At 38.5% G+C, this 115,343-nt stretch carries 93 protein-coding genes, 1 tRNA gene and 1 riboswitch (1 of these 95 only partly in view); of the genes, 40 read left to right on the top strand and 54 right to left on the bottom strand.

From position 1 onward, the window contains the following. Nucleotides 1–37 precede the first annotated feature (37 nt). Both B7C41_RS05245 and B7C41_RS05250 read right to left on the bottom strand, forming a co-directional pair. Entirely contained in the window at nt 38–352 is a 315-nt protein-coding gene (locus B7C41_RS05245) for an AzlD domain-containing protein (protein ID WP_085298620.1), read from the bottom strand. Further along, entirely contained in the window at nt 352–1,128 is a 777-nt protein-coding gene (locus B7C41_RS05250) for an AzlC family ABC transporter permease (RefSeq protein WP_085297763.1), read from the bottom strand. Before B7C41_RS05250 ends, B7C41_RS05245 begins: the two co-directional genes overlap by 1 nt. 949 nt (nt 1,129–2,077) lie before the next feature. Here B7C41_RS05250 and pepN point away from each other — a divergent pair. Next, nucleotides 2,078–4,804 (top strand): aminopeptidase N, encoded by a 2,727-nt coding sequence (gene pepN, locus B7C41_RS05255; protein ID WP_085297764.1) that lies wholly within the window; start codon nt 2,078–2,080, stop codon nt 4,802–4,804. A gap of 69 nt (nt 4,805–4,873) precedes the next feature. On the opposite strand, the gene kdsB is transcribed toward pepN, so the two are convergent. The 5 genes from kdsB to B7C41_RS05280 all read right to left on the bottom strand — a co-directional run bounded on the left by kdsB (nt 4,874) and on the right by B7C41_RS05280 (nt 11,408). Beyond that, a complete protein-coding gene (kdsB, locus tag B7C41_RS05260) occupies nt 4,874–5,638 on the bottom strand; it encodes a 3-deoxy-manno-octulosonate cytidylyltransferase (RefSeq protein WP_085297765.1) in 765 nt (254 codons plus the stop codon). A 42-nt stretch (nt 5,639–5,680) separates the two neighbouring features. Next, nucleotides 5,681–5,863, bottom strand: coding sequence for a Trm112 family protein (locus B7C41_RS05265; protein ID WP_085297766.1), 183 nt, complete (start codon nt 5,861–5,863; stop codon nt 5,681–5,683). 134 nt (nt 5,864–5,997) lie between these two features. Next, on the bottom strand, nt 5,998–7,047 hold the full coding sequence (gene lpxK, locus B7C41_RS05270; RefSeq protein WP_085297767.1) for a tetraacyldisaccharide 4'-kinase: 1,050 nt from the start codon (nt 7,045–7,047) through the stop codon (nt 5,998–6,000). A gap of 70 nt (nt 7,048–7,117) precedes the next feature. Then, nucleotides 7,118–8,878: a lipid A export permease/ATP-binding protein MsbA gene (msbA, locus tag B7C41_RS05275; RefSeq protein WP_085297768.1), complete on the bottom strand. Its 1,761-nt coding sequence runs from the start codon at nt 8,876–8,878 to the stop codon at nt 7,118–7,120. 121 nt (nt 8,879–8,999) lie between these two features. Further along, nucleotides 9,000–11,408, bottom strand: coding sequence for a DNA internalization-related competence protein ComEC/Rec2 (locus B7C41_RS05280; RefSeq protein WP_158089087.1), 2,409 nt, complete (start codon nt 11,406–11,408; stop codon nt 9,000–9,002). Nucleotides 11,409–11,489: 81 nt separating this feature from the next. On the opposite strand from B7C41_RS05280, the gene B7C41_RS05285 reads away from it, so the two are divergent. Then, nucleotides 11,490–12,008: a DUF2062 domain-containing protein gene (locus B7C41_RS05285; protein ID WP_085297770.1), complete on the top strand. Its 519-nt coding sequence runs from the start codon at nt 11,490–11,492 to the stop codon at nt 12,006–12,008. A gap of 111 nt (nt 12,009–12,119) precedes the next feature. Here the strand turns inward: B7C41_RS05285 and lolE are convergent, their stop codons facing one another. The 3 genes from lolE to B7C41_RS05300 are packed head-to-tail and all read right to left on the bottom strand — an operon-like array spanning nt 12,120 to nt 15,408. Continuing rightward, nucleotides 12,120–13,385, bottom strand: a complete 1,266-nt coding sequence (gene lolE, locus B7C41_RS05290) for a lipoprotein-releasing ABC transporter permease subunit LolE (RefSeq protein WP_085297771.1) — start codon at nt 13,383–13,385, stop codon at nt 12,120–12,122. After that, the gene (lolD, locus tag B7C41_RS05295; RefSeq protein WP_085298621.1) at nt 13,386–14,138 is read right to left on the bottom strand and encodes a lipoprotein-releasing ABC transporter ATP-binding protein LolD; all 753 of its coding nucleotides are present in this window, start codon (nt 14,136–14,138) and stop codon (nt 13,386–13,388) included. A gap of 49 nt (nt 14,139–14,187) precedes the next feature. Next, nucleotides 14,188–15,408 (bottom strand): lipoprotein-releasing ABC transporter permease subunit, encoded by a 1,221-nt coding sequence (locus tag B7C41_RS05300; RefSeq protein WP_085297772.1) that lies wholly within the window; start codon nt 15,406–15,408, stop codon nt 14,188–14,190. A 402-nt stretch (nt 15,409–15,810) separates the two neighbouring features. Here B7C41_RS05300 and B7C41_RS05305 point away from each other — a divergent pair, with 402 nt between their 5' ends. The 6 genes from B7C41_RS05305 (at nt 15,811) to B7C41_RS05330 (ending at nt 23,093) form a co-directional block, all read left to right on the top strand. Further along, a complete protein-coding gene (locus B7C41_RS05305) occupies nt 15,811–17,880 on the top strand; it encodes a M13 family metallopeptidase (protein WP_085298622.1) in 2,070 nt (689 codons plus the stop codon). 212 nt (nt 17,881–18,092) lie between these two features. Beyond that, a riboswitch (cobalamin riboswitch) is annotated at nt 18,093–18,226 on the top strand. A 228-nt stretch (nt 18,227–18,454) separates the two neighbouring features. Further along, nucleotides 18,455–19,276 carry an ABC transporter ATP-binding protein gene (locus B7C41_RS05310; protein WP_085297773.1) on the top strand — a complete coding sequence of 274 codons (822 nt, stop codon included), beginning with the start codon at nt 18,455–18,457 and terminating at the stop codon, nt 19,274–19,276. Next, nucleotides 19,276–20,283: a FecCD family ABC transporter permease gene (locus B7C41_RS05315; RefSeq protein WP_085297774.1), complete on the top strand. Its 1,008-nt coding sequence runs from the start codon at nt 19,276–19,278 to the stop codon at nt 20,281–20,283. The genes B7C41_RS05310 and B7C41_RS05315 overlap by 1 nt, the downstream gene beginning before the upstream one ends. Nucleotides 20,284–20,289: 6 nt before the next feature. Continuing rightward, a complete protein-coding gene (gene cobO, locus B7C41_RS05320; protein WP_085297775.1) occupies nt 20,290–20,895 on the top strand; it encodes a cob(I)yrinic acid a,c-diamide adenosyltransferase in 606 nt (201 codons plus the stop codon). 46 nt (nt 20,896–20,941) lie between these two features. Continuing rightward, complete coding sequence (locus B7C41_RS05325; protein ID WP_085297776.1) at nt 20,942–21,820, top strand: cobalamin-binding protein; 879 nt, start codon at nt 20,942–20,944, stop codon at nt 21,818–21,820. Nucleotides 21,821–22,313: 493 nt separating this feature from the next. Then, nucleotides 22,314–23,093: a substrate-binding periplasmic protein gene (locus tag B7C41_RS05330; RefSeq protein ID WP_143764309.1), complete on the top strand. Its 780-nt coding sequence runs from the start codon at nt 22,314–22,316 to the stop codon at nt 23,091–23,093. 121 nt (nt 23,094–23,214) lie between these two features. Here the strand turns inward: B7C41_RS05330 and B7C41_RS05335 are convergent, their stop codons facing one another. Continuing rightward, the gene (locus B7C41_RS05335; RefSeq protein ID WP_085297778.1) at nt 23,215–24,381 is read right to left on the bottom strand and encodes a methyl-accepting chemotaxis protein; all 1,167 of its coding nucleotides are present in this window, start codon (nt 24,379–24,381) and stop codon (nt 23,215–23,217) included. Between the two features lie 230 nt (nt 24,382–24,611). On the opposite strand from B7C41_RS05335, the gene B7C41_RS05340 reads away from it, so the two are divergent. After that, nucleotides 24,612–24,782, top strand: coding sequence for a DUF2897 family protein (locus tag B7C41_RS05340; RefSeq protein WP_085297779.1), 171 nt, complete (start codon nt 24,612–24,614; stop codon nt 24,780–24,782). 263 nt (nt 24,783–25,045) lie between these two features. Next, nucleotides 25,046–25,648 carry a carbonate dehydratase gene (gene can, locus B7C41_RS05345; protein ID WP_085297780.1) on the top strand — a complete coding sequence of 201 codons (603 nt, stop codon included), beginning with the start codon at nt 25,046–25,048 and terminating at the stop codon, nt 25,646–25,648. A 129-nt stretch (nt 25,649–25,777) separates the two neighbouring features. Here the strand turns inward: can and B7C41_RS05350 are convergent, their stop codons facing one another. The 6 genes from B7C41_RS05350 to B7C41_RS05375 form a co-directional block, all read right to left on the bottom strand. Next, complete coding sequence (locus tag B7C41_RS05350; protein ID WP_085297781.1) at nt 25,778–27,118, bottom strand: tetratricopeptide repeat protein; 1,341 nt, start codon at nt 27,116–27,118, stop codon at nt 25,778–25,780. Between the two features lie 49 nt (nt 27,119–27,167). Beyond that, nucleotides 27,168–27,815, bottom strand: a complete 648-nt coding sequence (locus tag B7C41_RS05355) for an energy transducer TonB (RefSeq protein WP_085298623.1) — start codon at nt 27,813–27,815, stop codon at nt 27,168–27,170. Between the two features lie 41 nt (nt 27,816–27,856). Continuing rightward, nucleotides 27,857–28,270 carry an ExbD/TolR family protein gene (locus tag B7C41_RS05360; protein WP_085297782.1) on the bottom strand — a complete coding sequence of 138 codons (414 nt, stop codon included), beginning with the start codon at nt 28,268–28,270 and terminating at the stop codon, nt 27,857–27,859. Nucleotides 28,271–28,376: 106 nt separating this feature from the next. Next, nucleotides 28,377–28,904 (bottom strand): MotA/TolQ/ExbB proton channel family protein, encoded by a 528-nt coding sequence (locus B7C41_RS05365; RefSeq protein ID WP_085297783.1) that lies wholly within the window; start codon nt 28,902–28,904, stop codon nt 28,377–28,379. A 3-nt stretch (nt 28,905–28,907) separates the two neighbouring features. Then, entirely contained in the window at nt 28,908–30,269 is a 1,362-nt protein-coding gene (locus B7C41_RS05370; protein ID WP_085298624.1) for a MotA/TolQ/ExbB proton channel family protein, read from the bottom strand. A 108-nt stretch (nt 30,270–30,377) separates the two neighbouring features. Then, nucleotides 30,378–31,154 carry a DUF3450 domain-containing protein gene (locus B7C41_RS05375; protein WP_085297784.1) on the bottom strand — a complete coding sequence of 259 codons (777 nt, stop codon included), beginning with the start codon at nt 31,152–31,154 and terminating at the stop codon, nt 30,378–30,380. Between the two features lie 215 nt (nt 31,155–31,369). Here B7C41_RS05375 and B7C41_RS05380 point away from each other — a divergent pair, with 215 nt between their 5' ends. After that, nucleotides 31,370–32,014: a sulfotransferase gene (locus B7C41_RS05380; protein WP_085297785.1), complete on the top strand. Its 645-nt coding sequence runs from the start codon at nt 31,370–31,372 to the stop codon at nt 32,012–32,014. Nucleotides 32,015–32,031: 17 nt separating this feature from the next. Here B7C41_RS05380 and arsJ read toward each other — a convergent pair whose 3' ends face one another. From arsJ to B7C41_RS05400, 4 genes are all read right to left on the bottom strand, one after another. Then, complete coding sequence (gene arsJ, locus B7C41_RS05385; RefSeq protein ID WP_085297786.1) at nt 32,032–33,267, bottom strand: organoarsenical effux MFS transporter ArsJ; 1,236 nt, start codon at nt 33,265–33,267, stop codon at nt 32,032–32,034. Nucleotides 33,268–33,326: 59 nt separating this feature from the next. Next, nucleotides 33,327–34,343 (bottom strand): ArsJ-associated glyceraldehyde-3-phosphate dehydrogenase, encoded by a 1,017-nt coding sequence (locus B7C41_RS05390; protein WP_085297787.1) that lies wholly within the window; start codon nt 34,341–34,343, stop codon nt 33,327–33,329. Between the two features lie 55 nt (nt 34,344–34,398). Beyond that, nucleotides 34,399–34,749, bottom strand: a complete 351-nt coding sequence (locus B7C41_RS05395; protein WP_085297788.1) for a metalloregulator ArsR/SmtB family transcription factor — start codon at nt 34,747–34,749, stop codon at nt 34,399–34,401. Between the two features lie 310 nt (nt 34,750–35,059). After that, nucleotides 35,060–37,237, bottom strand: coding sequence for a TonB-dependent receptor family protein (locus tag B7C41_RS05400; protein ID WP_085297789.1), 2,178 nt, complete (start codon nt 37,235–37,237; stop codon nt 35,060–35,062). 768 nt (nt 37,238–38,005) lie between these two features. Here B7C41_RS05400 and B7C41_RS05405 point away from each other — a divergent pair. The 11 genes from B7C41_RS05405 to B7C41_RS05455 all read left to right on the top strand — a co-directional run bounded on the left by B7C41_RS05405 (nt 38,006) and on the right by B7C41_RS05455 (nt 48,965). Next, entirely contained in the window at nt 38,006–38,200 is a 195-nt protein-coding gene (locus B7C41_RS05405) for a bacterioferritin-associated ferredoxin (RefSeq protein WP_085297790.1), read from the top strand. A gap of 183 nt (nt 38,201–38,383) precedes the next feature. Continuing rightward, nucleotides 38,384–38,848, top strand: a complete 465-nt coding sequence (gene bfr / locus B7C41_RS05410) for a bacterioferritin (protein ID WP_085297791.1) — start codon at nt 38,384–38,386, stop codon at nt 38,846–38,848. A gap of 26 nt (nt 38,849–38,874) precedes the next feature. Then, nucleotides 38,875–39,342, top strand: coding sequence for a bacterioferritin (bfr, locus tag B7C41_RS05415; protein ID WP_085297792.1), 468 nt, complete (start codon nt 38,875–38,877; stop codon nt 39,340–39,342). A gap of 398 nt (nt 39,343–39,740) precedes the next feature. Beyond that, the gene (locus B7C41_RS05420) at nt 39,741–41,318 is read left to right on the top strand and encodes a putative bifunctional diguanylate cyclase/phosphodiesterase (protein WP_085297793.1); all 1,578 of its coding nucleotides are present in this window, start codon (nt 39,741–39,743) and stop codon (nt 41,316–41,318) included. Nucleotides 41,319–41,468: 150 nt separating this feature from the next. Then, complete coding sequence (locus B7C41_RS05425) at nt 41,469–42,155, top strand: ABC transporter ATP-binding protein (RefSeq protein WP_085298625.1); 687 nt, start codon at nt 41,469–41,471, stop codon at nt 42,153–42,155. Continuing rightward, nucleotides 42,113–44,632 (top strand): ABC transporter permease, encoded by a 2,520-nt coding sequence (locus B7C41_RS05430; RefSeq protein ID WP_235839615.1) that lies wholly within the window; start codon nt 42,113–42,115, stop codon nt 44,630–44,632. The genes B7C41_RS05425 and B7C41_RS05430 overlap by 43 nt, the downstream gene beginning before the upstream one ends. An 88-nt stretch (nt 44,633–44,720) precedes the next feature. After that, complete coding sequence (locus tag B7C41_RS05435) at nt 44,721–45,860, top strand: type 1 glutamine amidotransferase domain-containing protein (protein ID WP_235839616.1); 1,140 nt, start codon at nt 44,721–44,723, stop codon at nt 45,858–45,860. Between the two features lie 100 nt (nt 45,861–45,960). Then, nucleotides 45,961–46,662 (top strand): response regulator transcription factor, encoded by a 702-nt coding sequence (locus tag B7C41_RS05440; RefSeq protein ID WP_085297795.1) that lies wholly within the window; start codon nt 45,961–45,963, stop codon nt 46,660–46,662. Continuing rightward, entirely contained in the window at nt 46,652–47,929 is a 1,278-nt protein-coding gene (locus B7C41_RS05445; RefSeq protein WP_085297796.1) for a sensor histidine kinase, read from the top strand. Before B7C41_RS05440 ends, B7C41_RS05445 begins: the two co-directional genes overlap by 11 nt. Nucleotides 47,930–48,037: 108 nt before the next feature. Beyond that, the gene (locus B7C41_RS05450; RefSeq protein WP_085297797.1) at nt 48,038–48,349 is read left to right on the top strand and encodes a hypothetical protein; all 312 of its coding nucleotides are present in this window, start codon (nt 48,038–48,040) and stop codon (nt 48,347–48,349) included. Between the two features lie 262 nt (nt 48,350–48,611). Next, a complete protein-coding gene (locus tag B7C41_RS05455; protein ID WP_085297798.1) occupies nt 48,612–48,965 on the top strand; it encodes a DUF1428 domain-containing protein in 354 nt (117 codons plus the stop codon). Between the two features lie 164 nt (nt 48,966–49,129). On the opposite strand, the gene B7C41_RS05460 is transcribed toward B7C41_RS05455, so the two are convergent. From B7C41_RS05460 to queA, 8 genes are all read right to left on the bottom strand, one after another. Continuing rightward, on the bottom strand, nt 49,130–49,861 hold the full coding sequence (locus B7C41_RS05460; protein WP_085297799.1) for a hypothetical protein: 732 nt from the start codon (nt 49,859–49,861) through the stop codon (nt 49,130–49,132). 185 nt (nt 49,862–50,046) lie between these two features. Next, the gene (locus B7C41_RS05465) at nt 50,047–52,740 is read right to left on the bottom strand and encodes a TonB-dependent receptor plug domain-containing protein (protein ID WP_085297800.1); all 2,694 of its coding nucleotides are present in this window, start codon (nt 52,738–52,740) and stop codon (nt 50,047–50,049) included. A gap of 78 nt (nt 52,741–52,818) precedes the next feature. Then, nucleotides 52,819–54,456 (bottom strand): hypothetical protein, encoded by a 1,638-nt coding sequence (locus tag B7C41_RS05470; protein ID WP_085297801.1) that lies wholly within the window; start codon nt 54,454–54,456, stop codon nt 52,819–52,821. 494 nt (nt 54,457–54,950) lie between these two features. After that, the gene (secF, locus tag B7C41_RS05475; protein ID WP_085297802.1) at nt 54,951–55,898 is read right to left on the bottom strand and encodes a protein translocase subunit SecF; all 948 of its coding nucleotides are present in this window, start codon (nt 55,896–55,898) and stop codon (nt 54,951–54,953) included. A 12-nt stretch (nt 55,899–55,910) separates the two neighbouring features. Then, on the bottom strand, nt 55,911–57,761 hold the full coding sequence (gene secD / locus B7C41_RS05480; protein ID WP_085297803.1) for a protein translocase subunit SecD: 1,851 nt from the start codon (nt 57,759–57,761) through the stop codon (nt 55,911–55,913). Between the two features lie 172 nt (nt 57,762–57,933). Beyond that, nucleotides 57,934–58,269 (bottom strand): preprotein translocase subunit YajC, encoded by a 336-nt coding sequence (gene yajC / locus B7C41_RS05485; RefSeq protein WP_085297804.1) that lies wholly within the window; start codon nt 58,267–58,269, stop codon nt 57,934–57,936. Between the two features lie 80 nt (nt 58,270–58,349). Next, nucleotides 58,350–59,492: a tRNA guanosine(34) transglycosylase Tgt gene (gene tgt, locus B7C41_RS05490; protein WP_085298627.1), complete on the bottom strand. Its 1,143-nt coding sequence runs from the start codon at nt 59,490–59,492 to the stop codon at nt 58,350–58,352. 168 nt (nt 59,493–59,660) lie between these two features. Continuing rightward, the gene (gene queA, locus B7C41_RS05495; RefSeq protein WP_211279494.1) at nt 59,661–60,710 is read right to left on the bottom strand and encodes a tRNA preQ1(34) S-adenosylmethionine ribosyltransferase-isomerase QueA; all 1,050 of its coding nucleotides are present in this window, start codon (nt 60,708–60,710) and stop codon (nt 59,661–59,663) included. A 224-nt stretch (nt 60,711–60,934) separates the two neighbouring features. Between queA and aceK the strand changes: the two genes are divergently transcribed. From aceK to rimI, 4 genes are all read left to right on the top strand, one after another. Next, a complete protein-coding gene (gene aceK / locus B7C41_RS05500; RefSeq protein ID WP_085297806.1) occupies nt 60,935–62,662 on the top strand; it encodes a bifunctional isocitrate dehydrogenase kinase/phosphatase in 1,728 nt (575 codons plus the stop codon). Between the two features lie 171 nt (nt 62,663–62,833). Then, nucleotides 62,834–62,910: transfer RNA gene (locus B7C41_RS05505), tRNA-Trp, on the top strand. Nucleotides 62,911–63,135: 225 nt separating this feature from the next. Continuing rightward, entirely contained in the window at nt 63,136–63,591 is a 456-nt protein-coding gene (locus B7C41_RS05510) for a DNA polymerase III subunit psi (RefSeq protein ID WP_085297807.1), read from the top strand. After that, entirely contained in the window at nt 63,588–64,049 is a 462-nt protein-coding gene (gene rimI / locus B7C41_RS05515) for a ribosomal protein S18-alanine N-acetyltransferase (RefSeq protein ID WP_235839617.1), read from the top strand. The genes B7C41_RS05510 and rimI overlap by 4 nt, the downstream gene beginning before the upstream one ends. 260 nt (nt 64,050–64,309) lie before the next feature. Here rimI and B7C41_RS05520 read toward each other — a convergent pair whose 3' ends face one another. The 11 genes from B7C41_RS05520 to B7C41_RS05570 all read right to left on the bottom strand — a co-directional run bounded on the left by B7C41_RS05520 (nt 64,310) and on the right by B7C41_RS05570 (nt 75,263). Continuing rightward, on the bottom strand, nt 64,310–66,316 hold the full coding sequence (locus B7C41_RS05520) for a neutral/alkaline ceramidase (protein ID WP_085297808.1): 2,007 nt from the start codon (nt 66,314–66,316) through the stop codon (nt 64,310–64,312). 711 nt (nt 66,317–67,027) lie between these two features. After that, a complete protein-coding gene (locus B7C41_RS05525; RefSeq protein ID WP_085297809.1) occupies nt 67,028–67,603 on the bottom strand; it encodes a NapC/NirT family cytochrome c in 576 nt (191 codons plus the stop codon). Nucleotides 67,604–67,629: 26 nt separating this feature from the next. After that, complete coding sequence (locus B7C41_RS05530; RefSeq protein WP_085297810.1) at nt 67,630–68,085, bottom strand: nitrate reductase cytochrome c-type subunit; 456 nt, start codon at nt 68,083–68,085, stop codon at nt 67,630–67,632. After that, nucleotides 68,082–68,948 carry a quinol dehydrogenase ferredoxin subunit NapH gene (napH, locus tag B7C41_RS05535; protein ID WP_085297811.1) on the bottom strand — a complete coding sequence of 289 codons (867 nt, stop codon included), beginning with the start codon at nt 68,946–68,948 and terminating at the stop codon, nt 68,082–68,084. Before napH ends, B7C41_RS05530 begins: the two co-directional genes overlap by 4 nt. Next, on the bottom strand, nt 68,945–69,709 hold the full coding sequence (gene napG / locus B7C41_RS05540; RefSeq protein WP_085297812.1) for a ferredoxin-type protein NapG: 765 nt from the start codon (nt 69,707–69,709) through the stop codon (nt 68,945–68,947). Before napG ends, napH begins: the two co-directional genes overlap by 4 nt. Before the next feature lie 56 nt (nt 69,710–69,765). Then, the gene (gene napA, locus B7C41_RS05545; protein WP_085297813.1) at nt 69,766–72,255 is read right to left on the bottom strand and encodes a nitrate reductase catalytic subunit NapA; all 2,490 of its coding nucleotides are present in this window, start codon (nt 72,253–72,255) and stop codon (nt 69,766–69,768) included. Then, nucleotides 72,252–72,554 (bottom strand): chaperone NapD, encoded by a 303-nt coding sequence (locus tag B7C41_RS05550; RefSeq protein ID WP_085297814.1) that lies wholly within the window; start codon nt 72,552–72,554, stop codon nt 72,252–72,254. Before B7C41_RS05550 ends, napA begins: the two co-directional genes overlap by 4 nt. 59 nt (nt 72,555–72,613) lie before the next feature. Next, complete coding sequence (locus B7C41_RS05555; RefSeq protein WP_085297815.1) at nt 72,614–72,751, bottom strand: TIGR02808 family protein; 138 nt, start codon at nt 72,749–72,751, stop codon at nt 72,614–72,616. After that, on the bottom strand, nt 72,744–73,247 hold the full coding sequence (gene napF / locus B7C41_RS05560) for a ferredoxin-type protein NapF (RefSeq protein ID WP_085297816.1): 504 nt from the start codon (nt 73,245–73,247) through the stop codon (nt 72,744–72,746). Before napF ends, B7C41_RS05555 begins: the two co-directional genes overlap by 8 nt. A gap of 329 nt (nt 73,248–73,576) precedes the next feature. After that, a complete protein-coding gene (locus B7C41_RS05565) occupies nt 73,577–74,884 on the bottom strand; it encodes a M56 family metallopeptidase (protein ID WP_158089088.1) in 1,308 nt (435 codons plus the stop codon). Beyond that, nucleotides 74,877–75,263, bottom strand: a complete 387-nt coding sequence (locus tag B7C41_RS05570; protein WP_235839619.1) for a BlaI/MecI/CopY family transcriptional regulator — start codon at nt 75,261–75,263, stop codon at nt 74,877–74,879. Before B7C41_RS05570 ends, B7C41_RS05565 begins: the two co-directional genes overlap by 8 nt. 258 nt (nt 75,264–75,521) lie before the next feature. On the opposite strand from B7C41_RS05570, the gene prfC reads away from it, so the two are divergent. The 4 genes from prfC to B7C41_RS05590 all read left to right on the top strand — a co-directional run bounded on the left by prfC (nt 75,522) and on the right by B7C41_RS05590 (nt 80,996). Next, nucleotides 75,522–77,102: a peptide chain release factor 3 gene (prfC, locus tag B7C41_RS05575; protein WP_085297818.1), complete on the top strand. Its 1,581-nt coding sequence runs from the start codon at nt 75,522–75,524 to the stop codon at nt 77,100–77,102. Nucleotides 77,103–77,231: 129 nt separating this feature from the next. Then, entirely contained in the window at nt 77,232–78,971 is a 1,740-nt protein-coding gene (gene argS, locus B7C41_RS05580) for an arginine--tRNA ligase (RefSeq protein ID WP_085297819.1), read from the top strand. A 22-nt stretch (nt 78,972–78,993) separates the two neighbouring features. Further along, nucleotides 78,994–80,109 (top strand): HDOD domain-containing protein, encoded by a 1,116-nt coding sequence (locus tag B7C41_RS05585; RefSeq protein ID WP_085297820.1) that lies wholly within the window; start codon nt 78,994–78,996, stop codon nt 80,107–80,109. A 59-nt stretch (nt 80,110–80,168) separates the two neighbouring features. Beyond that, nucleotides 80,169–80,996 (top strand): TatD family hydrolase, encoded by an 828-nt coding sequence (locus B7C41_RS05590; RefSeq protein ID WP_085297821.1) that lies wholly within the window; start codon nt 80,169–80,171, stop codon nt 80,994–80,996. A 6-nt stretch (nt 80,997–81,002) separates the two neighbouring features. On the opposite strand, the gene B7C41_RS05595 is transcribed toward B7C41_RS05590, so the two are convergent. Next, complete coding sequence (locus B7C41_RS05595) at nt 81,003–81,611, bottom strand: AhpA/YtjB family protein (protein WP_085297822.1); 609 nt, start codon at nt 81,609–81,611, stop codon at nt 81,003–81,005. Between the two features lie 134 nt (nt 81,612–81,745). Here B7C41_RS05595 and serB point away from each other — a divergent pair, with 134 nt between their 5' ends. Further along, nucleotides 81,746–82,774, top strand: coding sequence for a phosphoserine phosphatase SerB (gene serB, locus B7C41_RS05600; protein ID WP_235839625.1), 1,029 nt, complete (start codon nt 81,746–81,748; stop codon nt 82,772–82,774). A 42-nt stretch (nt 82,775–82,816) separates the two neighbouring features. On the opposite strand, the gene B7C41_RS05605 is transcribed toward serB, so the two are convergent. After that, nucleotides 82,817–85,288 (bottom strand): PilZ domain-containing protein, encoded by a 2,472-nt coding sequence (locus B7C41_RS05605; RefSeq protein ID WP_085297823.1) that lies wholly within the window; start codon nt 85,286–85,288, stop codon nt 82,817–82,819. A gap of 722 nt (nt 85,289–86,010) precedes the next feature. Here B7C41_RS05605 and radA point away from each other — a divergent pair. After that, nucleotides 86,011–87,396 carry a DNA repair protein RadA gene (radA, locus tag B7C41_RS05610; RefSeq protein ID WP_085297824.1) on the top strand — a complete coding sequence of 462 codons (1,386 nt, stop codon included), beginning with the start codon at nt 86,011–86,013 and terminating at the stop codon, nt 87,394–87,396. A gap of 98 nt (nt 87,397–87,494) precedes the next feature. On the opposite strand, the gene B7C41_RS05615 is transcribed toward radA, so the two are convergent. The 4 genes from B7C41_RS05615 to B7C41_RS05630 form a co-directional block, all read right to left on the bottom strand. Beyond that, a complete protein-coding gene (locus B7C41_RS05615) occupies nt 87,495–89,342 on the bottom strand; it encodes a formylglycine-generating enzyme family protein (protein ID WP_235839629.1) in 1,848 nt (615 codons plus the stop codon). A 737-nt stretch (nt 89,343–90,079) separates the two neighbouring features. Continuing rightward, nucleotides 90,080–93,772, bottom strand: a complete 3,693-nt coding sequence (metH, locus tag B7C41_RS05620; protein ID WP_235839677.1) for a methionine synthase — start codon at nt 93,770–93,772, stop codon at nt 90,080–90,082. Between the two features lie 28 nt (nt 93,773–93,800). Then, nucleotides 93,801–94,751 carry a homoserine O-acetyltransferase MetA gene (metA, locus tag B7C41_RS05625; protein ID WP_085297827.1) on the bottom strand — a complete coding sequence of 317 codons (951 nt, stop codon included), beginning with the start codon at nt 94,749–94,751 and terminating at the stop codon, nt 93,801–93,803. A 436-nt stretch (nt 94,752–95,187) separates the two neighbouring features. Continuing rightward, nucleotides 95,188–95,436: a DUF3297 family protein gene (locus B7C41_RS05630; RefSeq protein WP_085297828.1), complete on the bottom strand. Its 249-nt coding sequence runs from the start codon at nt 95,434–95,436 to the stop codon at nt 95,188–95,190. A gap of 514 nt (nt 95,437–95,950) precedes the next feature. On the opposite strand from B7C41_RS05630, the gene B7C41_RS05635 reads away from it, so the two are divergent. The 5 genes from B7C41_RS05635 (at nt 95,951) to B7C41_RS05655 (ending at nt 98,404) form a co-directional block, all read left to right on the top strand. Further along, entirely contained in the window at nt 95,951–96,577 is a 627-nt protein-coding gene (locus B7C41_RS05635; RefSeq protein ID WP_085297829.1) for a LysE family translocator, read from the top strand. Nucleotides 96,578–96,589: 12 nt separating this feature from the next. Then, nucleotides 96,590–96,907 carry a DUF962 domain-containing protein gene (locus B7C41_RS05640; RefSeq protein ID WP_085297830.1) on the top strand — a complete coding sequence of 106 codons (318 nt, stop codon included), beginning with the start codon at nt 96,590–96,592 and terminating at the stop codon, nt 96,905–96,907. Between the two features lie 42 nt (nt 96,908–96,949). Beyond that, nucleotides 96,950–97,495, top strand: a complete 546-nt coding sequence (locus tag B7C41_RS05645) for a DUF1697 domain-containing protein (protein ID WP_085297831.1) — start codon at nt 96,950–96,952, stop codon at nt 97,493–97,495. A 242-nt stretch (nt 97,496–97,737) separates the two neighbouring features. Beyond that, nucleotides 97,738–98,196, top strand: coding sequence for a hypothetical protein (locus tag B7C41_RS05650; protein WP_085297832.1), 459 nt, complete (start codon nt 97,738–97,740; stop codon nt 98,194–98,196). Between the two features lies 1 nt (nt 98,197). Continuing rightward, a complete protein-coding gene (locus tag B7C41_RS05655; RefSeq protein WP_085297833.1) occupies nt 98,198–98,404 on the top strand; it encodes a helix-turn-helix transcriptional regulator in 207 nt (68 codons plus the stop codon). 183 nt (nt 98,405–98,587) lie between these two features. Here the strand turns inward: B7C41_RS05655 and B7C41_RS05660 are convergent, their stop codons facing one another. The 3 genes from B7C41_RS05660 to B7C41_RS05670 form a co-directional block, all read right to left on the bottom strand. Beyond that, entirely contained in the window at nt 98,588–101,425 is a 2,838-nt protein-coding gene (locus tag B7C41_RS05660; protein WP_085297834.1) for a response regulator, read from the bottom strand. Nucleotides 101,426–101,735: 310 nt separating this feature from the next. Continuing rightward, nucleotides 101,736–102,584, bottom strand: a complete 849-nt coding sequence (locus tag B7C41_RS05665; protein WP_085297835.1) for an ion transporter — start codon at nt 102,582–102,584, stop codon at nt 101,736–101,738. A gap of 63 nt (nt 102,585–102,647) precedes the next feature. Continuing rightward, nucleotides 102,648–103,298, bottom strand: a complete 651-nt coding sequence (locus B7C41_RS05670) for an MBL fold metallo-hydrolase (RefSeq protein WP_211279506.1) — start codon at nt 103,296–103,298, stop codon at nt 102,648–102,650. A 264-nt stretch (nt 103,299–103,562) separates the two neighbouring features. On the opposite strand from B7C41_RS05670, the gene B7C41_RS05675 reads away from it, so the two are divergent. Further along, nucleotides 103,563–104,900: a sodium-dependent transporter gene (locus tag B7C41_RS05675; RefSeq protein ID WP_085297837.1), complete on the top strand. Its 1,338-nt coding sequence runs from the start codon at nt 103,563–103,565 to the stop codon at nt 104,898–104,900. A gap of 236 nt (nt 104,901–105,136) precedes the next feature. On the opposite strand, the gene B7C41_RS05680 is transcribed toward B7C41_RS05675, so the two are convergent. From B7C41_RS05680 to B7C41_RS05690, 3 genes are all read right to left on the bottom strand, one after another. Continuing rightward, the gene (locus B7C41_RS05680; protein WP_085297838.1) at nt 105,137–106,327 is read right to left on the bottom strand and encodes a GGDEF domain-containing protein; all 1,191 of its coding nucleotides are present in this window, start codon (nt 106,325–106,327) and stop codon (nt 105,137–105,139) included. 237 nt (nt 106,328–106,564) lie between these two features. Further along, nucleotides 106,565–108,007, bottom strand: a complete 1,443-nt coding sequence (locus B7C41_RS05685; protein ID WP_085297839.1) for a DNA recombination protein RmuC — start codon at nt 108,005–108,007, stop codon at nt 106,565–106,567. A 118-nt stretch (nt 108,008–108,125) separates the two neighbouring features. Next, entirely contained in the window at nt 108,126–108,350 is a 225-nt protein-coding gene (locus tag B7C41_RS05690; RefSeq protein ID WP_085297840.1) for a TIGR02922 family protein, read from the bottom strand. 159 nt (nt 108,351–108,509) lie between these two features. Here B7C41_RS05690 and B7C41_RS05695 point away from each other — a divergent pair, with 159 nt between their 5' ends. After that, nucleotides 108,510–109,967 carry a hypothetical protein gene (locus B7C41_RS05695; RefSeq protein WP_085297841.1) on the top strand — a complete coding sequence of 486 codons (1,458 nt, stop codon included), beginning with the start codon at nt 108,510–108,512 and terminating at the stop codon, nt 109,965–109,967. A gap of 159 nt (nt 109,968–110,126) precedes the next feature. Here B7C41_RS05695 and B7C41_RS05700 read toward each other — a convergent pair whose 3' ends face one another. Continuing rightward, nucleotides 110,127–112,154 (bottom strand): S9 family peptidase, encoded by a 2,028-nt coding sequence (locus B7C41_RS05700; protein WP_085297842.1) that lies wholly within the window; start codon nt 112,152–112,154, stop codon nt 110,127–110,129. Between the two features lie 163 nt (nt 112,155–112,317). Continuing rightward, nucleotides 112,318–113,844, bottom strand: coding sequence for a fumarate hydratase (locus tag B7C41_RS05705; protein ID WP_085297843.1), 1,527 nt, complete (start codon nt 113,842–113,844; stop codon nt 112,318–112,320). A 162-nt stretch (nt 113,845–114,006) separates the two neighbouring features. Here B7C41_RS05705 and pabB point away from each other — a divergent pair, with 162 nt between their 5' ends. Then, on the top strand, nt 114,007–115,343 hold the 5' portion of the coding sequence (gene pabB, locus B7C41_RS05710; RefSeq protein ID WP_143764310.1) for an aminodeoxychorismate synthase component I. Its footprint extends 67 nt past the window's final position; only the first 1,337 of its 1,404 coding nucleotides appear in the window; its start codon is at nt 114,007–114,009; its stop codon lies off the right edge, out of view.

The raw sequence follows: 115,343 nt of genomic DNA on the forward strand, positions 1-115,343 counted from the left end.
AAAAGCTATCACTAAATTATTAACGCTTTATTGCTAACTACATCATCTGAACGTAACGGCTCAAGATAAAGGTGATTAGCCCTGCAAACATGGTTAAATAAATGCTTTTACTCTTTGCTGCCGTGATCACGGCAAAAGATGCCGCAATAAAATAAGGGTTGGTTATCGACAAGTTTAACTGCCCTTGTTGCACGAAAATTATCGGCACCCAAATTGCGGTTAACACCGCAGGCGCACTATAGCTTAGAAATTTAGCTACTTTAGGTCCCAACCGAATAGGCAAGCTTGGATGAGTAAATAAATATCGCGTACCAAAAGTAATCACTGCCATTAAAAAAATTGTCAGTAATATCATGACTTCCCACCACCTTTATTTATATCATTCAACGCTTTTTTTGTACTTAAACCATGTTTAGCTAGTTGATTTCGACATTGCCAGCGATCCGTTAAGTAACCACAATACATCGCAATAATAGCCGCAGCCACCAAGTCTAATTCGAAATGTAATAGCTTAAACAATACTGACAATAATGCCGCAACAAAAACGGTAATAAGCATAGGAAAATTAGTAACGGTTGGCACTACTAAAGCGATAAAGGTGACTGCAATGGCAAAGTCTAAACCTAACTGGGTTAAATCGGGTAAATAGCTGCCTGCAACAATACCGGTAACATTCCAAAGCAGCCAAAATAGATAGAAACTACCACCAGCGACTAAGGCATAAATTAACCGCAGTTTGCCGACAAAGGCTTTGCTGTTACCCGATAAGGCAAACAACTCATCCGTTAACAAAAAACCAAGTGAGTAGCGCCAGCTAGTTGGCAAAACTTTTAACTTATCACGCAATGCTAGGCCATATAAAAAGTGTCGAGAGCTGATCACTAAGGTAGTAAACAAAACAGTCGCTAGTGAAGCATTATTTGCCATCAGTTCAATTGCCACAAGCTGAGCAGAGCCAGCAAACACCACCAAGGGCATTAATAGCGCTTCAAGCACTGAGAAGTCACGTTGTATAGCAAGCGAGCCGCACAGGATTCCCCATGGTAATACTGCAAGATTTAACGGCAGCATGTCTAAAAAGCCCTTTTTGGTCATTAACCAAGCCGCATCTCGTTTCGTCAAACTCATTAATTAACCAACCTAAACAAATTGAACGATTATGCTACGCTATTGGAACTTAAAATACATTTTCTTAATCAATTATCATGGCTTCTTTATACAACAAAGATTCACTGTATTGATTACCATAATAACTACTCTGGTAATTACCTGTACATTAGCCGCCTATTCCAGTGTGCCATTATCAACTATGCTAAATTTTCAAGCTTTGATGAACAAAGCTCGATAACCATTAAACCATCGGATATTAGAGCGAAGATAACGGTCAATGAATTTGTTGCTATTGATTTATACCCAAGCCACTTCAAAATGCAGGATTCAGCTGGAATTAGAAACGCCTTTAGGCAAGGCATTGATTGAAGATAATAGTTATCCTATTGTCAAAACCAATAACGATGTATAAAGCGTTTCTAAACCAGCCAGCCTGGGACGTCTGAGCAAATCATGTTCATCGTTATGTAGTTCATTAAGGGAATAATCATTGATAAAATACACGCCTTGTTCATGATTCGCTCATATGTCCTGAAACGAGAATTTTGAAGTCGCTTGGGTATATACTGGGTTAGACTTAAGCCTTAATGATTCACAAGGAAAGCTAGAGTTGCAGTTCCCTCTAGAGGAACTATCTATTACTCGAAATAGTACAACTACAATATAGGAGCAAGAAGCGCTACTTATGACTATCGAGTTAAAACTTAGTAAGAATTCAGCATTTTACTTTGATAAAAAAATGCTGAATTGAAAAACGGTAAGTCTACTTATAACTTTTCTGGGCAAATGTCCTATTAAAAGCACTTAACTCTTAGCTATCAGATGAGTCTACTGATAAACAAGATGGTTCAAGGTTTTTAAGTATCAATAAAATGATATAAATACCGCATCACTAAAATGTATAAAAAATGTTAATAACATTTATTGCATCACTTCAATTATAAATATAAAAAGGAATTAATGTAGTATGAATAACCAAGCGTCGATTTTGGCCAAAGCCGTTAATATTGCACTATTATCTTCTGCTGTTGCCGTTACAGCGACTTTAACTGGCTGCACTGATAATAAATCAGAAAAAACAGCAGTCTCAGAAATGAAAGCCGCAGAGCAATCACAAAAACCAGCCACTAGCACTGTACGTCAACTAAGCGAATCGCTTAATGCTGATTACGCAGAAATGCGCGCTGAACAAGTCAGTAACGTAAACTATGATTTAGCAATAACAATTGACAATAAAAGCGAAAGTTTTTCAGGTGTATCGACACTTAATTTTCAGCTAAATAAAAACAATATCAACGACCTAACCATTGATTTTGATGAAGGTAGTATTTCATCACTGAAAGTAAATGGAAAACCCGCACAGTTTACCTATAAAAAATGGTTTATTACCGTACCTGCTAGCGAGTTGTCTTCGGGGAAAAATGTCATTGAAATTGCTTACGAGCGTCCTTATGCCACAGACGGCTCAGGTTTTCATCGCTTTGTAGACCCTGAGAATGGTGAAGTCTATTTATACACAGATTTTGAACCTTATGATGCCAACCGTTTATTCCCACATTTTGATCAACCAGATTTAAAAGCAACCTATACGCTTAACGTAAATGCGCCAGCACACTGGCAAATTATTAGTGCAACTCGTGAAACAGCAATTACAGAAAATGGCGAAACTAAGCAATGGGCATTCCCTGCTTCTGCTAAATTCTCATCTTATGTTTTCTCATTACATGCTGGTAACTACGCAGTTTGGGAAGATAGTTTTGAAGATATTCCACTACGTTTATTTGCTCGCCAAAGCTTAGCTGAATATGTCAAAACAGAAGAATGGTTCAAGCCAACTAAGCAAAGCTTTGCCTTTTTCAATAAGTACTTCGATGTTAGATATCCTTTTGTAAAATATGACCAAGTCGTGGCTCCTGACTTTAATGCTGGGGCAATGGAAAACGTTGCTGCTGTTACTTTTAATGAAGGCTATATCGCTCGCGGTGAAAAGTCTACGCAAGCAAAAATGAGTTTAGCTAATGTTATCGCCCATGAAATGGCCCATATGTGGTTTGGCGATCTCGTCACCATGCGCTGGTGGAATGGCTTATGGCTAAACGAAAGTTTTGCGACTTACATGGCAAACCTTGCTGTATCAGAAGCAAGTGACTTTGAAAACACCTGGGATGTTTTTTATTCCGGTACGAAACAATGGGCTTATCGCAGTGATGACTCGGTTAATACGCATGCAATCGAACTACCTGTTGCTTCAACAGGCGTCGCATTGAGCAACTTTGACGGTATTACCTACGGTAAAGGTGCTTCAGTACTTAAGCAGTTGCCGTATTATTTAGGCGAAGAAAACTTTCGTATCGGTGTAAGTAATTACTTGAAAAAGTTTTCTTATAAAAACACCGATCTTGATGACTTTATCGGTGAGCTTGGCAAAGCTGCCGGTAAAGACATGACGCAGTGGACACAAGATTGGTTATATAACGCCGGCTTAAACACCATCAAAGTAAATTATCAATGTAAAGACGATAAAATAAGCCAATTTTCCATAAAGCAATCAGCTCCCGATGGTTACCCTACATTGCGTGAACAACGAGTAAAGATTGGTCTATATAATAGTAGTGAAAATGGCATGACATTGTCTTCAGCGACACCTGTGTTATACAAAGGCGCAACAACAGAAATAAAAGATATTATCGGTAAAATTTGTCCTGATTTAGTTTACCCAAATGAAGCCGATTGGGGCTATGTTAAAGTTGACTTAGATGACAAGTCACTTGACGCCGTCCAAAAGCATATTAATACGATAGACAACACCACCATGCGCTTAATGCTATGGCAGAGTTTGTCTGACAGCGTTAACGATGCCAACCTTGCTGCCGACAAATTCGTCAACTTTGCTATTGCTAACATTGCTGATGAGAAAGACTATAATGTGGTGCGAAAAATTGCCAGTAGCTTAACCTCAGCTTTAGGTTATTTAACAACAGCAACACGCTTAAAACAAAACGATTACTCAGCGCTTTATCAAGAAGTTGAAGATTTATACCTGTCATTGTTACAAAACGCTGAAGCAGGTTCTGACTTTCAAAAACTTTGGTATGGTCGCTATGTCAGTGTCGTTAAAAATAGTAAGCACTTAGCTAATTTGCAAAACATTTTACATGGTGAGATGAGTTTTTCTGGTTTAACAATTGACCAAGATAAACGCTGGACACTGATAGCGAAAATGAACCGTTACCAGCATGGCAACTACCAAGCACTATTAACGGCAGAACAAGTAAAAGATAATTCTGATACCGGTGTGAAAAATGCAATTTATGCTGAAGTTTTACGTCCTGAGGCAGAAACCAAAGAGAAGTGGTTTAATGTCGTTGTGAATAACCCAGAAAAATTAAAACTTTCAACCTTGCGTTATATTATGTGGGGCTTGTTCCCATCCGAACAACAAGCATTAGAAACACCATATAAGGCAAGGATACTTGCCCACATACCTAAGCTTAATGAAGGTAGTGACTTATCTCTTCTAGGCTCATTCACGGGTAGTCTTTTACCTGCGCAATGTACACCTGAAAGCGAAAAAGAACTTGCTGCTTTAGTTGTTGAATACAAAGATATGAAACCGCAAGCACTAAAAAGTGTTAAAGCATCACATCAAGATATTGGCCGCTGTATAAAAGCACTTAAGCTTTTAAATAAGTAGCTATCACGTAAGCACATTAAAAAGAGGCTATAAGCCTCTTTTTAATGTTTAGGGGAAATATTTTTTATTTTATATCGATTTTGCGTAAATACGCGCTTTTTCTAGATCTTCAGGCGTATCAACACCCTCAACTTCTAAACGCGTTTTCGCAACGGCAACATGAATTTTCTCACCTTGCCACAGCACTCGTAGCTGCTCGAGTGATTCTGTTTGCTCAAGCTGACTCGCTGGCCATTGTACGTAATCTTTAATAAACCCAGCTCGGTAGGCATAAATACCAATATGACGGAGATAAAAGTCACCAATTTCATCAATATTATCGTTATTAAGAAAACGTTCACGATCATAAGGAATCGTCGCGCGACTAAAGTACATTGCATAACCACTTCTATCACAAAGCACTTTAACTGCATTTGGGTTTAATGCTTCAGCAACATCAGTAATGGCCATGGCTAATGTTGCCATACGAGCTTGGTTTTGGCTCGATAAATTAGCCGCTACTTGTGCAATATTCTCAACCGGAATAAAGGGTTCATCACCTTGCACATTAACAATAACTTGCTCATCAGCAAACTGATAAGTTTCCATCACTTCAGCAAGGCGTTCAGTACCTGATTGGTGATCGGCGCGAGTTTTACAAACTTCACCACCAAAACTTTCTACTACGCGAGCGACTTCATCATTGTCTGTTGCCACAATAACTTGCTTTGCACCACTGGCTAACGCTTTTTCTACAACCCATTGGATCATAGGTTTACCAGCAATATCAGCTAATACCTTACCCGGTAAACGTGACGACTCAAATCGTGCAGGGATCACAACTACAAACGACATAAAAACCTCATTAATCTATTTTGCTAACATTACTTTTCAACGTTATGCATCATCTTCTGTAATGCGGCGAGCTTCACTTTCAAGTAAGACTGGAATGTCTTTTTCTATTGCATAAGCCAAACGGTCGAACTTACAGATCAGCTCTTTCTGTTCTTTATTATGCTCTAACTTCCCTTTACATACAGGACACGCAAGGATTTCCATTAACTTAGTATCAAACGCCATAACACTCTCTCTTAAATGAATTATATTTCTTAACTTTATTGCTAATTTACTATCGTGCACTTGATGAACACTCACCAAGTTTTAAATGCTATATATCAATCCAGCTAACTTTTATATCTTACTAGCGCCGCTGGCTAATGCGCTAACATGGCAATTTTATCTATTGCTGTTGCTATCGATGAATCATTATTATTTTCGGTAAATATTGCATCAACAGGCAAATACCAAAAATTATCTTGAGAAAAAGTAGCGCATTTTACCGCATCTTTTTCTGTCATCAATAACGGCGTATCATTTGGAAATGGTTGCAAATCTTCAGCAGAAAAGGCTTGATGATCAACAAAACCCTTAGCTATATTTAAGGTAAAACCATAGAGTTCAAGCGTATTAAAAAAACGCTGTGGATCGCCGATGCCGGCAAACGCATTAACCTTCTGATTTCCTATTAAGTTTTTTGCTAAAAAGACAGCCAAATCAATACTAATACCCGTTTTAACATTCACCACTTTGCTAGCACTTAATTGCATATGCGCTATTGAGGGAACTAAGTTTTTAGCTTGTGCTAACCACTGACTTTCACCATTGACGATAACGCAATCTGCGCGGGCTATTCTATTTGTAGTTTCTCTTAGAGGGCCTGCTGGCAACAGTAAACCATTACCAAATAAACGTTTACCATCAACAACAATAAGCTCAAAGTCTCTCTTTAATCGGTAATGTTGCAAGCCATCATCAGCAATAATAATTTCACAACCTAGCTCGATTAATTTCTGGCAACCTTTCACTCTATCTGCACCAATAACAACAGGAATACCACTGCGCTGAAATATTAACAAAGGCTCATCGCCTGCTTGTTCTGCGCTACTTTCTTCGCTAACTTGATAGGGGTAATACGGTGCTTTTGAGCCATAACCACGACTGACGACACCAACCTTTAAGCCTTTCGCGGTTAACTGTTCTACTAAGTATAAAGTGACAGGAGTTTTACCATTGCCACCAATACCAATATTACCAACAACAACTACGGGTACCGACACTTTAAATGATTTCAATAAACCAAAACTAAACGCGATACGGCGGCCAAAGCTTATCACAGCAAAAATAAGCGTTAACGGTAATAACAATGGCACCATAAGCCACTTTGCCCAATGCCCTTGAAACCATACTTTTTCAATTAATCGCATAGTTTAGTAACACATTGTTGATTAAAACTCGGGATATTTAAATAAGCACATTGACTGAATAGCATCTACGTTAGGCGCCAAACTGAAATTTATGCAATTGGGCATACGCGCCATCTAACGCTAATAATGTTTGATGATCACCTTGCTCTTTAATTTTCCCTTGGTCCATAACAATTATTTTATCGGCACTTTCTATAGTGGATAGACGGTGAGCAATAACAATACAAGTACGGTCTTTTTGTAATATGCTCAATGCATCCTGAATATGACGTTCAGACTCTGTATCTAAAGCACTGGTTGCTTCATCTAAAATTAAGAACGGCGCATCACATAGTAACGCACGAGCAATAGCGACACGTTGTCGTTGCCCCCCCGAGAGCATTGCACCATTATCACCGATATTAGTATCTAAACCTTCGGGTAAACCTGCAACAAATTCCATCACATGAGCTTTACGCGCCGCATTTTCAATTTCTGCAAGCGTTGCTTCAGGTTTGCCATAGGCAATGTTATTAGCGATAGAGTCATTAAACAGCACAACCTGTTGAGAAACATAAGCAAACTGTCGACGTAAATCTTTCAACTTATAATCAGTAATATTTCTACCATCGATTAGCACTTTACCTGTTGTGGCGTTATAAAATCGCAGTAATAAAGCACTTGCGGTTGACTTACCACTACCTGAGCGTCCAACTAATGCAACCGTTTCCCCAACATTGGCAGAGAATGTTAGATCAGTTAGCGCTTGTTTTTCATCTTGTTCATTGTAAAAGAAGTTTACCTGCTTAAAGGCTAGTGTTCCTTGTGCGCGTTCTAAGGCAATAGTCCCGGTATCTTGTTCAGTTTCTTGGTCAAGCACATCAAAAATACTAACACTTGCCGCCATACCTTTTTGAAATTCACTGTTAACATTTGTTAGCTGTTTTAAAGGGTTCATCAACATAGTCATATAAGTGACTACCGCAATAAATACCCCAGGCTTAATATCAGCCATTTCAGGTGTAGTTACTGCATATAGAATAAATGCGAGTGCAAATGAGGCAATAATTTGAATGAGAGGAACACTCGCTGCACGAGCTGAAATCATTTTCATTCGTTGTTGTCGATTATTCTTGTTAATACGACTAAAGCGATCCGATTCTCGCTGTTGACCATCAAAGGTTAACACCACTTTATGGCCATTAAACGTTTGCTCAGCAGAAGAAGTAACCTCCCCCATTGCCCCTTGAATTTTTTTACTGACTTGACGAAATCGTTTTGAAACATATGTGATAATAAAAGCAATTAGCGGCACGATGAGTAAGAATATCAATGACAACTGCCAGCTATGATAGAACATCAGCCCAATCAGACCAAAGACAAAAACACCTTGCTGTACCAGGGTTAGTAAGGCTTTACTTGTAGCATTTAGCACCTGCTCAGTATCAAAAGTTAATTTAGATATTAACGTACCTGTCGAAACATGATCATGAAATGCCACAGGCATAGAAATGACATGTTCAAAAATATGCTGGCGAAGATCAGATACAACATTATTACCAACCCAAGCTAAAAAATAATTCGCTATAAAATGGCTAATGCCACGAATTAAAAAGCAAGAAATAACAAATATTGGCGCCCACTTCATAAAGTTTGGATCAGCCCCAGTTAAACCATCATCAATTAAAGGTTGCAGCTTTGAAAGAAATAGCAAATCTATACCAGCATAGGTCAACATACCCAATATTGAGAGTAAAAAACCTACTTTATAAGCTTTAGCGTACCCCATTAAACGCACAAAGGTCTGCCAGGTACTTATTTTTGTTGCCGCTTGCGATGGTTTTGTCGACATTTATGCTCTCAATGCGTTATCAAAAAATGTAGTGATGAATTGCGACAGCATTTTAGCGCTATTTTGCAAATCAACCAACTTATTAAATGGCGTCACTCTGGAATAATTCAATGTTTATGATTCAATTAACAAACCAATAAGGTTTAAAATCCTTTCGATAACTCAATGGTTTGATATTCAAAGGGGTGAACATAAATTTTATCATACCTAATTCTGCGGTATTAAATGTCTCAATATTTTGACTATGGTAACGTTTTAATATTGGCGCTGATGGCATCTTCCAACGATTCAGGTAACCTGCACTAAATACCGCATACTTTGGTGCAACAGCAGACAGAAAAGTAGCATTTGAAGATGATTTAGAGCCATGGTGCGGTGCAATCAAAATATCACTAGCGAGTTTTTCTCTCACCTCATTGTTATTCAACAGTCGCTTTTCTTGCTTTGACGATATATCACCGGGTAGTAGCACCCGATGGAAACCATCACTAATAACCACGACACAAGAATCATCATTTTTGTCACCTTTAAGCTGACTTGGTGATAGCATTTCAAAGTGTAAACCTTGCCAAGTAAAACCTTCTCCCAATAAACAATGGCTATTAGGCACTAATGAAAAATCATTGGCGATAACGCTATAAATAGGCATTTGCTCGCGTAAATAACGCAAACCTCCTGCATGATCATTGTCGTTATGGCTAATAATAACGCCATCAATCGTTTGATAACCCTGATATTTTAAATATGGCAATATCGCGGCTTGTGCCATATTAAAACCACTTGGATAACGGGCACCGGTATCATAAATGAAAGCACGTTGATTCTTTTCGATAACAACAGCCAGGCCATGACCGACATCAAATATTGAAAGTTGCCAGTGCTGAGCTGTTTTATCTGTTATCAGTTCAAGAGAAAACACAGTAACGATAAAGCCAACAATCAATATTGAGTAAACTCTGCTCATACGAAAATATAACATTAAGAAAGCCCCCGTAACTGTCAAAAATATAAATGCTAACTCTATATTCGAAACACTTACTTGCGCCCAACTAATCTCTGCAATATAGCTAAGCCACTGCCAAATAAACACCAAACTTAAATGCGCTAATTCTAAAAAAAACTGACTTATCATCTCACTTATTGGCAACGTAATAACGGCCAGAAGCGTAAGTGGTATTGTTGTCATACTCATTAGCGGTACGGCGATAATATTTGCGAAAAATGCAAGCAGTGGCAACTGGTAATTCAATAATGCAGAGATAGGTAACATACACACAGTCAATGCCAACTGAATAACAAACAGCGCTTTACACCAGTGGTAAAATTTCGATTTATATTTCCTCCAACGTGTATGCTCAGAATATTGGCTAGATACATTAGCAGTATCAAGTATTTTATTTTCACTACTGTGTTCATCAGGTAAATTCACTTTGCTTAAAAAACGCGAAGAGGTAGCAAAGATAATACTGAGTGCACTGATTGACAGCCAAAAGCTAGCGCTCAACAAACTTAAAGGCCAAAGTAACAAAATGACTAAAATAGTCAGTAATAGCCAACGGATTAGTGAAACATTAATCGCACCTGCTTTTAATAGCCAAAACATAAAAAGCATCACTAGTGCGCGTAAAGTCGGTATAGAGTAGCCAGCTAAGTAGGCGTAGTACCATGCCATAAAGCAACTAACAAGAATTGGTAAATATTTAACATTAGTGCGCATCAATCTAATGCTTTGTTTGTCAGATAAAAAAGTGTAGAAAGGCAAAGTTTTAAAAAGAGCACGAGCAAGGATTAAACTGAAAAGCGCGATAATACCGATATGCAGCCCTGAAATAGCAATCAAATGTATCGTGGCAGTTGTCGTTAAAACATGCCACTGCTCTTTAGTTAATTCGCCACGCTCACCAAACCCTAAAGCGAGAAGTAAGCCCCCTAGCGGCTTTTCAGACACAAGCGCAGAAAATTTTTGATATAATAACTGCCGCCAAGAAGTATCTTCAGCAATTAATATATTATTGACGACCCCACGCTTTTTAATTTTTTTCAAGCTAACAGCTTTAACATAGCCTGTAGCAACAATCCCTTTATGCCTTAGCCAAACCTGATAATTAAAGCCGCCAACATTTGCCAAACCATGCGCGGGTTTAAGCTTTACCGCTAACTGCCATTGCTGTCCTTGTAACAGTTTTTTTGTCGGTACTTTCCAATTTAGCCTAACAATAAAAGGGACCTTAAGCTTACTGCCTTGCCAGTGACTAACTAGAAAATTAAAACGATTGCTATTTGGTTTTTGATGAACAATATCTATTACTGCCCCACGAATAACAGCAGTTTTTTTTTGTAACGTTTCTAAGACAATGTTATTTTCAGATAACTTACTTTGATATTGGTTTGCGGCAATCAAAACCCAACAAGCACCTAAAAGCATTAACCCAATGGGTCGACACTGCTTTATTAGCAATAACAATATAGAAAAGGATAAGATCAAGCACAATAAAGAAAACTCTGGCACTATCGCTATGAATAGTGACAAAATAGTACCTAGAAAAAAGGTTAGCAGCCACCATTCCATAGTGAGCAATTTCCATTTATAAATTATAAGTTAAGTAAATTTATGCCAAAAAAAATGATTAAACGCCTGATGCCCGATCATCAAACGATAAAAAATAATAAGCATTTACAGATTTTTGGTGACTTGCTGCATAATGCTAATTTATGGCACTTAAATCGTCGTTCCGTCAGTAAAGCTTTCGCTGTCGGATTATTTTTTGCGTTTATGCCTGTGCCATTTCAAATGGTTTTATCAGCTGGCTTTGCAATTATAGTACATGCCAATTTGCCCTTATCAATCGCCTTAGTTTGGATCACCAACCCATTAACAATGCCAGCAATTTTTTATTTTTGTTACTTGGTTGGTACTTGGGTTATTGGCGCGCCTGCAGGTGAGTTTGTGTTTGAAGCAAGTTGGCAATGGTTAGTTGATAGTGTGTCGACCATTGGCCCAGCGTTCATCATTGGTTGTGGTTTCTTAGCGACTGCTTTTGCCATCTTAGGCTATATAACTATTAATAGTTTATGGCGTTTTTCAGTTGCGCGTGAGTGGCGAAAACGGCAAGCTAGCAGAAACAAATAGTAAGTATTTGATCAGCTTGTTAAAAACAAAAAATCAGACACTAGGTCTGATTTTTTATACTGATGATAAATAACTAATGTCATGGAGATAGACCAATTACTCACGAGTCTATTATGTTTGCCCCAAGACTTGCGCAGGTTCTACTTTGGTTGCTCGCCACGCAGGATAAATAGTGGCAAGTAAGCTCATTATCAAAGCTATAATTACCGTAGTAATTACATCTTCTTCACGTAATACCGTTGGCAAATAATCAATAAAGTAAACATCAGCAGACAAAAATTGAACCGAAAGCATACTTTCTATTGTTTGAATTATTTCCGTTAAATTCAATGAAATTAATATACCAAAGCAAGTTCCAATAAAGCAGCCCAAAATACCGTTTATAAGGCCTTGAAACATAAAACTGGCCATTATGGTGCTTGGTTTAGCGCCCATAGTTTTTAAAATAGCGATATCAGATTTTTTTTCGTTTACTGCCATTATGAGCGTTGAAACAATATTAAAACTCGCGACAGCTATCACCAAGACTAAAGCGATCAACATTACCAACCGCACCAATTGGATATCATTAAATAGATGTCCATGGCTACGAGTCCAATCGAGCATATAAACATAAGAATCTAAGTTGAACATAACATTTCGAACAATTTGTGGCGCTGAAAAAACATCATTTACTTTTAAACGAATACCTTGTGCTTCACCTTGCTTATAATCCAGCAGTTTACTTGCCATCGCTAAGTTGATAAATGCTTGAGTATCATCTACTGTGCCGCCAAATTTAAATACCCCGACCACCCTTGCTTGTTGTTTCATTGGTATAGGAAATTGCTTAACAGCACTATTCCCCGCTTGACTGCGACTTGGTGGCGGCAATAGTAATTGTACGTTATCACCAACCTTAACAGATAATTTTCTGGCAATACCCGCGCCAATAATAACGCTATTCTTTTGTGCTAAATCTTGCCACTTTCCTGCTGTCATATAAGTGGATATAGCCGATACTTGCTGTTCAAGTGAAATATCTACACCGCGAATTTCCACACCTTTTAGCTGGTCGCTATTTTGCATCATAGCTTGAGTTTTGATGAATGGCGCAGCAGCAACTACCTGCTGATGTCGTTGTATACGAGCTACATTTTGGTGCCAATCATCAATTGGTTCATTCACCCCAACAATTTCGCCATGCGGAACAATAGATAATAAATGCTTTGCTAGCGCTTTTTCAAAACCATTCATCGCAGAAAGGCCGACAATAAGTACCATAACGCCAATAGCAATGCCAAAAGTAGAAGAGGCCGATATAAATGATGAGAAGCCTTCACTCTGACGACTCCGCACATAACGTAAACCAATAAATATACTTAACGGTTTCAACACTTAGCCTTCCCCACTCTTCACCGTTTCATTTTCAATTACTTCGTTTTTCACAATACCCGCAAGCGGTTTTAAACAACCGTGCTCTAAACGTAATTGACGCTCCATTTTCGCCGCTAGCGTTAAGTCATGGGTAACAATCACGAAGCTAGTGTTTACCGTGCGGTTTAATTCTTTTAACAATTGATATATTTTTTCAGCGGTATCAAAATCTAAATTTCCTGTTGGCTCATCAGCTAGCACCAATGAAGGCTTAGTCACTAATGCTCTGGCAATAGCAACACGCTGACGTTCACCACCAGACAGTTCAGAGGGACGATGGTGACCACGATGTGCCAAACCAACTTGCTCTAACATAGCTTTAGCTTGTGATAAGGCTGCTTTAGGTCTATCACCGCGTATCAACAGCGGCATAGCGACGTTTTCTTCTGCGGTAAACTCCATCATCAAATGATGAAACTGGTATATGAAACCAATATGCTGATTACGAAATTTTGCTCGTTGCTTTTCAGTTAGTTGGTGAATATCAACACCATTGATTAATACCTCGCCAGAGCTAGGGGCATCTAACGCTCCTGCCAAATGTAAAAACGTACTTTTACCGCATCCTGAGCTTCCAACAATAGCGACAAGTTCGCCTGCTTTTATTGCTAAGTCCAATCCCATTAGCACTTGAGTTTTAATCGCGCCTTGCTGATAAACTTTGCTTAATTTTCGGCACTCTAAACCTAAGGCTAATTCACTTTTTTCTACCATGTTATTAATTTCACTTTTATTTAAGTTTAGATTTAGGTTTGCTAACTTATCATTCATTTCGAAGTACCTCAGCAGGCTGAGTTTGCGCCGCACGATAAGCAGGGTAAAGCGTAGCAATAAAACTCATTAATAAGGCTGACCCAACAATAGTCGCAATATTCATAGCATCAAGCGCAACCGGCAACACTTGACCTGCACCTAAAAGGCTAACACCAAATAACTCAAATAGACTATTGAGATTTAGGGTTGCTATCACGCCAAGCGTCACACCCAATATTACGCCCCAAATACCATTAGTTAAGCCTTGGGTAATGAATATTTTAATGATACCGCTACGGTTTAAACCCAGCGTTTGCAAAATACTAATCTCACCTTGTTTGTCAATAACAACCATAACTAAAGCAGAAACAATGTTAAATGCCGCAACCGCTACGATAAGACTCAGCATCAACCACATCATTTTCTTTTCCATACCCACCGCAGCGAATAATGCTCCTTGGCTTTCTTGCCAGCTCACATAGCTATAGTCTGGGTATTTTAAAATTAATTGCGTAATCACCCTCTGTGCATTAAATGCATCATTTAAATACAGTCTAAGCTGCTCCACACCATCACCTTTTTTACGATGTAATTTAGCGCCATCTTCAATATTTATATAAACAATAGAGCCATCAACCTGCGAGCCAACATTGAAAATTCCAACAACGGTAAATGTTCGATGAACAGGCACACGGCCCATTGGCGTAAAAAGAGTTTTATTTGGTAGAGTGAGACGAACAACATCACCTAAACTTACCTTTAAATTACGCGCAAGTGCTTGCCCTAAAACAAGTCCAAAAGGCTCATCTGACAACCGTGATAGCTGGCCATACTCCATAGAACTTTGAATAATACTATGTTGTTCATATTCAGGTAAAATTCCATGAACTAATACCCCTTGCAGAGCAGACTTTGACTGAATCAATGCTTCGCTTTCTTGAAATGGCGTTACCTTTTTAATCTCAGGTAATACATCCAATTCAGCTTGCAACGCTTGCCAACTTCTAAATTTAGCCTTTTCTGGTGAGATTAAAACATGCGGTACTAAGCCTAAAACACGGCGTTTTTGCTCCTGCTCTAATCCGTCCATTACCGACACAACAGTAATCAAAGAAGCAACACCAAGCATAATCCCAATAATAGAGAAAAAGGTAATAAAAGAGACAAAGCCTTTGCCATGGTTGCTGCGGCTATACCTTAAGCCAATGTACACACTAACAGGTTGAAACATTAATCCTTTCTTCTATTTAAAATGGCAAATTGCCAAACATAATTTACCCACGAGCATATCATAGGTCAGCAAACTATATTTATTCCGTTGATTAGCTTTTTGTTATTTTTATAAAAAAGTGGTGGAAATAACAAAACTAATAATAAAAATCATTGATAAAATTGTAATTCGTACTTAAATTTACGTAAAACCATGTAAACCTCGCAATTCCAGCCAAACATAAAATACTTTAATTACAATTAATTACATGACCTTTTAACTTTATATTATTCATATGTAAATTTAAAAATACGTCCGTCACTCAAGATAATGTAAACAAACATTTCATTGCACTAGTAAATGGTACCGATAGTCTTTAACATCGGCGGGTTGATTAAAAAATTACTAAATTGTGAGTTTAAAATGAAAACTATAATAACAAGTGCTGTTTGCACGTCTTTGCTATTCATTGCCGGGTGTAATAATGGCACCACTACAACAGACACTGCTGTTGAAGCACCAGTCATGCAAAAAACAGCTTTAGCTTCAGGTATTGATAAAGCAAACATGGATTTAACTGTTCGTCCACAAGATAACTTCTATCGTTATGTTAATGGTGCATGGTTAAACAAAAGTGAAATTCCATCTGACAAAACATCGATCGGTGCTTTTTATGACTTACGCGATGAAGCCGATGATAGCGTTAAAGCCATTATCGAAGAGTTAGCCGCAACTGAAAACCTAAAAATGGGCAGTGACGAACAAAAAGTTGCAGACCTATTTCGTTCATACATGAATACCGATGCACGTAATGCTGCAGGCATCACACCTGTGCAAGCTATTTTTGATAACATTAATAACTTGAAAGACAAAAATGAACTGGCAGCATTCTTTGGTGAAAATCAAAAAATTGGTGTTGGTAGCCCATTAGCATTTTACATCAGTGTTGATGCTAAAGATTCTACTCGTTATGCAACTCATGTTTGGCAAAGCGGCTTAGGTTTACCTGATAGAGACTATTACTTCAATGAAACTGAGCGTTTTGAAAAGTTACGTGCGGGTTATGTTGCTCATATTGAAAACATGTTTAAGCTAGCAGGTTTGAAAGGCGGTAAAGCTGCTGCGCAAACTATCATGGCGCTTGAGACAAAACTAGCTGGCTTCCATTGGACGAAAGTTGATTCTCGCGACAGCACTAAGCGTTATAACAAATTCAGTATTTCAGATTTAAATACTGTAACAGATGCTTTTAACTGGACTGCTTATCTTGAAGCTCAAGGTGTAGCTGCACAAAAAGATTTAATAATTAACCAGCCATCTTTCGTTAAAGGTTTTGGTGAAACGTTTGCCGCAACATCATTAGCTGATTGGCAAACTTACTTAACATTCCACACGCTTAGTAACTTTGCTAGCTCATTAACAACTGCATTGGATAAAGAAAACTTTGATTTTTATTCAAACCAGTTAAGCGGTCGTAAAGAACAACGTCCAATGTGGAAGCGTGGTGTTTCAGTCGTCAATGGCAATTTGGGCGAAGTTATTGGTAAAGTTTATGTTGGTCGTCACTTTAAACCTGAAGCCAAAACACGTATGACACAACTCGTTGAAAACTTACGCGGTGCATACGGTGCAAGTATTGATGAACTAGATTGGATGTCTGACGCAACTAAAAAAGCGGCACATGTTAAATTAGCAAGTTTTGATCCTAAAATTGGTTACCCAAATAAGTGGGAAGATTATTCAGCGCTTACTATCAAAAGTGACGACTTAGTTGGTAACAAAATGCGCTCTGGTACTGTTTCTCATCAAAAAGAAGTGGCTAAACTTGGCGGCCCAATCGACAGACAAGAATGGGGCATGACACCTCAAACAGTGAATGCTTATTACAATCCAACCAAAAATGAAATTGTATTTCCAGCCGCAATTTTACAACCACCATTTTTTAACTTAAAAGCAGATGACGCGGTTAATTATGGCGGCATTGGCGCAGTTATTGGTCATGAAATGGGCCATGGTTTCGATGATCAAGGCAGCAAATACGATGCCGAAGGTAATCTACGAGATTGGTGGACTAAAGAAGATTTAGCCGCTTTTACAGTACGTGCTGATAACTTGGTTGCTCAATACGATAACTATGCAGTATTTGACGACTTAAACGTTAATGGCTCTTTAACATTAGGCGAAAACATCGGTGATTTATCTGGTGTTACTATTGCTTATAAAGCTTACAAAGCCTCGTTAAATGGTAAAGACGCACCTGTTATTGATGGTTTAACTGGTGACCAACGTTTCTTTATGGGCTTTGCACAAGTATGGCGTGGAAAGTTTGTTGAAAAAGCACTACGTAACCGCGTAGCAACTGACCCGCACTCTCCAGGTGAATTCCGTGCTTTAGGTTCATTATCAAATATGCCTGAGTTTTATAGTGCATTTGACGTAAAAGAAGGTGACGCTATGTATATTGCACCTGAAAAGCGCGTTAAAATTTGGTAGTTTTCACCTTTTAGAAGCTTGTGTTGCAGGTTAAAACTTGCATAACATAAAGTGAAGGTAGTGATTAGTGAAAAAGGAGCATTAGCTCCTTTTTTTATGCTCATAATTTATCTTACATTAAGTGTAATGATGCAGTTTTCATTGTAAAGGTGCATGCATCACAGTAAAATCAATTGCTTATTGTATGATATTTTTTAATCAGCCCATTTTGCTATTTTCCTATCACTACTGCATGAATGGTTTGTTTAATCAAATAGGGAACACGGTTAAAGTCCGTGACTGTACCCGCAACTGTAAATAGCAAAGAGCTATAAGTCAGGACACCTAACAGTAATATTATTAACAACATTTGATAAACTAACGCCGTGCGGGAATACACGAGAGTTACTAATGCTTCTGCTTTCTTGCTGGCACTCGTATACTATTTTCTGCACATTCATTGATACTAAATTCAAAATAATTATTTGGGTTGGAGTAGAAAGCACAGTATGAAAGTATTGATAATTAACACTTACCGCCAAATAAAAAAAAATATTCAGGTTAAGCTATTTTTTATCTGGTTAAACCAATAACCATGAATAATCTATTAACGCTTGATGCTGTTTCTTGGGCTGTAGAAAATCAAACTATCCTCAGCAATATTTCATTTGATGTCGCCCAAGGTGATATTCTTGGTATTATTGGCCCAAATGGCGCCGGTAAAACATCACTTTTAAAGTGCTTATTAAATCAAACTAAAAATTGGCAAGGCAGTATTAAATTAAAAAACAAAAGCATTAGCCATTATAAACCTCACGAGCTTGCACAGACGTTTGCCCTTGTAGTACAAAAGTCCCCACCAATATTTGAATTGAAAGTTTATGATGTTGTACGTATGGGCTTATTGCCCTATAAAACCTTATTTGCTCGTGATACTGATATTGATAAAAAAGAAATCATACTAGCGCTAAAAAAAGTAGGGTTAGCGACTAGTAAAAATAAGCTTTTCAATACTTTATCTGGTGGAGAACAACAACGGGTATTAATTGCTAAAGCCTTAGTCCAAAAAGCTAAAATATTAGTACTAGATGAACCGACAAATCATTTAGATATATTCTATCAACATCAAATTTTGCAGTTAGTAAAAGCACTAAAAATTACCGTGGTCATGACTATTCACGACCTAAACCTTGCAGCTCAATATTGCACACGTATAGTTTTGTTAAACAAAGGTACTTTAGTTAGTGACAGTACAGTTGATGAAGCACTTAATCCAACAACACTTAGCAAAGTATTCGGTTTACCCTGTTTTCGAGACAATGTTCAACAATACCCAAACTCGAAAGTAGCTACAGTGCCTAGGGTTCATTTTTATCCGAATAATACCAATATTCCTATTTCTGTAGGTAAAAATTAATGCTTTTATTGAGCAATGTAAAAGGTAAAAATGCCTGGATATTTACCGGCTTATTTATACTGACTATTTTCTCGCTAGTTTCTGCGATTACTTTTGGTGCTGCAGAAATTAACAGCGTAGATGTTTTACAGTGTGTCCTTAGTGACTGTGCTACCCCCATGCACGACATGGTGGTATGGCAAGTTAGAATTCCTCGAGTGCTGGTTGGTTTAGTGGCAGGAATGGGCTTAGCCTGTGCTGGTGCTATATTACAGAACGTGACTAGAAACCCGCTCGCAGATCCTTACCTCTTTGGTATTATTTCTGGCGCAGGGTTAGGTGCAACCATCGCCACATTAGTCGTCACTGACGAGCAAATGTTAGTATTACCGATGGCCGCATTTTTAGGCGCTTTATTTTCTGTCACTATTGTCTTTGGTATCGCAACATTGCTACGCAACATGAATCATTTACTGCTAACAGGAGTAGCAGTATCATTTATGCTGAGCTCAATTAGTCACTTTATACTCTACCTTGGTGATCCTTTTGCCACCAACAGAGTAATATTTTGGTTAATGGGTAGTTTAACCAGTGTTGAAATGTTTCACTTCTATCTCATTGCAACCATGATATTGGTAACCTTAGTCACTATCTTTGCCTTACACCGACAAATTGATGCGTTACTATTGGGTGACGAGAGTGCGGCAAGCCTTGGTGTGAATGTTGATAAACTGCGAATAATTTTACTTGCCTTATGTGCTGCAGTGACGGCAACAATCGTTGCTTACTGCGGTGGTATTGGCTTTGTAGGCTTAATGGTACCGCATATTGTTAGACAACTACTTGGCGTAACAACTATGCCACTTATCATAGGCTCAGCGCTTGTTGGCGGCTGTTTTCTAGTTTGGGTCGATGTTTTAGCACGTAGTATATTAGCCAACGTTGAAATCCCCATTGGTATTATTACTTCCGCTATCGGCAGTATTTTCTTTTTAGCGATCATGTATCGCACTCGTAAAACAGGATAATAAATAATGACAACTGAAGCAGATAAAAATCAAAAACACCAAGAGCGCATGCAACGCATTAAAGAAAAAGTAGATGCTCGTGTTAATTCAGCACAAGAAGAACGTGGCTTACTCATTGTTATCACCGGTAATGGTAAAGGCAAGTCCACCTCAGGTTTTGGTACGTTAACTCGCGCTGTAGGGCACGGTTACACTGCCGCTGCATTGCAGTTTATCAAAGGTGACTGGGCCTGTGGCGAGCGTAATTTATTGGAAAAAAATGGTGTTGAATTTCACGTCATGGCAACAGGTTTTACTTGGGATACTCAAGATAAGTCAAAGGATATTGCCGCAGCAACAAAGGTTTGGGCAGAAGCAAAACGCTTACTAAAAGATGAAACAATCGATGTAGTTTTACTTGATGAATTAACTTATATGTTGTCATATAAGTACTTAGATTTAGATGAAGTAATTGAAGCAATTGTTAACCGCCCAGCAATGCAACATGTCATTATTACTGGCCGTGCATGTCATCGTAGCATCATAGAACTTGCTGATACGGTGAGTGAAGTACAGCCAACGAAGCATGCTTTTGATAACGGCATTAAAGCACAAAGAGGCATCGACTGGTAAATCACCCCCTTTTATCAACATCAAGTAGCTATCACGGAAAGAAATAATGAACCTGAATTATTACCTGTTCACTGTATTAATGAGCTTATTACTTATCGTTATGGGGCAAGCGAATGCCACTAATGATATTGCAAATAAAGTACATACTAAGCCGCGTATTATCGCCTTAGCACCACATATTGTTGAAATGCTTTTCGACGTCGGTGCTGGTGACCAAATTATCGCCGCTACACGACATGCTGACTACCCTGAAGCAGCTAAAGCTATCCCTAGAATTGGTAGCTCGTCACGTATTCAGATTGAACGCATTATAGAGCTACAACCTGATTTAATTATTGCTTGGAAAAACAGTAACCCCAGTGATGATCTAGCGCGTATAAAGCAACTTGGTTTCAATATTGTCTACTCTCAACCCTATACTTTTGACGATGTGGCAAAAGAAATACGTTTGTTTGGCAAGCTTTCAGGGCATACAGAACAAGGAGAGCATGTCGCAGAAAAATTTTTAGCTGACTTAGCAGAAATTAAAAGCCGTCACCAAAGAAAGACACCATTATTAGGTTTTTATGAGGTATGGTCGAGACCAATAACCACTATCGCAAAAGATAGTTGGCCACAACAATTTTTAGAGATCTGCAGTATTAAAAACCCATTTTATCAAGCCAAAGCAAGATACCCGCAAGTTAATATCGAGCAAATACTGCAAGCTAATGTTGATGTAATTATTCAACCATTGTCTGAAAATCAGAAAGCTAAAGAAGGCTATGAGTGGCAAAAGTGGCCGATAATACCAGCAGTTAAACACAGGCAGATTATTCAGCTTGACGCTGACGTTGTTCATCGCATGACAACACGTAGTTTAGGCGCTCTTACTGACTTATGTCAGCAAGCAGAAAAAAGTCGAGAATATTATCATGGTAAATAACCTGAACTCGGGATAAGCAAAATACTACAGCGGCGCTATTAAAACCTATTTCTGCGTTGTTCAAGTTGCCAATAACTCGTTATTGGCAACTTGAACGCTTTGAGCTAAACATAAATACCACTACTTTAGATTGAAGTTTGTTAATATTTTGAAATGGTTGTGTTTTTTATTGTCGTTATGCCGAATTCAGGTTAAATAGTAATTGTTAAGGAAGCTATACAGTTTATTTATCCACAATTTTTGATATTGGTATAACACTTTTGTGTGTTTAGTGAGTCTACTTAAAAATCAACATCTAGGGGCTAACACCGGTCACAATAGTGCCTGAGAAATATCTAAAGATCTAAGTTCAGAAACGATAAACCCGTTGCGAACTTCATTCTTGCTTATAAAGCATCATAGCAAAATAGGCAAACCCACTTTAACCTATTTACTTACTACATAGTTTGCCTTACGCTACCCAACGATTTTTCATAATCTTACGGAGCCACTGTTGCTAAAATTTTTCATATTAGCCTTGTTCACTATTTCGTCCGCCGTTCAGGCAGAAATCACAGATAAGAGTTCTGATAAACAATTGACTATGTGCGTTAGCAATTATCCTCCATATCAAATAACATCACCACAACAAGCGCCAATAGGTGAAAACATTGCCGTAACAACTCATTTTTTTAACACATTAGGCTTCACCATTAACTTTACCAAAAATAACACTTTTTGGCGCTGTTTAGCGATGTTAGAGGCAGGTAAAGTCGACCTTATGTCAGGTTTATTAGATGCGCCAGAGCGACGTAATTTTGCCCATTTATTTTCCTATAGCTCATTAAATGAAAAATCATTTTACGTGAAAAATAAAAATTTAAAAATTAGCGACTTTTCAGATCTTAAAGGTTTAAAAGTTGCGGTATTAAGGGGAATTAAGCAGTTTAAACAATTCGACAATGCCCCTAAGGATTATTTAGAAAAAGTATATGTTACTGATCTCGATGCAGCTATTCGAGTATTGGCTGCAGATAAGGTAGATGTTTTTATTTCAACTGACTTTTTATATTTAGAGAAATTCAAATATAAAGGCAACACGACTCAACAAATTAAAGAGATTATCGTTAAATTAGATGATAGCGCTTTATTATTTACAGGCTTATCAAAGAAATCTAAAGTTGCTCATCTTGCGCCAAAGTTTTCCGAGTTATCAAAATCAATGTATAAAAGCGGTGAGTTCAAAAGAATCATCAATAAATTTAAAATGAATCACCCTGAATACTATCGTTAACTCTCGTCTACTTCATTGTATTTAAAAATAAAATGATAAACATAAAAAGCTAACGACTCGCCCCAAATTAAAAAAGGTTCGCGTTGCGAACCTTTTTTAATTTAATGTTTTAGTTAATTTATCAAACACAAATTCGATTCAATGTGCTATCAACTTCATTAGCCGTTTTCTGTTGCATTTCAGTCAGTTCAGCGACTGATGACAAACCAGTATTTAACTCTCGACTCAGCTCTACTACCATAGACATATTATCATTAATTGATGCTGTTGATTGTTGCTGTTCATTGGTACCTTGGGCTATTTGTGAGGTCAATGTATCAACTTCAGTAAACATTTGACCAATTTTTTGCAGTGCATCAACAACTTGCTCTGAATGAACTAAACTATCTTGCGATAAACTTTGGCCACGGCCAATAGCATTTACCGCATTAGTCGACTTTTCTTGTAAGCCTTCAACCATGGCATTAATTTCAACTGTAGCTTCTTGCGTACGATGTGCCAACGCTCGAACTTCATCAGCAACAACAGCAAAGCCTCGCCCTTGTTCACCTGCTCGCGCTGCCTCAATGGCAGCATTTAGCGCCAATAGATTGGTTTGGTCAGCGATACCGCGAATTACCTCTAAAACTGAGCCAATGCGTGAACTCTCTTCTTGCAATAACGATAAATCAGCCGCCATTGCCGTAACCTCGTTAGCAAAGTCTTCAATCGTATGCTGGCTAGTGTTCGAAGCATCAGTCCCTTGCTCTAAAATAGATAACACTTGATTGGTCGTTTCGCTCACTTGCGTAGCACTTTGAGATAACGTCGTCGATGTTAATGCCACTTGGTCAATCGAACTTGCCATTTGCTCAATTTGCTGTGCAGACTGGTTTACTGCACCAACAGATTCCCCCATTTGCGCAGCCAACGATACAGAGCCATGCTTCAAGTTATCGGATTCACCACGAATATCATTCATAACATCAGCCAAGTTAGCAATAAATTTAGCAAGATCATTAGCAACTTTAGCTAAATCATCATCGCTTTTATCTTGAGCTAACCTTTTAGGTGCCTCATCAATACTAACGACTTGATTTATATATGTCTGCAAACGTTCAAGACGCTGAGTGAGCATTTTTTTTGAATAAACATAACCAGTAACTATTTGCACCACAGTCATCACTAGCAGTAAAGCGACGATTGATGATTGGTTAAAGTCACTGCCAAAAAGTAGCGCTGCTAGTATTGCAATAACGGCGATGATAACAGTGGGTAAAAGTAATTTAATACTAAGGCGATTCGACATCTACATTCCAAATACTTGTTTATAATTGTTTTTATTTAAATACTGAAGCTAAGCAAAAATGCCAGCTTATGCTCAAACTACTTGAAAATGCATTTTCAAGTAGTTTGAGCATATATATGTTCCGAGCTTGCAAATAAATTACATGCTATTGTGTTATTTTACTATAGTTTTTTAAGTAAAAATAAAAATATCGCTTTGTCCGTAAAAGGTACACTTACTTTAAGGAAGTTATGATGCCATTCACCACCATTTTAGTTATCGTTATTGCGGTTGGCTCTGTTTTTGCTGGAATTTTATTATTGAAGCAATCAGCGAGTAAATTTGAACTCACTGACGAGCAACAACAAAAAATCAGAGATAGAGAGATTGAGCAACTCGATAGAGATCAAAAGCAAGATTAACAAAGTCGAAACTTTAGCTATTTATACTTTTAACTCTTGTTCACGTCACACTTCTCACCGAAATATAACGTGAACATACGCTAAGCCCTGCATTCTCCTATTCATTATATAACGCGACTAGAGCTGATTATATTTTCGAGAAAATTAATATTTTTCATCAACAGCATCACAAAGTTAATTGCTGTTGATATAAGACCAGTTTTTCCTTTACTTGTTAGCACAACAGCCTAAAATCATCCTATATTTTCCTGACTGGTTTTCCCATGAGTTCAATACAGCATTTATTTGACAATAATCAGCAATGGTCTGACAAAATAAAAAAAGAAGATCCAAATTTCTTCAAACATCTCTCAGAACAACAAAACCCAGAATATTTATGGATAGGATGTTCTGATTCACGCGTACCTGCTAATGAACTGCTAGGTATGCAGCCTGGTGAAGTATTTGTTCATCGTAACATTGCTAATCAAGTTATTCATACTGATCTTAATTGCCTATCCGTCATCCAATTTGCTGTCGACGTTTTAAAGATAAAGCATATTATTGTTTGTGGGCATTATGGCTGTGGCGGTGTTATTGCATCACTTGATAACAAAAGTCATGGCTTAATTGATAACTGGCTACACCATATAAAAGATGTCTATCGTTTCCATAAAGAACGCTTAGATGCGGTTGAAAATAAAGAAGATCGCTTAAAGTTACTATGTGAATTGAACGTAATAGAACAAGTTGCTAACGTATGTAATACCACCATATTGAAAAAAGCTTGGGGAATAAACCAAGACATTACTGTACATGGCTTTGTTTACAACCTGCATGATGGAATTCTAAAAGACTTAAATGTCTCGGTTGATACTGACAAGTAATATCCAATGAAATTAAGCGTAAAAAATTAATTCTTCAATACAAATAAAAAGGCTTAGCTTTGCGGTTAAGCCTTTTTATTCCATCCAAAAATGAAGTTAACAGCCCCTAGAAAACATGAAGAAAAAGCATTAATTCAGCATTGCTAATCGTGCACGCTGTCCCTGCTCACGTTCAACATAATGAAACCATTGTTTCGCAATTTTTGCTGATTTGGGGATTTTTTGTGCTTGTGTGAAAGCAATAAGCGCATCGTCAAAGGCTTGTAAATTAAATTGCGCCATACCAATCACTAAGTGCATATCGCCTACTCGGGTGATCTTGCCCCGTGTTAGGGCTTTATTCGCCGCGGCTATCGCTTCTGGCCAACGCTCCAAATTTAAATAAGCTTGGGCAAGTTGTACGTCAAACTTACCGGTATCAGCAATTTCTGAAGCTTTAGTTAAAATCGGCAGTGCTTTTTCATCTTCTTTTGCGGCAACATAAGCTTGTGCTAAGGCTGCAAAACTTTTCTCACTCGCCACAACGGTGCCGTTGGCAATCGCTTGTTCTAATAAAACCGCCGCTTTAAAAGGTACTTGATGAAAACGATATAATTGCGCCAAGGTCATCACTTCACTTTCTTTCTTAATATGCCCTGCCTGCCATGATGCTTCCATCACTGCTAATTGCTTATCTTCTTCGCCAACCTCGCCATACATACCCGCCAGTTGCAGCCAATATTCAGGCTTATCGTAAAGACGAACCAGTTGTTCCATCACTTTAACGACTTGCAGGGGCTGTTTTAGCTCGTAATAACTTGCCCGTTGTAAAATTAGCCAATTCTCTTTAATCGCTGAAGCTTTTTGTTCAGCTAGCGCAATCGCCTGAGCAACTTCTGTGATCACGTTATCAAATTGCTTATCTTGATAATAAATTTGCGCAAACATAATATGCTGAGCAGCTGTTAAGGCTTTAGTGTTATTTTCTTGCCATTGTTGTAAATAAGCCAATGCCTGTGGGTAGTTTTGCTGCTGCATAGACAACTGAGCTAAGGAATAAATAGTCGATAAATATAATGAATCGGGAATAGCCTCTTCCTTTATCACTAACTCAAAGTGCTCAATCGCTGACGCTATATCATCATTGCCGTAATACATAAATGCATAGAAGTTCCATAACATCGCCCTTTCATAGCTATTTAAGCTATCAACACGTTCTTTAACTTCGTCAAGTACATCAAAGCCTGCAATTTTAACACCTTCATCAGCGAGTTTTTGTGCGCGTGCTAGTTGGCTATACACCCGGTTACGCATAGCGGGCACTTTTTTAGCGGTGCGCTTTTTAACGATACTTTTTCCATCAGTACTCGCTGGTTCATCAGCCGTTTGTCCGTAGGCTAGATTAGTGCCAATAATAGATCCTAAAAGTATTGGCAGGCAATACCACAAGCCAACACTTAATAAAGGTACAGCTAATTTTTTCAGTAACATGATCTGCGCTCCTCTTTTTCAAATTTACTTTCACAAAACGAATTAAACATTAACCGTCAATAGCAAAAGATATTTTATTCTGTACCCCGGCAACTTCCATTGCGACGCCGTCAACAACACGAGGTTTGTATTTAAATTTCAATGCCGCGTCTAACGCTGCACGGTTAAAAATATTTTCCGGCTCAGCACTTACCACAAATGCATCACGAACCGATCCCGTTTTAGAAACAGTAAACTCAACAATAACAAAGCCTTCAATACCACGTGCTTGCGCACGGCGTGGATAAATAGGCGCAACTTTCACTATTGGTAAATAATCACCATCACCTGTTTCTAAGCTCAAGCCACCACTTAAACCACCATCAAGGGCAATATCAGCAGAAAAACTGCTATTAACCGCATTGGCATTAGGGTTAGCTTGTGCCATTTGCGGCTGTACCATCGGAGGTGGCGGCGTTTTAGGCTTGGCTGGTTTTTGTGGCTTACGTTCTTTTTTAACTACCTGCTGCTCTTTTTTCAGGCGAATAAAGTCAAGTACGTTACCACGTGGTGGCTCAGACATCACATCGCTGCCACCTGCTATTAACGCCTGCATTCCCCATAACAAAGCTATCGTTGTAACAATGGCTAAAACTAAGCCAATCAGGTATCGGCCCCCAGTATCCAAAAAGCTAGCGGGTGTGTTTGGCGTCGACATACTCGACACCGGGGCATTCGCCACAGATACATTCGCCATAACTAAGCCTCTTGCGCCGCAATAGAAACATCGTAAACACCGGCTGCACGCGCTGAATCCATCACTTTAATCAAGACATCAGTAGTGGCTTTTTTATCTGCTTGAATAACCACAGTACCTTGTGGGTTTTCGGCTTTTAAGCGCTCAATATTTGCTTGTACGGCACGAACATCAATACGACGTTTATTAATCCATATTTCGCCTTTGTCGCTAATAGCGACCAAAATATTAGCTCGCTCTTTTTTCACCGCAGTTGCCGCTTCTGGGCGATTGACTTCAATGCCTGACTCTTTAACAAAAGACGCAGTTACGATGAAAAATATCAAAAGAATAAAGACCACATCTAACATCGGGGTCATATTTATTTCTTCACTTTCTTCCTGCTCTTGCAGCATTTTATTTAATTGTGAACGCATAGTTTTTTCTCTTTATCGTCTATTCTGTGTTGCCGGTTATGGCGCTAATACAGCCTGTTATGGTGTTAGTGCAACCTGTTATGATGCTAGTACTAAAAGTAAAGGCTTAGTGGTCAACTTCCATCGCATCTTCAAGTAGCTCAGTTTCACGTTTAGCATTACGCTGCAACCAAGTTGCGGCAAAAACACCAGATAATGACCCGACCATACCGGCCATTGTTGGTATCGTTGCGCGAGATACGCCTGAGGCCATTGACCGAGCATTGCCACTACCTGAAATTGCCATCACATCAAACACTTCAATCATGCCAGTAACCGTTCCTAGCAAACCAAGCAACGGACATAACACCACCAAACTTTGAATCAGTGGTAAGTTAGTGCTTAACAAAGCACTGCCACGAGCAACCAAGGCAATGCGAATTTGCTCTGCATACCAAGAGTGCTGCTCTGTTCGGCTCTGCCAATTCTGCTGCAATTGTTTTTTAATTCGGCGATAGCCCCAAAAAACAAAAATAAAGCGTTCAAAAATCAGTAACCACATCACACCAATCACGAAAGCAATAACGGTTAGCACCTGACCACCGGTGTCCATAAATTCACCGATGGTATTCATAAGTTCGATAAACCAAATCATGGTTTATGCTCCTCGCTCACTGCACTCTGTTGCTTCAGCCCTCTCCGCAATAATGCCGGCACTTTGCTGCTGAAGTAAGTTAATGATTGAACGACTACGGGTATGTAATAGGGTGAAGATGAACACCATAGGAATAGCAACGACCAAACCAAGTACGGTTGTCACTAGGGCTTGAGAAATACCACCTGCCATCAATTTAGGGTCACCTGTACCAAATAGGGTAATGGCTTGGAAGGTGTTGATCATCCCTGTCACTGTACCCAATAAACCAATTAATGGTGCAACCACCGAAATGATTTTAATCAGTGTTAATCGGCTTGATAATTTAGGCACTTCACGCAAAATTGATTCTGATAAACGCAGCTCTAGCGTTTCAGTATCCGCATTTGGATTTTGCTCTTTGACGAGCATCACACGGCCTAACGGGTTATCGCTATTAGCCTTATCACTTTTCAATTGGCGATTCACTTTGCCACCAATTAAGAATAAGGTGAAAAATCGTTCGATTGCGATTAACAAGCCGATTAAACCGATAGCTAATATGACATAACCAACAGGGCCACCTTGTTCAACACGCTCTTGCGTATCTGGTGCTTGTACCAATAAACCAAGAATTGAGCCACCTGTCGGGTCTAATGCAAATGGCACAACTTCATGTGATGAAGAACTCAAGGCAGCCGCACTGGCAACATAACGACTAGAAGGCTGGCGAATAAGCTCGGCAACAGAGCCTGTTTCGTCGATATATTCAAGGTATTTACCATTAGCGATAAGATTAAAACCACCGACACGTGTTACTTGCGTTAATTGCTTTTCACCATTGGCCATCACCACATCACGGGTAAAGCTATGTACTTTGCCGCTTTGCGTCATTTCGCGTTGTAGTTCAAACCATAAACGTTCAATTTCTTCAATTGAAGCAAGCTTTGAAGAAGACCCCATACTTTGCGCAAGTTCATCTAAAAATTCACCTCGGCCAGCAATTTGTGCTGAAACAACAGAGGTTTGAAACTTACTTTTAGTATCGCCAGCCACTTGCTGTAAAACACCAAATAGCTCTTTTAATTCCCCCATACGGCGAGTAAGTGCTTCGGTTTTATTGCCAAGGCCAACTTCATTATCTTGAAATTGTTTTTCTAAGCGAGTACTGGTGTTGATGGCTTGATCGCGTGTCGCTTTAGCTTCGTTAAGTAAACGCCCTTGCTCATTAACTTTTAAGGTAAACTCTCTTTCTCTGTTTTGATTTTGCTTAGTTTGCGCAATTTGACCGCTTTGTAAGCGTGATAATAGCTCATCTAAATTACTGACTTGTTGCGCAGAAACCGTCGTAGTCAAAAATAGTGACGATACCGTTAATGCGGTCATTGCACGGGTTAGTGTTTTTTTAACCTTAGGTGTTTTTATAACAAGAGCCTTCATAACAGCATCTTGGATGAAGTTTTTTGGGTTAAACGAAATCATGTTCATCATTCCTTATTCTGCTGAGTTTTGCGCAACAGGCACAATAATTAAATCTGGAGCAAGCTGCTTACGTGCAATACGCAATGCTTTATTAACCGGTAAACGATATTCACCAGAAAGTGGCTGCCAAGACTTCGATGATTGTTGCCACATACCTAACTGCTGACCATCTCGTGTTTGATAAACAAAACTCACTCGGCCAATACGTAAGAAATCAACATCACGCTCGACACCATTTACTGTCAATAAACCGGTATAAGCTTCTATTGTGCGACCATAATCAACTTCAACTTGATAAGCTTCTAATACCCGGCGAAATTTTTCAGATACTGCAATATCAGCGCGCTCTAACATGGTTTTTAATCCAGCTAAACGTTGACTGCGCTCCGCTGGTAAAAAAGGCATATCAAGAGTGATAAACTCTTCTAACGTGTTGATCATTCGTGCCATTAGTGGAGATATTTGACGCTCAATAATACTCACTTGTTCCATTGAAATATCTAACTGTGCTAATTCTTTTAGCTGATTTTCAAGCTGTTTGTTCATTTGCTTGTTATAAACATTTAAGCCATCAAGCTCTTTATTAACGGTTTTAAATTGTTGTAGTTTCGTTAATAATTTAGCGCTAATCGCATCAACTTTTTGTTGAGATTTATTCGCGGATTGATTGATTTTTTGTCCGGCTGCTACTACGTTGGTTAGCTGATCTTCTTGTGCCAACGCAGGCATTGCCATCGCTGCGGCGATTAACGCTAATTGCATGCGTTTAGGTAAAGTATTTTGTTTCATTGTCCATAAAACCTTTTAAAAGCGAGAATTATTAAGTTCAGCATTCATCTTATTAAAAAAGCTACAACCTAATCACTTGGCAAAAATTTTAATGCTTCAATGTGACAATCTGGTTTCACAAATATTGCAGATTTATTAAATGACATTTTTCTTACGGTTACTGACAAATTCAGGCAAAATAGCCTCCTTAAATTAATAGTGATTGATAAATAGCGATGACAAGTGAAGAAAAAATATTCATCATTGGTTTACCTAGAACAGGAACTACCAGTGTTTGTTCAGCAATGCTAACCCTAGGTTTTCGTGTCGCCCATACCGCGTACACCGATAGCGCATTTAACCAAGCGCAAGTTATCGCCGACACGCCTATTTTTAATGACTATCAACAACTAGATATAGCCTATCCAAAGGCAAAATTTATCTATTTGGAGCGTTCATTAGCAAGCTGGTTACCGTCAATTCAACAATTATTGCTACGTATGCATGTTAATTTAACTAGAGACGACGGCGGCTTTAACCCAATCATCAAACGCTGTTATCAAGCAACGTTCTCGCCCTACTCTCTAGAGAACATTAATAGTGTTGAGTTTTTAAGCCATTGTTACCAGCAGCATCAGTCGCAAGCTCAGACATATTTTAAAAATAGAGCAAATGACTTTTTATCCATTGATATCAGTGCTAACGATAGCTACAGAAAACTAACCCAGTTTTTAGCTATTGAAGAAAGTTTGATTGAAAATTCAGCTTTTGAAAAGCTGAACGTTGGCGGTAAAGTCACCGCTTGGAAAGACATAAAAAGTGACTTAAAAGTCGACTCGACCAATAAAGGCCGAGTAACAAAATTACCTTACTTAAGATAGAGTATATTCACTCTCAATTACTGCGTTGGTTTTAATAACGCAGTATTTTTCGGAGCAATCATGGCTGCGAACATAACCGCTAAGGCAATAAAAATAGCGGCAATAACTAAACAGGCAATAATACCGTAGGCCTGAAATATCCATCCTGAAAGTACCGTTCCTAATAACCGGCCACCGGCATTCGCCATATAATAAAAACCAACATCAAGTGATACACCATCTTTGCTCGCCATGTCGACAATAAGAAAGCTATGCAAAGAGGAGTTTATCGCGAATAACACCGCAAAAGCAGTTAAACCAACAACAATAACCCACACACTTGAGACGCCAAAACTTAAGGCAAGTGCCATTAAACTGGGCACTATGAAAAGTAACGCTCCCCACTTTGCTGCATCTTGGCCATTAGGTGATTTACCTGACGCTTTAGCCGTTATTTTCGGTGCCTGTGTTTGAATAATGCCATACAAAATTATCCATGCGGCAATAAAGCCGCCTACCCAAGTATGTTGCCAAGCAAATTCAGTAGCTAAAAACACAGGCAGTGCGATAACAAACCAAACATCTCGCGCCGCGAATAAGAATAACCTTGCTGCTGATAATAAGTTTATCGCGCGGCTTTTCGACAGTACGTCTTTAAATTTAGGTTTATTTTTTGCCTTACCTAAATCTTGCTTCAAGCTCAATAAACTGAACAGCCAAACTACAGACAACGCCAACGCCATTAATGTTATCGCACCAGAAAAGCCAAATACCGTTAGCAGCAAACCACCGAGAAAAAAGCCAAGACCTTTCAAGGTGTTTTTTGAACCCGTTAATAGCGCAATCCACTGATATAGTTTGCTGCTATTGTCTTCTTGTACAAGCAACTTAATTGAGCTTTTAGCACTCATTTTATTAAGATCTTTAGCAATACCAGACAATGCCTGCGCAGCCATAACATAAGCTACGGTTAGTAATTCACTTGGTACAACGAGCATAACTAAAGCAACTATTTGTAAGGCTAAACCAATATTCATGGTTTTATTTAGGCCTAAACGAGCACCTAACCAACCACCAACCAGATTCGTTACAACACCAAAAATTTCATAGAATAGAAATAACATCGCAATACTTAACGGGCTATAACCTAACTGATGAAAATACAACACCACCAGCATACGCAAAGCACCATCGGTTAAGGTGAATGCCCAATAGTTGCCTGTGATGATTAAATATTGCTTCACCTGTTCAGATAACCCGCTTAATGCCTTCATAAAGTTATTTTCTACTTATTCAATTAGTATAAAATGCGATTAGTTAAATGAAAATAAGACTACTTTTTAGTTAAATCTGAACGGCCAACCATCCGAGCGATTTCCGCGGTACGGTTTGCATAACCCCACTCGTTGTCATACCAAACATAAAGCTTAACTTGTGTGCCGTTAACCACCATAGTTGAGGGGGCATCGATAATACTTGAACGTGGATCCGTTTTATAATCGATAGAAACCAAAGGGCGCTCTTCATAACCTAATATATTTTTTAGCTCACCATCAGCTGCCGCTTGTAAAAAATCATTCACTTCTTGCTCTGTGGTGGCTCTTTCTAATTCAAAAACACAGTCAGTAAGTGAAGCATTTGCCAGAGGAATACGCACAGCATGGCCGTTAAGCTTACCTTTAAGCTCAGGGAAAATATGCGTAATCGCCGTTGCCGAGCCAGTCGTTGTTGGAATTAAACTCATGCCACAGGCCCTAGCGCGGCGTAAATCTTTGTGTGGCGCATCCAGTATAGTTTGAGTATTGGTAATATCATGAATAGTGGTCATTGAGCCATGCTTAATGCCAATTTTTTCGTGAATAACTTTAACAACTGGCGCAAGGCAATTGGTAGTACAAGACGCTGCGGTAACAATTGGAAATTTATCAGCGTCATATTCATGGTCATTAACACCGACAACAATATTTAAAATACCGTCTTCTTTTACCGGTGCTGTTACCACTACACGCTTTACGCCTTGGTCTAAATAAGCTTGAAGTAAAGGTTTTGTTTTCATTACACCTGAGGCTTCAATAACCACATCACAACCTGACCAGTCAGTATCAGCAATACGGCGATTTTGACTACAAACAATTTTATTATCATTGATAATAATGTCTTCACCAGTGTGCGTTGCTTGATGCTGCCAAATACCGTGAACGGAATCAAAATTTAGTAAATGCGCTAAGGTTTCAGCATTACCCGCAGGGTCATTAATTTGCACGATTTCAATGTCATCCCAATCATACGCCGCGCGCATTGATAAACGTCCCATACGGCCAAAACCATTAATACCTATTTTAATTGTCATGATGTTTTCCTATCAAATATGAATTTCAAATCGCTTAGTGAAGCTTGGTAAATATTTACTCGCAGCAATTTGCAGCTCGAGTTGGCCTGTCGCCCATTTGATTCAAAGCATTTAAATTTGGTGTGATAAACGTTAAGTTTTCAGCTAGCGTTAACGCGATAATTTGCTGTGACCATGAAGGAGTATCAGAGCTTAGGGCATAAAAAACCCATTGTTTTTGTTTGCGAGTTACCAATAACCCTGCTTTTTTAAGCTGTGCTAAATGACGGGATATTTTCGGCTGGCTTGGCTCACTGAGTGCAGCCATTAATTCGCAAACACAAAGCTCACCTTCTTTGGCAATAAGCAATACGCTTTTCAGTCGAATATCATCAGCTAGATTTTTATAAAATTCTGTTGGCGACATAAACACACTTCCGTTCTAATTAATGAAAGCAATCATACAGCAACAGAGAATATAACAAAATAATTATATATTTATTTTGTTATAGAAGAAACAGAACAAACATTGATAAATAGTTTTTTCCACTACGCAGCAGGAAACTTGCATGATAGTGTAAGAGTTATAGGGGAAAACAACTTAGCTATAATACTTATTGAATTAAGTATATGCTCAATTATAAGTAAGAATAAATAGCCCAATAAAAAAACGCCAGGCAGCTGTTAACTGACTGGCATTAAGCGATATAACTCGTTTTTCAAACTTATAAACTACTCTAAAAACTGTACTTATAGCCTAGAGTCACACTACGTGGCTTACCTACCATGATAGAGCCATGCGTACGTGTTGCCATATATTCTTTATCAAGTAAGTTATCAACGTTAAAGGTTATTTCTTGGTTATCAGCAACGCTATAATGTGCGGCCATATCAACAACTGTACGGCTGTCAATTGATTGGTTTGAGGCGATAGCACCTTGGCCAGCAGTTGTTCGCATTTCGTCCATATAACGCACTAAAACATCACCGCGCCAATTATCGCCAACAACACCTACATTCAATTGCAGCTGGTTTTCTGGAACATAAGGTAATTCAAAGCCAGATTTCACTTCACCCCAAGTATCTAAACCTGATTCAAATGAATTTTGAAACTCTGTTTCAGTAAAAGTGTAAGTTAACCCAACAGGAATTGTTACTGAGCCTGCAGAAAATTCGTATCCTGCTTTAGCTTCTAAACCTGAAACTTTTACTTCACCAGCATTGTATTGGTTACCAATATTTTCTTCTTCACAACCTTGACTCGCAGTACAGTTACCATGCATGTTGTTATAATCAGAGTAGAAAAATAATGCCTCTGCACTTAACGTTTCTTGATTAAAACGTAAGCCTAACTCGTAGTTAATACTTTCTTCATTTTCTGCTTTGTCATTGCCTGGCGCTGGTGGCGCAAAACCTTTTTGCACACCGCCAATGATAACCAAATCATTATTTACACGGTAAGTTACTGCTAATGATGGTAGTAACACCTCAACATCATTACTCACATCTTTCTTTAAAGGCTGGTTTCTATCAATTACACCTTTATCCCAATCTTTACGAGAAATAGTCATATCTTCATAACGTAAACCCGCATTAATAATGAAATCACCAACGGTGTATTCATCATGAACAAATAAAGCAATCGCTTCTGCTGAATCGATACGATTTGAATCTGCCCCATGAATACCGGCTTCTGTTAGCGTCATTTCATAGTTTGTATTGTCTAAAGTATACTTATCAACCCACTGGAAACGGTCCATTTCATCTTCATGATAACGCGCACCAAACTTCACTTGGTGGTCACCAAAATCAGCATTTAATATCGTTTGAATACCTTGTGATAGATAATCACGACTATTGGCTTTTACAGCAACACTAATTTCGTCATTATCAAATGAGCCGTTATCAAATGCTGCGGCAAAGTCTATACCACCACTGCTAAGGCTCTTTCCATTAACTTTACTGGTTTTATACCAATTACGGCTAAATTCGTTATAGTATGCCGTTGTGCCTAACGTGAATTTCTCAGATAACTTAATGTGGTGATTAATTTGTAATTGCTTATGATCAGTATCCATATTATCAAGTTGTGAAGCTGAGTAACGAGAGTACGGATTAGATTTAAAATCAGTTTCTGTTAAACCCATATAAGTTTCATCTGAATCTTCATCTGAATACTTTAGTTTGAATTCTAATTCTTGATAGTATTTTGCGTCACTATCGCTATTGATCATCACTTTCGCCATGATGTCGTTTTTAACAAAACCAGTATCATCACCTGTGTGATTTACATCTTTAAATCCATCAGCTTGATAGCGGAAAACTTCAAATATTGAAGATACATTCTTACCGGCTCCACCAACGTAAGCATGTGCTTTACCAAAGCCATCTTGACCTGCGCTTAAATTAACTTGTCCCGCTAATGCTTCTTCAGGGATAGTGCGAGATAACATGTTAATCACGCCACCAGTAGTACGAGGGCCGTACATTGCACTTGAAGTACCTTTCAACACTTCAACTTGTTGCATACGACCAGCCGTTGGAAAGTAATACGCCGAAGGAGCTGAATAAGGTGCAGGAGCAGCTAATACGCCATCTTCCATAATTGTTACTTTTTCACTGCGATTTTGACCTGTGCCGCGCATACCAATATTCGGGCGTAAGCCGTAACCATCTTCCTCTAGAACGTAAACACCTGGCACCGACGTTAACGTACGCATAATATCAGTGAAATCAAACCTCTCTAATTCTGTTTGAGAAATCATATGCGCACTGCCTGGCACATCATTTACAGCTTGAGCACTACCAAAAATAGCTAAGTGCTCCATGTCATCATCTGCCAGGGCAACGTTAGAGATAGCACTAACAACAGATAAAGCAATTAACGCGGGTTGAAAAAGAGAAGGAATTCGCATGACTACGCCTATAAAAAACAATAATTTGTATGGCGCGCATTAAAACATGAGATCAAATGGCAATCAATATCATTTGCATTATTTATAATAACGGATTGATATAGATCAAACGGGTACGAATAGCACCTTCTCTTTCAAAATTAGCTGCTAGTAACGTCCCCAAATATTACTAGGCAAAACTATCATTATACATCCAATTAAATTGAGTGTTTCTTTCCGCTACTCAACTAACATTAGCCAAATATCCGCATAATCGATAGTTACTTGATGCCTTGATTATAATCTTTCCTTCCGAAGTTTTATCAAGAATAAAAGCTTGTTAGGTGCATAAATAGAGCAACCAAATTTTATAGCGATAGAAATGAGCAGAAGTGCATAAGGTGAAATCACTAAATTGAGCGTAGGCTCAGATCAGTTAATCACCAAGCCTGTGCTACCGCCACAACTAAATATAGTGATAATAAGGTAAGGTTTTATCGTGCATCTACCCTTTTCTTATTTTTCAAACAATACTTTTCCTACCTATTTTACTTCCTATATCGTTGATGCATAAAATCAAGTTCAGTTATTTCAATAACTTCAACATTCATCGTAAGTGCTTTATTATTTACAATCTAGTATTGCTTGCTCTCTCACCAAAAACACTACTGAGAAAAATTAAAGCCTTTATTTTTCAATGCTTTTTTCTTTTATGAAAAATTAATCATTGAAAATAAGACAAACAAGAACTATTATCAATCGCGTTATCAATCATTAGTAGTTATTATTATGTTCGTTTGTATATGTAAAGGCATCACAGACCATCAAATTAAGCAGTTAGTCACCGAAGAAGGTGTCGGTTCTATGCGTGAGTTAAAGCAACACCTACCATTAGGTTCACAATGTGGTACTTGCGTTAAAGTTGCTCAGAACATAATTGATAACACCATTATTGATGAAAGTTTATTTAAAGAAGTTGGATAAGCTTTAGCTAACTTATTCATTTAGTTCAAATAGATCTTTATATTCCCATTCCTTATTACAACTGATAACAATTATCATTAGCAAGAGGTTGTTTTTTAAGGTTTTTTATTAATTACCTTTTGCATTTCATAATTTTTTTCCTATAATTACTGCCAATATTAAATAACGTTTATCGAGGCACTAATGAAAGGTAACCCCGCAGTTCTCGCAATACTAAATAAAGTACTAACCAGCGAACTAACATCTATTAATCAATACTTTCTTCACGCCCGTATGTATAAAAATTGGGGCATCAATGCCTTAAATAGCAAGTGCTACAAAAAATCGATACTTGATATGAAGCAAGCTGATAAAGTGATTGAACGTATCTTGTTTCTTGAAGGTTTACCAAATTTGCAGCAGCTTTCACCACTTGCTATAGGTGAACATACGCAAGAAATGATCGGTTGCGATACCCGCTTTCAAACAGCTCAAATTAATATTGTACGCAGTGCTATTACCTTATGTGAGCAAGAGCAAGACTACGTAAGTCGCGAAATGCTTGACGGCATATTAAATGACGAGGAAGAACATTTAGACTGGCTAGAAACTCAGCAATATCAAATCGATAACATGGGTATTGAAAAATATATCCAAGCACAACTTTAAACTGACTAAGTTACAAGGACACTAAAATGAAAGGTAATACTCAAGTTATTTCTGCATTAAACGGCCTATTAGCTTATGAACTAGCGGCTATGGATCAGTACTTTATTCATTCACGTATGTATGAAGATTGGGGCATCAATAAACTATTTGAACGCATTGATCACGAATTTGATGATGAAAAACTCCATGCATCAATGCTTATTCAGCGCATTCTATTTTTAGAAGGCACGCCAGACATGCAAACTCGCCCAGGCTTACATATCGGTAAAAACGTTCCTGAAATGCTGCAAAGTGATTTAGACGTTGAGTATGCAGTTGCGGATGGGCTAAGAAAAGCCATTGCTATTTGTGAGCAAGAAAAAGATTACGTCACCCGTGAAATCTTAGAAAAACTACTTGATGATACTGAAGTAGATCACGCTTTTTGGTTAGAGCAACAATTAGGCTTAATCAAAACTATCGGCTTAGAAAACTACATTCAATCACAGCTGTAAAAATAAAATTCTGATCACCTATCAACAAAAGCCAGCTTACATAGCTGGTTTTATTTTACTTACTTCCTCTTTCAGCTAACATAAGTGAAACAAATTTGGCGATACAAGTCTCAATCACTTTATTTAATATCGCTGAATTCTAAAATCTCTTATATGCTAAAGTGGCAGTTTATTCATTGATTAAATAAGTTAGCCGTAATATTGAGTAAAGATCAATTCGTCAACTATCATTAAGTGAACCCTATAAAACAGTGTTATTTAAGCTTCACTTTTGCTTGTTTTAACATGTTCAACTTTACTTAAATCATAATGTTGAATATTAGTGTTTAACAGCAAATGCCGCGTAGTTATTTAAAGCATAGCTATTTGCATTTAATGACTTAGGAAAGTTACCTTTCATGGTTCGTGGTTTGAAGCAAAAAATACTAGCTAAAATATTACCCCTTTCTCAATTTACTATTGACGTAGTTGTCACTACCTTACTTGCTGTAATTACTTTTTGGTTAGCTCAAAAGTATGATGTTTTCGAATACTTGGTGAAAATTTCAAGAACATATGAAGAATATGAAGTTGATGAAATACTCACTCTAGTAATGATTTCAGCACTCTCACTTGCCGCACTCACTATTAAAAATAATAAGCGCTTAAAGCAAGAAGTTTTAAAGCGTGTTAAAGCAGAGCAAAGCATAAAAAAAATGGCATTCTATGACAGCCTTACTGGTCTTCCTAACAGAGAACTTTGCATTAACCGATTTGAGCACATATTAAACCAGGCTGCTAGAACATCCGATTTAGCTGCTGTACTGTTCATCGATTTAGATAATTTCAAAGAAGTTAATGATAATTATGGTCATGAAGCAGGTGATGTTCTACTGAAACAATTTACTGCAAGACTTTTAGGGGAATTACGTAAAGGTGATACCTTATCGCGCTTTGCCGGTGACGAATTTATTATATTATTAGAGTCCGTAAGCTCCGTTAATAATGTCACTATTCTCGCAAAAAAAATATTAGATTGTATACAGTTGCCTTTCCAAATTGATGTTAATGAAATAACGGTAGGTATGAGTGTTGGTATTGCAATTTACCCAAGTGATGGCCAAGAAGCATCGAAACTTTTAAAACATGCAGATACAGCAATGTATCATGCAAAACATGAGGGGAAAAATACCTTTAGGTTTTATTCAAGCGAGCTTAATACCCAAGCACGAAATAAACTCATTATTGCGAGTCAATTACGACAAGCCTTGGAAAGAAATGAGTTTATGCTTAATTTTCAGCCTATTATTGATGTTGCTTCAAAGAAAATAAAAGCTGCAGAAGCCTTGTTACGCTGGGATAATCAAACATTAGGTAATGTGCCACCTGATGTTTTTATACCGATTGCTGAAGAAATTGGACTGATTAATACCATAGGCGAATGGGTGTTACTGCAAGCATGCAAACAAAGTAAAGTTTGGCATAACATGGGCTATAACCACCTTGTCATCTCAGTGAATATGTCAGCGAGACAGCTAGGGCAAAAGAATTTCTTCAATGTCGTAAAGTCTTGTTTAGCAGCAACACAGCTACCGCCAAAAAGCCTAGAGCTTGAACTCACCGAAACCGCTATCATGAAAGATGTTGATGCGGCACTTTACCAACTTGAAAAATTAAAAAAACTAGGAGTATCTATCGCACTAGATGACTTCGGTACTGGCTATTCTTCAATAGCTTACCTACGTAAACTATGCATTAATAGAATAAAAATCGACCGAAGCTTCATTCAACATATTCCTGAAAATCATGAAGATATTATGACAACGAATGCGATTGTATCACTTGCTAAAAACCTAGGCATTGCGATTACCGCTGAAGGAATTGAAACCATTGAACAGCAACAGTTTATTGAAAATACACCTGTTGACTCCATACAAGGTTATTTCATTGCTAAACCTATGTTAGCCAGCGAATTTGAGCAATTATTGAAAGAGTAAAGCCAAATTAATTCGGTTAATCTAAAAGTTTAATAAGCCGCATAGATTCAACATTCTGATGACGCTTACCTTCATTTCACAACCATTTCACAAGCTCGCTTTTAAGGTAATGAATAATTCCTATTTATTCGCTTAAAAGTGAGCTTTGCTATGCCCTGCTACATTGAACTTAAAAATATCAGCCAGTCGTTTCAAACCAATGACACCAAGGTGACGTTATTTGAAGATCTCAATTTAACCATGTCGCGTGGCAAATCATACGCCATTACTGGTCCTTCCGGCGCAGGTAAATCAAGTTTACTGATGTTGATATCAGGCTTAGAGCAAGCAACATCGGGAATAGGAAGTTATGTCAATGGCGAACAAAAGCAGTCCTTATCTGAATTAAGAAGCGACATTGGCTTTATATTTCAGCAATTTCATTTACTACCAGAATTAACCGCACTCAATAACGTAGCCCTGCCACTAAAATTACGAGGCGATAAAACCGCGCTAGCAAAAGCCAAACATTGGCTAGAAAAAGTCGGTTTGCAACATCGCCTAGATCATAAACCTAGCGAGCTTAGTGGCGGCGAACAACAACGAGTCGCCATAGCACGTGCATTAGTGTTCGAACCTAAATTTATCTTCGCTGATGAACCTACGGGTAATTTAGACCAAAACAGTGCCAACGAAATCGCTGATATTCTTTTTACTTGCTGCCAAGAAAACAACGCAGGCCTTGTGGTGGTTACTCACAGTGAAGCATTAGCTGAGCGAGCCCAGCACAGGTTTTCCTTAGCTGAAGGTCAGCTATGTCTGCAAGAAAACAAGCTATTAAAGGTGGCGTCATGTTAATAAACAACAGCAAGCTGGCTTGGCATTTTTATCAACAAGAATATCGCTCACCTCACCAACGGTTATTGCGCTGGACTCAAGGTATTTTACTGTTATTCATTATTACCTTAGGGCAAACAAGCGAGAGCATTCAAAGTTATTTAAACGACAACTTACAAAGCTTGTTAGGTGCTGATGCGGTGCTAAGTCAAGCGACTGCCTTAACCTCTAAACAGCAAAACGAGCTGACAGCAATCACCAACAATCTTGTACAAATCCAAGAGGTAAAAACTACGTTAACGCATGAGGAACAATGGCAACGCACCAAATTAAAAGCGGTTGACGCTCAATACCCATTGCAAGGTCAGCTACTCACCTCAACGTCATTAAACGACAAAGAAACGGCTACTTTCTCTGGCCCTAAGCAAGGCCATATTTGGCTCGATGCCAGGTTACTGGCCGGCTTATCAATTAACATTGGGGATTACCTACAAATCGCCAATCAAACGTTTTTAGTTGCACGGATATTACATCACGAACCCGACCGCTTGATGGAAGGCCATAACGTTGATATGCGGGCGATGATTAATAGCCGCGATATCACATCGCTAGGTTTTGCTCCCGATCTGATACATTACCGTTACCTAATCGCCGCTACTGATAGCCAAATTGAAACGCTGATAACATGGCAACAAGAAAACCTGCCAGCGGCGCAAGTGCACCATAAACAAGGGAATCACCCATTAGCCTTATTCTGGAAAAGAACCGAAAACTTTATGGGCTTGGCCTCTATTCTATTGTTCTTTATGGCAGCCATTGCCATTAACCAATTAACTCAAGTACATATCAAAAAAGATCAATATTTTTCCGCCATTTGTATGAGCCTTGGCGCAACAAAAAGCACTGGCATTCAAGTATCAATGTTAAAGTGGTTATTTGGCCTGTTACTGATCATTCCTATTGTTTTAGCGCTTTCAGCAATAAGCCATTGGTTAATCATTAACTGGATAAATGAAACATTTGCTGAATTAACTTGGCAGTGGCACCTAACATCAATGGCGAGCTCAATTTTAGCGGTGGCAATCATATTTGCTATTTTCCATGCCCCTGTTTGGCTTTCTCTGCGCAATAACTCAGTGGCTAAACTATTTACTGGCAATCAAGGTGGCGTAAGTCATTGGCTAGGCAAACTGAGCAGTTTGGTGGTGCTAGCCGTAGTCGTTATAAGCTACTCAGACAATGCCTTATTAACCTTAATGATGATCACTGCCATCGCGTTTACTATCGTAATAATGATTGTGATCAGCTGGAGCTCCCTAACACTTGGCGAAAAGCTCTGCCAAAATTTTTCGGGCTTAATACCATTTTCATTATTTATGATGAAACAACGTTTGGTCAGTAAAAGTACACAAATTTTGGGCGTCGGCTTATCTGCATTTTTACTATTATTCACCCTAATGTTGATGAAAGATTTAGGTGCGACGATGGCCTCATACCAACGCCAGCACGACGGCAATATCATAGTTTCACAAGCCACCAAACCGCAAATGGACTTTATTGAACACTGGGCTGAGCAACATAGCATTGATATTCGCCAAGCTAAGCCATTTATGTACGCAAAACTAATTGCTGTTAACAAGCAATCATTAGCCGAATTGAGTAATAAACCTAGCGACAGTTTGGCAACGTTTAGCCGTGCTATTCGCTTACATTGGAGTGAAGCAGTACCAAAAAATAACGCTGTGGTTAATGGTCAATGGTGGCAAAACGATAGTCAAAACTGGCAACAAATATCGCTTGAAGAAGAAGTGATGACTGACTTAGGTTTAGCGCTTGGCGACTGGTTAACCTTTTTTATCGGCCAGCAACAAGTAGAATTGAAAATAGTGGCAAGTCACGTATTCAAGCCCGGTGCCGGCTCTATTACCTTTTGGGTGCAAATGCCACCTGCCGCACTTGCTCATATTCAGTCAGCACACTACAGCATGGCAAGTATCGAATTAACGCAACAGCAACAAGCACTATTGCCCGCACTATGGCAAAAATTTCCGACCTTACGCATGGTGTCACTGAAAGAAGTCACCAAACGCTTTGATAGCATGCTAGCAATGATCACCAAGGTGATCAGCGGTTTCTCATTAATGATCATTATACTAGCTAGTGTGGTTATTCTCGCCTCTATCAATGCTTTAGAATCGCAAGAAAAGAAAAAAAACAGCATCATTATGAGCTTTGGCTTTACTCGAAAAACCTGTTTAAAACTCAACATTATTGAATGGTTAGTTACTGCAAACGTTACCGCTATTGGCGCTATTTTAGGGACTTATTTTGCAGGTGTGCTTATTTATCAATCGCAGTTCTCGCTGACCTATCAGCCTGACTTTATTTGGTTATTCGCAACCTTAGCGATCATTTTATCTGTCGTTACCAGCCTAGGTATTTATGCCAGCAGGCACAGCTTGCAAAGCTCGGTTAAACAACTTATGTCTGATACCTAAGACCTAACACTTAACACTTAGATTTAATATTTCACATCCGTTTCACAGCAAGCTTGGCACTATTGCAGTAAATGCTAGGAGCAAATTAATGAGAACTACAATGAACATATGCAAACAAGCAATAAAACAATTTATCGCCCTATTCATGCTAATTACCATATCGATACAGGTAAACGCAGCAACCGACACTAAGAAAGTCGTGATGATTGTCAGTGGTTACGGCCAACAACAAGGCGAAGAACAACCGGGCTATGAATTTGACGAATTCTCTAAAGCTTATGCCGTATTCAAAGCCAATGGGATAACTGTTGATGTTGCCAGCCCTAACGGCGGCAAGGTCGAAGCAGATAAATACGATGCTAAAAAATCATACAATGCTAGCATATTGGCAGACCAAGCAATTATGGCAAAGTTAAACAATACCTTGTCTACTGCCACATTAAACGCCAAAGCCTATGACGCAATATTTATTGTTGGTGGTAAAGGCGCAATGTTTGATTTACCTAAAGATGAAGCACTTAAAACCATCATTGCCGATATTTATCAGCAACAAGGCACAGTCGCCGCGGTATGCCATGGCCCTGCAGCTTTGGTTGATGTAAAACTAAAAGACGGCAGTTATTTAGTCGCCAATAAAGCGGTGAATGGCTTTACCAATAAAGAAGAAAAATTGTTTGGTAAAAAATGGCTGAGCAAATTCGAGTTTATGCTAGAAGATAAATTAACTGAGCGTGGCGCGCACTTCCAATCAAGCGACATTATGTTAAGCCATGTCGCGGTTGATGAGCGATTAATTACCGGCCAAAATCCTACATCAACCGTTGATGTTGCAACAGCGTTAGTAAAAACGCTCGGCTTAGTACCTGTTTCTCAAACAAAAGATATTGAAGATAACACCATGGCAGTTATCGCGAAGTTTTTAGCTGGCGATACATCAGCGGTGCAAGTATTAACGGATAACGTAGAGCAATATCATATTGCCTTAGCGGGCATGTACGGCTTTTACTATTTAAAAACCGCTGAAAGCAATCACGATTTTGAACAAGCGCTTACCCTAATGACCATCGCACAAAAAACAATTAACAGCCCAATGTTAGATATGACAATTGCGAAAACACAACATAAACTAGGTAAAAACCAAGCGGCCGAAAATACCTTAAAGCAATTGTTAGTATCAAAACCTGATCACAAGCCCGCATTAGAGATGTTAAAAAGCTTATCTTTATAATAAATTAGCACGTAAGTTAACCATTCTTTAAAGTAAAGTTTGAACTAAAGCACTGCTAGCAAACACAGTGCTTAGTTTTATCATATATTGAGTAAGGCATATGAAAGATCAATCTACAGCACTTAATGTTCTCGTCGTTGAAGACCAACAAAGTATTGCCCGCAATATTTCTGATTACATGGAAGCCAAAGGTCACCGCTTTGACTTTGCCAGCCAAGGCCAACAAGGGCTCGACTTAGCACTTGAACATCATTTTGACTTAATTATTTTAGATCTTAACCTACCCAAAATGGACGGACTTGAGGTATGTGAGCAAATACGAAAACACGCTAATCGCCATATTCCTATTTTAATGCTCACCGCTCGCGATAGTATCGACGATAAAGTCTCTGGCTTTACCGCAGGCGCTGACGACTACCTCACCAAACCCTTTTCATTGCAAGAGTTAGAAGTACGATGCCTAGCATTATCAAGACGCCACTTATTGCAAACATCTGATGTTTTAACTATTGGCCCGTTAGCCATTGATAGACAAAAAAAACAGGTTTCTAGAAACAATAAGCTGCTAGACTTACACGCCATGGGCGTACGCATATTAACGCTTTTAGCAGAAGCTTATCCGCAAGTAGTCACTCGTAGCACCTTAACGCAAAAAATTTGGGGTGATGACCCTACTGAGTCTGACGCAATGCGCTCGCATATTTACCAACTACGTAACGTTTTAGACAAGCCATTCAACTATCCAATATTAAAAACCGTACATGGCGTTGGCTTTACCTTAGAGGTTAAAAATGAAGAATAACACCGGAAAACCTCACAGTTTAAGCCGACGTATTGTCACGCAATTTTGTATTTTCACTTTATTCCTTTCGACTTTTTATGGCTGTTTCTGTTTTATATTTTTGTACATTTTAGAAGACAACTTTATTGAGCGTGAAGTTGGACAAGAAGCCGACTATTTAATTGCTCATTATCAGAAAACAGATCAATGGCCAGCCCCGCGCAGCTCACATATGTCATTGCACTTTTCAAAAAGTGACTTACCTGATGACTTAAACCAACAACTTACCGACGAACCACAAAGAAATGAATTCTATGGTTTTGACGGTAGGCATTACCATCTGCTGAATTTATCAAAGCACGATAGCGTTTATTTGGTTGCTGAAGTTAGTCAAAAGCTTTTAGTACGCCCTATCAGAAGCGGTATAGTGGCATTTTTCTTAGTTTGTACAGGCATATTAACGCTGGTAGCTTTTTTTATTGCTTGGATGCTAGGCCGCAAAACCGCAACACCACTTAAGCGCTTAGCTGACTTAGTTGACGGTGTCGCACCCGAAAATATCCCCAGCACTTTCGCCCATAACTTTCCCAACAACGAAATAGGCGTGTTAGCGCGAACGCTTGAAAACTCCATGCAACAAATTAGCAAAGCACTCGAGCGCGAAAAATGCTTTACCCGTGATACCAGTCACGAATTGCGAACCCCTGTCGCGATTGTCAAAAATGCTGTTGAGGTGTACCACAGTAAAAATACCGATAATGATGACAATCAGCAATTAATCAGCCGCATTTCTGACGCCGCTATGCAAATGGAGCAAACGGTAAACACGCTATTAATGCTCGCTAGAGAAGAACATAACAGCGACGAAAAAACACAAGTTCAACTGTTGCCATTGGTTGAACAATCGATATTAGATCATAGCTATATACTTAACGACAAAGCGGTTGAAGTTGATGTATCAAACAACTGTAATACCCAAGTACACGCGCTATCAGGCATGTTAAAAGTGTTACTTGATAACTTGCTCAGTAACGCTTTTCAATACACTAACCTTGGCGAAGTTAAGGTTGATTTTATCGATAATCAGTTAATCATCAGCGATACTGGCCCAGGTATAGAGGAAGGTATTTCTTCGCTTGTTACCGCGCCAGCAGTCAAAGGGAGCCAAAGCACCGGCTATGGGTTTGGTTTATCCATCGTAAAACGTTTATGCGAACATCAAGGCTGGCAACTCACGGTTGAAAGTAACAAAGGTACGGTTGTTTCTGTGTTATTTTCAGTAAAATAAAACTAGAAAAGCAATCTACTAGGCAATAAATCGCTCTGCCCTCTTTCGCTGCAGCATTTGAAGCGTTATTATCGCCGCTTAATTTCAATCGCATATTGTTAAGTGTTTATGAAAATTGTTGCAGGCTTTTGGTATACCTTAGTATTTGTTGTATTGGCGATAGGCTTCTTAACTGGTACAGTTCAGCAATACTATTATGTCGGTGGCTGGACCAACGCGCCATTGTTGGCAAAAATTGGTATTCCGCTAACATTCATTACTTTCATTGGTTTTTGGATAATGATGTTGGAAGACTTTATTGAAAACAAAACTAAACAGCACCGCGTGTTGATTGGCCTGAGTTTGTTTTTTCTGCATTGGATAGCGATTTTGGTGTACTTTTGGGCGGTGGTTTATCGCCGAGAAAATCAAGGAAACTAAGACTAATTGGCTTCTAAATAAATATTAATCCAAGCACTTCAATTAACCGGAACACTCGTTCTAAATCGAATAATGCTAGCCTTTGCACTAGGCTAAGTTCACCATTTTTTTAATTCAGTGGTTTATGGCCCCCAAGAAAACAACAAATCAGTTGAGTGGATACACCGTATTATCATTTTATTTCCCGCGGTGTTCGGCGAGCTTTTTCATTGTCATTTGCTATGATAAATGTGTCACTCGAAACCCATAGAGAATCTAAAAAATGAATTATGTTGATGGATTTGTTTTAGCTGTTCCAACTGATAAAAAAGAAGCTTATATAAAACATGCAAATGAGGCGGCTGAGGTATTTAAAGAGTATGGAGCGCTTTCACTTGTCGATTGTTGGGGCGATGACGTGCCAGCAGGAGAAGTAACATCATTTCCGATGGCGGTGAAATGTGAGCCTCATGAAACAGTTTGCTTTTCTTGGCTTACATGGCCGTCCAAAAAAGTTCGAGATGAAAACATGGAAAAAATCATGGACGATCCTAGAATGCGGCCAGACAATAATCCGATGCCGTTTGATGGAAGGAGAATGATTTTTGGTGGCTTTGAAGTTATTGTAGATAAATGACGCAAAAAACACTTACTAGCAATTCAAACTAAACAATGTTCTGCCCTTAGTTTTAATGGGCACCTCCTCATCACTATGAGGAGGTTAAACTTCCAAGTATTATAGTCAATATAGCAAACTAGTACCAGCAAGAGCCGTCACCTAACCTGAAACCTGTGCTGTTATCACTCTACAAGTGTCTGGTACTGATAATCAGAGTACGTATCTTTAGACACTTCATCTATCTCAACAAAATAAGCGAACGTGCCTTTCATTTCTAAGGTGTGTTCGCGAAATAAAATCGCATCATCAATATTGATAAAATTAAAAGTTAATGAAAATTCATTAATAGCTGCGCTAAACATGGGTGAAAATTCAGCGTTGTTAGTGATGGTAATAGTTTCAATAAATGCGTCTTGTTTGTTGTACGACAATAAGCCGTCTAGCTTTTCCTTAGTGTCGTCACCAAACTGACTTAAGGTAACTTGAAAGCTCATTTCTATATGAGTAGCACTTTCGCTTTGGTAACGAAGTGACTCTAGGTTAATTATTTCCCTAAACTTCACTGAATAGCTTTTATCACTTTGTTTTTTATTGGCACGTTTACGCTTAGCTTTTATAAATTTCTTCTGTTGTTTTGTTGTTGGCTCGTTACCGTTTATACGCATCAGCGACCATTGCTTGTTAACGTCATGCCATGGGGTGAACTGTTCAAGGCTACTGGTTATGTCGCCCTCTTCATTCTCAAAGCGGTCAACCTGAAAGGCCCACTGTTTCCTGTCAGTTTGCTCAAACTTAATAATCGCCTGATGTACTTTTTGTTTAAGTGATGTTTGATCCTTGATCTCGATGTTTGCTGCATTCGAGCCAAAAACCACTCCCAAGCAAGCCAACACTAGCCAATAGCGATACGCCATAACATTCTCTTTTAAGATATTTGATTAATCGGTATTTTATCTTTGAACTTGTGAAATATTCGTGAAAAACTTTAGGACGAGACAGTAAAATAATTGAAAAAGCCAATGAGCGTCCTCATTGGCTTTTTAGTTTTTAACCCGCCTAAGTTCAATTTAATTCAGTAAACTTAGCTGTATTCGTTTAACTAAAAATCGTAGGTGTAGCTAACGCTAAATATCGTGCCGACTTCTTTCGAGCGTACGATAATATCAGATTGCGTTACTTCTTGATCTTCATCGAGTAAGTTCTTCACTTTAACTTTAATTTTGGAGTTAAAGTCAGGGTAGTAAGTGTAAACCGCATCAAGTGAGTGGAATGGCTGCTCTAACGCATCTTCCCTACCACCAACACCTGAAGCGATAATACGTTCACCAAAGACATTATACACCAATGAGCTACTATGATTACCGTTAGCAGAGTCATAATTAAGTTGTAAATTCACCACGTACTCTGAATGCCCTGTCATGCGTTTTTTTGGGTTGGTTAAGTTACCGGCAAACGCTGGATCAATTGAGACTTCTGAGTCACTTAAGGTGATGTTACCTGAGGTAAAGAAGCCGTCTGCTAGCCACGTTAAGTCGTGTAACCATTCTGCTTCAATGCCGTAAACTTCAGCCGTTTCACCGTTAACAAATGATAAGGTGTAATCTTCGTCACCAATGGATAAAACCGACTCAATTGGGTTGGTAATATCTTTATAAAACACACCGACAGAGTAATTATCGCCGTTATCAGCATAGTATTCATAACGGGCATCGTAGTTTTTAATTGGGCTACTTTTAAGCCCAACACGGCCGATGGTACGAATATCGGTTAGTGGGTCATAGTAGGCTACTGGCACCACTTCGCGTAAATCAGGACGAACAACCGTTTCACCGTAACCAAAGCGTATTTGATAGTCATCACCGCCAATGTAGGTAAGCGACAACGCACTAAAGAAGTCGTCTTCTATGATGCTACCATTTTTGATTTTCTCTTCTGAAAAGAAAATATCTAAATCTTCTTTTTTGAAAATCAAACTTGAAGTTGCTAGCGACGTTTGTTTGAACTCTTCATAGCGAATACCACCACTAACACGCCATTTGCCTTGATACATCAAGTCAAAAGCACCGTAACCGGCATCTATCTTCTGGCCTGCTAAGTAATCGTCAGCGTCGGGTGCCGTTGGTTCATTAAAATCGACCAAAATACTATTGTTATCAAGTAGTTCGTCACTCAGGTAATTTGTCACGCTAAGTACGGAGTCAGCACCGGTGTTGACGGGGATTTTAATGCCGCTTTTATTATTAACGGTAAAGCTTGAGGTGCTGTAGTAACGGCCTTTATCTGAAAAGTCGTACCCAACTTTAAACTCAAGTTCGATATCTTGAAAATACAAAGGTAAAGTCACATTACCATTGTATGATTTAACGTTATCTTCTAACGATAAATATGAAAATACCGCTCGGTTGTCATCACCCGTGATATGTGAGCTTTGATACGCGCCATCGGCATAGGTATCAATAAACTTATATTTCACGTCGGTTGGAATTTCAGTTTCTGCGGTAGACTCGGTATATTGCCAATCAGCACCTAAACCTAAAAGCTTGGTAAAGGTATGCTTACCGGTGAACTGCATAATTTTAAGTGAACGTTCTTCATAGTTAAGTTCATGCAAACGCTGCGCTTGGCCATTACCATAAATGGTATCGACGGTACTGCCGTTCGGGCTTTCGATAACACCAATAACACTTTCGTCTTCATTATCTTCTAAGTAAATATTACTCCAAGACAATTCATGATTATCCAGTTTATAACCGAGATTAAATACTGCACTTAAGCGCTCATTTCCAGTGGTAACTTGCGAGTTTTTTACGGTGTTATAACAAGCGTTTGCAATTTGTTCATCATTGAGTAGCGTTTCACTACAGTCATCAGAAAAGTTTTCGCTGACTACCGCTGATTTTTTGTTAGTGAATTGCCATTTGTTATCGTATGAAACCGCAGCCAAGAAGCCTATTTGACCGCCAAAATAACTTTCGTCAAACGAGTTACCTATTGAGGCCTTTACGTTATATGTAGGGTCAAGTGAGTCGTCTTTCATCACCATATTACGTGGCAATGACTTTAATAAACCTTGGTTAATAGTTTGCGCTTGTTCACCACGCGTGGCGGCATCGGTATCAACCAAGTTATCTTTTAAAATAATATTACGGGGCGAAAAATCACCTTTGTATTGGCTAATGGCATCTTTAAGTTCATTAGGTAGGCCATTGCCTTGGCGGTTGTAGGTAAAACCGTCTTGTGAATTCTCATCATAAGCTAAACCGACTTCAACACTGGCGACAAAATCTTTAGGGACTGATTTTGTTCGAATGTCGATAGCACCACCGCCAAACGCCGCAGGCATAGACGGTGAATAGGCTTTTTGTACTGATAAGCTTTCAATAATGCTCGCGGGGAATAAATCAAGCGGTACCACATTTCGAGTTAAGTCAGGGCTTGGAATATTTGCGCCGTTTAACCGTACGCTTGAATAGCGTTCGCCTAAACCACGTACATAGATAAACTTACCGTCAACTAACGTTAAGCCCGTCACTCGTCGTAATGCGGCGGCGGCATCACTATCACCCGTTTTTGAAATTTGGTCTGCACCTAAAATATCAGCAACAAACGCCTGGCTGCGTCGTTCTTCTATAACGGCGGCCGCACTGCCCTGTAATCGAGTTGCTTTAACTACAACCTCTTCCATTACATCGTTCTCTTCGGGTGTGCCTTGTGCAATTACGTTGGAAGTTTGGGCAAGTAGTGCCAGCCCCACGGCAAAAGAAACTCTTTTAAGTCTATGTTGAGTTGTCATTTTTAAATCCTGCTCTCAAATCAAGTCATTTAAAAGGCGTAGGATTAGCTACGCCTTATTAGCTAAATAAGCGTTTAATTAGTCTTGATCTGCTGCGGTAACCGCGGCTTCAACCCATTTATACCAATCTGAGTTTGTGTCATTTTCAGATACGGCGCCGATGTAATTACCCGCTTGGAAAAAAGCATCTAAGCCTGATAAGTCATTTGCCGTTATCGTGATATCAGCTGAATCAACATCAGTTGCAAAGGCATTGGCAAGTACACTTGATGTGCTAGAAATACGTTGGCTTGTAGCGCTATTATCAAACCAGTCAGCTTTTGCTGTACCTGTTAATGCTACAGGCTCTTTACCTGAAATAAATGTTTGCTCACCTTTAAATTCATTAATACACGCCATCACAGAGTTTGAGAACGATACGGAATCAACATTGATTTCGCCATCAGACTTATGCTCGATACAGTTAGTACCATTAGCACCTTCTGTTTTAACAATTAAGGTGTTGTAGTACATTGATTTAATCGCATCATCGAATTTAAAAGCTTGTGATGGGTCGTCATCGCGCACTGAACTACCGTCAGTTGTTATAACCGTTACGTTTGCAAACGTTGGGTTTGAGGTTGGTGCTTGTGAGTATTCTGCCCCGCCATTTTTTTCACCGTCAGTTTCAAAACCGTTGTTACCCATAAATACATCTGAGCCTGCAGGAATGGTCACACCGTCAACAATCACATCGCTTTTAGTTTTAACTGTTCCGTGCTTAACAAATATGTATTGGCCGTTACCCTGCCAACCAGCGTCAACATCAATGGCGTCATCTTGAGTATCTGTTACCACAATATGGCTAATATCTGCAGCGCCACCGAAGAATTCAATACCGTCATCAAAGCCTTGATGAATATGAATATAGTCAAATGCTGAACCTGAGCCAACAGCATTCAATGTTAGTGAGTTAAGGTCATCACCTTCACCACCTGAACGTGGACCTGAGCCTGCGTACCAAATGTTAGCAAATTCAATAGTACCACTACTGTCAGCATTGTTATTACCACCAAAGTAGCTGGTAACACCTTCTGTTGTTACGTTACATGTACTTGCCGCACGTTGTGCATCAGTACATTGGTTAGTAATACCAAAACCATTAATGATAATGCCGCCCCAGTCGGCAAACTGAGCACCGTTACCGACAACATCTAAACGGTCGTAGGCATTAGCAGAAGTAAAGGTAATAGGTTTTTCTAAAGTGCCGATAGCATTAATTTTTGCGCCACGGCCAATACGAATAATGGCTTCACCGGAAGTAAACGCTAAATTGGCTCCTTCAACAACAGTTAACGTTGGGCCATTAGCCGCAATAGTACAACCTGTAGTAGTGTCACAGTCTTTACCCATTAACAGGGCGCCATTGAAAACGTGAACACCGTCATTAGGTAATTCATTGAATGTTAAGTCTGTTTCTATTTCGATATTTTTACTAGCAAATGCGGCAGTGTAATTACAATCGCGACCGTCGTACGAACCTTGTAATTCGCCGCGTGTTGCACATGGATTAGTATCACCACTATTGCCGCCACCGTCGGTGTTGTTTGAGTTATTGGTACTATTATCAACACTGTTATCATTTACGGTTGGCTCAATTTTGATATCGCCACCACAACCAACTAAAGCGATAGCACTTGCAATTACACTTACTTTAAATAGATTTTTGATACTCATTTCGGTTCTGCTCCGCAGATTTATTATTAAAAAATTTGCGATAATAGTACGGAGCGAAAATGACAGAATTGTTGAAATAATATGTAGTTTTTGTTTCAGTAACTTGACGGGACGATGACAATAATAAGTTAGAAATATTACAATCGTTCATGGGGTGTTATATATACGATGGTGTGCAAGGGGGAACAATAAAATAAAGCGCTGTTGGTGGTTTTTTAGAAAAATATTATTGGCTCACTTGCTATCTTGATTTAGGTTATTTGAGGAGCATCGTCACTCTTTACCACTTTTGGCATCATGACATTGCCTACACGGATGTAGGTACTTAGCTTTTGTCTGGAACAAAAAAGCTGACCATTCATCGACGTGCATGGATGCACTAATGCCGTGAAGCCATGGATGGCTAAGAACGGCCTGAATATAAAAAGCCGAGCAAAGTTGCTCGGCTTTTTATATTCAGTAAATGATCAATTGAACAAATTATTTACTACTGGTTACGGTGTCATTTCTTCTTGATCCGCGCCTTCTTTTTCAATCACTTCAGGAATTAAGTCTTCTTTTGAAATACCTAATGCTAATGCAATTGAGCTAGCAACGTAAACTGAAGAGTAGGTACCAACAAATACACCTAATAATAATGCCGTAGCAAAACCATGTATTAGTGCGCCACCTTGAAAGAACAAGGCTGCTAATACTAATAAAGTTGTTATTGAAGTAATAACAGTACGTGACAAGGTTTGTGTTAAAGAAATATTAATCACTTCTTCCGGACCACCTACACGTATTTTTCTAAAGTTTTCTCGAATACGATCCGAGACAACAATAGTATCATTAAGCGAGTAACCTATTACCGCTAATATTGCCGCGAGTACCGTTAAATCGAACTCTAGTTGCAACACCGAGAATAAACCTAAGGTCAGTAATACATCGTGAAATAACGCGATAACAGAGCCTAAAGCAAAGCGCCATTCAAAACGAAAAGCAACATAAACGAGTATACAGATAAGGGCTGTTAGCATCGCTAAACCGCCCTGCTCTGCTAGTTCATCACCAACACTAGCGCCAACAAACTCAATACGACGCATATCGATTTTATCGCCAGTGCCCGATTGAAGAATATCAAGCACTTGGTTACCAAGCATCTCTGCTTTTACACCTTCACGAGTTGCAAGGCGAATAACCACATCACGGCTTGAGCCATAAAATTTAACCACAGCATCATCAAAACCATTAGTTTCCATGATTGCGCGAATTTTATTCAAATCAGCCGTTTGCTCAAAGCCAACTTCAATTAAGGTACCGCCTGTAAAATCTAAACCAAAGTTAAGTTTGTTAGTTGCCAACGAAAAAACCGAAGCTAACATAAGTACGATACTTAACAATAGAGCTACCTTACGGTAACTCATAAAGGCAACAGTATCTTTTAATTGTAATATTTGCATAATATTGAAGCCCTATATAGACAGTTTATCGAGACGTTTACCGCCCCAAACAGCATTAACGACGGTACGAGTACCGACAACAGCTGTAAACATTGACGTAAGAATACCGATTGATAATGTTATCGCGAAACCTTTGATAGGCCCTGTACCAACAGCAAATAGAATCAATGCGGCAATTAAGGTGGTGATGTTAGCATCAATAATTGTCGAAAATGCTGCATCATAACCTTGGTGAATTGATTGCTGAATTGATTTACCTTCACGAATTTCTTCACGTATACGTTCAAAAATAAGTACGTTGGCGTCAACTGCCATACCGACGGTTAATACAATACCGGCCATACCAGGTAACGTTAATGCCGCACCTCCTGGCATCATTGACATAACACCAATAATCATCACTAAGTTTGCGCCTAACGCTAAGTTGGCAACTATGCCAAAAGCTCGGTAATAAACCAGCATGAATAAGAATACTAAGCCAAAACCTAACATAATAGCTTGAAAACCCAACTGTACGTTTTCAGCACCTAATGTTGGACCAACAGTACGCTCTTCTACAATTTGAATTGGTGCAACTAAAGCACCTGCTCGAAGTAATAATGCTAAGTTATGTGCTTCAGCTTGACTACCAGCACCAGTAATACGGAAAGTTTTACCTAAGCGCGCTTGAATAGTGGCAACACTGATCACTTCTTCAACTTTTTCGAAGATAGTATTACCTTCTGAATCGACGCGATCAGTTGGCTTAAATTCGATAAATACTGTCGCCATAGGCTTACCAATATTACTTTTGGTGTTGCTTGACATTTTGTTACCGCCAGCAGAATCTAAAGTAATATTAACTTGTGGTCGGCTATATTCATCAAAACTTGAACCAGCGTCAACAATATGATCACCAGTAAGCATCACACGTTTTTTCAACAACACAGGTTGACCGTTACGTTCTTTTAATAATTGTGAGCTACCTGGAACTCGGCCGTTAAGCGCCGCACCTAAATCGCCTTCAGTATCAACTAAACGAAATTCAATGGTTGCCGTAGCACTTAAAATTTCTTTTGCTTTCGCAGTATCTTGAACACCCGGTAATTCAATAACAATGTGCTTTTTACCTTGGCGTTGTACTAATGGCTCAGCAACACCTAGTTCGTTAACACGGTTACGAATAATAGTAATGTTTTGTTGCAGTGCATACTCGCGAGTTTCTTTTAGTTTTTGCTCAGTCATGCTTGCTGATAATGTTAAGTTACCTTCATTACTAACAAACAATAAATCACGATTTTGCTTTGAAAGAAAAGTTTCTGCTTTTTCTAAGTCTTCAGCATTACGAAATTGCACATTGATGCTATCGTTAGTATTTTTCACTGAACGGTAACGTATTTTTTCGCCACGTAAGCCTGTGCGGAAATCATCAACTAAGCTTTTTTGTACCTTAACGATAGCTTCCTGCATGTTAACTTCCATTAGGAAGCTAACACCACCACTTAAATCTAAACCTAACTTCATTGGCGTACCGCCAATACTTGCTAACCATGAAGGTGTTGCTGGAGTCAGGTTTAAAGCGACTGAATACTCTTCGCCCATAATGTCATCAAGTAAATCACGTGCTTTAAGCTGCTCTTCAGTGTTCTTAAAACGCGCTAACACTTGACCTTTTTCCATCGCGATATTCGCGTAAGAAATATTGTTTTCGTCTAAGTGTGACTTAACTGTATCTAAAGTTGCTGCGGTTGTTTCTACGCCACGTAAGCCAGAAAGTTGTACTGCAGGGTCTTCAGGATATAGGTTTGGCGACGCATAGATTGCACCAATGGCGACTATAAATAGCACCATTAATGACTTCCATAATGGATATTTGTTTAACACAATATCATCCTATTTTCTTTTAACTCGCTTTAATTCAACAACGTATTTAACAACGCAAAATCAAAGTGAAATTCATAAATATTTCATTGTTATAGTTACGCAAAAGTGCCAATTGACAAATTATCAAGCAGCACTTTCAATGTAACTATGTAGCTAAAACAATAAAGTCTCCTTATAGAGACTTCATTGTGCCTTTTGGTAATACCGCGTTAATAGCACCTTTTTGCACTGTAACCTCGGTACCTTCAGCAATGCTTACTACGATAAAGTCTTTTTCATCAGAAACTTTAACAATTTTACCAACAATGCCACCTTGTGTTAATACTTCATCACCTTTCGACAATTCAGACATCAAGCTCTTGTGCTCTTTTACACGCTTAGCTTGTGGACGGTAAATCATAAAATAAAACACTAAACCAAATACCGCTAACATAATTAACATTGAAGTTCCGTCAGCTGATTGAGCAGGTGCTGCAGCGGCGTGGGCTTGGCTAATAAATAAACTCATAAATTCCTCTTATTATTTTCTCTAATTAGGTGTTCTAATTAATGCTTTTTGTAAATGGTGAATGTAAACCGGTTAAAGTTTTAATCTGTTTCTTTACTTGTTTCTACGCCAGCTATTGGCGGAACAGGTAAATCGCGTAATGCGTAAAATTCGGCAACAAACTCTTCTAGTTTGCCTTGCTCTATTGCATCACGCAATCCTTTCATAACACGTTGATAAAAACGTAAGTTATGCATGGTATTCAATTGCGAACCTAAAATCTCGTTACATTTGTCTAAATGATGTAAATAAGCACGAGAATAGTTTTTACAAGTATAACAATCACAGTCTGGATCTAATGGACCTGTGTCTGTTTTATGACGAGCATTTCTAATTTTTATCACACCATTGGTAACAAATAAATGTCCGTTACGCGCGTTACGTGTTGGCATAACACAATCAAACATATCAATACCACGACGAACACCTTCAACTAAATCTTCAGGTTTGCCTACTCCCATAAGATATCGGGGTTTATTCTCCGGTATCAAGGGGGTGGTATGATCTAATATTCGAATCATATCTTCTTTTGGCTCACCAACTGATAAGCCACCAATGGCATAGCCATCAAAGTCGATACCCGTTAAGCCGTTAACGGAAACTTCACGTAAATCTTCATACATGCCGCCTTGTACAATACCAAACAATGCGTTTGAGTTACCTTGATGCGCATCTTTAGAACGCTGTGCCCAACGTAATGAAAGCTCCATAGAAACTTTCGATTCTTCATGACTGGCTGGATACGGCGTACACTCATCAAATATCATGACAATATCTGAGCCTAAACTATTCTGTACTTCCATCGAACGTTCAGGGGTTAGCATAATTTTTTCACCATTAACCGGTGAACTAAATTTAACCCCTTCTTCAGTGATTTTACGCATTTTGCCTAAGCTAAAAACTTGGAAACCGCCAGAATCAGTTAAAATTGGCTTATCCCAGTTCATAAAACCATGTAAACCACCATGTTGCTCAATAATTTCAGTGCCCGGACGCAACATTAAATGAAAGGTATTACCTAACAGTATTTCTGCCCCCGTTGCCGCAACTTCTTCAGTTTTCATACCTTTAACAGTACCGTAAGTACCCACGGGCATAAATGCTGGCGTTTCTACGGTGCCACGTTCAAATGTTAAACGGCCACGTCTTGCTTTTCCGTCAGTGGTCAATAATTCGTACTGCATAGCTTTCTTTTCTGTTTTATCTGTCATTCTCTATCCTTCACCAACTAGCGAAACAGGCTAGCAGCTCTTTCGTGTTAACAACTAGAGGTGCTAGTTGCTGATAATCTTTCAATTGGGTATCTATAAATTTTCGAGCTTAATCTTTTAATCTGTTAATCTTTTATTTTCTTAGCATTTTGCTTTTTTAGTTAAGAACATCGCGTCACCATAACTAAAAAACCTGTATTGCTTAGCAACTGCGTGTTTATAAGCTGTGATAATATTATCGTAGCCAGAAAAGGCACTAACTAACATCAATAAGGTTGATTCTGATAAATGAAAATTAGTCACTAACGCGTCGACTATTTGAAATTCGTAGCCTGGAGTGATAAAAATATCGGTATCTCCATAATACTCACCAAATTCCTTGTTCTGATTCTTAGCAATTTTGGCTGCACTTTCTAAAGAGCGCACGGAAGTGGTGCCAACAGCAATAACTTTACCGCCATTGGCTTTGGTTTGATTAATTTGTTCGACAACTTCAATTGGTACTTCAATATATTCAGCATGCATAACGTGATCGGCAATTTCATCAACTTTTACTGGTTGAAAGGTGCCTGCGCCCACATGCAAAGTAACAAAAGCGAAATTAACGCCTTTGGCTTTAAGTTGTGCCATCATTTCATTATCAAAGTGTAAACCTGCCGTAGGCGCTGCTACCGCACCTGGTTTTTCGTTATAAACCGTTTGATAGCGTTCACGATCGCTATCTTCATCAGGTCGGTCAATATATGGCGGTAATGGCATATGGCCAATTTCATCTAAGACTGTAAGTACTGACTTTTCACCATGAAATTTAAGTTCAAATAAAGCATCGTGTCTTGCGACCATAGTCGCTTTAACTTCACCTTCAAGTAAAATTTCACTGCCTGGTTTAGGTGATTTGCTACAGCGAATATGCGCAAGCACTCGATTTTCATCCAATAAACGTTCAACCAGTACTTCTAGCTTGCCACCACTGGCTTTTTGGCCAAACAGGCGTGCAGGAATAACGCGGGTATTGTTAAATACTAACAAATCTCCTGGCTCAATATGGTCAATCAAGTCAGTAAAGGTCTCATCAGTAATTGTGCCACTATCACCATTCATCGCCATCAAGCGGCTAGCTGAACGATCGGCTTTTGGATAACGAGCGATAAGCTCTTCGGGTAATTCAAATGAAAAATCGGCTACGCGCATGATAATTTTATTAGTTTAAAAAGTGAAAAAACGCGTAATTTTAGTGCTGCATGCCACTAATAGCAAGCAATAACTGATAAAACTACACGAGAATTAAGAGCAAAATTTATTCACTAATGCTAAAGCGCTATCACCATGGTTAATAGTGACTATAATTTAAAAACAATCACTTAAAACAACCATTTTGGCGTATGCTGAAATCAAACTTTTTAATAGGTAAGCCCATGAAAAATCTTGCTTTCGCAATAGCTAAAACCATTGTTAATGGCTTTGAACGCCACATTTACCTTTATAGTGAAATAACTCAAACGGCAAAACAACGTTTCGAGCAATACCAATGGTCACAAGTGCAAAATGCCGCGAAAGCACGTACTGACTTTTACGAGCAACGGGTCGAAGAAACCTTATGTACCATAAAACAAGATTTTTTTATTACTTCCTTAGATGATGAACTTTGGCAATATGTTAAAAACTCCTACATAGAGTTACTGAGCAAACACCGGCAACCAGAACTAGCAGAAAGCTTTTATAATTCGGTTTTTTGCCATTTATTTGAGCGTAAGTATTATCACAACGCCTATATTTTTGTGCAATCAACAGCCACACGATTAGATGCCTTGCCAACACCGAAAATATTCACCAGTTACCACCCTGCAGAAACTGGGCTTTTTCAAACGATTAGTCATATTATGAAAAGCCAAAATTTTTCAGTGCCTTTTGCTCATTTAAAAAAAGATGTTAATACTCTTATTGCCAAATTTCGCCAGCAAGCCCATAAAACTCGCTACCAGTTGTCTGATTTACAATTTGATATTTTAGATTCTGTTTTTTATCGCAATAAAGGGGCTTACATTATTGGCCGAGTTATTTCACCTGCAGGTAAAACCCCTTTCATTATTTCACTACTAAATAATGAAAAAGACGGGCTTTATATTGATGCCTTGATCACTGACGGTGAACAAATGGCAGTCGTATTTGGCTTTGCCCGCGCTTACTTTTTTGTTGATTGTCAGCACCCTCATGCGCTGGTTGAGTTTCTTAATCGCTTAATTCCCCACAAAACACAAGCTGACTTATATTCTGCTATTGGATTTCATAAACAAGGGAAAACCCAGTTTTATCGCGATTTCTTAAACCATCTTGATAACAGTGAGGATAAACTTGACCTTGCACCCGGCATTAAAGGTATGGTGATGTCGGTATTCACCTTACCATCGTACCCTTATGTTTTTAAAATTATAAAAGACAAGTTCTCCCCTAGTAAAAATATGACCCGTGCAGATGTAAAAGGTAAATACCGTTTAGTTAAATTGCATGACCGTGTTGGTCGTATGGCAGATACCATGGAATATTCAGAAGTGGCGTTTCCTAGAGATAGGTTTTCTGCAGAGCTATTAACAGAACTTAATACGGTTGCTCCTTCATTATTGCGCTATGAGAATGGTTTAGTTGTCATAAAACATATGTATATTGAACGTAAAATGACACCACTCAACCTATACCTTGTTAACGCCAGTGATGAAGAAGTTGATAATGCTATGTACGGCTATGGTAAAGCGATAAAACAATTAATTGCTGCCGATATATTTCCAGGCGATATGCTATTGAAAAATTTTGGTGTTACCCGCCATGGCCGAGTGATTTTTTATGACTACGATGAAATCACCTATATGAATGAAGTAAACTTTCGCGTTAAACCAGAAGCAATAACTGAAGAACAAATCTACGCTTCCGAGCCTTGGTATTCAGTAGATCCTGGAGATGTTTTCCCAGAAGAAATAGCCACTTTTGCATTAGCAAATAAACGCTACCGAGAAGCCTTTCTACGTCATCACGCAAACCTATTGGAAGCAAAATATTGGCAAAGTTGTCAACGCGCCGTCGCTAAAGGCGTTTATGCCGATGTTTATCCTTACCCTGAAAAATCAAGATTTTGTTATTGGCAAAAATAAACTAAATTAATATACACAACTATCGGCATGCAATCTTGAGCAATAAAACAGCAACAGACAGGCTAACTGCTCTAAAAACGACTGATTAGCTGATTATTTAAGCGAACAGTCATTTTTTTTAAATTACCCCTTTACCTTTGGCTTTGCATCAGTATAATTCGAGTCCGTTGCAGGGGTGTAGTTCCAATTGGTAGAACAGCGGTCTCCAAAACCGACGGTTGGGAGTTCGAATCTCTCCACCCCTGCCATATTCTAAAGCCTCGACTTATGTCGAGGCTTTTCTCGTTTTAAGACTATATAAAATTTTTTTGATATGTCTAACCCGTAAGTTCGAAGCTTTCTATTATTTAATTCCTTGAAGCTATTTTTAAATTTGTTACCCGTTATTTATAAATTCTAGTTTTTCCACTATCTAAACTCTGTCATGATAGCAGTGATTTAAAACATGTCTTATTACAGAGTAATTATTGAAAATGAGCATAACTAAAAGACAATTCGATTTATTACACGCCATGGGAATAACTGTGTGGCAAAGGCGAGACTTACCTGCTCATGTATACCAGTCTGCACCAATAAGTGATGAAAGTACTACTAACACTAACGAAACTAAAAACAAGCAAATACCAACGAATAATGATGAATTAACTCAATCGCTAGCAACTACTGAAGTTATTAGTATCGATTTACAAGAATTACTCAACCAACAGCTCTTTAGAGATGTTATTCAATGTTTGGGTGTAAGCCGAGCTGACTTATCTGTTCAAAATAATCAAATTGATTTAGGCCTGATCAATTGGCAATTAAGCAAAGGTGATCAAATTGAATTTAGCCATAATTGTCTAATAACTCCCGATTTAAATACCATTGCTAATTCAGCACAGTTGAAGAAGTCGCTTTGGCAATCAATAGGATCTTTAAGCTCGACATGAATCAAAAAACAAACAACCTTTTTACGCCGATCAGCCAAGACAGTGTTGATGAACTGATGATTATTGAACTCGCTTGCCATCCACATCCATGGAGTGAAAAAACATTTCGCAGCTGTATTGATGGCCGCTACTTTGGCAAGTATTTAACAGTTAGCGATAACGCCGTCGGTTTTTATGTTGGCGAGCACGTTGCGGGGGAATCAACCTTAATGGATATATGTGTTGCACCAGAGCAACAAGGTAATGGCCATGGTAAAACCCTGTTATTACAATTTATTTATCACTGTAAAATGTTAAATACAGAGAAAATCTTTCTAGAAGTGCGAGCAAAAAATATTAGTGCACAAATGCTATATATCAACCAAGGTTTTACCGAGATATCGCGTAGAACAGGGTATTACCCAAGTAACACTGGCTTTGGTTATGAAGATGCGATAGTAATGTCTAAAAAGCTTTAAACTACAAAAAGCCTATCCCCAAGTCCGTTAAAGATGAACTTGGGGACAGCGCTAAAAACTAGTTAACCTCAACTCGGTTTAATGGATGTCATAATTCATTGATAAGGAAGGCTTTTGATGAATCCTCTATTTCCAATGGTGATAGTTAAGTGGATATCAAAACGTTTATGTATCCGAATAGCGAGCTATTTGGTACATCAACAACGTAGATAGGCAATTAAATAGCTTTATTGGATGGCATTGCTTAAGCCGAACTGAGGTTAGTTAACCTGAAAGTTTCGACTAACCCCTGTATAAGACTTTATGCTGCCACTAAATGGCTTTTTCTCATGGCCATAATGAACCAATCTATAATCCCCTGCCTTTACATTATTTGGAATATGCCATTCAATCGTGACTTGACTTGTGCCCCAAAAACCGTCTATTCGCTGCCAATGATAACGAGTTTCCCAGTCATTATCATTTAACACCGTCTTCCATGTATTCCCGATCAACTGTTGTACAGCCAAAAAACTGCCCATTGTATTCAAGTTATTTTTCGGATGACCTGACCAAAAAGTAGCCTTGGCAATCTCACCAGCACTATATTGACGTCTTGGTTGATTAACTACCTGCCCTATTGATTTAAAAATTGGTGCTTGATCATGCACAACACCCGTTTGAAAATTAAGTTGACTATCAGCAAGCTCTCTCAAAGTCGGTTCATTTTCAGGGAACTCTGGCGCGATATCAGTTGCTAGACTATTCGCTAAGCGCTTAAATGACTGCTGATAAGCCGCTAATGTCCATGGTCCAAAGTGCGTTGACCCCCCTTCATAATGTTGCACATCATATTCTTCTTTTGTTGTAACATAACCAGAATATGCATTCGCATAACCAGCGACTACCAGATGATTTATCCCTGTGCCATCAACCGTCGCCACTGTATTTTTCAAACGACGACCAGCGGTTATTGTAAACTCACCGGGTACCGCTAAAAGACCCAATTGACCTATTTTAATGATAGAAACAGGTAAAACGTCAGGGCTCCACGGGTAAGGTTGAAAGTTTCCTTGCGCAACAAGAATAGGTTTTGGCAAATGACATTCAGCCTGTTCAGCCGTTGGCTGACTGAGTACCCACGTGATAACAGACCAAAAGGGGTTTGAATTTAAGTCACCTTCACTAAAAAAATCTAAACCTCGCCCGTCTTCCGTTCCGGCACCAAAAGCCGTACCTAAAGCCGCTTTGCATGTCGATTTCGCCACACCATCAGTGAATTCAGCACCAACGGTTTGAGCTGAAAAGTCAACATGGCGATGGCGAAAGTCAATATCCCCTGTCACTTTTTCTGAGGCGCTATTATATAAACTAACGGCTTTATCATACTGTCTTTGTCCGATAATTTTAGTACTGCTTAATGGGTCACTCGCAGGGCCAGTACCATCTAAATTAAGGTTTGGTGTCATATCACCAGCATTACTTTGTGCAAAAGCAGCAACAAAGTCATCATTATCGCGGTAATTAGAGTTTTTTAATTTCTTTTCAAATAGGTATTGCGCATAACCTTTATTATCAGAAGTCAATAAGGTATTAGTTTTTGGCATTGATACGCCATGCGTTGCAAACCAATTGATCATGCCAACTTCATGGCCATTTTGCGTAAACTTTAATACCGTCATCTCAGGATCAATGCTCGAAGTATTTCCGCTTTCAGGATTACTATTAAACGCTTCTATAGAGCGATTAATGCTCGCTGTTGTTAAGTCACCCTTATTTAGATATAAGCTGCCGGGTTTAAGATCGTTATGTGCTTTAACAATAGCTTGATAGATACCATCAACAATTACATCATAATTTTGCTTAATAAATCCTAAAACGGTTACATTATAAAGGGCATAGTTTGAATGTCCGCCAGCTGAACCATGGGTATGCGTTGCGCTTAATATAATATTATCTTCATGGTAAAGACCGTTATATTTATTTTTTAACTTTGCTACAACTCCTTGTGTAATAGATTGAAATACTGCACCTTGGTCAACATTGACGAAAACTACTCGCTTGCCATTCGGCTCCGCAACAACAAACGCACGTGCCCACTGCCTGTCGAGTATACCTGAGGTTTTTTGATTTAGTTCTGCATACCCCATCATGCCGACTTCTGCGGCAGGTCCCGTTACATCATGGATGCCACGCCCGACAAGGTAATTGTCACTAGCTAAAGAGTAGAAGCTGGCTAAGCACCATGTGGTTGCTATGGCCAGTCGAGTCATAATTTTTTTAATCACTGTAAAATCCCTATATTATTATTTTTAAGTTTGGGAGACTTTAACCATTACTTTTTGCGCGTAGTTTAAATACTTAGACAGATTTTTTGTCGTCAGATTCATAATCACTCATGTGTTAAAGCTCTAGAAATCCAACCAGCGGCGCTATAACCGCTAATATTGCTAATGAATTTCATTATTTTAGAGTAGGCCACACTCTAAATCGCTTTATTTTTATACAACTATTTCGTCTGAATGTCTACAACTGGTCGATGGTCTAATGACTAAAAAACAATCACCGTAATTAAAACACCTTCAGCATCCGCCGCTAGTATTGAATAATCAGAACTAAGCTTTACCTTTGGGTAAAGTGTGCATGAATGCACTAATGTTTAGAAAAGCTGGATGCCTGAAAAAGAGCTTAATATCGACGTTCGTTCACATCAACCTACATGGATTTATTAGCGCCAAAGAATCATGGATGACTATAAACGGCCATATGGTCACGACATTACATATATGGATGTACTAAGGCCTCGAAAAACAGGATGTCAGGGGAGGCCTGAATATCGTCGTTCTTTCACATCGACATACATGGATGTATTAATGCCGAGGAGTCATGGATGACTATGAACGGCCATGTGACCATGACATACCATTCGTCCTGAATATAAAAAGCCGAGCATTTAGCTCGGCTTTTTGATGTTTAAAACTTCAGCTTATAATTAGGCTCTACCAGTTTTCAACACCTTTCATATCTGGTAATTCATGTGCGATGCCTTTATGACAATCAATACAAGTTTTCTCTCCCGATGCGAGAGCGTCTGAGTGCATTTTCACACTACGATTACCCTGTTCGGTGAAGTCCATATACTCAAAGTTATGGCAGTTGCGACACTCTAGTGAATCGTTATCTTTCATACGCTTCCACTCTCGTTCAGCCATAGAACGGCGATGATCAACAAACTCTTCACGAGTGTCAATCAGGCCAGTTAGAGCTCCCCAAACCTCTTTACTCGCGGCAATTTTACGAACAATTTTATCAGTCCATTTTTTCGGCACATGACAATCAGGACAAGTAGCACGAACACCAGAACGGTTGGCATAGTGAATAGTTTCTTTATACTCTTGATAAACATTGTCTTGCATTTCATGACAACCAATACAGAACTCTTCAGTGTTAGTCACTTCCAGTGCGGTATTAAAACCGCCCCAAAAGATAACCCCACCTGCGAAACCAATGGCAAGAATTAACCACATAGCCGCGCTGCTTGGCGATTTTAAAAACGTCCAAAAATTTTTTAGCATGTTATACCCCTTATTATCGCCACTGTTTATTCATTATTTAATGAATCAACGGGTTTAAAGGTATTCTCTACCAGTGGTGCTGCATCGGCTTGAGTTACATGGCACTGTAAGCAAAAATAGCGACGAGGCGATACATCTGATAGTGTTTTACCATCACGAGTCTCAAAATGCGTTAAACTAATTTTTGTCGCACCTGTCTCTCTTGCATATTTCCAGCTATGGCAATTTAAACATTTATTGCTATTTAGGTCGACACGATACCCTCTAGTTTGATGAGGAACTACAGGAGGCTGATGTACATAGTTACGCTTAATTGGGCTTCTATCTTTAGGTACTCGTTTTAATGCTTCCGGTTTTTTAGTTTCGTCAAGTGTTGCCGCACCACGAATAGTTGCTAAACCACCAGGGTTTACTTCTTCAGCTAACGATGAACTCGCTAGAAATGTTCCCAATATGATTATTATAATCGGTAATATTCTCATTGTTTTACCTCCGCCTTAATAGGCAATCTTGTCGTTATTTTAAAAACATCTTGTGAACACACGTCAATACAACGTGCACAATTTGTACAATCAGCTGATGATATCATTGGACCAAAGCCCTTATTCTCACCAAACAATGGCATTTTAAGCACCTCTGGCTCTGGACAAACAGTAAAGCAGTCCATGCATTTATCACATTTTTCACGCTGATATGCTGATACTTTGATTGGGCTATATCGACCTACAAGGTTATAAAAAGCACCTAATGGACAAATATGACCGCACCAGCCATGCTCTACGAGCAATAAATCAAATAAGAAAATGCCAAGTATCACTATCCAACCTAGTCCCATACCAAAAATAATACCGCGATGCAGCATCGATACAGGGTTAATCAGTTCCCATGCCATTGTCCCTAATAACACGGGTAATACTAATGACATAGCCAACACCCAAAAGCGTGTTTTTCGAGATAACTTTGTTGACGTTCTAATTTTTAATTTTCTACGCAACCAATGTGCGCTATCAGTAATTATGTTTACAGGACAGACCCAAGAGCAAAAAAAGCGTCCACCAAAAATAAAGTAAAAAGCTAATACAATAAGTGCACCTAAAATAGCCGTTAACTCTGGAATATGCCCTGCAGCAAATGCTTGTAAAAGCATAAAAGGGTCTGTCATTGGAACAACATCCAACAACAAGCTTGAACTTAAATTCCCTTTAATTATCCAGATACTATATAAAGGGCCTAGTAAAAATAGTGATAAGATCCCTATTTGACTTAACCGCCTTAAAAGTAAATATTTATGTGCGCCTAACCAACCTTTTTGTTCTATAGCTTCTTGACCTACTGACGCTTTCATAATGAGCCTCCGTCAGGTAGTCGATCAGGTAAATCAAGTACTTCATCAATTAATGAACCGCCAGCATTATCTTTTTCAATCCAACCCCAACGGTAATGATGGCCTAACTCACCTTTCGCTATTTCTCTTGGTAGTATTTTTATCGCAGCTTCTTCTAACGGACATGCATGCTCACATTTTCCACAACCCGTACATACATCTGAATGTACGGTTGGAATAAACATTGCGTGATGTCCTGTGCGTGTATTGCGTTCCAACTCCAAGGTAATCGCTTCATCAATCAACGGGCATACCCGGTGACAAATATCGCAACGTAATCCTTGAACGTTAAGACAAGTTTCTCTGTCAATAAGAACGGCGACCCCCATTTTCGCATCATTAATTGATTCCAGTTCAGGTGAAATAGCCCCTGTTGGACATGCAGTTTGGCAAGGTATATCCTCACACATTTCGCACGGAATCAAGCTTGCATCAAAATAAGGTGTTCCCGTTGTTACCGGCTCGAACATTCTGCCTAACTTCAGTGTGTCGTAAGGACAAGCCTCAACACACAGACCACAGCGCACACATGCTGCTAAAAAGTCTTCTTCTGCTAATGCTCCCGGTGGACGTAAACATTGAGCTGACAAACTCTGTGATTGCTTAGCATAGCCAGCAAGTCCGAGCCCTAATAAACTTGAACCACAAACGCCACGTCCAGCATCAGTAATAAACTGGCGTCTAGAAATCGTTCTTGGTTTTCGAATATTGTCAGCTGTCATGTTACGTTCCTACTACTACGTCATGTTTATTCAGTAATAAAACCAGAGTAATGCCCTTAAACTTTAACTATTTTCACAGCACACTTTTTGTAATCCGTTTCTTTTGAAAGCGGATCAGTTGCATCAAGCGTTAGTTTATTAGTTAATTGTTTCGCATCGAACCAAGGCATAAATACTAGTCCTTTAGGTGGACGATTACGCCCTCTCGTTTCAACACGTGTTTTAACTTCACCGCGACGAGACTGAATTAAACATTCTTCACCACGACGTAGTCCGCGCTCTTTGGCATCATCTGGGTGCATAAAAATTACAGCATCAGGGAAAGCTTTGTGCAGCTCTGGAACACGTGCGGTCATTGAACCTGAATGCCAATGTTCTAGCACACGTCCAGTACTTAACCATAAGTCGTATTCTGCATCTGGTGACTCAGCTGGCGGCTCATAAGGTAGCGCAAAAATCACGGCTTTGTTATCAGGTTTGCCGTAGAATTGTACTTCACTTCCTTTCTCAACATATGAATCGTAACCTTCACGGAAACGCCATAATGTTTCTTTACCGTCAACAACAGGCCAACGTAAACCACGAGCTTCATGATAACGATCAAAATCAGCTAAATCATGGCCATGGCCACGGCCAAATCCTGCATATTCTTCAAACAAACCTTTTTGTACATAAAAACCAAAATCTTCAGCTTCTTGGTTACTATCACCTTTACAGTCTGATGTTGGGAATTTGTCGACTTGGCCATTTGCATAAAGTATGTCGTATAGTGTTTTACCGCGATATTCAGGCATTTTAGCGATTAACTCTTCAGGCCAGACTTCTTCAACCTTAAAGCGCTTTGAAAACTCGACTAGTTGCCATAAATCAGAGCGTGACTCTCCTGGAGCTTGTACTTGTTGATGCCAGAATTGTGTACGACGCTCAGCATTACCGTATGCACCTTCTTTTTCCACCCACATTGCTGTTGGTAAAATCAAATCTGCAGCTTGTGCGGTTACCGTTGGGTACGGATCAGAAACCACAATGAAGTTTTCTGGATTACGGTATCCAGGTAAAACCTCTTCATTGATGTTAGCTGCAGCCTGCACATTATTCGTACACTGGACCCAGTAAGCATTAAGCTTGCCGTCTTTAAGCATACGATTCTGCAGTACAGCATGATACCCTGGCTTAGGTGGAATAGTACCTTCTGGTAATTTCCATGCTTTTTCAGTAAAAGCTCTGTGTTTAGGGTTTTTAACTACTAAATCTGCTGGTAATCGATGAGAAAATGTCCCTACTTCACGAGCAGTACCACATGCAGAAGGTTGACCGGTTAATGAAAATGGGCTATTACCAGGCTCAGAGATTTTACCAACAAGTAAATGTACGTTGTACATTAAATTATTAGCCCATACACCACGTGTATGTTGGTTAAAGCCCATAGTCCAAAGAGACATAACTTTTACTTTAGGGTCAGCGTAAGTTTTAGCTAATTCAATTAAATTCGCTTCTGGAACACCTGAAAGTTTGGAAACAGACTCTACGGTATAAGTGCTAACAAATTTAGCAAAAGCTTCAAAGCTCATCGGCTTAGATCCGCCCTTACCAGGGTTTTTCGCGGCTTTTTCTAATGGATGCGTTGGACGTAAGCCATAACCAATATCAGTCACACCTTCACGAACATTAACGTGCTTCTTCATGAAATCTTCGTTAACAGCATTATTTTGAATAATGTAATTTGCAATGAAGTTTAAAATAGCTAAATCAGTTTGCGGGGTGAAAACCATACCATTATCAGCTAACTCAAAACTACGGTGTTTATAAGTAGATAACACGTTCACTTTAACATGCGGAGCACTTAAGCGACGGTCGGTTAAACGAGACCATAAAATAGGGTGCATTTCGGCCATGTTAGAACCCCAAAGCACGAATGCATCAGCGTGTTCTAAATCATCGTAACAACCCATAGGTTCGTCGATACCGAAGGTACGCATAAAACCACCAACAGCAGAAGCCATACAGTGACGTGCATTTGGGTCGATGTTATTTGAACGGAAACCTGCTTTCATCAATTTAGATGCAGCATAACCTTCCCAGACAGTCCATTGACCCGAGCCAAACATACCAACTGAAGTAGGGCCTTTTTTCTTAATTGCCGCTTTAAATTTATCAGCCATGACGTCAAAAGCTTTATCCCAGCTTACTGGCGTAAAATCACCTTCTTTATCAAATTCACCATCGGTCATTCTTAATAAAGGCTGAGTTAAGCGATCTTTTCCGTACATGATTTTGGATAAAAAATATCCTTTTATGCAGTTAAGACCTTTGTTAACTGGTGCATCTGGATCACCTTGAGTCGCCACCACTTTACCATGCTGCGTTCCTACTAACACACTACAACCGGTACCACAAAATCGACAGGGTGCTTTGTCCCATTTAATCGCGCTATCAGATGATTTTGCGATCAAGTTTGCAGCTGAACTAGGTACAGCTACCCCTGCAACCACTGCTGTAGCAGCGATAGCATTGGCTTTGATGAAATCACGCCTTGTAAAACTCATAGTTTCTCCCCCTGATGCTGGGGTAGTCCAGCGTCATTGTGATGAAATATTAATGATGATGAAATGACACCAGGCACATTGCCCATGTCAGTAATTGTTTCAATAATGCGGCCTGATGGTTTCTTTTCACCTTCAAGCCCTTCAATAGTAACGACTAAGCTACCATTCTCACCCTTTACATGAACTTCAGCGCCGGGAAATTCTCCCAGCGCATCAGCCACTGTATCCGCTTTTTCTGGATGAGCCATAAACATGACTCCAGCAATATTCACGGGGCTTTCTTCTAAAAGATTAATCATATACTGCCCTCTTAATTCAAATACTATTCTCTGAAATTTATAAAATCTTCATTCGTAGATTATTCAGTTGGTTTCGCACCAAATGTTTTTAAAATAATCACAGCGACAATAGCCGTTGCAACAAAACCAAATAAAAAGATAAATGGCATTGAGGAGTACCCCAAAACATTCCAAATTAATTGTTCTAATTCACTCATTTTGTACTCCTAAAAGAGACGTTGATAGTTTAATTGCAGACTCTGGACAAACGGAAACACACGCCCCACAACCACTACAATCAGCCAGAATTATGTTAGGTTGAGGCACTGACGCTTGAAGGTACTTGAAAACAATAGCTTCTGTCTCACAGCTATCTTGACAAATTTGACAATGTACTTGCTTCGTTGCCAAGCAATCCGATTTTATTTCAATATTAAGTTGCCAAGGAGCAACATCAAAAGTAGTAAATAATGGTTCTTCACAAACACCGACACACTTTTGACAAAATGTGCACTCCCCTAATGAGAAATCTATTTCAGGAAAGCCACCATCACCTTTAATAATTATGTTTTCTTCACAAGCACTTTCGCATTTACCACATTGTGTACAGCCGCGAGTGAAAAGGGTTTCGTCAGCTGTCCAAGGTAGCCTAACGGCTGGGGGCGTTGAAACTTTTTTTGCTCGCATAAAATTGCGACGACGTAAATCAACCATGGAAACCTATTACTACATTTATCAGTAAGGCTTAATGCCTACTAAAACTTGTCGGTGCTGAAATATCATGCGCCGACAATACAATATCTATACACCAAATAACTTGATATAAATCAAACAATTTAAGTACGTTACAAATAAAACCCTATCTTTATTAAGGTCAACATTTGGAAAACAAAAATCAAATAATATAAAGCATAGACTATCCCTTGTTTTTTAATCATTTTTTGTTTTATTTTATCGAAAATAATAAGCCATTTCTTTTTTATAGTCTAATAACAAAAAAAGACCAACTATGTGGTCTTTTTAAACTCAATTGCTAATGATTCTTATTTGGAAACTTCAATGCGTTCAATGAGATGAAAAACTTTGTCAGAATTTTTTTCCATTCGAAAATCAAGTTGCACAACAAGCCCTGATTTTGCCATGTTATTCTTCGAACCATACTGCCATTTTTCTAGCGCATCAATGGCAACTTTATTGAAAATATTTTCAGGCTCCGCAGCAACAACACGAATGTTATTTGTCATACCATGACTATCAACATCGAATTTAAGCAGAACAGCCCCTTCAACACCGTCTTTTGCTGCTTGAATTGGGTACTTGGGCTCAATTCGCATTACTGGGTATACAGTGTTAACCGTTTTAAGATGCTTATTAGCTGAATCACCACCTTGACCCTGTTGCCCAACATGGCCAGCATAACTAACACTCGTCATAAGCGCGGCAATCAATAAGCCATATAGTGTCAATGTAGGCTTGCCAAACACTTTACTATTCTTAATTTGCGTTATTCTTTCCAACATAACTTTTTTATCTCCATATTCATTAAACGATAAGTGAGCAAAAGCAAATCGTTGCTTTTGTTGTGCGGTGATGAGCAATGCTCGACTGTAGTTAATCCTGCTATCCAACTGCTTGCGCGCCAGAGTAGTTTGATCACAGGAAAGTTCTTGGTCACGGCGAAGCTTTATATAACCTAGCCACACCAGAGGGTGAAACCAAAACAGCGTAATAAACAAAAATGCTATCAGGTTCCAATAAATGTCATTGCGATCAAAATGACAAATTTCGTGGGCAACAATAAGCTCTTGCTGCTCTTTATTATAAATGGTGGAAAAATTGCTAGGCAGCAGCAATAAAGGTTTTATCAAGCCAGTTAACATCGGGCTTTCTACCTGCTCACTTATCACCAAAGTCAACCTTCGTTGTTCAAGCCATGGTTCAATGTCAGAGTTGATAGTATTATCTAGCAACTTTGTATTTGTTAAGGTCGAAGCTGATAATGCACGATTAAACTGCCAGTGTTTTATTATCAAACAAAATATTAAAGTAAGCGTAATACCAAGACTAAATGTCATCAGCCAATTGATACCATTTACTTGTGAAAGCGTTTGCGCCGAAGTAACCAAAACACGGTCAATATTGCTGCTTGTGTTATTAATTGCATTGGAAAAAAAAACAGTAGGTAGTAATTGATAAATGGCCAATGCTAATGGCACTGAAAGCCAGGTTACGTAGGTAATATTAGCGCCACAATATTTCAATAATAATGGACGAAAAAGTAATATAAAGCTCAATACTATGGTCAACGGAATGATGGTATTGAGCACCACTTCGAATATCAACTCAATCATGCTCATTTTCCCATTGGTCAATAAGTGACTTCAGCGCTTCAACATCCTCTTTTTGAAGGCTTTTATTTTTTGCAAACCCCGCAACAAGTGGTGATACTTTGCCACTAAACAAGCGCTCAATTAAGCTTTGACTCGCTTCTGTAGTGTAGTCTTCTCGTGCAAACAAAGGCGAGTACAAGTAACGACGTTGCTCTTTTATAAAGCTTACAGCTTGTTTTTTCACTAAACGGTTAAGTAAAGTTTTTACTGTTTTCTCATGCCATGTTTTTTTCTCATTTAAACGTAAAACAATATCACTTGCCGCCGCTGGATATGTCTGCCATAGCACTTCTAGCACTTCAAATTCAGCCTTGCTGATATCAGTCATTTTCTGTTCCATAAGCCCTCTTGCTATAACATAACGATAATAAATAGTAGAATAAACACATTGATTACGTCCGTAATCAACAACTAAAGAATTACACCTGTAATCAATAAAGTCAAGGTTCTACACTTGAATATTTCTATAACGATATGAAGAAATAAAAAATAAAGCACATTTCCAACATATTATTACTGCCCTTAGCATGACTTTTCGCTATAATGTTGCGCTCTTAAATTTTAGTTATTCTTCATCCACTTTAAACAGGTAATTTGCATGTCTGTACAACAGCAGGAAGTCGATTTACGTCGCACCTTCGCTATTATTAGTCACCCTGATGCGGGTAAAACTACGATCACTGAAAAAGTATTACTTTTTGGCCAAGCTTTACAAAAAGCAGGTACGGTAAAAGGTAAGAAATCTGGTCAACATGCAAAATCTGACTGGATGGAAATGGAAAAAGATCGTGGTATTTCCATCACCACCTCGGTGATGCAGTTCCCTTACGACAATTGTTTAGTTAACTTACTAGATACTCCAGGTCATGAAGATTTCTCGGAAGATACTTACCGTACATTGACGGCAGTAGATTCATGTTTAATGGTTATTGACGTTGCTAAAGGTGTTGAAGCTCGAACCATTAAACTAATGGAAGTTACACGCTTGCGTGATACGCCAATCATCACTTTCATGAACAAAATGGACCGCGATGTTCGTGACCCAATGGAAGTCATGGATGAAGTTGAAGACGTATTAAAAATAAAATGTGCACCTATTACTTGGCCAATCGGCATGGGTAAAGAGTTTAAGGGTGTTTATAACATTTTAACCGATGAGATATTTTTATATCAAACAGGTCAAGGTCATACGATTCAAGAAAAACGTATAATTAAAGGCATAGACAATCCTGAACTAGATACAGTCATAGGTAGCTACGCAGAAGATTTACGAGAAGAACTAGAACTTGTTATTGGTGCTTCGCATGAGTTTAATCATGAAGAATTTTTAAATGGTGAGTTAACGCCAGTGTTTTTCGGTACCGCATTAGGTAACTTTGGTGTTGACCATATGCTTGACGGCTTAACAAAGTGGGCACCGAAGCCTTTGCCTCGTTTAACTGACACTCGCACAGTAAACGCAGAAGAAGAAAAGTTCTCCGGCTTTGTTTTTAAAATTCAAGCCAATATGGATCCAAAACATCGTGACCGTATTGCCTTTATGCGTATTTGTTCAGGAAAATACGAGAAAGGCATGAAGATGAAACAGGTTCGTATCGGCAAAGACGTTAAAATTGCTGATGCCGTAACCTTCATGGCTGGCGATCGTTCTAATGTAGAACAAGCATACGCTGGTGACATTATCGGTTTGCATAACCACGGTAGTATTCAAATTGGTGATACATTTACCGCCGGTGAAAACATGAAATTCAGTGGCATACCAAATTTCGCCCCTGAAATGTTCCGTCGTATTCGTCTGCGTGATCCACTTAAGGCTAAGCAATTACAAAAAGGCCTAATTCAGTTATCTGAAGAAGGTGCTGTACAGGTATTTAGACCTTTCAATTCCAACGATATGATTGTTGGCGCGGTAGGTGTATTGCAATTTGAAGTTGTCGTTCAGCGTTTAAAAACGGAATACAATGTTGATGCCATTTACGAGCCAATTAGCGTAGCAACAGCGCGCTGGTGTACTTGTGATGACGAGCGCACGTTAGAGCAATTTCAAAAGAAAGCCTACGACAACTTAGCATTAGATGGCGGCGACAACTTAACATATATCGCACCAACCATGGTGAATTTGAGCTTAGCGCAAGAGCGTCATCCTGACATTACGTTCCACAAAACACGTGAGCACTAGCCTGAACAGTTTGATGAAAAAACGTCGAACAAGTAACTTATACATAAGCGTAATAACTTAACTTACGCTTATACTCTCAAGTCACAATGTAACAGGCTTGAGTCAGCAACCCAAAAAGAGTTAATTTACATGAATATTAGTAACATCCTGAGTGAAAAAGTAAGTGCGGCCATGACGGCAGCAGGTTTACCTGAAGGGACAAACCCAGCGATAAGCTTATCAAACCGCGCAAACTTTGGTGATTACCAAGCAAACGGTGTTATGGGTGCTGCTAAAAAACTAAAAACTAACCCTCGAGAATTAGCTACGAAAGTTGTTGAGGCGCTCGACCTTTCTGGTATTGCTGAAAAAGTTGAACTTGCTGGCCCTGGTTTTATTAATATTCATTTAGACCCACAATGGTTAGCAACGCAATTAAACCAAGTTTCAAATGATAAAAACTTAGGTGTTAGCCAGTCAGCAACACCACAAAATGTTGTCGTTGATTACTCAGCTCCAAACCTAGCAAAAGAAATGCATGTTGGACATTTGCGCTCAACCATTATTGGTGACGCAGTGGTACGTGCTTTAGAATTTCGCGGTGAACATGTTATTCGTCAAAACCATATGGGTGACTGGGGTACGCAATTTGGTATGTTGCTGGCACATTTGAGTGATAAGTTAGCATCAAATGAAGTTGCTGAAACTGCGCTTGCAGATCTAGAAAATTTCTATCGCGAGGCAAAAGTACGCTTTGACGATGAAGAAGGTTTTGCTGATCGTGCTCGTGATTACGTAGTTAAATTACAAAGTGGTGAAGCGCAATGTGCAGTACTTTGGCAGCAATTTATTGATATTTCAATTGCGCATAGTGAAGATATTTATCAAAAACTTAATGTTACATTAACCCGTGATGACATTATGGGTGAAAGTGCCTACAACGATGACTTATCAAATGTAATTGATGAATTAATGGCACAAAAAATTGCCGTTGAAGACCAAGGCGCAAAAGTTGTTTTTATCAATGAAATGGCAAACAAAGACGGCGACCCTTCTGTGTTTATCGTACAAAAATCTGGCGGCGGCTATTTATATGCCACAACAGATTTATCCGCCTGTCGTTACCGTAGTAATGAACTAAAAGCTGACCGTATCATTATTTTTACTGATGCTCGTCAAGCACTGCATTTCAAACAAGTTGAAATTGTCGCCCGTAAAGCTGGATTACTACCAGAGCACGTTGGTTACGACCATTGCCCATTTGGCATGATGATGGGTGATGACGGCAAACCATTTAAAACCCGTACTGGCGGTACTATCAAACTCGCAGAATTACTTGATGAAGCAGTAGTTAGAGCAAAAGCAGTCATTGCTGAAAAAAACCCGGATTACTCTGAAGAGAAATTAACTGAACTTGCTAACAAGGTTGGTATTGGCGCGGTTAAATTTGCTGACTTGTCAAAAAACCGTACCAGCGATTATATTTTCAACTGGAAAACAATGCTGAGCTTTGAAGGTGCAACCGCCCCTTACCTGCAATATGCATACTCTCGTATTCAAAGTATTTTTACTAAAGCTGACTTTACCGGTGTAAGCAATGCAAACAGTATTGTGATTGTTGAGCCGCAAGAAAAAGCCTTAGCATTAAAATTACTACAGTTGGAAAATGTTATTGATTCAGTGATCAGTGAATGTACGCCTAATTTACTATGTAACTACTTATACGAGCTTGCAAGTTTATACATGAGCTTTTATGAAGCTTGCCCAATCTTAAAAGATGAAATTACTGATGAAGTAAAGCAGTCTCGATTAGCGCTTTGCCAAGTTATTGCCAACACTTTAAAGCAAGGTTTAGATATCCTCGGCATTGATGTAATGGAACGTATGTAATACTTAGGGATTTCTGTTATACATGAAAATATTATTGATTGATAATTTAGAAAATCAATTGCTTGACCTTAAGCAAGAGATGCATAGGTCTCGAGCTAAATTTGCCCATGTTATAGGTTTGCACTCCGCTGTTTCTGCACTATCACAGCATGCTTTTAATATTGTCGTTTGTGCAGCTGAAATTGATGGCAGTGATGGCAGAGCAATGCTAGAAATGGTGGCAAAAAAATTCCCAAAAGTCGTCAGAATATTGATAGATAATGATGAATCAAAACCTCAGGGAATTGCTCACTATTGTTTCGCGCAACCAATAGAAAGCAAAACAATTATTAATACTATTAGTCAACTAGCAGGCAATAACCAAGCAATAACCAAAGATATTATTGTTAAAACTATTGCGAGTATTAAAACACTACCTAGCCCACCAAAAGTATATATGCAACTTAATGCTGTGCTTAAGAATAATAGTACTGACTCACATGCCATTGCCAAAATAATACAACAAGATCCGGCATTAACAGCAAAAGTATTACAATTTTCCAATAATACTTTTGCAACATCTGGCAAACCTATGATGAATATTAGTGACGCTATCACTAAAATAGGCATTGATACCTTGTGTTGTATTGTAATGACAGCAGAGTTGTTTTCATACAATCCTAAAATCAAAAATTTTTCGATACTTGATGAACAACTACATTGCTTGGCAACTGCGAAACTTACCGCTTCGTTAGTAAAGCCTGAATTAAAGCAAGATGCGATGATTGCTGGACTTCTACATGATATCGGCAAGGTCATTCTTTTTGAGGTAAATGAAAAGTCTACTGATTTATTTTTTAAACACCGTGTAAATGATGGTAATAACATGGCTTTGGAACATAAACTTTTCGCCATTGATCATTGTCATGTTGGTGGGTACTTATTACATACTTGGGGCTTTTCCTACCAAGTTATTGAGGCAGTCATTTTGCACCATACCCCAAATAAGCTATTACAAAAAAGCTTTGGCATTGCCCAAGCAGTTTACCTTGCTAACATCCTTATTCATAAACAAGAGCCTGCAACAGAATTTATTGAGCATTATAAACTTGCTGGAGTAATTGACGCACTAAGTCGTCGTGCAGAGAAGCTTATTTAACCAAGACCACTATGAATAATTAAATAAATAGCTTATAAATCGATCAACAAGGAAATCAGATGGCAAAGACATTAACTTTCAGCGATAGTCATTGCCATCTTGATTTTGAAAGCTTTTCAAGTAATATTTCAACGTTACTAAGCCAATGCCACCAAGCACATATCAAAAATATTGTTATTCCTACAGTTGGCCCCGAAAATTGGCTTAGAGCTCTAAACTTTGCTAAAGAGTACTCTTCAAAAAACGTTAATTTACATACATGCTTAGGAATACACCCTTGGTTTCTTAATAAACTAAACTCAAATAGTTTAGCAGAACTAGAGGCGTTATTAGCTCAACGCGTAACTGAAGTAGTTGCCATTGGTGAAGCTGGCATTGATGGCGTTATCGCTAAAGACCACGATAATATCAACCAACAATTGTCTGTTTTTGAGGGACAATTACAATTAGCAAAAAATTATCAACTGCCAATTATTGTTCATCACCGCAGGTCACATCAATATATTGTGCCGTTACTAAAAAAGTATCAGCTAAGTAAAGGGGGAATTATTCACGCTTTCTCAGGTAGTTATCAGCAAGCCTGCCAATATATTGATTTAGGCTTTAAACTCGGTATTGGCGGCACTATTACTTACCCTCGTGCAGAGAAAACAATTAAGACAGTTAAACGTTTACCACTGGATAGCTTGGTGTTGGAAACGGATGCCCCATCAATGCCATTATATGGTTTTCAAGGACAAGATAATTCACCACTACGAATAATTGATGTATTTAAGGCCTTAAGCATTATTCGAGCTGAGACTGCTGACGAGTTGGCTATGGTGTTAGAGAAAAATATTCATCTCATATTGCCAAGGTTAAGCTCAGTGCCCCATCAGCGTTATTGACTTAAATTATTTATTCACCTCTGGAGGCCTAAAACCTTGTCGACTAAAGCGATTCAAACCTCGAGTTAATAGAAAGCCAATGACTCCTGCGACTATCATCAATAAACGCATAGTATCGTATTGTAAGACGCTATTAGAGGCTAAATCACCGACTAATAATGAACGATATAACGATAATCGGATATAGCCTTTCAATTCTCCAAACCGTAACTCTTGAACGAAAGGTGTTATATCATCGCTTTGGTTCACTTTCATAACAGCAATTCCAAATAAGTCATTCACTGATTCACTTGCCGCAGAAGTCGCAATTATCTGTCCAGTTTTGCCATAAATATGAACACTTTTAACCAAAGGTTGCTGTGCTAAGTTATCAACATAATTCTGTAAATTTTCATTTTTTTCCGTTAAGTAAGCAAAAGAACTTATTGCCGCTTGTGCCAAATACATTTTGCCAGTGGTATCTGCATGCCGTTGAATTTTAACTTCCTGCTCATGGCGACTTGTTAGCCAAAGATTCATTACCATTATGATCAAAAACATTGCTATAACTAATTGCAATATTTTATTATAAATAGAGGATAATTTAGGGTATAAAGGCTGTTCTATTTGCTTCATAAAACGCTACGGTTCCGATAATTTTATAACTAAGTTCTTAGTTATACTATAGAACTTTTTTAACTGTATTTGTACTGATGAAACGTTTTATCGCATGTTTATACGCAAGCTACTTTTTTAAATAAGGCAAAATCGTGACAAGTCCGCAAGAAATCATATTTTTGAGTGATATTAAGCAACAAAACATATCGCAATGGTTATCAGTTGAATCTGAGCCAATAGGCTTATTACTTAACTTCAATGAGCAATTGCAAGCATTTGAGTTACTTACAACCTCTGATGGCTCAAGTTCATCAAGCGAGCGAGTTGAACTGGTAGTTTTCAGTGATTTAAATATCACCGCATTCGTAGCTTTATTAACAAAATGTGAAATTGGTAGAATCCAATTACGGGCCATAAATCACCGCAATAATGCAACAAGTTATCGCTTTGATGTCTTGCTAGATGACTTTCAAAGCGCTCGAGAGCATTTGGCGAAACTCACTAGCCGCGAAAAATTTGAAGCAGCTTTACTCCTTAATGCTCCTAGCTTGCAAAAGCCGGGGTTATTAGTAATGGATATGGACTCTACTACTATAAAAATTGAGTGTATTGACGAAATAGCAGCACTTGCTGGTGTTGGCGAAGAAGTCGCTGCGGTGACTGAACTTGCTATGCAAGGAAAGCTAGATTTTAGCGAAAGTTTACATCAGCGTGTCGACAAGCTTGCTGGTGCACCTGAAGAAATACTGGCCAGAGTTGCAAAAGATATTCCATTAATGGAAGGTTTAAAAAATTTAGTTACAGAGCTTAAAAAAAATCAATGGCGTGTTGCTATTGCATCAGGTGGCTTTACCTACTTTGCCGATCACCTCAAAGCTATGCTCTTATTAGATGCAGCAGTAGCAAATATATTGGAAATCAAAAGTGATGCCTTAACGGGCAATGTGCTAGGTGAGGTTATTGATGCCCAAGCAAAGGCTGATTGTTTAACACGTTTACAAAAAGAGTTTAATATTTCTTCAGTACAAACCGTTGCTATGGGCGATGGAGCTAATGATCTAGTGATGATGAAAGCAGCTCATTTAGGTGTCGCCTTCCATGCTAAGCCATTAGTTTTAGCACAAGCAGATGCATGTATTGCCAATGCAGGATTAGATTGCCTGCTACATTGGCTAGCATAGAATATTACGATATCAGCTGCATTTACCATATCAGTTAGCCAATTAAATCGATTGGCTAACATTATTCTTACGAGTTAAGTGATAACGAAAGAGTTCTTCTTGCGTAACATCAAATACTTGTGCAACACCAGCAACACTCCATATTTCTTGTTCAATTTGTTTACCACGATGGATAGCGTATGAACCAATATAACTCAGCTCTGGGTTTAGATGGCTCATATCTGGCTCTGCCGCTCGAGATAATTTGATCATCACACAGAAAAAATCACCTTTTTCCAATGCTTGCTGAATGAATACATGCTTAAGTTTTTCTGACCCTAGTTCTGTTGCCATTTTGGTTGTCACTGCTTCACCGACCATATCAGCACGAGCATTAATGGCAATGTAAAGTAATTCGGATTTTGCACTGTCCGTATGTTGTATTTTTTTCAAACTTGTAGTTAATCGAGTCAAAACATCAATATGGCCAATCAATGGATATAAATTAATATATTGGCTACGATCGCTAAGCTTATGCATAGCAGTCATCAACTTACAGGTATTTTCACCACTGGCGACTGCTTCAACTTTATAGCGACTACCACTAGTTTGTACGACTAGTGACGGAATAGTTGCACTTGAACTATAGATATTACGTAGAGCTTTTGCTAACCCTGGACTAGACATCGCATACTCATCAGGCGTCAATTTATCTCTATTTTTATCAATTAATGCTTTAAAAAATTTACGTCCAATATGCTGATGCTTTTCGACAAAAACCCGAAGATTAATAACAGTTTTAGTATGGTCAACCCGAATAATTTCATAAGGCAAGGCATTTAACTCAAAAGCTGAGGTTATTTTTTGTAAGCTTGGAAAGCTAATATTAACAATATTCCCTTTCACTAAAGCGGTAGTTTCACTTAACTCGATTTTCAACCCAGAGGTCGAAAAGTCCCGAGATACTCCCTGACATTTCATGTTGTCAAATTCAATATTGGCTGGAGTTTTATACTTAAAACGCAACTCTTGACGCTGATTTCTATAATTAATGCCAACTTCATCGACACTGTATGGTTGGCTTAAGCGCTTATGACCAAAGCTTTTTAATTTACGAGCATTAATACCTTCGTAAGAGAATGATTGATATATTTTTTTCGCCTCACTATGTTCGGTATCGTTCGCGACAATAATATATGGCGTATTGGCTATTTTTAGTTTCACTTCTTCTGGGGCAGGAGAATTTAAATACTCATTTTTCTTAGAAAGCGTATCAGATAAGGTTAACGGCGATTCAATACGGTCCGGGTGAACATCTAACAAAGATAATTGGGTGATCGCAAAACTTTTTTTATTTGCAGCAAAAGCTAAAAATTGTGCTCTAAACTCTTCATCATCAGCTAGCTGTATATTATCAGCCGTATAAAAATAAGACTTCCCATTACTTTGATGAATAAAACTAAATACCAATAATTGTCGTTCTGGTCGTGCTCGCTTTTTTAACCTTGCAATGCGCTCAGGAGAAGTTAAGCAGTATAAGGTTGAGTAGCGTTTTTCATCTTGCCAGTACTGATAAACCTTATGATTATTATTACAGGTTAAGGCATATCTTGGCACCAAAGTGCCCTCTTTTTTCTCCATGAAAATAGGAAGTTCGTTAGACTTAGGTAAAATATACTGCTCAAAAGCACGAGACTGTAATGCGCTAATCGTATTGTCTAAGTTAATTTTATAACGACGTTTATTACTTTGAATAAATTCCTTGAGAAATAGTGTAAAACTATCTTGATGAGGCGCTTGCTGAAAAAACCTTTCAACACCAACTACCTGTAGATTATCGATAATAGATATATTTTTTACTTCATAAGCAAAATCATTATTACGGCCAAACTCAAATTCATTCTCTAAACCAATGAAGCGTAATGTTGTTTTTTGGCCTACATGTATTGGGATAACCCCATTAATTCTAAACTTACAACCGCTGACGCTAATATCTGAAATTGTACATTCAATGCTAGTATCATCATCAAAGGAAGCCTGTAGAGGGGCTGCAAAATTCATCCTTTCTTCAACACGGTTGTGATAGGGTCCGAAACTGTAAAATTTAGCTGGGTATTGCTGCTTTTCAAAGACTTTGTTAGCTTCAGGTTCTTTCTCAACGTCAACACTATTTCTTTCTTTTTGATAAATAACCAGAAAGTTATTTTCAGTATTCATTACCGCTTCATAAACACCGAAGGTATAACCGTTATAACGGGTGAATGTTTCTGCAAAAACTTTTTCAGCTATATCATCAATAAAATGCGTTCTACCTTCATGAGCAAAAGGTCTACATTCGCCATCAACATGACCACGTAAATCAATCAAACGTGTACAAGGTGCCGCCAATCGTTTTAACTCCATTTTGAGAAGAAAACGTTCAGTTTTAGGGATGTTTTTGGCCACTGCAGAAAATGCGACTTCAAAGTCTGCGTTTAAAACTCGGCCGCTAAAATCATCGATAATATGTTTGTATCTTGAAAAATCTTTATTCATTTATACTTTAATATCTTTATCATAAAGAAAACTACTTTCCGTATATTAATCCAAGTATAAGTGTCTTAATAAATAATTAATACTATAAATACAATAAGATTAATACCGCTCAGTGCGCTATTTCTGACTTACTCCATTGAACGATGCAAAAGTCATACCTATTTACCCTTGAGTAAAAAGCATGACACTATCATAGCAAAGGACATATTACACTGCTTAACAACATCACTATCTCTGCATCATGGAAAACAACTTGGGGCTACTTGATAACCCCACCACATGGATGTGTTATATTAGAGCAATATAAAGTCAATTATCGAGCATAATCATACTTCTGCGCGCCACATCTAAGCCTAACTTTCAAGTTTATTCGAAAGCCAAAACTTCAAGTTATTTGAGAGTGTGTTAATAGACATTAAAACTAGTTGAGTTTTTTGTCATAATTTTGACGAGACTAATGGGTTTTACAATATAGTGACCTGGTGATTAAAGTCACTGGCCGTCGCAGGGTTTTATCACAATTTAATTTACAAGCTAGTGTAGCCTTTAATATCACTTTGATAACTTTTTCCGCTTTTATTTCAGCTAATATATTCAAGCGATATGTTGAATTAATTACTATATGCAGAACTACCACGTATTTTATCCTGTAGTATAAATTTTCTGATAAAATGCTCTTCAATCCACCTTAAAATAAAATGTAGATAATAGGTAAGCTAACAATGGCAAAACCGGCAAAAATAGAGTTTGTTTGTACTGATTGCGGGATGAATTACACGCGTTGGCAAGGGCAGTGCAGATGTGGTGCTTGGAATACTTTGACAGAAATGAAAATATCTACCACTAAAAAGTCAGTTGGCCACGGCACTATCGCTTCAGGTTATGCTGGTGGTACCGGTGGTGGTTCAAAGAAAATTAACGACATCGAAACGACTGAAGCTGAAAAACAACTAACCGGCATTGGTGAGCTAGATCGTGTTTTATCTGGCGGCGTAACCACTGGCTCTGTTAATATAATATCTGGTGATCCCGGAGCAGGTAAAACAACCTTACTTTCAGACCTGATCGCTCGTATGTCTAAATTGACTCCGTCTTTGTACTGTACCGCTGAAGAATCGTTGTCTCAATTTAAAAATAGGGTACAGCGCTTAAAGCTTGACTATAACTCTGATGAGCTTTATTTATTATCTGAAACAAGCGTTGAAGCAATCATCGATGAATTACACAATAATAAAATTAAGTTTGCTGTTATTGATTCTATTCAAGCCGTAGTAACCAGTAATGCTAATGGCAGCCCCGGCTCTCCATCCCAAGTAAAAAGTGCCGCACAATCTTTAACTCAATATTGTAAACAAAATGACGTTACTATGTTTATTATTGCGCACGTCAACAAAAACAACGAAATTGCAGGCCCTCAAACCTTAGTTCACATTGTTGATGCATTACTCCATATTGATACCAATGACGGGCAAATACGAACTCTAAGGGCTAACAAGAATCGCTTTGGTGATATCGACACCGTCGGAATATTCAAAATGTGCGAAAGAGGTATGCTTAGTGTCGATAATCCCAGTGAGATATTTTTATCTGGCTCAACAACTGAATCACCTGGCTCGGCAATAACCTGTATCCGTAAAGGCAACAGAAACCTCTTACTAGAAATACAATGTTTAACTACAGAAACTGAAGCAGAGTTTCCACAGCGAGTTTGCGTAGGCCTGAACATGAATCGTATTAAGATGCTAACAGGGATCTTACGAAAGCATACTAAAACTAAAATATACCATGATACTTTTTTTAATATCGTTGGTGGATTAAAAATTGATGAATCAGAAACCTGTATTGATCTAGCTTTAGTAACAGCGCTGTTGAGTAGCTTAAATGATTTCGTTATCCCGCGAACGACCTGTATTATGGGAGAACTAAGTTTAAACGGCGATGTACGACCCATTGATAGTGGCGTTCCTAGAGTTAAAGAAGCCGCTCAACATGGTTTTTCCGAAATATTTATCCCTTTTCGAAATTATCATAAATCTATGGAAGAATTAGGAGTAAAAGTTAGTCCAGTTAAAACGATTCATGAACTAATAGCTCTGATTTCCGGCTAATTTAGCACGGTTACTATCGTTAAACTTGAGATTTTTTAAATAATACAAAGCAAAAAAAAGGAGCTTAAAGCTCCTTTTTTGGTAATTAACGTTAACGCTTAGTTTTCGCGCAATGCTCTAAAACCTAAATAGTTTGAACGAAAATCAGCTGATATTTCTAAGCGTACAGATGTTCTAGCCAGCTTTGGTGCAAAATTCCAAGCACCGCCACGAGCAACAATATGCTGCCCTTGTGTTAATTCCCAAACATTACCAACAGTATCAAATAAACCAAGTTTATTAGCTCTAAATGATTTTACTGGGGCCGTACTTCTATTTGACCACTTACTACCGCAATAGGCGCAGTTAGCTTTGCCATTGCCAATATCATTGCCCCACCAATAATTGTCGGCACTGCCCGCTCGTGCAACATATTCCCATTCAATTTCACTAGGTAAACGATACTTACGCTCTGTTCGGTTTGATAACCAAGTTAAATAAGCATTACTATCTTTCTCGCTGATACAAACAACAGGGTGCTCATCTGTTTGACCAAAACCAGGATTACGCCAGTTTAAAACGCTATTATATTTGGGTTGGCCATCAACAAATGCAGCACAGCCATTGTCGCTTTCGGCTTCAGTCACATAATTAGATTCTTTAACAAAATGTTTAAAATCGCCAACGGTAATTTGAGTCTGACCTATAGCAAAACCTTTTAATATCTGCTCATTACGCGCTGGTTTTTCATTACTTAAACCTGAGCCCTTCAAATCACCCATTTGAAAACGTCCTGTCGGCACGCCAATAAGTTCTGGACCTAATTCATCACCAGGCAGAATATCTTGTACTTTCTCACCATTAGCAAAGTTTAATGCTGCTTTGACTAGTTCAGCTTTAATAAGCATATTCTTTGATAAACGGATTGATTCCTGATAATCACTGTAGCCAGGTTTAGTAACGCTAATATCGTGATGACCTGCTGACAACATTACTGAAAGCTTAGTTGAACCATAACTCACACCGTCAATGAATACTTCATCATCATATTGATCTGAACGAATCGTTAATTCATATAATAGCGTGTCATCATTCAAACCTTCGCTTTGTGCTGAATTAGCATCGACATCAACAACAGATGTAGCTGGAAGTCCTTCTTGCTGACCACAGTAACGCGCAGAAAGGTTTAGTAGTGTACATGGCTCATTATTAGGTAGCGATGCTTGTAAATCTACGGTAACACTCGTGCCGTAGTTACCTTGCCCACTAAACTCACCCGAGTTAACTTTATGTTTTACTAAACGAACTTGAGCAGCTGAGTCATTCTTATTTCTATTAATCAATTTTGACTCTGTTGCGGCATTAAATAACTTATCTAAAAATATTTTTGATGCCTTTTGTTTAGCTAAGCGATTCGCTCTCGTAATACATTTATTAAATGTTTCTTGATTGTCACAAGTCACCACTTGACGAACTTCTAGTTCATCTTGCTGTTCGAATTCTTTACGTAAGCGTTTGACCCGAGCTAGACGAATTCGCTCAACTAACCCTTCTCGAGCATTAGCGAGAGTAAAAAGATCGATATTAGCTTGTGCAAACTCAGCTTTAGCAATTGATAAATTTTCAACACTACTCTTAATCGCGTCTTTATTTTGTTTTTGGTTAAGGATAGATTTTCGATAATTATTTTGCGCTTGAGCAATGTCTTGTTCTGGATTGTCAACCATAGCTTCATATTGCTCATTCATGCTGAGCAAAGCTTCCTGACGGAGTTTATGAAGCTTTTTTCCTTGGGCACGTAAGTCACCTAAATGATTTCTTTCATTACCGACTTGCGAATTCAAATTATTTAGAAAAGTAACAAAAGCATCATACTCTGTTTCTTTATTACTTAATTCAATTTCTAAACTTTCAACGGACGTGCTTTTTGATGGAGTGCTTTCAAAAGCTTGAGTATACGAACTCAATGAAAGACAACTGATAGTAAGAGCGAGTACAGCCAAGCGCATGTTTAATATTCCCGAACAATAGAAAGTATTTTTAATTCAGTAAATTGTCTAAAAATACACACTGAATATATAAAGATTAATTTCAATTTATTATTAATATAATTTTAATACATTCATCATATTTGCTCAACGGTTAAATCGCAAGTGATAAACTGGTTTTCCTCATGATTAATCATGATAAAAATCAATATTAACGGCTTAAAAACCTCTATAATTCGTATTGTTAAGCACTTACTAATAAAAATCGTTGCTATGACATTCCCCTAAATCCAACAGAATAAAAGCTCACTCAGACCTTATGAGCCTCAAAGCTAGATGCTCTGTTCAGCCTGTTCTACATCACGATTATAAACTCACCATTTCAATAGTTTTATTAAAAACGATTAGTCTTTGTTCGTATTTTCAGCAACAGGTTATTTTTAATGCTGGCAAAGTAGAATGAATGATCAGCGAGGTTAGAAAAAATAAGTAAGGTGATAATATCATTAGCATTAAAAATAACCCCTGTTCAAAGGGCTGAGACTAAAAAATTTTCATTCTATTGAAAACAGTGGTTTGACTGACTAAGTCAAACCACCTTCACTTCACATTAAAATAATTTTCACTCCATTGCATTATTAAGTAAAGATAATCAACTATTAGTGAAAGTTATGATAAGCAAAAAATATTAATATCTATCAGGTATTTGTCCCGACTTAACTCGGTTCATAATCTAGATTAGCTGACAACCAACGTTCTGCTTGTGGCATGGTCATTTCTTTACGAACTGCATAATTTTCAACTTGATCTTGTGCCACTTTAGCAACCGCAAAATACTTCGATTCAGGGTGAGCAAAATACCAACCGCTAACCGCTGCGCCTGGCCACATAGCAAAGCTTGATGTTAACTCCATACCAATATTTTCTTCGACCTTGAGTAACTGCCACAACAAGCCCTTTTCAGTATGTTCAGGACAGGCAGGATACCCTGGTGCTGGTCGTATTCCTTGGTACTGTTCTCGTATTAAACTATCGTTATTGAAATTTTCATCAGGGGCATAACCCCAATAATCTTTGCGAATTTGCTCATGAAGGTATTCTGCACTTGCTTCGGCTAATCTATCGGCAACCGCTTTAATTAAAATACTATTATAGTCATCATGCTCTGCGTCAAAGGCTCGCACTAAGTCTTCAACGCCAAAGCCTGCAGATACGGCAAACGCGCCAACATAATCGTCAACTCCAGAAGCCTTATCAGCAACATAATCTGCTAAACAGCGATTATACTGCCCTGCAGGCTTTTTACTTTGCTGACGCAGCTGGTGCAATTTCATTAATTGCTCTGTTCGTGATTCATCAGTATAAAGCTGTAAGTCATCTTGTTCACGATTTGCCGGGAATAAGCCAAACACCGCTTTTGCCGTTAATTTTTTATTATTTATCACATCATCTAACATGGCATTAGCATCATTAAATAGCTTCGTTGCTTCTTCCCCTACGACTTCATGGCGAAGGATCAAAGGATACTTACCCGATAACTGCCAAGTCATAAAAAATGGCGTCCAATCAATATAATTTCGAACAACATTTAAATCGATGTTATCTAATACAGTAACACCTAGTTTATTAGGTACTTTTGGCGTGTAGTCCTCAAAACTAATTGGCGTGGCGTTGGCTCTAGCTTCCGATAGCGGAATCAAACTTGAACGCGGACCTTTTTTATAATGGCGTTCGCGCACTTTTACGTATTCAGCTTTTTGTCGTTCAACAAACGCAGCCTTGTTTTCATTTGATAATAATGTACTAACTACTGATACTGAGCGTGATGCGTTAGGCACATAAACAACAGGGTGTTGAAATTGCGGTTCTATTTTTACGGCAGTATGAGCTTTTGACGTAGTTGCACCGCCAATTAATAATGGCAATTCAAACTCTTGTCGCTTCATTTCCTTAGCAACATGAACCATTTCATCAAGTGATGGCGTGATCAAGCCCGATAAGCCAATAATATCAACGTTTTCTTCACGAGCTACGCGTAAAATGTCTTCACATGATACCATCACGCCTAAGTCAATAATATCGTAGTTGTTACACTGTAAAACCACACCTACAATGTTTTTTCCAATATCATGAACATCACCTTTTACGGTTGCCAGCAATACCTTACCATTAGACTTAACCTCAGTTTTTTCAGCCTCAATAAACGGATTTAAATGCGCTACCGCTTGTTTCATCACTCGGGCTGACTTAACCACTTGCGGTAAAAACATTTCACCGGCGCCAAATAAATCACCAACAACATTCATGCCATCCATCAATGGACCTTCGATGACGTCTAATGGTCTGACAGCTTCTAGCCTTGCCGCCTCAGTATCTTCGACAATAAATTCATTAATACCTTTAATTAAAGAATGTTCTAAGCGTTTGTTCACCGGTAACTCACGCCAAGTTAAGTCTGCTTTGTTATTTTTACTACCCGCTTTACCTCTAAATTCTTCAGCAACATCAAGTAAACGTTCAGTTGCCCCATCATCAGAGTTTTGAATAACATCCTCAACTGCTAATCGCAAATTTTCAGGGATATCAGAGTAAATCGCTAATTGCCCAGCATTTACGATGCCCATGTCCATACCATTTTTTATCGCATGGTAAAGAAACACTGCATGAATAGCTTCACGCACCGGATTGTTACCACGAAACGAAAATGAAACATTGGAAACGCCACCTGAAATCATCGCATGTGGTAAATTTTCTTTAATATCACCAACCGCTTCAATAAAGTCACGTGCATAGTTATTGTGCTCGTCTATTCCTGTGGCAACGGCGAAGATATTCGGATCAAAGATAATATCTTCTGCTGGATAACCTATCTCCTCGACTAAAATTTGATAAGCTCGCTGACAAATTTCAAACTTACGCTTTCGAGTATCAGCTTGCCCAGTTTCATCAAACGCCATGACAATAACCGCCGCACCATAACGACGTAATAATTCTGCTTGTTCTCGAAAGTTATCTTCACCCTCTTTCAAACTAATCGAGTTAACAATACCTTTACCTTGAATACATTTTAAGCCTTCTTCTAAAATGTCCCATTTAGAAGAGTCCAGCATAATCGGTACCTTAGCGATATCAGGCTCACCAGCAATAAGGTTCAAAAAACGCACCATAGCGGCTTTTGAGTCCAACATGCCTTCATCCATGTTAATATCAATAATTTGTGCGCCATTCTCAACTTGCTGCAAAGCAACCGCAATTGCTTGATCGTAATTTTCTTCGGTAATTAAACGTTTAAAAATAGCAGAGCCTGTCACGTTAGTACGCTCACCAACGTTAACAAATAGGCTGTCACCTTTAATGGTTAGTGCTTCTAAACCAGATAAACGACAGGCAATCTCACGCGATTTAATTTCACGTGGCGCAATACTGGCAACAGCATCAGCCATGCCTTTAATGTGCGCAGGTGTCGTACCACAACAGCCACCAATTATATTTAAAAAGCCAGCATTCGCCCACTCCGCAACATGCGTATCCATATCTTCAACAGTGAAGTCATATTCACCAAAAGCGTTCGGTAAACCGGCATTTGGGTGTGCAGACACCGCCACATCAGAAATACGGCTAAGTTCGTTAACATATTGACGAAGTTCTACGGGTCCTAACGCACAGTTAAGACCAAATGAAATCGGTTTGGCATGACGTAATGAATTATAAAAGGCTTCGGTGGTTTGCCCTGACAATGTTCTTCCTGATGCATCGGTAATAGTGCCTGAAATCATTACAGGTAAACGTTCACCACGTGCTTCAAAAACCGTTTCAACGGCAAAAATAGCCGCCTTAGCATTTAACGTATCAAATATGGTTTCAATTAAAATGATATCACTACCACCGTCCATTAAGGCGTTGGTTGATTCAATATAGGCATCTTTCAATTCATCAAAGGTGACATTACGATAGGCAGGATCGTTCACATCAGGAGATATTGAGCAAGTGCGGTTTGTTGGCCCTAAAACACCAGCGACAAAGCGAGGCTTAGCAGGGTTTTGCTTGGTGAATTCATCCGCCACTTCTCGTGCAAGCTTTGCTGCTTGAAAATTAATATCTGCACTATGGTCTTCCATATCATAGTCAGCCATCGCTATGGTGGTGGCATTAAAGGTATTAGTTTCTAGAATATCAGCGCCCGCATCAAGATACTCGCGATGAATAGCTTTAATAACATCAGGTTGTGTCAGCACTAACATATCGTTATTGCCTTTAACATCACAATGCCAGTCAGCGAATTTTTCGCCGCGATAGTCTTGCTCTTCGAATTTGTACGCTTGTATCATCGTACCCATTGCACCATCTAAAATTAAGATGCGATGCTTCAATTGCTCTTGCAGTAAGCTATAAGAGGACGATTGCACCACAGGTGCTTTTGAATGAGAATTTACTTGCTTAGCCACGAGAATTTCCTGGGTGAATTGCTTGAATATGATCTGCATCTAATTGATACGGCGTAATTTGGTAAACGTAGTAATTTAACCAGTTAGTAAAAAGTAAACTGCCATGGCTACGCCAAGAGTTTTCCGCCTCGGTGTTTGGATCGTTGTTGGTAAAATAATTTTCAGGAATAATAGCTTTAACACCTGATTCCAGATCGCGGAAGTATTCTTCGCTCAGTGTTGATGCATCATACTCAGGATGCCCTGTAAGGTAGACTTGTCGCTTATTTTTGCTCGCGACTAAATAAACCCCTGCTTCTACTGACTCAGCAAGTATTTCTATATTATTCAGCGTTTGGTAATCTGCTTTGTCGATATAACCATAGCGAGAGTGCGGTACATTAAAGCGTTCATCAAAACCTCGTGTTAACTGATCTTTTGGCTTTAAACTACAATGACGGTAAACACCCGACAGCTTTTGTTTTCGCAAATGTCTTTTCAAACCATAATGATGATAAAGTGCTGCATGTGCCGCCCAGCAAGAGAACATGGTAGATGTTACATTTTTTTCTGCCCAATCAAATACTTCACAAATTTTGTCCCAAAAAGTGACCTGCTGATAATCAAGTAATGCTAGTGGCGCACCTGTAACAATCAAGCCATCATATTGCTTATCTTTAATATCATCGAACAAGCGATAAAAATTATCTAAATGCGCTTGGGGAGTATTTTTAGACTCATTGCTATGAATACGCACAAATTCGACATTTATTTGTAATGGCGTATTGGCCAGCATACGAAGGATCTGCACCTCTGTTTCAATTTTATTAGGCATTAAGTTAAGAATGGCCACTTTCATTGGACGAATTTCTTGGCTCGCCGCACGATGTTCGGACATAACAAAAATGTTTTCATTGTCTAATACAGTTAAAGCCGGTAGTTCATTGGGGATCTTAATGGGCATAGTGCTAACCTAATTCCTAATACGCTTTAAGTATAAAATAATACTGAAAAACAGTTTTATTCTTTACAGTTTAAGTCTCCCTATAATGTGACTTGGATTTCTAGATATGTCAACACCTAAACGTATAGACGTCTAAACATTTAAATATACATTAGAACTTTCCTGATTATTTTGTCAAAAATACAAACATAACTATTCATTTTTGCCAAATTATGAACATAAAAAAACCGTTAAGCATAAACTTAACGGCTAATATTTTTATCTGAACTTATTTGCAGTAAAAACTTACCACCAAATAAAGTATAAGAAAAATAACGACATCTGCATTAAAGTTGGCAATAACTTCACTTGCAGCGAAGCGAGTCAAAGTTGAAAGTCCAATTTTATGTTCGTTTATCACAATCAAATCATCAGAACGAAAAGACAGCAAAACACCTTATTTATAAAAGGCTTCAACCGTCCCTTTAACAGTCATCAAAAGCGGCTGGCCTCTACGGTCTAACGCTTTAGGTGCAGGAATTTTTACCCAACCTTCACTGATACAGTATTCTTCAACATCAGTACGCTCTTTGCCATTTAGCAAAATACCAATACTGTGTTCAAAAATCTCTTCGACATGATGTGGGCTACGAGGATTGCCTGAAAGACGATCGGGTAAGGTTGGAAGCGATTTAGTGTCGTTCATATTAATAACCTAAATAAATAAAAAGTGCGCTATTGTAGACAATATAGACTCAGCGCTCAAGAAAGACTATCGAATTCAACTTACCTGTGCCTTAGCTAGATAGCCTAGCTAACTGTTACAAAAATATTTAATATTTGAAATGACGCTCAAACAATTGTCACGACAGTAAGACTAAACACTTCTTGGACTATCTTTCGAACCTTCTTAACCCAGAAAAAAATCAATCTTTAAGCTTTAGCCTTAAATTCATCAACCTACTATTACCTCGCCCGCTTATCAATTGTTGAAAGGCAGATAAAATTCGATTTTCTACAACCAAGACAGAGTCAACCGCAGACAGTAGATATTTGGAAGTGTGCACCTACAATAGAGAAATGTTCCGGCTTATAAAGATGTACTTATCGCACATAAATTTAATAGATGGTAAATATAGCGTACTTTCTTAGCTAGCATTTGCAGGTTAAATTTAGTGGTGTTAGCTTAGAGCTTAATTTTTATTATTTAGAGGCCGACGATGGATTTGCTACAAGGATTATTATTAATAACTTCTATTCACCTGTTAGCCGCTGCTTCACCCGGCCCAGACTTTGTCTTAGTTTCACAACAAACATTATCAAATGGTAAAAAAGCTGGTTTTATGGTCAGTCTAGGCATTGCTTTAGGCTTATCAGTTCATATTTTGTATTCTGCGCTTGGCCTCGCTGCGGTCATTGCAAACTCAGCCACAGCACTGTGGGCTATAAAAATTGTTGGTGGCAGTTATTTATTATACTTAGGGGTGCAAGGTATTCGAGCCAAACCAAATAACGCACATTCCTCGCAAAAAGCGGTGACCAAACATTCAAGCTTAACAGCAATTTCTAAAGGATTTTTATGTAATGCCTTAAACCCAAAAGCACCAATTTATTTTGTTGCCTTATTTACTGTTGTACTTTCTCCTAATTTACCCCCTTTACATTTGTTCATTTACGGCATTTGGATGATGGCATTGCAACTGTTGTGGTTTTCGACTGTGGTATTGCTACTTTCTCGCCCAAGTATCAATGAAAAATTTCAACGACTAGGCCATTTGATTGATCGCCTTTTAGGTGGTGCTATGGTTTTGATGGGCCTTAAAGTTCTTACTAGTAAAATTAATTAACGAGGTATTAAAATGGCACAATCTGTTGTTAAAAAGTATCAAGCTTTCAGCGATTTTTATCCTTTTTACTTAAGCCAACATCAAAATAGCACTTGTAGAAGATTACACTTTGTTGGTTCAAGTCTAATTATATTTATGCTGGCTTATGTTTTGATAAGTTCTACTTGGACAATGCTGTGGACTTTGCCGTTACTCGGTTATGGTTTTGCTTGGTTTGGACATTTCTTTTTTGAAAAAAATCGACCGGCAACATTTACCTACCCTTGGTACAGTTTTTTAGGTGATTGGGTAATGTATAAAGATATACTGTTCGGAAAAATAAAGTTCTAGCGAAAGACAAAACACAGCTTATTTACAGAAAGGGCATATTAAATGGCACACTATATATCGTTACTACGAGGCATTAATGTTGCTGGAAAAAAGCTAATAAAAATGGCTGATTTACGGGCTTTATATCAGCAAATAGCACTTAATAATGTACAAAGTTATATTCAAAGTGGCAATCTATTATTTACTACTGCTGAAGATGAACCTGCCAACATTGCCAAGCAAATAAATAGGGCTATTTTTGCTCAGTATAAATTTGATGTACCGATATTCATTTTAACGCCAGAACGATTACAAAGTGCGAGAAACAACTTACCTTTTAATGATATAGACGTCGCTAAAGATGGCAGTAAAGTATTGCTGTGCTTCTTATCTAGTGCCCCCAACCATGCAATTGAATTATTAAGCCCTTATTTAAAAAGCAATGAACGTATAGCCATTATTGATGATGTACTTTATTTACATTGCCAAGACGGTTTTGGTCGTTCAAAATTAAGCCATAGTAATATCGAGAAAAAGCTACAAGTTAGTGCTACTTCACGCAATTTAAGAACAGTTGATAAACTCCTAACAATGGCAAGCACTTATTAGCGTTAATGCTTTTATCAAAGCATATTATTTCTCATTGTTATCTCCTATTTCTAAGTCCCTGTTATTTATTTTTTTGATCACTACCTCCTCCATTGAGTAAAAAATACAATACATGATGTAAAAAATATTTGACTTGGATTTTTTATCGACTAAAGTCAAATTATCGTTACATCATGTCAAAAATTTTATACATGACTTTATGCTGTAACAAATAATTTAACAGAATAATACGAGGAGTTAGCATGTCATATAAGGAACGTAGTATTTGGGTCTCGTTAGCCATAACATTATATATTTGGTTTAACTATTTTTCAGAGCTTTATTGGGCTATACAGCAAGATAGTTTAACTATTAGTAGTATGAAGTCAGCACTATTTACCGTCGTTACGATGACTATAGCTTTAGAGATTTTACATCATATTGTTATCGCCATTATTGACAATAAAAACACCAACTATGATGAAGACGAACGTGATAAGCAAATATCACTACTTGGCAGCCAAAGTGCCTATTATCTATTAAGTTTTACTACCATTGCCGCCGTACTGCATTTGCTTTTTCCTTTAATGAGCCAAGGCTTAGTTGATATTTTAAATTTACCCAGCGAGTATGCGATCATCAACATTATTATTTTTGGCGCTTTAACAGCCGAAGTAACCAAGTTTTCAACACAAATTTTCTATTATCGTAGAGGGTTCTAGCGTGGCAAAACGAATAACCAACAATATACGTCGCCTACGTTTTGATGCTGATGAAATGACTCAACAAATGTTAGCTGATGTGGTTGGCGTATCACGACAAACTATCGTCGCCATTGAGAAAGGCAAATATTCTCCTTCTTTGGAGGTTGCATTTAAAATCGCTGAATACTTTAATGTGCCATTAGAGGTAGTTTTTCAATATCAATAAGCAGACTACGAGCAAGTCTTTAGGGGCTGTTGTTCTTTGTTTATATTTTCAGAAACAAGTTGATTTTAATAATAGTAAAGCACAATAAATGAAGTTTGGTTGTTCCAAATTGACGTTATAATGCAGTTAGCGTTAAAAACAGCCCTTAGTAAAAAGTATGCAAAACTTGCTTTGCTTCAAGTGTCACCAAAGTACTTGATCAATTTCGTTTAGCAAGTCTTGGGCATGAGCATTAATAATATTGGTTTGCTGCTTTTTGATTGCCATTTCCAATTGTATGGCATATTTTGATAAGTCAGCAAAACCAAACATTTGTGCTGCACCAGCAATACGATGTGAGAGCCTTGCAAGTTGTGCCAAATCATCATTATTAATATGCAATATTAAATCTTGTTGCTCTAGCACTAAGTTTGATTTGAATTCTTGCACTAAATCTGACATTGCAACACCATTAAAATTTTCATTAGCTTTTGCTATAGAAATATTACCTTCATAATACTTAGCTATTGTCGGAATAAAAATATGGCGTTCAATAGGTTTTGATAAATGACCATTAAAGCCAAGTGATAGATAATGCTCTATTTCATGCGACATGGCATTGGCAGTCAAAGCAAATATGGGCATTTGGCCGCCTTGTTGACGTATTATATTGAAGGCCTCAATACCATCGACTTCTGGCATTTGAATATCCATAAGTGTCAATTTAGGCTGATATTTCTTAAACAGCGCCACCGCTTCACTACCATTACGCGCCGTAATAACATTCAAGCCTAATGACGCTAATAAGCGGGCGATCAAGCGTCGATTATCATTGTGATCATCAGCTAATAAAATAGTTCCCTCTAGCTGCGCTTTTATTGTTTTGCCATTATCTTTAGGAAAAACAGTCTTACAATCAGAAACTGGGTCATTGCTATGTACAGGGCAAGGTAAACTAAAAGCAAAAACGCTACCTTGGTTGAGTTCACTTTCTACTTCAATAGTACCCCCCATTATCTTCGCTAACTGATCAGATAAGCATAAACCTAAGCCTGTGCCACCAAAACGGCGGCTAATACTGCTATCACCTTGAGTGAAACTTGCAAATAAACTATGCAGTTGTGAGCTGCTCATACCAATTCCGCTATCCGTTATTTTAAACGTGAGTCGGCCATTACTTTTACTGATATTTAATTCAACATGGCCCTTAGGAGTAAATTTTATCGCATTTGAACATAGGTTGATTAAAATTTGCTTTACACGAAAGCCATCAATTTCAATAATAAATGGTGAGGCTAAACAATGAACAATTTCAAAGCTCAATCCTTTTGATGTCGCTTGCAGTGTGAACATGTTTGACAATTCTTGTAAAATATCATGTAAATTTTGCGTCTGTAACTCTAGTTCTATTTTATTGGCTTCAATTTTACTTAAATCTAAAATATTATTGGTTAATTCCAACAAGTACAGGCTATTACCGTGAATAATTTCTACTTCTTTAGTAATATACTTCTCATCAACATCACCATTCATAATCGCTTCAGCTTGGCCAATCACGGTGGTTAGTGGCGTCCTAATTTCATGACTCATATTTGCAAGGAACTGGCTTTTAATATTGTTTGCACTTTGTAATTCTTGCATTAAATATTCGAGTTCATTAGTACGTTGCTTTACTTTTGACTCCAATACTTGCTTCGAACGACGTTCAATATTGCGCCGAGCAATCAAAAAACCTATTAATAAAATACTAAAAACAACAATAATAGTAACATTACGCTCGTATTGTGAACGCTCTATTTCCAGTTCTTGCAAGCGTTTTTGCTGCGTCAATTGGTCAACTTGTTGCTTGAGTTGTTCGGAATCAAACTTTGCTAATTGGCCATTTAGCTCATCATTCGCCATTTCAATATGAGCTTGTATAAATTTTCGATGACTTTTAGCTGCATCTAAAATTTGATTTTTCGCAGCGAAGATTAGTGCCTGTAGTGCTAAGTTGTGTTTTATTTGCTCCTTGTAATGCATTTTTTCAGAAAGCTCACTAGATTGTTTTAAATAGTTTAATGCGGAGTCAAATTTTCTTTGCTGAAAATAAGCTTTGGCTAAACTATACAAATTACCTACGTAAGCATTATCATGGCCTTGCTCCTTACTTTTAATAACACCTTCTTTAGCATATTCAATTGCTTGCGTTATATTGTTAAGATCATTATTTAGCTCTGCAAGATTATGCAAGAGTCCAGCTGCATTATAATCGTCTTTATTTTCACGATGAGAATCCAGTGACTTAGTCAAAAAGTGTAAAGCGTTTGGGTAGTCTCCCGCATACTTATACGCAGAGCCAAGATCACCATAGGCCATAGCCAGTCCTTGGTGATCTGCTATTTCTTTTCTTTTTTCAATAACTTCCTTGAACATTCCGATAGCAATATCAAAGCGTTTTAATTGTAAGTGGAATATGGCAATGTTAAATCGAATATCTATTTTATCTCTTTTACTACCAAATTCTTGGTAAAGTGGCTCTGCATGTTGGTAGCTTAAAAGAGCATCGGTGAGACTACCCATAGCGCCATACACTAAGCCAATATTATTATATAAATTAGCCTGAGCAATAGGTTCATTAATCGTGAGGTAATAATTAAGCGCATGTTGATATGATGTCAAAGCAAGCCTATTATTACCTTTATAATAAGCATAAACGCCCATTCTTTTATATGCGTCAGCCTCTAATTGCTTAAAATTAAATTCAGCAGAGATCTTTTGCTCTAAAACAGTCGTTTCAATTGCTTTATCAAGTTTACCAAGTTGGCTGTATAAACGCCCTTTTGCGGTTAGAACAGACAACTGCATTAACGGTGAAAGTTCACTCCGTTGTGCTAAAAACGCTAGTTCCAGCAGCGCTTGATTTTTATCAGCCATATTTTCAATCGTTAGCAGTCTTTGACCAATATTGGGGTTACTCGTTGCAGAGCTTATCTCAACATAACTTAACGAAAAAAATATAAACAGCAAGAACAGTAAAACTGTTCGATAGGCAAAAGCCATCGATAACACCTTAAAAACACGTGTGTTTCTTGTAATAAAGAAAATAGCGCTAGTTATAGCACTTTGTAGATTTAGCCACAATGGTGAATTCTGAGTTGAGTCAACCTTAGATAGTGAATAACAATATATTCATAAATATTGCTTATACCCAAACGGCTTAAAACACTTTTACGGTAAACTATTGAAGCTGAGTGTAAAAAACCCAAAAGAGCTAATCATTGATTAGCCCTTAACAAGGAATAGGCAAATTAAGTACAGTAAAGTTTAAATGGCAAAATATTGCTTTTGTAGTGCTAATTTAAAACTCAAGTTACTTCTTAATCGTACTTTTAACGGATTTTTCTCCAACCAATAAAGCTTTAATTTCGCGCAGTTCTTGCTCAAGCTTTTCAATTTGTGCACGGCTTGCTGGCTCTCCGCCTTCTGCACTTTCACCATGAGCTTCAGCACGAAAATTTTCATGCTCTTGTCCCATCACTTCCAAAATAGTACCAACCATCATATTCAAGAATATAAATGCGGTTAGGAATATAAACGTTAAATAGTACACCCAGCTCATCGGGTGTACAGCCATCGTTTCATACATTACATCAGTCCAGTCTTCAAAGGTGGCAACACGAAATAATGTCAACATAGAGATGGAAACGTCTCCCCATAAAACTTCATTTATTTGATGAAATAATATGCTACCAATAGCGGCATAAATATAAAAAATAACAAACATCAGCAGAGCAATATAGCCCATCCGTGGTATCGCTTTAATCAGGGCATTAATCAATAGTCTCAGCTCTGGAATCATAGAAACTAAACGTAAGACTCTAAACACACGAAGCAGACGTGCTAATAATATACCAGAGCCGCCAGCAGGTATGAGGCTACCGATAACGATTATGGTATCAAAAACATTCCAGCCACTTTTAAAGAAAGTTTTCTTATTTGGATAAGCAATAAAGCGTATGGTGAGTTCAATAACAAAAAAAACGGTGATTGCACTGTCTAAGAAACTAAGAAGACTAACCACTTGTTCAGGTAAGTCATGGGTTTTAGCACCAATTAACAATGCAGACATTACGATAACCGTAATAACTGACCATTGAAAAACCGGACTGGAATCAACTTGCTTTAATCGACGTTGTACTTGGTCAACAAATGAGGACATGTTTGATTATCTCTTATTAAAATGGTAATACGTGTTATTGCAATTAGTAAGTAAAATGCTCATTTATTTTATCCCTAAAGCGCTATCACTGACATGAGGGTTACTACTGCGCTCTGCGCCAAAGGTACTCATAGGACCATGTCCCGGAATAAATTGCACATCGTCACCTAATGGAAATAGATTATTACGAATAGAATTAACTAGCGTTTTATGGTCGCCACGAGGGAAATCAGTACGACCAATAGAGCCTTTAAAAAGTACATCACCAACTTGTGCCAACTTTGAGTCAGCGTGATAAAACGCCACATGTCCCGGTGTATGCCCTGGGCAAAAATAAACATCAAGTTCAATAGCGCCGAATGACACTTTATCGCCTTGGTTTAGCCAACGATCAGTGCTAAATGAATCAGCATGTTCGAAACCAAAATGAGATTTCTGCTGTGGAATTAAGTCAATCCAAAATTGATCTTCTTGATGTGGCCCTTCAATAGGTACATTATAAAAATCAGCAACACTTTGCGTTGCACCAGCGTGGTCAATATGCGCATGAGTTAATAGCACTTTCACTAACGTAACATCACATTGTTTAATGGCAGCTTGAATTAATTCGATATCTCCACCGGGATCAATAACCACAGCTTCTTTGGTTTTCTGACACCAAAACAAAGTACAGTTTTGCTGAAAAGGTGTCACAGGAATTATTTGATATTGCAACATGGCGACGTTAGGTCTCATTAACTATTTAAGAATACACAGCATTAAAATCATTGATTTCATTTCTGTATTTCACATTATTAGGGATATAAGGCATTAGAGCATTAATTCAAGCGGTAGTTTAGCAGTATTAAATGAAAGATAATTAGCCTGCTTTACAAAAACATAAGTTTAAAGGTAACAAATCGTTAAAAAAACTTTGCTAACGGGTGTTATATAGGTAAGCTCGAACAAAAGTATTCACAACAATAATAATTATCATTTATGAGCACTATTAGAGATTCATTTCACTCGAGAATAGGTTTTGTTCTTGCCGCAGCAGGTTCAGCCATTGGTTTAGGTAATATTTGGGGTTTTCCAACGCAAGCTGCCAATAACGGTGGCGGTGCATTTTTATTCGTTTACCTCGTTGTAACCGTTTTACTAGCACTTCCTGCACTATATGCTGAAGTTTATATTGGTAACCAAGCACAAAAAAACCCGGTTTCCGCTTTAGAGGATGCCTGTCGTGACACCGCACCTAAGCTGGGTAAATATGCGGGACTCATTGGGTTAAGTGGCGCCATTATGATGTTGAGTTTCTACACCATAGTAGCCGGTTGGATGCTTGCCCACGCCCTATCACCATTATTTGAGCTACTTGGCCATCACGATATTTCACAATGGTTAGCAACATCAAGCACGCAAAGAAACCTACTATTTACCCCAATATTTATTTTATTAGGTGCCGGTATTATTCACCAAGGTGTTAATGCAGGTATTGAAAAGTGGTCGGCCCGTTTAATGCCTGTACTGTTAATCATGCTTATTTGCCTAATCGCTTATATATTGCAACAACCAGGAGCAGAAAAGGGTTTGGCAGTATATTTAGTCCCTGACTTCTCTCAAGTTACTAATCCTAAATTGATCATTTCAGCTATGGGACAGGCATTTTTTTCCTTATCAATTGGTGTTGGTGGCATGATGGTTTATGGCTCTTACATGAAAAAAGATCGTGATATTGGTAAATTAGCACTTTCAATAACGGCTCTTGATACTTTTATTGCCTTTATGGCAGGTTTACTAATTATTCCTGCACTATATGTCGCTCAAGAAGCCGGACAGCAAGTATTTCAAGGCGATAAACTCATTGGTGAAGGCCAACTGATTTTTAATATCTTGCCTGAGTTATTCAATTCTATGGGCAATATAGGCATGATCGTTGCGATTAGCTTTTTCTCATTGCTATCAATTGCAGCTCTTACATCGACTATTTCATCAACTGAGGTTCCAGTGTCTTATTTGATGGAAGGTAAAGGTGTTAGCCGTTCAAAAGCCACTTGGTTAGTCTCTATCATTGTATTAACCGCTAGTATGATCTTAATTTCTTTCTTCGACAGCTTATTTGGCCTGGTTATTCGTCTACTGACTACTATTTTGCAGCCACTAAGTTGTTTATTTTACTTTATAGTGGTTGGTTGGTTATGGAAGCGCGGCAACAAATTACGTGATGTTTCACTACAAGAAGGCAGAAAGTGGTTACCAATATGGGGCAATTACTTACGCTTTGTTTGCCCATTATTGTTAACCGTTGTTTTTGTTAATGTCGCCATCTTAAACTAAAAAACACTCATTTTTTAAGCAGCAAAAAGTCAATGATATTTATCATTGGCTTTTTCGTTTCTAAACAAATACAAATTATACCAATTGAATTAAGTAAGTGATCAATTATAAGTGAGAATAAATATTCAAGAGCAAGGCGCTTGATTGAGTAATAGCGAGCTATTGGGATTGAAAGCAACGCAGATATTGAATAATTAGGCCACTTTAGAATGACCGATTATTTATTTCAATTGGTATTACTGAGATACTTTATTACGCCCTGATTTTTTTGCTCGATACAAGGCTTGATCAGCCGACTTTAAAGTTTGTTCAAAATTGAGCTTATCTACTCTGGCCGCAACACCAATAGAAATAGTGACACTAACGGTTTTAATATCACTACCACTTTTGCCCGATCTTGCTTTTTTAGTTTTACGTTGAGGCTGACGAATGACCACTTTATAGTCTTGTACTGCTTGCCTAACCGCTTCAAGTAAAGGTAACGCCTGCTCAGGCGTTTTACCTGAGAAAACAATGGTAAACTCTTCACCGCCGTAGCGGAAAACTTTCCCGCCACCTTTTACTTGCGCTAATTTACTCGCGACCAACTTTAGCACTTGGTCGCCAATATCATGACCATAGGTGTCATTAAATTTTTTAAAGTGATCAATATCGAGCATAGCCAAGGTATATTTTCGGCCCAACGCTAAAGCTAATTGGTTCAGCGCTCTGCGCGATGGCAAAGTAGTGAGTTCATCTCGATAAGCAAACAGGTATGAATCAACAAGAACAACGACAAGATAATGCAACGTTATCAAGGTCAGCAAAACACTCCACGGCAACAATATTAACTGGTAGTAATCTCCCAACCAAATAACATAACTGCTAAATAGTGCCGTGGTTACTAAGCTTTTTTCGCGCAGTGTTTGCCAAATCAACAATAGCCCACAAAGAAGTAATGGCAGATCTAAACTGACATATTTTAGATAACCAACAAGTAGAGGAAAGTTTGTCAACTTTGCTGAAACATCAGTTTGAATGCTAAGCCAGTAATAACAGCCAAGCCCAACCATCACGAGTAACACTATGCGATATAGACCGTGGATAGACACGAGCCCCCTATCTTTCACCAAACTTAGTATCGGCAACATACTTGCCAAAGATAAAGTCAACCAATCATTTTGGGCAGATAGCCATTTACTCCACGGTAATACGTTGGATAGATTCAAATAAAATAGTAAAAATAATGCTGCACTTAGGGCTAAACGGCTGCGATTGAAATAACTTGATAACACTACAGTAACAGCAAGCAGACCATAAATAACTTGCTCTATTAGGTTAATCTTTACAAGCCAAAAACTTTGAAACTCATTAATCAATAGCAAAGATATAAAGAAGCCTAGTAAACTCACGATGCTATTTTTTAAACTGCTAAAATACTGAAACAAGCATAAACTCCAAAAGTAGAGGAAAAGTACGTCTAGTACCAATTGAAACAACCGAAATATCGATAATACCAATGAGGTAGATGTTGCTGAGAATAATGTAATTCACTTAAATCAACAATGCCTCACATCAAAGAAAGTTGCGGTTTAAAACAGAATTATCATCAGCCAGCATACGACCAAGCTAATTACACTTTACTTAAGCCTGTTTCAATCATTTATCAGCGATTAAATCTTTGGTTATTCAGCAGCTAGTGCAACAGGCTGATCTTCCTGTTGTAATTCAACTTGTTCTATTTTTTCAAAGCGGTTGCTGATCTTATCTGCAGATGTATGAATTTGTTTCACATCACTTGCTGCTTGATCAATATGTTTTGCAAGATTCGCAAAGCGGCCCTTAAAGCGTGAAAAATCAGCTGAAAGATGTGATAAATGGGCTTGAATTACATGGATTTGTTTACGAGTAGCTTCATCTTTTAACACGGAGCGTGCAGTGGTTAAAATTGCCATTAAGGTAGTCGGTGATGCTAACCAAACGCGTTTCTTATTGGCATATTCTACCAAATCGCCTTGATGGGCATGTATTTCAGCAAAAATAGCTTCAGCGGGAATAAACATAATTGCGCCATCAGCAGTTTCTTTCTCAATCAGGTACTTATCACTAATATCATTAATATGCTTTTTAATATCTACCTTAAATTGACGCTCTGCTGCTTTACGATCGAGTTCGCCTAAGGTATTGTCAGCCATTTTTTTATAGTTTTCTAGCGGAAACTTAGAGTCAACAACAACATTACCGGTAGGCTCAGGTAAGAACAAAATACAGTCAGCAATTTTCCCGTTAGAAAGTGTGTGTTGAATAGCAAAATGCTGCTCTGGTAACACGTTTCTAATTAAGGCATTTAGCTGCACTTCGCCAAATGCACCACGTGAGCGTTTATCAGAAAGTACTTCCTGTAAACTAACCACATTAGTGGAAAGCTCAGTAATTTTCTTCTGCGCATCGTCAATTAACGCTAAACGTTGCAAGATATCATTAAAAGTTTTAGTGGTTTTTTCAAAGCCGTCGGCTAAACGTTTTTCGACTTGGTCACTAATATCTTTTAAGCGATTATCAGTTGAGGTTGTCAGTTCATTAATGCGTAATGTCATCTGCTCGCTGGCTAAATGTAGTGACTTAGCCATTTCTTCACGGCCTAGCTTTGTCACACTCGTTAGCTGATTAACGATCTGCTCAAGCGATTTGATCTGGTTATTGTTAAAGCTTACATGATGTTCATGCAACGTTGCTTTAAGTTGTTCGCTATTATGATGCAATAGCTGCGCTTGCTTCTCTCCTTGCTCACCATGCTGGCGCAACAACTTTAGCTTGAAGTCAGAAATTTGTTGTTCAAAATATGTTTTCAATTCACTTTGCTGGTTAGCTAGGCTCTGATGATTAAGGTTGAGTTGTTGCTGTAATTGTTGTTGATTATTAGCACTCACTTCATAGCTAAGGTTCACTTTTTCTAATAATTGTTGCAAAAGCGTTTGCTGTGCAATTATATTTTCCTGACTCACGGTTAGCTTTCGGTAAAGAAAAAACGTGATAACCAGCAGAAAAAACATTACGGCTAGGGATGCGGCAACGAGCATTGGCGTCTTTTCTAAAGTTAACCAAGTTAGGAGAGAAATTGAATTCATTAAAACGCCAAAACACTGTAAATATTAACAGTTATTAGAGCATAATAACGCGATAAGGTTAATAGTTTAAGGAAAATATTTTAACTTCTATTCAGCGCGCTACATATAATTGCAAAGGTTAAACCCTATCGCCGATTTTATTTAAAATTCTCACCTCACCTTCACACACTGCAACAATAGACTTACCCGCCTTAAAGCTATCAGGAATGATCATTCGTCCATTTTGATTTTGCTGCAACGACAGCACAACATCTATCAGCTCAAGAGACGCATCAGTATAATATAAAATAGTAACAAGGCATTCTTGAGTTTTGTCACTTTCAACAGGCTTATTTTCTTCCATACTTACTTTCAGTAAATTATTGAGTATTCTTATTTAGTGTAGACCTAATTAGCGTATTACTAAAAATAATTAATTATTCAGGTACTTGAGTTGACACCAGCCAAAAGCAAATGTAAATTCTGGGTTAATTATTTGTTACCATCTACTTAAGGATAAGTAATGCAAAAAAGCAAAAACTTTCCCTGCCTAATTATACCAACAGTATTGTTGATGACGGCATGTGGAGGCGGTTCTTCGAATAAAAATGCTGCTCCCCAAGCCCCCTCGCCTATTACAACACACATAGTTAGCGGTAAAGTGATTGATGGTTATGTTTCTGGTGCTAAAGTATGGCTCGATATCAATGGCGATAAAGAACATAACAGTAGTGAGCCTTCTGCGGTTTCTGGTGATGCAGGCAGTTATACTTTAGAGCTCAATAGCCAAGAACGCGAATGTTTGGCATACGCAACATTATATGTCGATGTACCTGTTGGCGCTATCGACGAGGATTTAGGGGAAGTTACCGAAGCTTACCAAATGTCAAAACCACCTTCATTAGCCCCAATTAGTGATGCCGATTTATTACATATATCACCACTAACCACGGTACTTTGGCAACAACTAGAAAATAAGATAACAGCAAGTAAGCAACCAGTACAAAGCTGCGAAACACTTAAGAAAAATTATAGTTTGCGAACTGAGCTAGCCACAGAAATAGATGCTGTGATCAGAAACTTAGTTAGCCATTATAATATTTCTGCAGAGGCTATATATGCTGATTTTATTGCTACGGATGATGCTGTTTCATACCAAGCAGCACAAGGAATTGTCACTGGATTAAAAGCAGCCTATAGCCATAAAGTGGCGCTTGAAACCCAATACTCTAACGCCACTGAAATAAGAGTGACGATATACCAAAAAGAGTTTTATGACAGAGTCAATGACTCTCTTAATGCTTGGTATCGTAATAGTGTAATTTTTATGCCTAATAGTTTTAAATCAAAAACGGTAAGACTTAACGATGATCTTGCCTCTACTGATTTAATTATCTATGACCGTGAAGAAAGTGATTTAGCTTGGAATGGCGGCACATTAAGCCTGCAAAAAGATATCTATACCAGTGATGGTGGTAAAGAGTATCTTTGTCTAAATACTGAAACCGCAACGTTTACTGAAAACGGCACTGACTATCAATTATCAAACAACAGTCCATATACAACCTCGACTAGTTTCGAAGCGTGCGATAATAAAGCTTTTGGTAAGGGAGATGTCAAATACTATTCTGTCAGTTACCGAGAAGCTAGCATTCATTATGGCGCCTACTTCACTGTTACTCATGCCTTAGCAGAATTTGATACTTTGAGTCATTGGCAGTCATTAGCCGACAAAGCTAATAACCTTGATAGCGCTGAATTAATCGCGCATTTGGAGCAACTACCTTACCGGTTTGATGAGGAAGTGGTTATCGATGTTACCAGTTGGCATAAACGCATTACCGATGATACTAAAGCAACCCGAGTACAAACTGATAAGTATAGTGATGGCTCTTGGGTACGTAAAACTTATAAAGCTGATTATACCTACACCCAAGAATGTAGTAACGATGGTGTCAATTGGCAGTCCTGTTCTGGCTAATCTTCCAGTAAGTTTTTCGAATACACTGTGAACATTACGACTACTCGGTAATAGATGAACACAGAGTAGGTTTACTTTTCGAAAATAAAAACGGTAATTCAATCACTTGAATTACCGTTTTTATTTGCTTGCATAATGCTCTAGCTGGCTAAGCTATGTCTAATTAGTATACTTTTCCATCCAATTAAACACTTCTTGATACCAAACCTTTAAGTTGTCAGGATTGCGAATATGATGATCTTCGTCTGGAAACATCACTAAGCGACTTGGAATATTCTGGCGCTGTAAAGCCGTGAACGCTCCTAAGCTTTGTGCGTAAGGCACACGGTAGTCTAGCTCACCTTGAATTACTAACATCGGTGTTTTCCAGTTCTTAACTAACGCTGCAGGGTTGAATTTATTGTAGTCTTCACTACCTTCCCAAACTGGGCCGCCCATATCGTGCTCAGGAAACCAAAGCTCTTCCGTTGAACCATAAAAGCTTGGCATATCATATAAGCCTGCATGATTAACAATACAGCTAAAACCATCATTCCAATTACCTTGGATCCAGTTCATCATATAGCCGCCATATGAAGCACCAAGCGCACAAGCATTACTTGCATCCATCCAAGGTTGCTTTTTAGTTATATCAGCAAGACCTTTTTGTAAATCTTCTAGCGGCTTGCCACCCCAGTCACGTGCTATTGCATCGGTAAATTGTTGTCCGTAACCAATAGAGCCATGAAAGTCTATCATCACAACAGCATAACCTTGGGCTGCCCATAATTGAGCATTCCAGCGGTAATGAAACATATTACCAAAGCTACCTTGTGGCCCGCCGTGTACTAAAAATGCAATTGGATATTTGTTACCCACTTGATAATTTGCAGGCTTTAACCAGTAGCCGTATACATCTTCTTCATTCCAACCTTTAAAGCTAAATTGTTCAAACTCGGCTAATGTTGTGTTGGCCAATTTATCAGCATTAACTTTCGTCAATTGCTTAAGTTGGTAACCATCTCGGTCAATGGAAAAAATATCTGTCGGCGCATCAAGGGCATGGCGAGTAAAGAATACTTTATCTGCTGTTACGGCTATTTTACCGGCCGTACCATCACTATGAACACGGCGTACATCGCCAAACTCTGGGTTTATTTCAAAAATACTTTTTTGACCAATATCATTAGCCGTTACGTACAAAGTTCGATTATCACTCGCAAACACTAACTCACTAACCGAGCGATCCCACTGCTTTGCCACTGCACGGGTTTTACCCGTTTTGCCATCGCGGATCATCACTGTAAATTTGTCTGACTCATAGCCCGGTACTGACATCGCTTTATAAGCCAAGTAACGACCATTAGGTGAATAAACAGGTTTTGCGTCCCATGCAGTATTTTCAAGCGTAATATTAGTCAATTCTTTAGTGCTTAAGTCCACTTCAAAAATATCGAAATTGGTGTTCCACGCTTGCTCTTTACTTGGTAACTTTGCCGAAAAACTTAAGGTTTTTCCATTAGGATGAAAACTTACTTCACCTGCGCCAGCGATATCACCTTGCCAAGTTGGCATTAAATCAGTGGCCTGCGTAAACGCACCTGATTCAGCCTTGTCTGCAACAAATAAATGGGACTTATAAGCAGTATTCCATGTATCCCAATGGCGAACCATTAATTGGTCATACACTCTAATATTATGCTTTTTCTTGGCGTCAGTCGCTTTGGCATCAAGCGTACATTGCAGTGTTTCACAGCCTGGCATAACCGTTAACTCAACGGCAAAGCGTTTACCGTCAACAGACATTTGAAAGCCATTAATATCAAGTGGCAGCGCTGACACTTGCTGAGCTTCACCGCCAGTTAATGGTAATTGCCATATTTGTGAACTGCCACTGCGCGCAGAAAGAAAATAAATACTTTTGCCATCTTGTGCATAGACAACATTGCTTTCACCACTTTTATTGCTCGTTAATTGCTGCGCTTGCTTTGAGTTAACACTCTGTAAATAAAGATGGTTATCGCTCGTACGAATACCTTTCTTTAAACGATAAATAAAGCTGTCGCCTTGCGGCGAAACGACAAAATCATGAATCTGATTAAACTCGGTTAATGCATTGATATCCAACACGCTTGCTTCTGAATTCGTTGTTGCACTGGCAAACGTCAAAGCAGTAAGTGCGGCCATGCTAATAGTACTTTTATTCATAACATCCTACTTTAGGTTATTTATTCATCACTTCTTGCCACCCTAACAGCATGACAGTTCCTATATTCTGTATATCGTCACTCTTTCACATCCATGTGATCGTGACATACCGTTCATCCTGAACATAAAAAACGCCCGTAACGGGCGTTTTAATCATTAAAAGCTATTCGCCTTTCAGCTTACTGTCGAGCTCTTCAATTTTGGCTTGCCAAATTGTAGGGCCAGTAACATGTGCTGACTCACCTGAGCTGTCAACCGCTACGGTTACGGGCATATCTTCCACTTCAAATTCATAAATGGCTTCCATACCCATATCTTCAAAGGCAACAACTTTTGCTTTCTTGATCGCTTTAGAAACTAGGTAGGCGGCACCACCAACAGCCATTAAATATACTGACTTATGATTTTTAATACATTCAACCGTTGCTGCGCCGCGTTCAGCTTTACCGATAGTGCCTAACAAGCCGGTTTCAGCCAACATCATCTCAGTAAATTTATCCATACGTGTTGCTGTTGTCGGACCTGCAGGCCCTACGGCTTCATCACCAATGGCATCAACAGGGCCGACGTAGTAAATAAATTTATCGGTGAAATCAACCGGTAGTTCTTGCCCAGCCGCTAACATGTCTTGAATACGTTTATGTGCAGCATCACGGCCGGTTAAAATAGTACCGCTAAGTAATACTGTTTCACCGGTTTTCCAATCACTGATATCTGCTTTTGAAAGTTCATCAACATTAACACGACGAACATTTTCACCGACTTCCCAAGTAATTTCAGGCCAGTCTTCTAATTTCGGCGGGGTTAAATCAGCTGGACCTGAGCCGTCAAGGTGGAAATGAACATGGCGAGTTGCCGCACAATTTGGGATCATCACAACCGGTTTTGAAGCCGCATGTGTTGGCACAGAGTTAATTTTGATATCAACAACCGTTGTTAAACCGCCTAAACCTTGAGCCCCAATGCCTAGCTTGTTAACACGGTCATAAATTTCTAAACGTAATTCTTCTTCAGCATTTTCAGGGCCACGGTCAATAAGCTCTTGAATGTTTACTGGGTCCATTAAGCTTTCTTTTGCCAATACACCTGCTTTTTCAGCCGTACCACCAATACCTATACCTAGCATGCCTGGTGGACACCAGCCTGCCCCCATTGTTGGTAATGTTTTCACTACCCAATCAGCAATTGAATCACTCGGGTTTAGCATAGCCATTTTAGATTTGTTTTCACTACCACCGCCTTTCGCAGCAATCATCACTTCAATGTGATCGCCCGGTACCATATCAATATGAACAACCGATGGCGTATTGTCTTTAGTATTAATGCGTTTACCCGCTGGGTCAGCAACAATTGACGCACGTAACGGGTTATCAGGGTTTAAATAGGCACGACGAGTACCTTCATCAACCATTTGTTGTACGGTCATATCAGTGTTATCCCACTGAACAGCCATACCTACTTTTACGAAACAGGTAACAATACCAGTATCTTGACAGATAGGACGTTTACCATGTGCCGACATACGTGAGTTAATGAGAATTTGTGCAATCGCATCTTTCGCAGCGTGGCTTTCTTCTTTGTGGTACGCCTTTTCAAGCGCTTGAATAAAATCAAGTGGGTGATAATAAGAAATGTATTGCAGTGCATCGGCAACACTTTCGATTAAATCTTGTTGTTTAATAATAGCCATAACGGTCTCTTTTTTTATCAATTGGGCGAGAGATAAGTTGAAAGTTACAAATTTGCCGATATCATACCTTTCTTATTACATGCCTACCAGTATCAAATGGTCGAATACCTTGATACATAGGCGCTGATTTAATATCAGTTGACTAAACAGCGTGAGAATATTTTGCCAACGAATTCAACAATACGACTGTCTGCACAGTTATTGCAGCTAAACACTTCATTTACTAGCCAAAGTCTTTTTTCACTTATCGCTGATCAACCTTGGGCGATGTGGCTAGATTCCTGCGATAGTGAACATGTTGACAGTCGTTACGACATTATAGTTTGGCAGCCAAGCATTACATTAACGACAAATGGCGATAACACAGCAGTTTCTAACTTACTTAATGGCAGTAATTACACCAGCCAAGACGACCCTTTATTACTTGCTAAAAAAGAGCAGCAAGCATTATTTTCAATGATAGACATAGAACAATGCGCCCTGCCATTTAAAGGCGGCACTGTCGGTTATTTTTCTTACGACTTAGGTAAACGCTTTGAAGTTATTCAACAGCAAACTAGCAAAGATATTGATACTCCAGAGATGGCCGTGGGGATATATCAGCAGGCAATTATTTATGACAAACATACACAATCATTTTGGCTATTATGTGATGATAAAAAACGTGCCGAAATAACCCTTTTTTTTGCTCAGGCACTAAAAAAATCAACTGAAAACCCTGCCAATTTTCAACTCACTACGCCATGGTTGTCGAACATGGAACCAGCGCAATACCGCGAAAAATTTAATAAAGTTCAAAATTACCTACTTTCTGGCGACTGCTATCAAATTAATTTGGCACAACGTTTTACCGCGCAATACATAGGAAGTGAATTCCAAGCTTATTGCGCATTGCGTCAAGAAAACAAAGCGCCCTTCTCTGCTTTCTTACGCTTTGCTGACAGTGCAATTTTAAGTATTTCACCTGAACGTTTTTTACAACTTACTAATAATAAAATTCAAAGTAAACCGATTAAAGGCACCCGTCCAAGAAGTGATGATCCAGTTATTGACCAAGCAAATGCTGAAGACTTGCAACACGCAAGCAAAGACAAAGCCGAGAATTTGATGATAGTTGACCTATTACGTAATGATATTAGTCGAGTTTGTAAAGCTGGCAGTGTAAAAGTTCCATCACTCTTTGCTATTGAAAGTTTTCCTGCAGTACATCATTTAGTCAGTACGGTTGAAGGTGAGATTTTACCTGAATTTGATGGAACCGATTTGTTGCGTGCCGCTTTTCCAGGCGGTTCAATCACTGGTGCGCCAAAAATAAGAGCTATGGATATTATTGAAGAATTAGAGCCGAACCAACGTAGTGTTTATTGTGGATCTATTGGTTACCTTTCTGCTTGTGGAAAAATGGATACTAGTATTACCATACGCACCCTAATATGCAATGAGCAGCAAATCTACTGCTGGGCTGGCGGCGGTTTAGTGGCCGATTCAAATATTGACAG

The organism is Cognaticolwellia mytili (genome assembly GCF_002104475.1).
Lineage (GTDB): Bacteria > Pseudomonadota > Gammaproteobacteria > Enterobacterales > Alteromonadaceae > Cognaticolwellia > Cognaticolwellia mytili.

Bases quoted from the DNA above. Each gene is read 5' to 3' on its own strand.
- radA (WP_085297824.1), top strand. From the start codon at position 86,011: ATGGCAAAACCGGCAAAAATAGAGTTTGTTTGTACTGATTGCGGGATG.
- B7C41_RS05420 (WP_085297793.1), top strand. From the start codon at position 39,741: ATGGTTCGTGGTTTGAAGCAAAAAATACTAGCTAAAATATTACCCCTT.
- B7C41_RS05565 (WP_158089088.1), bottom strand. From the start codon at position 74,884: ATGATTGAGTTGATATTCGAAGTGGTGCTCAATACCATCATTCCGTTG.
- B7C41_RS05465 (WP_085297800.1), bottom strand. From the start codon at position 52,740: ATGACAACTCAACATAGACTTAAAAGAGTTTCTTTTGCCGTGGGGCTG.
- B7C41_RS05675 (WP_085297837.1), top strand. From the start codon at position 103,563: ATGAGCACTATTAGAGATTCATTTCACTCGAGAATAGGTTTTGTTCTT.
- napF (WP_085297816.1), bottom strand. From the start codon at position 73,247: ATGGTTGATTTACGTCGTCGCAATTTTATGCGAGCAAAAAAAGTTTCA.
- B7C41_RS05305 (WP_085298622.1), top strand. From the start codon at position 15,811: ATGAAAACTATAATAACAAGTGCTGTTTGCACGTCTTTGCTATTCATT.
- tgt (WP_085298627.1), bottom strand. From the start codon at position 59,492: ATGCAGTACGAATTATTGACCACTGACGGAAAAGCAAGACGTGGCCGT.
- arsJ (WP_085297786.1), bottom strand. From the start codon at position 33,267: ATGAAGGCATTAAGCGGGTTATCTGAACAGGTGAAGCAATATTTAATC.
- B7C41_RS05630 (WP_085297828.1), bottom strand. From the start codon at position 95,436: ATGAACGACACTAAATCGCTTCCAACCTTACCCGATCGTCTTTCAGGC.
- can (WP_085297780.1), top strand. From the start codon at position 25,046: ATGAGTTCAATACAGCATTTATTTGACAATAATCAGCAATGGTCTGAC.
- B7C41_RS05365 (WP_085297783.1), bottom strand. From the start codon at position 28,904: ATGATTTGGTTTATCGAACTTATGAATACCATCGGTGAATTTATGGAC.
- B7C41_RS05585 (WP_085297820.1), top strand. From the start codon at position 78,994: ATGAAAATATTATTGATTGATAATTTAGAAAATCAATTGCTTGACCTT.
- B7C41_RS05530 (WP_085297810.1), bottom strand. From the start codon at position 68,085: ATGAGAATATTACCGATTATAATAATCATATTGGGAACATTTCTAGCG.
- B7C41_RS05445 (WP_085297796.1), top strand. From the start codon at position 46,652: ATGAAGAATAACACCGGAAAACCTCACAGTTTAAGCCGACGTATTGTC.
- B7C41_RS05340 (WP_085297779.1), top strand. From the start codon at position 24,612: ATGATGCCATTCACCACCATTTTAGTTATCGTTATTGCGGTTGGCTCT.
- B7C41_RS05590 (WP_085297821.1), top strand. From the start codon at position 80,169: ATGGCAAAGACATTAACTTTCAGCGATAGTCATTGCCATCTTGATTTT.
- B7C41_RS05310 (WP_085297773.1), top strand. From the start codon at position 18,455: ATGAATAATCTATTAACGCTTGATGCTGTTTCTTGGGCTGTAGAAAAT.
- B7C41_RS05440 (WP_085297795.1), top strand. From the start codon at position 45,961: ATGAAAGATCAATCTACAGCACTTAATGTTCTCGTCGTTGAAGACCAA.
- B7C41_RS05510 (WP_085297807.1), top strand. From the start codon at position 63,136: ATGAGCATAACTAAAAGACAATTCGATTTATTACACGCCATGGGAATA.
- B7C41_RS05300 (WP_085297772.1), bottom strand. From the start codon at position 15,408: ATGTTTCAACCTGTTAGTGTGTACATTGGCTTAAGGTATAGCCGCAGC.
- B7C41_RS05380 (WP_085297785.1), top strand. From the start codon at position 31,370: ATGACAAGTGAAGAAAAAATATTCATCATTGGTTTACCTAGAACAGGA.
- B7C41_RS05400 (WP_085297789.1), bottom strand. From the start codon at position 37,237: ATGCGAATTCCTTCTCTTTTTCAACCCGCGTTAATTGCTTTATCTGTT.
- B7C41_RS05470 (WP_085297801.1), bottom strand. From the start codon at position 54,456: ATGAGTATCAAAAATCTATTTAAAGTAAGTGTAATTGCAAGTGCTATC.
- B7C41_RS05660 (WP_085297834.1), bottom strand. From the start codon at position 101,425: ATGGCTTTTGCCTATCGAACAGTTTTACTGTTCTTGCTGTTTATATTT.
- napH (WP_085297811.1), bottom strand. From the start codon at position 68,948: ATGAAAGCGTCAGTAGGTCAAGAAGCTATAGAACAAAAAGGTTGGTTA.
- rimI (WP_235839617.1), top strand. From the start codon at position 63,588: ATGAATCAAAAAACAAACAACCTTTTTACGCCGATCAGCCAAGACAGT.
- B7C41_RS05640 (WP_085297830.1), top strand. From the start codon at position 96,590: ATGGCACAATCTGTTGTTAAAAAGTATCAAGCTTTCAGCGATTTTTAT.
- prfC (WP_085297818.1), top strand. From the start codon at position 75,522: ATGTCTGTACAACAGCAGGAAGTCGATTTACGTCGCACCTTCGCTATT.
- metA (WP_085297827.1), bottom strand. From the start codon at position 94,751: ATGCCCATTAAGATCCCCAATGAACTACCGGCTTTAACTGTATTAGAC.
- B7C41_RS05335 (WP_085297778.1), bottom strand. From the start codon at position 24,381: ATGTCGAATCGCCTTAGTATTAAATTACTTTTACCCACTGTTATCATC.
- bfr (WP_085297792.1), top strand. From the start codon at position 38,875: ATGAAAGGTAATACTCAAGTTATTTCTGCATTAAACGGCCTATTAGCT.
- napG (WP_085297812.1), bottom strand. From the start codon at position 69,709: ATGACAGCTGACAATATTCGAAAACCAAGAACGATTTCTAGACGCCAG.
- B7C41_RS05350 (WP_085297781.1), bottom strand. From the start codon at position 27,118: ATGTTACTGAAAAAATTAGCTGTACCTTTATTAAGTGTTGGCTTGTGG.
- B7C41_RS05285 (WP_085297770.1), top strand. From the start codon at position 11,490: ATGCCAAAAAAAATGATTAAACGCCTGATGCCCGATCATCAAACGATA.
- B7C41_RS05425 (WP_085298625.1), top strand. From the start codon at position 41,469: ATGCCCTGCTACATTGAACTTAAAAATATCAGCCAGTCGTTTCAAACC.
- B7C41_RS05455 (WP_085297798.1), top strand. From the start codon at position 48,612: ATGAATTATGTTGATGGATTTGTTTTAGCTGTTCCAACTGATAAAAAA.
- B7C41_RS05705 (WP_085297843.1), bottom strand. From the start codon at position 113,844: ATGGCTATTATTAAACAACAAGATTTAATCGAAAGTGTTGCCGATGCA.
- B7C41_RS05430 (WP_235839615.1), top strand. From the start codon at position 42,113: ATGTCTGCAAGAAAACAAGCTATTAAAGGTGGCGTCATGTTAATAAAC.
- B7C41_RS05525 (WP_085297809.1), bottom strand. From the start codon at position 67,603: ATGCTAAAAAATTTTTGGACGTTTTTAAAATCGCCAAGCAGCGCGGCT.
- B7C41_RS05265 (WP_085297766.1), bottom strand. From the start codon at position 5,863: ATGGCGTTTGATACTAAGTTAATGGAAATCCTTGCGTGTCCTGTATGT.
- cobO (WP_085297775.1), top strand. From the start codon at position 20,290: ATGACAACTGAAGCAGATAAAAATCAAAAACACCAAGAGCGCATGCAA.
- B7C41_RS05605 (WP_085297823.1), bottom strand. From the start codon at position 85,288: ATGAATAAAGATTTTTCAAGATACAAACATATTATCGATGATTTTAGC.
- B7C41_RS05325 (WP_085297776.1), top strand. From the start codon at position 20,942: ATGAACCTGAATTATTACCTGTTCACTGTATTAATGAGCTTATTACTT.
- secF (WP_085297802.1), bottom strand. From the start codon at position 55,898: ATGCAAATATTACAATTAAAAGATACTGTTGCCTTTATGAGTTACCGT.
- B7C41_RS05555 (WP_085297815.1), bottom strand. From the start codon at position 72,751: ATGAGTGAATTAGAACAATTAATTTGGAATGTTTTGGGGTACTCCTCA.
- B7C41_RS05460 (WP_085297799.1), bottom strand. From the start codon at position 49,861: ATGGCGTATCGCTATTGGCTAGTGTTGGCTTGCTTGGGAGTGGTTTTT.
- lolD (WP_085298621.1), bottom strand. From the start codon at position 14,138: ATGGTAGAAAAAAGTGAATTAGCCTTAGGTTTAGAGTGCCGAAAATTA.
- aceK (WP_085297806.1), top strand. From the start codon at position 60,935: ATGAAAAATCTTGCTTTCGCAATAGCTAAAACCATTGTTAATGGCTTT.
- B7C41_RS05435 (WP_235839616.1), top strand. From the start codon at position 44,721: ATGAGAACTACAATGAACATATGCAAACAAGCAATAAAACAATTTATC.
- yajC (WP_085297804.1), bottom strand. From the start codon at position 58,269: ATGAGTTTATTTATTAGCCAAGCCCACGCCGCTGCAGCACCTGCTCAA.
- B7C41_RS05550 (WP_085297814.1), bottom strand. From the start codon at position 72,554: ATGATTAATCTTTTAGAAGAAAGCCCCGTGAATATTGCTGGAGTCATG.
- B7C41_RS05695 (WP_085297841.1), top strand. From the start codon at position 108,510: ATGCAAAAAAGCAAAAACTTTCCCTGCCTAATTATACCAACAGTATTG.
- msbA (WP_085297768.1), bottom strand. From the start codon at position 8,878: ATGTCGACAAAACCATCGCAAGCGGCAACAAAAATAAGTACCTGGCAG.
- argS (WP_085297819.1), top strand. From the start codon at position 77,232: ATGAATATTAGTAACATCCTGAGTGAAAAAGTAAGTGCGGCCATGACG.
- kdsB (WP_085297765.1), bottom strand. From the start codon at position 5,638: ATGTCGTTTGTAGTTGTGATCCCTGCACGATTTGAGTCGTCACGTTTA.
- lpxK (WP_085297767.1), bottom strand. From the start codon at position 7,047: ATGCGATTAATTGAAAAAGTATGGTTTCAAGGGCATTGGGCAAAGTGG.
- queA (WP_211279494.1), bottom strand. From the start codon at position 60,710: ATGCGCGTAGCCGATTTTTCATTTGAATTACCCGAAGAGCTTATCGCT.
- B7C41_RS05360 (WP_085297782.1), bottom strand. From the start codon at position 28,270: ATGCGTTCACAATTAAATAAAATGCTGCAAGAGCAGGAAGAAAGTGAA.
- B7C41_RS05450 (WP_085297797.1), top strand. From the start codon at position 48,038: ATGAAAATTGTTGCAGGCTTTTGGTATACCTTAGTATTTGTTGTATTG.
- B7C41_RS05395 (WP_085297788.1), bottom strand. From the start codon at position 34,749: ATGTCGCCAACAGAATTTTATAAAAATCTAGCTGATGATATTCGACTG.
- B7C41_RS05685 (WP_085297839.1), bottom strand. From the start codon at position 108,007: ATGAATTCAATTTCTCTCCTAACTTGGTTAACTTTAGAAAAGACGCCA.
- B7C41_RS05315 (WP_085297774.1), top strand. From the start codon at position 19,276: ATGCTTTTATTGAGCAATGTAAAAGGTAAAAATGCCTGGATATTTACC.
- pepN (WP_085297764.1), top strand. From the start codon at position 2,078: ATGAATAACCAAGCGTCGATTTTGGCCAAAGCCGTTAATATTGCACTA.
- B7C41_RS05250 (WP_085297763.1), bottom strand. From the start codon at position 1,128: ATGAGTTTGACGAAACGAGATGCGGCTTGGTTAATGACCAAAAAGGGC.
- napA (WP_085297813.1), bottom strand. From the start codon at position 72,255: ATGAGTTTTACAAGGCGTGATTTCATCAAAGCCAATGCTATCGCTGCT.
- B7C41_RS05370 (WP_085298624.1), bottom strand. From the start codon at position 30,269: ATGACCGCATTAACGGTATCGTCACTATTTTTGACTACGACGGTTTCT.
- B7C41_RS05405 (WP_085297790.1), top strand. From the start codon at position 38,006: ATGTTCGTTTGTATATGTAAAGGCATCACAGACCATCAAATTAAGCAG.
- B7C41_RS05375 (WP_085297784.1), bottom strand. From the start codon at position 31,154: ATGAAACAAAATACTTTACCTAAACGCATGCAATTAGCGTTAATCGCC.
- B7C41_RS05635 (WP_085297829.1), top strand. From the start codon at position 95,951: ATGGATTTGCTACAAGGATTATTATTAATAACTTCTATTCACCTGTTA.
- B7C41_RS05645 (WP_085297831.1), top strand. From the start codon at position 96,950: ATGGCACACTATATATCGTTACTACGAGGCATTAATGTTGCTGGAAAA.
- B7C41_RS05390 (WP_085297787.1), bottom strand. From the start codon at position 34,343: ATGACAATTAAAATAGGTATTAATGGTTTTGGCCGTATGGGACGTTTA.
- B7C41_RS05570 (WP_235839619.1), bottom strand. From the start codon at position 75,263: ATGGAACAGAAAATGACTGATATCAGCAAGGCTGAATTTGAAGTGCTA.
- B7C41_RS05700 (WP_085297842.1), bottom strand. From the start codon at position 112,154: ATGAATAAAAGTACTATTAGCATGGCCGCACTTACTGCTTTGACGTTT.
- B7C41_RS05690 (WP_085297840.1), bottom strand. From the start codon at position 108,350: ATGGAAGAAAATAAGCCTGTTGAAAGTGACAAAACTCAAGAATGCCTT.
- B7C41_RS05595 (WP_085297822.1), bottom strand. From the start codon at position 81,611: ATGAAGCAAATAGAACAGCCTTTATACCCTAAATTATCCTCTATTTAT.
- B7C41_RS05665 (WP_085297835.1), bottom strand. From the start codon at position 102,584: ATGTCCTCATTTGTTGACCAAGTACAACGTCGATTAAAGCAAGTTGAT.
- bfr (WP_085297791.1), top strand. From the start codon at position 38,384: ATGAAAGGTAACCCCGCAGTTCTCGCAATACTAAATAAAGTACTAACC.
- B7C41_RS05355 (WP_085298623.1), bottom strand. From the start codon at position 27,815: ATGTCGACGCCAAACACACCCGCTAGCTTTTTGGATACTGGGGGCCGA.
- B7C41_RS05650 (WP_085297832.1), top strand. From the start codon at position 97,738: ATGTCATATAAGGAACGTAGTATTTGGGTCTCGTTAGCCATAACATTA.